The organism is Winogradskyella damuponensis (assembly GCF_039538385.1).
In the GTDB taxonomy this organism is placed as follows: domain Bacteria; phylum Bacteroidota; class Bacteroidia; order Flavobacteriales; family Flavobacteriaceae; genus Winogradskyella; species Winogradskyella damuponensis.
Map to the genome: position 1 here is coordinate 57,672 of NZ_BAABCB010000030.1, position 115,343 is coordinate 173,014.

Annotated in this window: 90 protein-coding genes and 1 tRNA gene (2 of these 91 cut by a window edge); 38 read left to right on the forward strand and 53 right to left on the reverse strand. The window is 33.1% G+C overall.

Features of this window, described 5'->3' with window-relative positions:
* Positions 1 to 1,923, forward strand: partial view of a xanthine dehydrogenase molybdopterin binding subunit gene (locus tag ABD730_RS15465; RefSeq protein WP_344715818.1) — the 3' portion only. Its footprint begins 408 nt before the window's first position; the window shows 1,923 of its 2,331 coding nt (coding positions 409-2,331); the start codon falls outside the window, past its left edge; its stop codon occupies positions 1,921 to 1,923.
* Positions 1,924 to 2,116: 193 nt separating this feature from the next.
* Positions 2,117 to 2,527 (forward strand): hypothetical protein, encoded by a 411-nt coding sequence (locus ABD730_RS15470; protein ID WP_344715819.1) that lies wholly within the window; start codon positions 2,117 to 2,119, stop codon positions 2,525 to 2,527.
* 218 nt (positions 2,528 to 2,745) lie between these two features.
* Here ABD730_RS15470 and ABD730_RS15475 read toward each other — a convergent pair whose 3' ends face one another.
* From ABD730_RS15475 to xdhC, 3 genes are read right to left on the reverse strand one after another with little or no spacing between them, the layout of a single operon-like run.
* On the reverse strand, positions 2,746 to 3,231 hold the full coding sequence (locus ABD730_RS15475; RefSeq protein WP_344715821.1) for a nucleoside-triphosphatase: 486 nt from the start codon (positions 3,229 to 3,231) through the stop codon (positions 2,746 to 2,748).
* Positions 3,228 to 4,370 (reverse strand): hypothetical protein, encoded by a 1,143-nt coding sequence (locus tag ABD730_RS15480; protein ID WP_344715822.1) that lies wholly within the window; start codon positions 4,368 to 4,370, stop codon positions 3,228 to 3,230. Before ABD730_RS15480 ends, ABD730_RS15475 begins: the two co-directional genes overlap by 4 nt.
* Positions 4,371 to 4,377: 7 nt before the next feature.
* Positions 4,378 to 5,160, reverse strand: coding sequence for a xanthine dehydrogenase accessory protein XdhC (gene xdhC / locus ABD730_RS15485; RefSeq protein ID WP_344715824.1), 783 nt, complete (start codon positions 5,158 to 5,160; stop codon positions 4,378 to 4,380).
* A 177-nt stretch (positions 5,161 to 5,337) separates the two neighbouring features.
* Between xdhC and ABD730_RS15490 the strand changes: the two genes are divergently transcribed.
* The 13 genes from ABD730_RS15490 (at position 5,338) to ABD730_RS15550 (ending at position 19,164) form a co-directional block, all read left to right on the forward strand.
* A complete protein-coding gene (locus ABD730_RS15490) occupies positions 5,338 to 5,673 on the forward strand; it encodes an arsenosugar biosynthesis-associated peroxidase-like protein (RefSeq protein ID WP_020895861.1) in 336 nt (111 codons plus the stop codon).
* 69 nt (positions 5,674 to 5,742) lie between these two features.
* Entirely contained in the window at positions 5,743 to 6,798 is a 1,056-nt protein-coding gene (arsS, locus tag ABD730_RS15495) for an arsenosugar biosynthesis radical SAM (seleno)protein ArsS (protein ID WP_334465298.1), read from the forward strand.
* 70 nt (positions 6,799 to 6,868) lie between these two features.
* A complete protein-coding gene (locus ABD730_RS15500; RefSeq protein WP_344715829.1) occupies positions 6,869 to 7,549 on the forward strand; it encodes a DUF2064 domain-containing protein in 681 nt (226 codons plus the stop codon).
* Between the two features lie 89 nt (positions 7,550 to 7,638).
* Entirely contained in the window at positions 7,639 to 10,833 is a 3,195-nt protein-coding gene (locus ABD730_RS15505; protein ID WP_344715831.1) for a SusC/RagA family TonB-linked outer membrane protein, read from the forward strand.
* Positions 10,834 to 10,915: 82 nt separating this feature from the next.
* Positions 10,916 to 12,358, forward strand: coding sequence for a SusD/RagB family nutrient-binding outer membrane lipoprotein (locus tag ABD730_RS15510; RefSeq protein WP_344715833.1), 1,443 nt, complete (start codon positions 10,916 to 10,918; stop codon positions 12,356 to 12,358).
* Between the two features lie 6 nt (positions 12,359 to 12,364).
* Positions 12,365 to 13,705, forward strand: a complete 1,341-nt coding sequence (locus tag ABD730_RS15515; protein ID WP_344715835.1) for a sodium:solute symporter family transporter — start codon at positions 12,365 to 12,367, stop codon at positions 13,703 to 13,705.
* 25 nt (positions 13,706 to 13,730) lie between these two features.
* Positions 13,731 to 14,558 carry a metallophosphoesterase family protein gene (locus ABD730_RS15520; protein WP_344715837.1) on the forward strand — a complete coding sequence of 276 codons (828 nt, stop codon included), beginning with the start codon at positions 13,731 to 13,733 and terminating at the stop codon, positions 14,556 to 14,558.
* 30 nt (positions 14,559 to 14,588) lie between these two features.
* Positions 14,589 to 15,083: a rhodanese-like domain-containing protein gene (locus ABD730_RS15525; protein WP_344715839.1), complete on the forward strand. Its 495-nt coding sequence runs from the start codon at positions 14,589 to 14,591 to the stop codon at positions 15,081 to 15,083.
* Positions 15,076 to 15,705, forward strand: coding sequence for a TIGR04282 family arsenosugar biosynthesis glycosyltransferase (locus ABD730_RS15530; protein ID WP_282030517.1), 630 nt, complete (start codon positions 15,076 to 15,078; stop codon positions 15,703 to 15,705). The genes ABD730_RS15525 and ABD730_RS15530 overlap by 8 nt, the downstream gene beginning before the upstream one ends.
* Entirely contained in the window at positions 15,698 to 16,510 is an 813-nt protein-coding gene (locus tag ABD730_RS15535) for a purine-nucleoside phosphorylase (protein ID WP_282030516.1), read from the forward strand. The genes ABD730_RS15530 and ABD730_RS15535 overlap by 8 nt, the downstream gene beginning before the upstream one ends.
* A gap of 72 nt (positions 16,511 to 16,582) precedes the next feature.
* Positions 16,583 to 17,491 (forward strand): sterol desaturase family protein, encoded by a 909-nt coding sequence (locus ABD730_RS15540; protein WP_282030515.1) that lies wholly within the window; start codon positions 16,583 to 16,585, stop codon positions 17,489 to 17,491.
* Positions 17,492 to 17,518: 27 nt separating this feature from the next.
* Positions 17,519 to 18,379, forward strand: a complete 861-nt coding sequence (locus ABD730_RS15545) for a DUF547 domain-containing protein (protein WP_344715844.1) — start codon at positions 17,519 to 17,521, stop codon at positions 18,377 to 18,379.
* 32 nt (positions 18,380 to 18,411) lie between these two features.
* Entirely contained in the window at positions 18,412 to 19,164 is a 753-nt protein-coding gene (locus tag ABD730_RS15550; RefSeq protein ID WP_344715845.1) for a TIGR04283 family arsenosugar biosynthesis glycosyltransferase, read from the forward strand.
* 7 nt (positions 19,165 to 19,171) lie between these two features.
* On the opposite strand, the gene ABD730_RS15555 is transcribed toward ABD730_RS15550, so the two are convergent.
* Complete coding sequence (locus ABD730_RS15555; protein WP_334465332.1) at positions 19,172 to 19,906, reverse strand: metallophosphoesterase family protein; 735 nt, start codon at positions 19,904 to 19,906, stop codon at positions 19,172 to 19,174.
* Positions 19,907 to 20,077: 171 nt separating this feature from the next.
* On the opposite strand from ABD730_RS15555, the gene ABD730_RS15560 reads away from it, so the two are divergent.
* Positions 20,078 to 21,607 carry a carboxypeptidase-like regulatory domain-containing protein gene (locus tag ABD730_RS15560; RefSeq protein ID WP_334465335.1) on the forward strand — a complete coding sequence of 510 codons (1,530 nt, stop codon included), beginning with the start codon at positions 20,078 to 20,080 and terminating at the stop codon, positions 21,605 to 21,607.
* A gap of 69 nt (positions 21,608 to 21,676) precedes the next feature.
* On the opposite strand, the gene ABD730_RS15565 is transcribed toward ABD730_RS15560, so the two are convergent.
* Positions 21,677 to 22,954, reverse strand: coding sequence for a BamA/TamA family outer membrane protein (locus ABD730_RS15565; RefSeq protein ID WP_344715847.1), 1,278 nt, complete (start codon positions 22,952 to 22,954; stop codon positions 21,677 to 21,679).
* Between the two features lie 59 nt (positions 22,955 to 23,013).
* Positions 23,014 to 24,021, reverse strand: coding sequence for a glycoside hydrolase family 113 (locus ABD730_RS15570; RefSeq protein WP_334465341.1), 1,008 nt, complete (start codon positions 24,019 to 24,021; stop codon positions 23,014 to 23,016).
* Positions 24,022 to 24,118: 97 nt separating this feature from the next.
* Between ABD730_RS15570 and ABD730_RS15575 the strand changes: the two genes are divergently transcribed.
* From ABD730_RS15575 to ABD730_RS15595, 5 genes are read left to right on the forward strand one after another with little or no spacing between them, the layout of a single operon-like run.
* On the forward strand, positions 24,119 to 25,423 hold the full coding sequence (locus ABD730_RS15575) for an NAD(P)/FAD-dependent oxidoreductase (protein ID WP_344715849.1): 1,305 nt from the start codon (positions 24,119 to 24,121) through the stop codon (positions 25,421 to 25,423).
* Positions 25,424 to 25,425: 2 nt separating this feature from the next.
* Positions 25,426 to 27,015 carry a 4Fe-4S binding protein gene (locus ABD730_RS15580; RefSeq protein WP_215927109.1) on the forward strand — a complete coding sequence of 530 codons (1,590 nt, stop codon included), beginning with the start codon at positions 25,426 to 25,428 and terminating at the stop codon, positions 27,013 to 27,015.
* A 32-nt stretch (positions 27,016 to 27,047) separates the two neighbouring features.
* A complete protein-coding gene (locus ABD730_RS15585; RefSeq protein ID WP_344715851.1) occupies positions 27,048 to 27,740 on the forward strand; it encodes a glycosyltransferase family 2 protein in 693 nt (230 codons plus the stop codon).
* A complete protein-coding gene (locus tag ABD730_RS15590) occupies positions 27,737 to 29,227 on the forward strand; it encodes a cellulose synthase family protein (RefSeq protein ID WP_282030506.1) in 1,491 nt (496 codons plus the stop codon). Before ABD730_RS15585 ends, ABD730_RS15590 begins: the two co-directional genes overlap by 4 nt.
* On the forward strand, positions 29,224 to 30,591 hold the full coding sequence (locus tag ABD730_RS15595; RefSeq protein ID WP_334465351.1) for an MptA/MptB family glycosyltransferase: 1,368 nt from the start codon (positions 29,224 to 29,226) through the stop codon (positions 30,589 to 30,591). The genes ABD730_RS15590 and ABD730_RS15595 overlap by 4 nt, the downstream gene beginning before the upstream one ends.
* Positions 30,592 to 30,628: 37 nt before the next feature.
* Here ABD730_RS15595 and ABD730_RS15600 read toward each other — a convergent pair whose 3' ends face one another.
* From ABD730_RS15600 to ABD730_RS15660, 13 genes are all read right to left on the reverse strand, one after another.
* On the reverse strand, positions 30,629 to 31,000 hold the full coding sequence (locus tag ABD730_RS15600) for a hypothetical protein (protein WP_215927105.1): 372 nt from the start codon (positions 30,998 to 31,000) through the stop codon (positions 30,629 to 30,631).
* 180 nt (positions 31,001 to 31,180) lie between these two features.
* Positions 31,181 to 31,594 carry a VOC family protein gene (locus ABD730_RS15605; protein WP_215927103.1) on the reverse strand — a complete coding sequence of 138 codons (414 nt, stop codon included), beginning with the start codon at positions 31,592 to 31,594 and terminating at the stop codon, positions 31,181 to 31,183.
* A gap of 76 nt (positions 31,595 to 31,670) precedes the next feature.
* Positions 31,671 to 31,997 carry a hypothetical protein gene (locus ABD730_RS15610; protein WP_215927101.1) on the reverse strand — a complete coding sequence of 109 codons (327 nt, stop codon included), beginning with the start codon at positions 31,995 to 31,997 and terminating at the stop codon, positions 31,671 to 31,673.
* A 136-nt stretch (positions 31,998 to 32,133) separates the two neighbouring features.
* Positions 32,134 to 33,663: a bifunctional GNAT family N-acetyltransferase/carbon-nitrogen hydrolase family protein gene (locus tag ABD730_RS15615; protein ID WP_344715854.1), complete on the reverse strand. Its 1,530-nt coding sequence runs from the start codon at positions 33,661 to 33,663 to the stop codon at positions 32,134 to 32,136.
* Positions 33,663 to 34,640 carry a deoxyhypusine synthase family protein gene (locus ABD730_RS15620; RefSeq protein ID WP_215927097.1) on the reverse strand — a complete coding sequence of 326 codons (978 nt, stop codon included), beginning with the start codon at positions 34,638 to 34,640 and terminating at the stop codon, positions 33,663 to 33,665. Before ABD730_RS15620 ends, ABD730_RS15615 begins: the two co-directional genes overlap by 1 nt.
* On the reverse strand, positions 34,630 to 35,571 hold the full coding sequence (speB, locus tag ABD730_RS15625) for an agmatinase (RefSeq protein WP_344715855.1): 942 nt from the start codon (positions 35,569 to 35,571) through the stop codon (positions 34,630 to 34,632). The genes ABD730_RS15620 and speB overlap by 11 nt, the downstream gene beginning before the upstream one ends.
* A gap of 176 nt (positions 35,572 to 35,747) precedes the next feature.
* Positions 35,748 to 37,196, reverse strand: coding sequence for a type III PLP-dependent enzyme domain-containing protein (locus ABD730_RS15630; protein WP_344715857.1), 1,449 nt, complete (start codon positions 37,194 to 37,196; stop codon positions 35,748 to 35,750).
* 547 nt (positions 37,197 to 37,743) lie between these two features.
* The gene (locus tag ABD730_RS15635) at positions 37,744 to 38,127 is read right to left on the reverse strand and encodes a hypothetical protein (RefSeq protein ID WP_334465367.1); all 384 of its coding nucleotides are present in this window, start codon (positions 38,125 to 38,127) and stop codon (positions 37,744 to 37,746) included.
* A 117-nt stretch (positions 38,128 to 38,244) separates the two neighbouring features.
* Positions 38,245 to 39,084 (reverse strand): pseudouridine synthase, encoded by an 840-nt coding sequence (locus ABD730_RS15640; RefSeq protein WP_215927091.1) that lies wholly within the window; start codon positions 39,082 to 39,084, stop codon positions 38,245 to 38,247.
* 112 nt (positions 39,085 to 39,196) lie between these two features.
* Positions 39,197 to 40,099: a geranylgeranylglycerol-phosphate geranylgeranyltransferase gene (locus ABD730_RS15645; protein WP_215927090.1), complete on the reverse strand. Its 903-nt coding sequence runs from the start codon at positions 40,097 to 40,099 to the stop codon at positions 39,197 to 39,199.
* 55 nt (positions 40,100 to 40,154) lie between these two features.
* Positions 40,155 to 41,084, reverse strand: coding sequence for a mevalonate kinase family protein (locus tag ABD730_RS15650; protein WP_344715860.1), 930 nt, complete (start codon positions 41,082 to 41,084; stop codon positions 40,155 to 40,157).
* 40 nt (positions 41,085 to 41,124) lie between these two features.
* A complete protein-coding gene (locus ABD730_RS15655) occupies positions 41,125 to 42,216 on the reverse strand; it encodes a diphosphomevalonate decarboxylase (protein WP_344715861.1) in 1,092 nt (363 codons plus the stop codon).
* 98 nt (positions 42,217 to 42,314) lie between these two features.
* A complete protein-coding gene (locus tag ABD730_RS15660; protein ID WP_334465379.1) occupies positions 42,315 to 42,848 on the reverse strand; it encodes a DUF1697 domain-containing protein in 534 nt (177 codons plus the stop codon).
* A gap of 346 nt (positions 42,849 to 43,194) precedes the next feature.
* Here ABD730_RS15660 and ABD730_RS15665 point away from each other — a divergent pair, with 346 nt between their 5' ends.
* On the forward strand, positions 43,195 to 45,339 hold the full coding sequence (locus ABD730_RS15665; protein WP_344715863.1) for a response regulator: 2,145 nt from the start codon (positions 43,195 to 43,197) through the stop codon (positions 45,337 to 45,339).
* Here the strand turns inward: ABD730_RS15665 and ABD730_RS15670 are convergent.
* The 13 genes from ABD730_RS15670 to ABD730_RS15730 all read right to left on the reverse strand — a co-directional run bounded on the left by ABD730_RS15670 (position 45,306) and on the right by ABD730_RS15730 (position 65,562).
* Positions 45,306 to 46,523 (reverse strand): BaiN/RdsA family NAD(P)/FAD-dependent oxidoreductase, encoded by a 1,218-nt coding sequence (locus ABD730_RS15670; protein ID WP_344715865.1) that lies wholly within the window; start codon positions 46,521 to 46,523, stop codon positions 45,306 to 45,308. The two genes, ABD730_RS15665 and ABD730_RS15670, sit on opposite strands and share 34 nt — an antisense overlap.
* 39 nt (positions 46,524 to 46,562) lie before the next feature.
* Complete coding sequence (locus ABD730_RS15675; RefSeq protein WP_344715867.1) at positions 46,563 to 47,894, reverse strand: DUF2254 domain-containing protein; 1,332 nt, start codon at positions 47,892 to 47,894, stop codon at positions 46,563 to 46,565.
* Between the two features lie 281 nt (positions 47,895 to 48,175).
* Positions 48,176 to 48,631: a hypothetical protein gene (locus tag ABD730_RS15680; RefSeq protein ID WP_344715868.1), complete on the reverse strand. Its 456-nt coding sequence runs from the start codon at positions 48,629 to 48,631 to the stop codon at positions 48,176 to 48,178.
* 24 nt (positions 48,632 to 48,655) lie between these two features.
* Positions 48,656 to 50,776: a glycoside hydrolase family 97 protein gene (locus ABD730_RS15685; RefSeq protein ID WP_344715870.1), complete on the reverse strand. Its 2,121-nt coding sequence runs from the start codon at positions 50,774 to 50,776 to the stop codon at positions 48,656 to 48,658.
* A gap of 63 nt (positions 50,777 to 50,839) precedes the next feature.
* Positions 50,840 to 52,516: an alpha-amylase family glycosyl hydrolase gene (locus tag ABD730_RS15690; protein ID WP_344715872.1), complete on the reverse strand. Its 1,677-nt coding sequence runs from the start codon at positions 52,514 to 52,516 to the stop codon at positions 50,840 to 50,842.
* A 77-nt stretch (positions 52,517 to 52,593) separates the two neighbouring features.
* Positions 52,594 to 54,489 (reverse strand): alpha-amylase family glycosyl hydrolase, encoded by a 1,896-nt coding sequence (locus ABD730_RS15695; protein ID WP_344715873.1) that lies wholly within the window; start codon positions 54,487 to 54,489, stop codon positions 52,594 to 52,596.
* Between the two features lie 5 nt (positions 54,490 to 54,494).
* Positions 54,495 to 56,882, reverse strand: a complete 2,388-nt coding sequence (locus ABD730_RS15700) for a TIM-barrel domain-containing protein (RefSeq protein WP_344715875.1) — start codon at positions 56,880 to 56,882, stop codon at positions 54,495 to 54,497.
* A 47-nt stretch (positions 56,883 to 56,929) separates the two neighbouring features.
* A complete protein-coding gene (locus ABD730_RS15705) occupies positions 56,930 to 57,937 on the reverse strand; it encodes an alpha/beta hydrolase (RefSeq protein ID WP_344715877.1) in 1,008 nt (335 codons plus the stop codon).
* A gap of 1 nt (position 57,938) precedes the next feature.
* Positions 57,939 to 59,882 (reverse strand): glycoside hydrolase family 13 protein, encoded by a 1,944-nt coding sequence (locus ABD730_RS15710; RefSeq protein WP_344715878.1) that lies wholly within the window; start codon positions 59,880 to 59,882, stop codon positions 57,939 to 57,941.
* Positions 59,883 to 60,016: 134 nt separating this feature from the next.
* Positions 60,017 to 62,323 carry a glycoside hydrolase family 65 protein gene (locus ABD730_RS15715; RefSeq protein ID WP_344715880.1) on the reverse strand — a complete coding sequence of 769 codons (2,307 nt, stop codon included), beginning with the start codon at positions 62,321 to 62,323 and terminating at the stop codon, positions 60,017 to 60,019.
* Between the two features lie 46 nt (positions 62,324 to 62,369).
* Positions 62,370 to 63,026, reverse strand: coding sequence for a beta-phosphoglucomutase (gene pgmB, locus ABD730_RS15720; protein ID WP_344715882.1), 657 nt, complete (start codon positions 63,024 to 63,026; stop codon positions 62,370 to 62,372).
* Between the two features lie 4 nt (positions 63,027 to 63,030).
* Complete coding sequence (locus ABD730_RS15725; protein WP_344715883.1) at positions 63,031 to 64,386, reverse strand: MFS transporter; 1,356 nt, start codon at positions 64,384 to 64,386, stop codon at positions 63,031 to 63,033.
* 129 nt (positions 64,387 to 64,515) lie between these two features.
* Positions 64,516 to 65,562 (reverse strand): LacI family DNA-binding transcriptional regulator, encoded by a 1,047-nt coding sequence (locus ABD730_RS15730; protein WP_215927063.1) that lies wholly within the window; start codon positions 65,560 to 65,562, stop codon positions 64,516 to 64,518.
* A gap of 343 nt (positions 65,563 to 65,905) precedes the next feature.
* Between ABD730_RS15730 and ABD730_RS15735 the strand changes: the two genes are divergently transcribed.
* From ABD730_RS15735 to ABD730_RS15760, 6 genes are all read left to right on the forward strand, one after another.
* Complete coding sequence (locus ABD730_RS15735; RefSeq protein WP_344715885.1) at positions 65,906 to 68,833, forward strand: SusC/RagA family TonB-linked outer membrane protein; 2,928 nt, start codon at positions 65,906 to 65,908, stop codon at positions 68,831 to 68,833.
* Between the two features lie 11 nt (positions 68,834 to 68,844).
* Complete coding sequence (locus tag ABD730_RS15740) at positions 68,845 to 70,767, forward strand: RagB/SusD family nutrient uptake outer membrane protein (RefSeq protein WP_344715887.1); 1,923 nt, start codon at positions 68,845 to 68,847, stop codon at positions 70,765 to 70,767.
* Positions 70,768 to 70,783: 16 nt separating this feature from the next.
* Positions 70,784 to 71,917, forward strand: coding sequence for a SusE domain-containing protein (locus ABD730_RS15745; RefSeq protein WP_344715889.1), 1,134 nt, complete (start codon positions 70,784 to 70,786; stop codon positions 71,915 to 71,917).
* A 69-nt stretch (positions 71,918 to 71,986) separates the two neighbouring features.
* A complete protein-coding gene (locus ABD730_RS15750; protein ID WP_344715890.1) occupies positions 71,987 to 74,857 on the forward strand; it encodes an alpha-amylase family glycosyl hydrolase in 2,871 nt (956 codons plus the stop codon).
* A gap of 147 nt (positions 74,858 to 75,004) precedes the next feature.
* Entirely contained in the window at positions 75,005 to 76,171 is a 1,167-nt protein-coding gene (locus ABD730_RS15755; protein ID WP_344715892.1) for a glycoside hydrolase family 53 protein, read from the forward strand.
* A gap of 236 nt (positions 76,172 to 76,407) precedes the next feature.
* Positions 76,408 to 77,304 (forward strand): aldose 1-epimerase, encoded by an 897-nt coding sequence (locus tag ABD730_RS15760; protein ID WP_344715894.1) that lies wholly within the window; start codon positions 76,408 to 76,410, stop codon positions 77,302 to 77,304.
* 85 nt (positions 77,305 to 77,389) lie between these two features.
* Here the strand turns inward: ABD730_RS15760 and ABD730_RS15765 are convergent.
* Positions 77,390 to 77,471, reverse strand: a tRNA-Leu gene (locus ABD730_RS15765).
* Positions 77,472 to 77,708: 237 nt separating this feature from the next.
* Between ABD730_RS15765 and ABD730_RS15770 the strand changes: the two genes are divergently transcribed.
* Positions 77,709 to 79,097, forward strand: a complete 1,389-nt coding sequence (locus ABD730_RS15770; protein ID WP_334465439.1) for a dipeptidase — start codon at positions 77,709 to 77,711, stop codon at positions 79,095 to 79,097.
* On the opposite strand, the gene ABD730_RS15775 is transcribed toward ABD730_RS15770, so the two are convergent.
* Positions 79,098 to 80,507 (reverse strand): M28 family peptidase, encoded by a 1,410-nt coding sequence (locus ABD730_RS15775; RefSeq protein WP_344715896.1) that lies wholly within the window; start codon positions 80,505 to 80,507, stop codon positions 79,098 to 79,100.
* 100 nt (positions 80,508 to 80,607) lie between these two features.
* Between ABD730_RS15775 and ABD730_RS15780 the strand changes: the two genes are divergently transcribed.
* Together ABD730_RS15780 and ABD730_RS15785 are read left to right on the forward strand one after the other, a co-directional pair.
* The gene (locus ABD730_RS15780) at positions 80,608 to 80,973 is read left to right on the forward strand and encodes a BlaI/MecI/CopY family transcriptional regulator (RefSeq protein WP_215927046.1); all 366 of its coding nucleotides are present in this window, start codon (positions 80,608 to 80,610) and stop codon (positions 80,971 to 80,973) included.
* Between the two features lie 2 nt (positions 80,974 to 80,975).
* Positions 80,976 to 84,080 carry a M56 family metallopeptidase gene (locus ABD730_RS15785; protein WP_344715898.1) on the forward strand — a complete coding sequence of 1,035 codons (3,105 nt, stop codon included), beginning with the start codon at positions 80,976 to 80,978 and terminating at the stop codon, positions 84,078 to 84,080.
* 143 nt (positions 84,081 to 84,223) lie between these two features.
* On the opposite strand, the gene ABD730_RS15790 is transcribed toward ABD730_RS15785, so the two are convergent.
* Positions 84,224 to 85,291, reverse strand: a complete 1,068-nt coding sequence (locus ABD730_RS15790) for a TIGR03032 family protein (protein ID WP_344715899.1) — start codon at positions 85,289 to 85,291, stop codon at positions 84,224 to 84,226.
* 76 nt (positions 85,292 to 85,367) lie between these two features.
* Complete coding sequence (locus tag ABD730_RS15795) at positions 85,368 to 86,735, reverse strand: T9SS type A sorting domain-containing protein (RefSeq protein WP_344715900.1); 1,368 nt, start codon at positions 86,733 to 86,735, stop codon at positions 85,368 to 85,370.
* A gap of 170 nt (positions 86,736 to 86,905) precedes the next feature.
* Between ABD730_RS15795 and ABD730_RS15800 the strand changes: the two genes are divergently transcribed.
* Positions 86,906 to 88,006 carry a DUF4407 domain-containing protein gene (locus ABD730_RS15800; protein ID WP_344715901.1) on the forward strand — a complete coding sequence of 367 codons (1,101 nt, stop codon included), beginning with the start codon at positions 86,906 to 86,908 and terminating at the stop codon, positions 88,004 to 88,006.
* 299 nt (positions 88,007 to 88,305) lie between these two features.
* Positions 88,306 to 88,773 carry a YybH family protein gene (locus ABD730_RS15805; RefSeq protein WP_334465454.1) on the forward strand — a complete coding sequence of 156 codons (468 nt, stop codon included), beginning with the start codon at positions 88,306 to 88,308 and terminating at the stop codon, positions 88,771 to 88,773.
* Positions 88,774 to 88,873: 100 nt separating this feature from the next.
* Here ABD730_RS15805 and ABD730_RS15810 read toward each other — a convergent pair whose 3' ends face one another.
* Positions 88,874 to 89,200, reverse strand: a complete 327-nt coding sequence (locus ABD730_RS15810; RefSeq protein WP_215927034.1) for a hypothetical protein — start codon at positions 89,198 to 89,200, stop codon at positions 88,874 to 88,876.
* Positions 89,201 to 89,565: 365 nt separating this feature from the next.
* On the opposite strand from ABD730_RS15810, the gene ABD730_RS15815 reads away from it, so the two are divergent.
* On the forward strand, positions 89,566 to 89,706 hold the full coding sequence (locus ABD730_RS15815; protein WP_215927032.1) for a hypothetical protein: 141 nt from the start codon (positions 89,566 to 89,568) through the stop codon (positions 89,704 to 89,706).
* On the opposite strand, the gene ABD730_RS15820 is transcribed toward ABD730_RS15815, so the two are convergent.
* The 4 genes from ABD730_RS15820 to ABD730_RS15835 all read right to left on the reverse strand — a co-directional run bounded on the left by ABD730_RS15820 (position 89,703) and on the right by ABD730_RS15835 (position 93,054).
* Positions 89,703 to 90,278 carry a PhnA domain-containing protein gene (locus ABD730_RS15820; RefSeq protein WP_344715902.1) on the reverse strand — a complete coding sequence of 192 codons (576 nt, stop codon included), beginning with the start codon at positions 90,276 to 90,278 and terminating at the stop codon, positions 89,703 to 89,705. The genes ABD730_RS15815 and ABD730_RS15820 overlap by 4 nt on opposite strands.
* Positions 90,279 to 90,372: 94 nt before the next feature.
* Positions 90,373 to 91,338, reverse strand: coding sequence for a type I phosphomannose isomerase catalytic subunit (locus ABD730_RS15825; protein WP_344715903.1), 966 nt, complete (start codon positions 91,336 to 91,338; stop codon positions 90,373 to 90,375).
* 6 nt (positions 91,339 to 91,344) lie between these two features.
* The gene (locus tag ABD730_RS15830) at positions 91,345 to 91,839 is read right to left on the reverse strand and encodes a glycosyltransferase (RefSeq protein ID WP_344715905.1); all 495 of its coding nucleotides are present in this window, start codon (positions 91,837 to 91,839) and stop codon (positions 91,345 to 91,347) included.
* Between the two features lie 21 nt (positions 91,840 to 91,860).
* Positions 91,861 to 93,054: a response regulator gene (locus ABD730_RS15835; protein WP_344715906.1), complete on the reverse strand. Its 1,194-nt coding sequence runs from the start codon at positions 93,052 to 93,054 to the stop codon at positions 91,861 to 91,863.
* A 183-nt stretch (positions 93,055 to 93,237) separates the two neighbouring features.
* Here ABD730_RS15835 and ABD730_RS15840 point away from each other — a divergent pair, with 183 nt between their 5' ends.
* Genes ABD730_RS15840 through ABD730_RS15850 form a run of 3 tightly spaced genes read left to right on the forward strand, consistent with a single transcriptional unit; the run spans position 93,238 to position 99,073 of the window.
* Positions 93,238 to 96,327 (forward strand): hypothetical protein, encoded by a 3,090-nt coding sequence (locus ABD730_RS15840; RefSeq protein WP_344715907.1) that lies wholly within the window; start codon positions 93,238 to 93,240, stop codon positions 96,325 to 96,327.
* The gene (locus ABD730_RS15845; protein WP_344715908.1) at positions 96,327 to 97,541 is read left to right on the forward strand and encodes a hypothetical protein; all 1,215 of its coding nucleotides are present in this window, start codon (positions 96,327 to 96,329) and stop codon (positions 97,539 to 97,541) included. The genes ABD730_RS15840 and ABD730_RS15845 overlap by 1 nt, the downstream gene beginning before the upstream one ends.
* Complete coding sequence (locus tag ABD730_RS15850) at positions 97,538 to 99,073, forward strand: glycoside hydrolase family 2 TIM barrel-domain containing protein (RefSeq protein WP_344715909.1); 1,536 nt, start codon at positions 97,538 to 97,540, stop codon at positions 99,071 to 99,073. Before ABD730_RS15845 ends, ABD730_RS15850 begins: the two co-directional genes overlap by 4 nt.
* Here ABD730_RS15850 and ABD730_RS15855 read toward each other — a convergent pair.
* A complete protein-coding gene (locus ABD730_RS15855; protein WP_344715910.1) occupies positions 99,045 to 100,268 on the reverse strand; it encodes a glycosyltransferase in 1,224 nt (407 codons plus the stop codon). The two genes, ABD730_RS15850 and ABD730_RS15855, sit on opposite strands and share 29 nt — an antisense overlap.
* 90 nt (positions 100,269 to 100,358) lie before the next feature.
* Positions 100,359 to 101,639 carry an oligosaccharide flippase family protein gene (locus ABD730_RS15860; protein ID WP_344715911.1) on the reverse strand — a complete coding sequence of 427 codons (1,281 nt, stop codon included), beginning with the start codon at positions 101,637 to 101,639 and terminating at the stop codon, positions 100,359 to 100,361.
* A gap of 147 nt (positions 101,640 to 101,786) precedes the next feature.
* On the opposite strand from ABD730_RS15860, the gene ABD730_RS15865 reads away from it, so the two are divergent.
* On the forward strand, positions 101,787 to 103,847 hold the full coding sequence (locus ABD730_RS15865; protein WP_344715912.1) for a tetratricopeptide repeat protein: 2,061 nt from the start codon (positions 101,787 to 101,789) through the stop codon (positions 103,845 to 103,847).
* Between the two features lie 17 nt (positions 103,848 to 103,864).
* On the opposite strand, the gene ABD730_RS15870 is transcribed toward ABD730_RS15865, so the two are convergent.
* From ABD730_RS15870 to ABD730_RS15915, 10 genes are all read right to left on the reverse strand, one after another.
* Positions 103,865 to 105,697: a hypothetical protein gene (locus tag ABD730_RS15870; RefSeq protein ID WP_344715913.1), complete on the reverse strand. Its 1,833-nt coding sequence runs from the start codon at positions 105,695 to 105,697 to the stop codon at positions 103,865 to 103,867.
* A 107-nt stretch (positions 105,698 to 105,804) separates the two neighbouring features.
* Positions 105,805 to 108,402: a DUF6923 family protein gene (locus tag ABD730_RS15875; protein ID WP_344715914.1), complete on the reverse strand. Its 2,598-nt coding sequence runs from the start codon at positions 108,400 to 108,402 to the stop codon at positions 105,805 to 105,807.
* Between the two features lie 460 nt (positions 108,403 to 108,862).
* Entirely contained in the window at positions 108,863 to 109,579 is a 717-nt protein-coding gene (locus ABD730_RS15880; protein WP_344715915.1) for a LytR/AlgR family response regulator transcription factor, read from the reverse strand.
* A gap of 10 nt (positions 109,580 to 109,589) precedes the next feature.
* The gene (locus ABD730_RS15885) at positions 109,590 to 109,907 is read right to left on the reverse strand and encodes an Hpt domain-containing protein (RefSeq protein ID WP_344715916.1); all 318 of its coding nucleotides are present in this window, start codon (positions 109,905 to 109,907) and stop codon (positions 109,590 to 109,592) included.
* Complete coding sequence (locus tag ABD730_RS15890; protein ID WP_344715917.1) at positions 109,894 to 110,958, reverse strand: sensor histidine kinase; 1,065 nt, start codon at positions 110,956 to 110,958, stop codon at positions 109,894 to 109,896. Before ABD730_RS15890 ends, ABD730_RS15885 begins: the two co-directional genes overlap by 14 nt.
* Entirely contained in the window at positions 110,958 to 112,091 is a 1,134-nt protein-coding gene (locus tag ABD730_RS15895; RefSeq protein WP_344715918.1) for an FIST signal transduction protein, read from the reverse strand. Before ABD730_RS15895 ends, ABD730_RS15890 begins: the two co-directional genes overlap by 1 nt.
* A complete protein-coding gene (locus ABD730_RS15900; protein WP_344715919.1) occupies positions 112,088 to 114,052 on the reverse strand; it encodes a PAS domain-containing sensor histidine kinase in 1,965 nt (654 codons plus the stop codon). The genes ABD730_RS15895 and ABD730_RS15900 overlap by 4 nt, the downstream gene beginning before the upstream one ends.
* Positions 114,052 to 114,591 (reverse strand): heme NO-binding domain-containing protein, encoded by a 540-nt coding sequence (locus ABD730_RS15905; protein WP_215926996.1) that lies wholly within the window; start codon positions 114,589 to 114,591, stop codon positions 114,052 to 114,054. The genes ABD730_RS15900 and ABD730_RS15905 overlap by 1 nt, the downstream gene beginning before the upstream one ends.
* A complete protein-coding gene (locus ABD730_RS15910) occupies positions 114,591 to 115,001 on the reverse strand; it encodes a response regulator (protein WP_344715920.1) in 411 nt (136 codons plus the stop codon). Before ABD730_RS15910 ends, ABD730_RS15905 begins: the two co-directional genes overlap by 1 nt.
* 126 nt (positions 115,002 to 115,127) lie before the next feature.
* Positions 115,128 to 115,343: the 3' portion of an MmcQ/YjbR family DNA-binding protein gene (locus tag ABD730_RS15915; protein ID WP_344715921.1), read on the reverse strand. Its footprint extends 144 nt past the window's final position; only the last 216 of its 360 coding nucleotides appear in the window; its start codon lies off the right edge, out of view; it ends in the stop codon at positions 115,128 to 115,130.

Here is a 115,343-nt window from a genome sequence, read left to right on the forward strand (position 1 = left end):
GAAATTGAAGATTTACCAGTCATCACCACAGCAAAAGAAGCCAAAGCAAAAGGTAGTTTTATCAACGCACCACGCTCTTTTAGTTTAGGTGATACCGAAAAAGCATTTGCAGAATGTGATTATGTTTTTGAAGGGGAAACCTTTTCCAACGGACAAGAACATTTATATATTGAAGCACAAGGAGCTTACGCTGAACCAATGGAAAATGGCAATATAAAAATCACTTCATCTACGCAAGGCCCAACAGCTGTACAAGCCACAACAGCTAGAGTTCTAGGCATTGCCATGCATAAAATTGAAGTCGATGTCACACGTCTTGGCGGTGGATTTGGTGGAAAAGAAGATCAAGCCACACCTTGGGCTGTGATGGCTGCTTTAGCGACTTATCATTTAAATCAATCGGTAAAATTAATACTGAATCGTCATGATGATTTACGCATGACAGGAAAGCGTCATCCTTATGAAAGCACTTATAAAATTGGATTATCTAAAGACTTAAAAATCTTAGCTTACCAAACCGAATTTTTACAAAATTCTGGAGCAGCAGCGGATTTATCTCCTGCGATTGCAGAACGTACTTTGTTTCATGCTACCAATAGTTATTACGTACCAAACGTGACCACAAAAGTGTTGAGTTGCAAAACCAATTTACCACCAAACACGGCCTTTAGAGGCTTTGGTGGACCACAAGGCATGTTTGTGATTGAGTCTGCAATTGCAAAAGCAGCTTCTGAAATTGGGGTTTCAGCTAGACAAATTCAGGAAGCGAATTTACTAGATGAAAATGACACATTCTCTTATGGACAAATTGCTAAAAAAGTAGAAGCCAAAAACACATGGCATTCTGCTAAAAACATATTTAATAGTGATGCTTTAGAACAAGAAGTTGCTGATTTCAACAAAAATAATACAGCCTTCAAAAAAGGGCTTTCGTTTATGCCAATTACCTTTGGTATTTCATTTACCAATACACCAATGAATCATGCACGTGCTTTGGTTCATATTTATTTAGATGGCAGTGTTGGCATAAGCACAGCAGCTGTAGAAATGGGTCAAGGTGTAAATACAAAAATGATGCAGATTGCTGCGGATGTATTTTCGATTCCTATTGAAAAAATTAAGATTGAAACGACCAATACAACGCGTGTTGCCAATACGTCTCCTTCTGCTGCGAGTTCTACGGCAGATTTAAACGGGAAAGCAACTTTAATGGCTTGTAATGCTTTAGTAGAACGTTTAAAACTAGTGGCTTCAGAAGATTTAAATGTGTCAAAAAAGGACATTACTTTAAAAGATGAATCTGTCTTTATAAATGATAAACCATCAGAATTATCTTGGACAGAACTCATCAGTAGTGCCATGCTCAAACGTGTTGCTTTAACTGAAAATGCCCATTACGCCACACCAGAAATTCACTTCGATAAAACCAAAGAAAAAGGACATCCTTTTGCCTATCACGTATACGGCACAGCGATTACAACGGTGACTGTAGATTGTACGCGTGGCACTTACGAATTTGACTCCGTTAAAATTGTGCACGATTACGGAAAAAGCATGAGTAAAGGTATTGATTTAGGCCAGGTAGAAGGTGCTTTAATACAAGGTATCGGCTGGATGACTTTGGAAGAAATCGCCTATAATGATGACGGTAGATTATTATCTAATGCATTATCTACTTATAAAGTACCTGATATATTTTCTGTACCAAAACGTGTGGAAGTGATTCCTGTAGAAACCGAAGGCAATGACATGGCGATTTTAAAATCTAAAGCCGTTGGTGAGCCACCATTAATGTATGGTATTGGCGCTTATTTTGCACTTCAAAATGCGATAAAGGCTTTTAATTCTAATTATGAGTTAGAATTTCATGCACCGATGACACCTGAGAAGGTTTTGATGGGGTTGTATGAAAATAAAAAATGAACAAAGAACACCCCTCAAGTCCCCTCAAGGGGACATTCCAAAAAATAAACATTGGTACTATTGTCCCCTTGAGGGGACTTTAGGGGTGTAAATAATCACAATAAATAAACGCCTTATCGCTCTACATTACAAAAAACAAAACATCCTTAAAGGCGCACTTATTTACAGTGCTGGTGACACTATTGCGGCACTCTTGTTAGACGAGTTCTCATGGCATCGCTTACTAGGCATGATGTGTATTGGTGCTACTTTTTATGCGTTTGAAATCCCGAATTATTTTGATTGGATTGTAAAAACAACACAGTTTAGAAAAGGGGCTAAAGCCACATTAAGTAAAACTATTTTAGCAATAGCCTATTTTAACCCCTTGTGGATTGCCAGACATTTACTGTTTATTAAATTATTTTCAGGTCAGTTTGACGCTATTGGTTTTAACCTTTTAGAGATTGCGTTTTGGTCGTTTTTGGTGAATATTCCTATTTCTTTTATGGTAAATTATATTATTCAAAATCGATTCCAACTCAAATGGAGGTTTTTGGGATCTGCCGTTTTTTCTGCTTTAATGGCGATTTATTATGCTTTGAGTGAGACTATTTTTTCTTAACCAATTCCTGCAAACGCAGGAATCTCATTAATGAGAAGAAAAATACTATCGTACATATTCCTCTAAGGTTTTTAAAACCAGACAGGTATGAAAGTTAATTAACAGCAACAAAGTTTTTTAAAATCATATCAAGATAACAGCCGAACAAATAGATTATATGTTCTTGCTTACCAGACCTGCTAGGTTTGAAAAACCTGCTAGGTCTTAGGTCTTCAGGACTAATTCAGTGTTTCTAAATTTACTTTTGTGAGAATCCTATATTTCTCTATTGAATAATGCGTCAAAACAGCATCCAACAAATAATCTCTAACAACAAGAATGAGGTGCTTGTTTTCATTAGTTTCATAATTAGGAATCAATCTTTCTGCTGACAAATGCAAGCCTTCTTTCTTCAATTCCAACTTCCCTAATTCATCAATAATAAGATACTGCGATTCGTTTTCAGAAGCGACAGCTAGTAAATAAGTATTCGCTTTTTCAAAAGCCGATTTTAAAAATTTAAAGTTTCCTATTTCAATGATGGCTTCAGTGTCAAGTTCAGTTTCAAGTTCAAATTCATTCTTAGATTTTACTTCTAGAAAATAGCGCTTTCCTTCAGCATTATCAGGACATAATACTCCATCAACATCATCACGGTTTTTACACCATTCTTGTAAAGCTGTTGTTTTTCCTGTTCGGATATCACCTCTGAGGATATATATCATTCTGAAGGCACTTTAAAGTGAATACAATTAGAAATACTATTCGCCATAAAATACTGGAATCGCGTGTAGCCTTTTAAATGTTTTGTGTCTTTCCATGTGAATGCAATAATTTGACGGAAATACGGAAACAAGTCCATCGCATTCGCAATATCCTCTTGATATTTAGATTCTTTTTTTCGAAGATATTTCCGAACCACTTTCAACAAAAAAGGACCAATTACTAGATACCAAAGCATTAAAATCAAGAAACTTCGTAAGACGATATAAATGGCTTTTTGCCACCCGAAAAGCGGACCACCAAATATTGAAAAGGCTAAAACCATAACCGCAACAGTGCCCAACCACACCCAAATGACTTTCGTTTTAAAAGCTACTTTTTTGGTTTTCTTATCAAGTTTATCCGTTTCAAGGTGAAGATAAAAATCAGTTTCTTTTTTATTCGAAATAATCTTAATCGTGTTTTTAATAAAAATCCCAGCTAAAATTCCGCAAATCCCATAAACCAAAAGATAGGTGGTGACTAAAACTGATGTTGTAGAGGTTTCTGAAACAAAATCTAATTTTTTCTGAACCCAAGCTCCATAAATATCAATGGCTTCCCAGAGGTTTGTTCCGTAAACAATGGTTAGTATTAATAATTTTTGAAGGGCCGATTCTAAAAAGGTCACCATTCCTAAAACCATTATCGTAGCTCCTTTCCATGAGAAATTAGAAAATAAAATCGCTCCCAAAACCGCTTGAAAACTCACAGCAACATAAGCTCCGAATGGAGAATATGGACTCACTGCCATTTTAATAATTAAGACAATGACCAATGCTTTTAAGATGGCTTGCCATTTATTTTCGGCATAATAGGCAATTAAACTAATGAGTAAAATGGACACGCCACCTACAATCAATCCTGTAAATGGCGAATTAAATACATGCAAAAAACCTCCTAAACCGGACTCGTTTAAAGCCCAAAGTGCTGTTAGTTTTTCTATGATGGACTTGTTGTTTTTCATGCTACTTCCCGTGAAAACGGAAATCTTTTTAAGTTTTTCATTATTCAAAAACACCCCTAATGAGCTTCGCTCGCTATCTTCATCAAAAGCTATCGCTTTTATTTCAATAATCCTCAAGGGGACAATCTTATTCAAATAACATTTATTTTTCGATGGTACATTTATAATGCACTTGAAGTAATTGGGAGACCACACTAATCGCGATTTCTTTTGGTGTATCGCCTCCAATATCTAATCCTATTGGACAAACCACATTTGTCATCCCTTCAGGAATATCCATCTCTTTAATCAACATAGTATTGAATCTTACTTTTTTTGTTTTGCTTCCTATTAGTCCTAAAAATTTAGTTTCATTTTGCAAAGCCATGGTTATCAAATCAAAATCGATGGCGTGATTATGCGTTAACACTAATACATAACAATTAGGTCCCCATTTCACAGCATCTTTAAACGATTTAAAATCGGTTTCATTGGCTTGATGCGTCGTTACACTGCTGTCTAATTCTAAATTAGAAAACCAATCGTCACGTGAATCTATAAGGTTCACCTTAAAAGGTGTATCGACTAAAAGTTTGCAGATTTCAACACCAATATGTCCTGCTCCAAATAAAAATAATTCTGGTGATTGATTCATAGGTTCTATGATAAATTCTACTTTTCCTCCGCAACATTGTTCAAATTCTGGACCTAAAGTATAGGTGGATTCAATAATTCTATTCTCTTTTAAAGCAACGATAGCTTCGTCTATGGCTTTAAACTCAAGCTTCCCTCCTCCTATGGTTCCGTGAATATCTTTGTTCTCAGTCACAAGCATACGCGAACCCACCACACAAGGTGTTGACCCTAAACACTTCGTTACCGTTATAAAGGCAACAGGTTTTTGCTTTTGTTTAAATTCAGAAAGTAATTCAATCCAGTTTTGCATTTCTAATAAAAAAAAGAGAATTTAAAAGTAAGGTTTTTTGATTGAAATGCTCTTCTATTTTTAAAACTAGCGTCAAACCTTTTAATAGAAATCAATCTTTTAAAATTTTCTGTAATCTTTAAGATTTAACTTCGACTTAATCGTTATATTGATTTTTCTAAATCAAAAAATAATTTTATGTCGAAACCATATTACGATGCTGCGGATTTACGCAAGTTTGGAAAAATTACCGAATGGAGTGAAGAATTAGGAACTAAATTCTTTGACTATTACGGAAAAGTATTTGAAGAAGGCGCTTTAACAGCGCGTGAAAAATCACTCATCGCTTTAGCTGTAGCGCACACAGAACAATGTCCGTATTGTATAGATGCTTATACAAAAGACACCTTACAACGTGGTATTACCAAAGAACAAATGATGGAAGCCATACATGTTGGAGCAGCAATAAAAAGCGGCGCAACTTTAGTGCATGGCGTACAAATGATGAATAAGGTTAATAAACTTGATGGATAATGTCTGGTCGAGTACAATTGAGACCTAAACCTCTCAACTGCGCTCGAAAAGACAACTTTAAAATAATATATGGCAACAAAGTCCCTAAAGAAACTCGGAAATAACTTAGCACAAAGCAATAAACAATTAGAAATACTTTCTAATGGCATCTTTAAAAGTGGTGAATTACCAACCTTTAAAGATAAAATTTCAGAAACAAGTCAGTTTCCTATTAAAGCAAAAAAACTAGAAATTCTACAGATTAATGTAGGTTACATGTGTAACCAAGTTTGTGATCATTGCCACGTAGATGCTGGTCCGGACAGAAAAGAAATTATGACGAGAGACACCATGAGACAATGTCTTGAGGTGATTAAAAATTCTGGAGCACACACACTAGATTTAACTGGTGGAGCACCAGAAATGAATCCTGATTTTAGATGGTTTGTAGAAGAAGCTGCTAAAGTCGGTATTAAAGATTTTATTGTACGTTCTAATTTAACCATCATTAGAGCCAATAAAAAATATTACGATTTACCAGAATTCTTTAAAAAGCACAATGTACACGTGGTAAGTTCTATGCCACACTGGACGCGTGGAAAAACGGATAAACAACGTGGAGATGGTGTTTTTGATAAATCTATAAAAGCCTTACAAGAATTAAATGCTGTGGGTTACGGAATGCCAGGAAGTGACCTAAGATTAGATTTGGTTTACAATCCGTCTGGAGCCTTTTTACCAGGTGATCAAGTTGCAATGGAAAAGGATTTTAAAAAGGCATTGATGGACGATTTCGGAATTGAATTTCATAATCTATTTGCCATTACAAATTTACCTATCGCACGATTCTTAGATTATTTAATCGCTTCAGAAAATTACGAAGATTACATGTATTCTTTAGTGGAAGCTTATAATCCGGCTGCTGTAGAAAATGTGATGTGTACCAATACCTTATCGATTAGTTGGGATGGGTATTTATTTGATTGTGATTTTAATCAGATGTTAGAATTACCCGTTAATAGTAAATCGAGACACATATCTGAATTTAACGAAGAATTATTAGAAGGACGAAATATTGTGATTTCGCAGCATTGTTACGGTTGTACTGCTGGTGCAGGAAGTAGCTGTCAAGGTGTTGTAGCATAACAAAATTCCTGCGAAGGCAGGAATCTCAGATTTAAACCAATTAAAATTTCTGCCTTCGTAGGAATACATAATGAAGAACAAAACCGCCATATTAATCTTTGCAAATTCTGCAGAAAAAGAATTGACTTCAAAATCAATTTCTTCTTCTGACTTCTTTAATTTGCTTGATTCTGATACTGTAAAAACGGTTAAGAAAACGAATTTACCTTATTTTCATTTTTCCGAAAAAGAGCAAATAGGTAGTTCATTTGGCGAGCGCTTTACTAATGCCATTGAAGCTGTTTTTAATAAGGGCTTTGAACATGTTATTTCTCTCGGAAACGACATACCTCATCTTAGAGCCAATCATATTCTAAAAGCGACTCAGAACTTAGCAACTTCAGACTATGTTTTAGGACCTTCAACCGATGGTGGTTTTTATTTGATGGGTTTCAAAAAAACACATTTTAATAAAACTAGTTTTCAGAATTTACCTTGGCAAACCGCTAAATTAAGACAGCGTTTAAATACCGAATTACAACATCAAAACGAAAGTGTTTCTTATTTAGAAATACTCACAGATATTGATGATGTTTCCGATATCGACTCCGTTTTAGAAAGTTTTAAAACTTTAGATTTTAAGATAAAACGATTATTACTATTACTTCGAAAAACAATTAAGACCATTGTAACGTCTACTTCCGTTTTTCAATATGCTACAGTCTTTAAATCACCATACAACAAAGGCTCACCAATATCACTTCATCTATAAAGAGGGATTTTAAAGCTATTAAAGTCCAAGAATTTTTACAACTAACGATTCTCACATCTTAAAAAATTGCCACGTTTTGTGGTCGTGATATGAAGTACATTTACTCATGCTTACTGCTATGCCTATGTCTATTGGGCAATGCGCAAATTACAATTACTGGAACCGTCACCGATGCTGTTTCAAACACACCTTTGCCGTTTGTAAACATCTCGTCTAGCAATGGCAATGGAACAACAACAGACGAGCAAGGCACATATAGTATTGTCGTTAATTCAAATTCAGAACAACTTACCTTTTCCTTTTTAGGTTTTAAAACACAAACCATTAGTGTTAGTAATACAACTGTAATCAATATTGCACTTGAAGAAGATTCCGCAGCTTTAGACGAAGTTGTCATTACTGCCTTAGGTTTAGAACGTGACACCAAAGAATTGGGTTACGCAGTTCAAGCCATTTCTGCTAAAAAATTAACGGAAGTAAAAACGGTGAACTTTCTAGACAACCTACAAGGTAAATTAGCCGGAGTTACCGTAACGCAAGGCGCCACAGGTGTTGGTTCTTCTTCCAAAATTACGATTCGAGGCGAAGCGTCCTTTTCTAACAACAATCCTTTATTTGTAGTTGATGGTGTCCCTATAAATAATGAAACGGTTTTTAATTTCACAAACGAAGCTGCAGCCGGATTTCAAGAAATTGATTTTGGTAATGGCGCCATGGAAGTCAATCCTGACGATATTGGTTCTGTTACCGTTTTAAAAGGTCCAAGTGCCGCAGCATTATATGGCACAAGAGCGTCGAATGGTGTTATCGTTATTGAAACCAAAAACGGCAAAAACAAAAGAGGTTTAGGTATTAGTTTTAATTCCTCTCTTTTTGTGGAAACAGCATTTAGACTACCTGATTTTCAAAATTCGTATGGTCAAGGAAATTCTGGTCAGTTTGAATATATTGATGGCCTTGGAGGCGGCATTAACGACAACATCACCTATTCTTGGGGACCACGATTAGACACGGGTTTGTTAATTCCGCAATTTGATAGTCCTGTGCAATTATCAAATGGCACTTTTGTTAGAGGTGGAGATACTGCGCTTTACGATGGTTTAGAAATCACAGCAACACCTTTTAAATCGAATCCGGATAACTTGAAGGATTTTTATGAAACTGGTGTTACAACCATTAATAATATTTCAGTTTCTAATGGATTTGATTCAGGTAATTACCGATTGTCTTTTACTGATTTGAGAAGTGAATCGATTATTCCTGGCGTGAATTTAGACCGACAAACCATTGCTGCCAAATTAAACTTTAAGCCAAGTGACAATACCGAAATCAATTCATCTTTTAGCTACATAAATTCTAGTAGCGACAATAGACCATCCAATGGTTATGGAAGTGAAAATGCGAATTACTCTTTAGTAGCTTGGGGACCACGTTCTTTAAATATTGAAAATCTTAAAAATTATTGGCAACCGGGTTTAGAAGGCACACAACAATATTCTTTTAACTACACGTTTTTTGACAATCCGTATTTTATCTTAAATGAGAACACCAATTCCTTTAATCGCGATCGTATTTTTGGAAATCTATCCATTACACAAGAACTGACTAAAAATTTAAGCATATCCTTAAGAACAGGAATGGATTATAGTACTGAAAAGCGTGAATTACGCAGAGCATACAGTAGTAATCGTTTCAGTAACGGTGCTTATGCCGAGCATGATGTGATGTTTAGAGAGATTAACACCGACTTTCTCATCAACTACAACAATCAGTTTGAAGACTTTTCACTTGATGTCTTTTTAGGTGGAAACAGACTGAACCAAACCGCATCAACTAAACAATCGCAAACGGTTAATTTAGCACAACCCGGAATTTACAATTTAAACAATGCGGCATCACCAATTGAAGTATTTCAGTTTGAAAGTGAAAAGCGAATTAATTCATTTTACGGCATTGCAAAACTGGGTTATAAAGATTATTTATTTTTAGATATTACAGGAAGAAACGATTGGTCTAGTGCTTTAGCGACACCTTTTTCCGTGGATGGCACTTCGTTCTTCTACCCTTCTGTGTCATCGAGTTTTATTTTATCTAATATTACGGAATTGCCAGACGTATTTTCGTTTGTAAAACTTAGAGCAAGTGTGGCACAAGTTGGAAATGATACTAGTGCTTACCAAACTTCAGGTGCTTTTGTATCGCAAACCCCTTATAATAGTCAACCCACATTTAGCGATCAAAATTTCATCCCAAATGCCAATTTAAAACCAGAACGCACCACCTCTTATGAATTTGGTACAGACTTACGTTTTTTTGAAAATAAATTGCGATTAGACGTCACCTATTACAACGCCAATACCGAAGACCAAATTATTTCTTTACCTGTGGCTATTTCTTCGGGCTACAATCAGCAAGTGGTTAATGGTGGAAACGTAAATACGCAAGGTGTAGAAATTATTTTAGGCATTACACCTATTCAAACCGATCATTTTAATTGGAATAGCACTTTCAACTTCGCAACGAATCGTTCTGTAATTAAAGATTTACCACAAGCTGATGGCAGATTAACATTGGCTTACAGTAGAATTTATGATAGTGCCAACCAAACCGTTTGGTTTCAAGTGGAAGAAGGAGGACGTGTTGGTGATTTCTATGGAACAGGTTATGAAAAAAACGAAAATGGTGAATTTTTAATTGATGATGAAGGTCGATTTATCGCAGATAATGATTTAAAAAAATTAGGGAATTACAATCCTGATTTCACTTTAGGCTGGAGTAACAATTTCAATTATAAAAATTGGAATATCAGTTTTTTATTCGATTGGAGACAAGGAGGCGAAGTCGTTTCTAGAACACGTGCTTTAGGAAATGTTGGTGGTCAATTAGCAGAAACCAGTTACAGACCAGATGCTGGTATTGTTGCGCAAGGTGTTAATGTAAATACAGGACAGGCAAATACCGTAGCGGTTTCGGCAGAAAGTTATTACCGACAGTTTTACGATAGAAATCACGAAGAAAACAACGTTTACGACGCTTCCTTTTTAAAGCTACGTCAATTTTCCATTGGCTATACATTCAATATAAAAGATGGCTTTTTAGGATTAAAAGAAGGTGCTGATTTAAGCCTTTCGTTAGTTGGAAATAATCTATTTGCGATTACTGAGAATCCGCATTTTGACCCAGAACAATTAGCGGTTCAAGGGAATGGTTTTGTAAGTGGTGTGGAAGATATGAGTTATGCGACCACACGAAGTATTGGTTTTAAAGCCGGATTTAATTTCTAGTTCTCACAACAATGAGAATCTCAAGAATAGTGAACAAAATAATAAGCTTCCCTTTTTTAAGGGAATGAAAATAAAATTTTCAATGAAAAAAATTATATATATCGTTTCGGTTTTAAGCTTGATTTTTACCACAAGCTGTACCAAAGATTTTGAAGACATTAATACCAATCCAAATGCACCAAGTTCTGTTCAGCCTAGTTTATTACTGCGACAAGTGATTTACGATTTTGGCGAAAACATGAGCTACGAAGGTTTTGTTGCTGGCGATTTATTAGCGCAACACAGAACCGCTTTAGATTTTAATTTATTTGATAGACATGCGCTAAAATCACCACAATTGGGTGGTAATCCTTGGCCTATTTTTTATACCAATTTAAGAGATAATGAGATTATTCTCAACCAAGCCAGAACCACAGAAACCTTTGCTGTTTATGAAGGTCCTGCTTTAATTCTTAAGGCTTATATGGCTGCTGGTTTAACCGGTTTATTTGGAGATGTGCCTTATTTTGAAGCTTTTAATGGCATTAACGGTACAGTAACACCAGCATATGATTTGCAAGAAGAGATTTACCTCAATGAAAACGGCATTTTAGACAACTTAGATAAAGGCATTGCGGCTATTGAAGCCTATACGGATGTGATTCCGTTAGAAGGAGATATTTTATTTAATGGCAACTTAGACGCTTGGATAAAATTCGCGAATGCTTTAAAAATTAAACATTTGGTGCGTATTTCAGATAAAATTGATGTTTCTAATGATTTACAATCCCTTTTTGATGAAGGTAATTATATCACTTCCAACAGTGAAAATGCTATTTTCAATTTTACCAATACAGACCCAAACAGTTTTAGGTTAGCACAATTACGCATTGGTGATTTCAACAATTTTGTCTTATCCGAAACAATGGAAACGATTTTAGTCGGTTTGAATGACACACGACTTTCAAGTTTATTCCGACCATTTTCTAATTCAACTGCCAATGAATTTAATGGCTTGCTAAACGGTATTGACGCATCCTCAACGTCTATTGCTTTAGCTAATTATTCTCTAGCAAGTACTGCTTTTCGAGAAGACACCTCAACTTTAGACGCTAATTTTATTACCGCTTGGGAAGTGCAATTTGCCTTAGCCGAAGCGGCTGCCAAAGGCATTATCAACGCAGATGCACAAACGCTTTATAATTCCGGAGTCACTTTAGCTTTCGAATATTGGAACACAGCATTACCTGCAGATTACCTCTCTGGTCCTGCGGCTTATGATGCAATTGGTGCAAATCCGATGGAACAAATCTTAACGCAGAAATGGATTGCTAATGTGATCAATGGTTACGAAGGTTGGATAGAATACCGAAGAACAGGTTTCCCTCAGTTACAAACTATTTCAGCAAGTTTAAACAATGATTTAATTCCGATTAGAATGCCTTATCCTGCTGAGGAAGCAGCTTTAAATTTTGAAAATTACAGTGTTGCAGCAACCGCAACAGACAACAATAGTATAAACGTACCGGTTTGGTGGAATGAATAAACACACATGGATATAATTAACTGGCAATGGACCTTGATAATCGTATCGAGTTTACTACTCTTTCTATTATCACCATTAGCAAAAACTACAGACGAATTTTTTAAGGCGGTTCATAAAAAGAAAGCACCTAATAGTTTAGTGCTTACAGGAAGTCTTATCATTTCTTGGATTTTTGCCAAGAGCATTACCAACGCCGCCAACTTAGGTTTAGACTTTGGTATTGTTGGTGGCGTTGCGTATGCTGGTTATTATGTATCCTTTGCTGTCGCTGGTTTACTAATTTACAAAATGCGCGTTGTTGGTGGATTTAAAAGTATTCATCAGTTTTTAACCACCAAATTCGGAAAAGGAGCCATGGCTTTATTTTCTATTCTGATTGCCATCAGGTTATTCAATGAAGTTTGGAGTAACACGATGGTTATTGGTAGTTATTTTGGCGAAACAGGCAGTTCCAATTATTATTGGGCGATTATTGTTTTTACCATTTTGACTCTAGCGTATGCGATAAAAGGAGGCTTAAGCAGTTCTATTTTTACCGATGTGATACAAATGGTATTATTTGGTATTCTGCTCATGGTAATTTTATGGAATATCTTTTCTATAGAAACCTTTAACGTTACTGATGTGGTAACTTCTGGTACGTGGAGCTTTGAATTGGGTTTGAATTTATTTTTCGCTGCCATTATTCAATCGTTTAGTTATCCGTTTCACGATCCGGTTTTAACAGATAGAGCCTTTATTAGTTCACCAAAAGTCACCCGAAAAAGCTTTTTATGGGCAAGTTTATTAGGTGCTATTTGTATTATACTATTTAGTGTTATTGGCGTCTATGCACAAACCCAAGGCTTTAAAGGTCAAGCCGCTGTAGAAGTCGGCAAAGCATTTGGTGTGGTTATTTTATTAGTCATTAATTTTATAATGATTACCTCAGCCGCTTCAACATTAGACTCAACGTTTTCATCATTTTCAAAATTATTGGCGATTGATTTAGGTATGGTTAACGATATCACCTTTGGAAGAGCATCCATGGCAGCTATTGCTATATTAGGCACACTACCCGTTTTTCTTGAAGCCGAAATTTTATCCGCAACCACCATATCAGGAACCATGGTTATTGGTTTAACACCTATCTTTCTGTTTTGGAACATTAAAGTACCCAAAATGAGTTTCTATTTGAGCGTTATTACCGGATTAATATTTGGATTTATCTTGGTTTTTAATGTGTTTCCGGAAGCCTTAATTTTTACAGAAGGCAAGTATGCCGATTTACTTTGGGTGAATATTTGGGGAATTTTAAGTTGTAATATTTTATATTTCATACCGAAATGGTTGAAATCAAATAAATAAGATGTCCACTTTCGTGGAAAATGTTATGAATAAAAACATAGTTGACATAGGAGAACTATCGGGTAAAGTATTACTCTTTGGTGGTGTTTACAGTAATCTTCAAGCCCTTGAAGCATTAATTGCTGTGGCAGAACATGAAGGTATTCCACCTGAAAATTGTCTTTGCACTGGCGATATTATTGGTTATTGCGCACAACCCGAAGAAACCATTCAGACATTTAAAAATTGGAACGCCAGAAGTATTGTTGGTAATGTAGAAATACAATTACGTGATGATGAAGACGATTGCGGTTGCGATTTTAGAGAAGGTTCACGATGCGATGGTTTTTCACAACAATGGTATCCTTATGCGAAGAGTAAACTCTCTAAAGATTCACTTAACTATCTTGAAACGCTTCCAGATCATATAAAATTCACAATGGGAAATCAAAAGGTGACTGTTGTACATGGTTCGTATTTTAATGTTTCAGAATTTATTTTCAAATCAACAGCTTGGGCTACTAAGCACTCTAATTTTGAAGCTACTGAAAGTGATATCATTATTGCTGGTCATTGCGGTTTACCTTTCAAACACAAAAACAATAATAAACGTTGGATAAATCCTGGTGTCATTGGTATGCCTGCTAATGATGGAAATCCCAATGTTTGGTTTGCTATTTTGGATGACTTGACAAAACCTTTGCAGGTAAATTTTCGTAAGTTAGACTATAACCATACGCTCACTAACAAATTAATGCTAAACGGATTACTTCCAGAATCTTATGCAAAAACGATCGTTTCAGGGATTTGGGACAACATGGAAATTTTACCTGAAGTCGAAAAACAGCAGCAAGGAAAACCACTAGAACTGTAAGGTTAACCAAATTATTTATACTAATCACAAATGCGAAACCTCATTATCTTATCGTTTTTACTCTTAAGTTGCTTTGGAAATAGCCAAGAAACCCTTCATGAGTTATTGAAAATTCATAATAAAGAGCGTATTCCTTATATTTCTGTTCAAGAATTGGCCATGCCAAAAACGAATGCTATTCTACTGGATGCCAGAGAATTTAAAGAATACAATGTAAGTCATCTTGAGGATGCTATACATGTTGGCTACGATAATTTCGATTTAGATACTGTTATAAAATCACTGCCTGATACAACATCAACTATTGTTGTATATTGTTCTGTTGGTATTCGATCTGAAGACATTGCAGAACAACTTAAAAAGAAAGGCTACACTAATGTTTACAATTTATTTGGTGGTATTTTTGAATGGAAGAACAACAATTTTCCCGTATATAATTCCGAAGAAAAGGAAACAGATCACGTACACGCTTACTCTAAAGACTGGAGTAAATGGTTATTAAAAGGCATTAAAATCTATGAATAAATCACTTGTTATTGTGTTTGTCAAAAACATAAAATTAGGAACTGTAAAAACAAGACTCGCTAAAACCATTGGCGATTTTGGTGCGTTTGAAGTGTACACCGAATTGGTAAAAATCACAGAAAAAGCAACTCAGAAATTAGACATAGATAAACGCATTTATTTTTCTAATGCTATTGTAGATGACCAATGGAAAGGTGAATTTAAAGCGGTACAATATGGAGCTGATTTAGGTGAGCGCATGCTTAACGCTTTTAAAGATGGATTTGATGCTGGCTATAACAACATCGTATTGATTGGTTCTGATTTACCAGACATTCATTCTACACATATAAAAAATGGATTAGAGGCCTTAAATACGAGTGAAGTGGTTTTTGGTCCAGCAGAAGATGGTGGTTATTATTTAGTAGGCATGTCTAAATTGAATACCGAAATTTTCACCAACAAACCATGGAGTCAACCCAATTTATTTCAGTTAACGTTACAAGAGTTACAGAGTAATCAAATTTCAGTTGGTATCTTGGACACTTTAAACGATATTGACACCTATGAAGACTTAATTGCTTCAGACTTTTATAAATCGAACATCAAATTACAAGAAAAAATACAGCAACTCAATGATTAACCAAATAACAGAAAGCACAGCATATTTACAAGGCAAAGGCTTTGATCAACCCGAAATCGGCATCATTTTAGGTACCGGTTTAGGACAATTAGTTGATGAAATTGAAATTATAGCCGAAGCAAGTTATAATCACATTCCCAACTTTCCTACAGCAACCGTAGAGTTTCATAAAGGCAAACTTATTTACGGCATTTTAGAAGGTAAAAAGGTAGTTGTTATGCAAGGTCGTTTTCATGTTTATGAAGGTTACACGTTACAAGATGTAACGTTTCCGGTAAGAATTATGGAAAAACTAGGTATAACAACCTTATTGGTTTCTAATGCTTCCGGAGCCATTAATCTCAATTATAAAAAAGGAGAATTAATGCTTATTGACGATCATATTAATCTTCAAGGAGGTTCACCTTTAGCGTTTAAAGGCGTTTCAGAATTAGGAGAACGTTTTGCAGACATGAGTGCACCTTATGATGCCGAAATTAATGCGAAATTTGAAAGCATTGCTAAAGCACACAATATAACGTTACACAAAGGTGTTTATACTAGTGTGGTTGGCCCTCAACTTGAAACACGTGCCGAATATCGCATGTTAAAAATCATGGGATCTGATGCTGTTGGCATGAGTACGGTTCCTGAAATTATTGTGGCAAATCACCTGAATTTAAAAGTTGCTGCCGTTTCTGTATTAACAGACGAATGTGATCCAGATAATTTAAAACCCGTTGATATTTCTGAAATCATTGCTATGGCCGAAAAAGCAGAACCAAATATGATTACGCTTTTTAAAGAGCTGATTAAGACCTTATAAAAAAAAGACCTGCAAGGATTTAAAAACCTTGAAGGATAACAAAAGACATTCCTGCCTACTCAGGAAGCACCTATGGAAAAGTATATAGACCTCATTAAAAATTCCTATTCAGGATACTGGAATTACCTCAAATACGAACTCATTGACCTCAATCATTGGGACAACTTTTTTTATGGTCTCATCCTTATTTCTGTTTTAGTTTGGATTCTTGAAATTGCATTTCCTTGGAGAAAAGAGCAAGCCTTATTCCGAAAAGATTTTTGGCTAGATACATTTTACATGTTTTTCAATTTCTTTTTGTTGAATCTTATCGTTTTTATTGCTTTATCTAATACGGTTTCAGAACTGTTTAATGATGTTTTAGGTCTTATTGGACTATCTGTTTCTAGCTTTCAACTTTTTGATGTTGATGAACTCCCGAAGTGGTTAGGCTTATTTATCTTTTTTATTGTTTCAGATTTTGTACAATGGAATACGCATCGGCTTTTACACCGTTTTGAATGGTTATGGAATTTCCATAAAGTGCATCATTCTGTAAAAGAAATGGGCTTTGCCGCACACTTACGTTACCATTGGATGGAACCTGTGGTTTATAAATCTATACTTTATATTCCTATTGCTATCATTGGTGGTTTTGACGCACAAGATGTGGCTATTGTTTATTTCTTTAGCATTGCTATTGGTCATCTTAACCATGCTAATTTGGGTTGGGATTATGGATTTTTAAAATACATTTTTAATAATCCTAAGATGCATATCTGGCATCATGTAAAAGAATTACCTGAAGATGTAAGGTATGGTGTAAACTTTGGACTAACGTTAAGTCTATGGGATTACATTTTTAAAACCGATTATATACCACACGATGGTAGAGATATTGAACTCGGTTTTGAAGGTGATGAAAATTTTCCTAAAGATTTTTTAAAACAAGAATTGTATCCTGCGTTTTCAAAAAAACAGGACATCAAGAGTTCAGAATAGTAAATCTAACACCTAAAAACACCATACATGAAATATTTATCAGCCTTAATTGTCACCTTAATATTTACGTTATCGTGTAGTGGATTGCAACAAACAACTCAAGATAAAGCTATAGAAACAAATACTTCTGAGGTTGTTTTTACAGAACAAAAAAAAGACAATAATTCTACTAAAATAAGCTTAGGGGAAGATGGTAGCATCAGTGATGATGGCATTTCAGTAACTACAGAGCTTATTTATACGGAAGCTTTTGATCATGCTATTTTTAATGCATTGTTAAAAAAGTATGTTTCAGAAAATGGAAATGTAAATTATAAAGGTCTTAAAGCTGAATCAAAAACTTTACAGCGTTATATTGATTTATTAAAATTATACCAACCTAATGATGATTGGACTAAGAACGACAAACTCGCTTACTGGATTAATGCATACAACGCTTTAACCATAGATTTAATCCTCAGAAATTACCCAACAAAAAGTATAAAAGATATTAAAGATCCTTGGGATCAGCGTCTTTGGAAATTGGGTGATACTTGGCAAAATCTAAACGATATTGAGCATAAAATACTAAGAAAAATGAATGAACCTAGAATTCATTTTGCTATTGTTTGTGCTTCTGTATCGTGCCCAAAACTTCAGAATACAGCATTTACAGCTTCAAACTTAGATGCACAATTAACCAATGCTACAAAAGAATTTTTAGCGGATACGTCTAAAAACGAATTGTCTAAAGACAACATCAAGATTTCAAAAATATTTAAGTGGTTTAAAAAGGATTTTGAGCAAGATGGTAGCTTAATTGATTTCTTAAATCAATACTCAGACATTACCATTTCAGAATCTGCTAAAAAAAGCTATACCGATTACAATTGGAATTTAAATGATTAAAACTACGATCATTAATTTATCGTAAGTACTGTATGATTAGTATAATTATTCCTGTTTTAAATGAGGCTGATACTATTAGCCGTTTGTTAACACATTTAATAGAGAATTCGTCGTCTAAGAACATTTCTGAAATTATAGTGGTTGATGGAGGTAGTACAGATGGTACTTTGGACATACTTAGACCTGTCAGGCTTCAAAAACCTGACAGGTCTGAAGTGAATTCAAACCAATCAAAAGGTCTCAACTGCGCTCGACCAAACATAAAGTTACTATCTTCAGACAAAGGAAGAGCAAAACAAATGAATTTGGGTGCAAAGCATGCAATTGGAAGTATTTTATATTTTCTTCATGCCGATTCTTTTCCACCTAAAGATTTTGATCAATTTATTCTAAATGAAGTTCAAAAAGGTAATCAAGCAGGTTGTTTTAGAATGCAGTTTGACAGTAACCATTGGTGGTTACGTTTAGCCAGTTGGCTTACCCAATTTTCTTGGCGTGCTAGTAGAGGTGGCGACCAAAGTCAGTTTATTACAAAAACACTGTTTAACGATATTGGTGGTTATAACGAGAACTATATTATCTACGAAGACAATATTCTGATTAATGAATTGTATGCCCGGAATGAATTTACGGTTATCAATAAGAAATTGACAACCTCAGCACGACTCTATCGTAAACATGGTGTTTGGAAACTACAATATCATTTTTGGACGATTTATGTAAAAAAATGGTTTGGTGCGTCTGCTCAAGATCTACTCTATTATTACAAAAAAAATATTTGTTAAGTATTGCTTACTTTTTCTTATTTCGTCCTATTTCATTTGGATACAAATCCATTAGTTTATCACTTTGAAAAATGGCTTTTGTATCAATATCTATAGCAGATAATTTCCCTGTAAAGGTGGCTCCTGTATCAACATTCCAGACATTAGCACAATGCATTGGTTGGTCTTCACCAAAATTAATGGTTGGTGTATGACCAATATAAATTTCAGAATAATGCTTTAAGCGATTAGGATAACGCACTGATCCTTGTTTGATATTTTTATCTAGCGTTAATGCCATTTCCCAAAGCGTTCTATCAAAATAGAAGTTTTCTTTATGTAATTCGCGCTCCACACCATGCATAGATGTAAAACCTGCATGAAGAAATAAGCGATTTTCAGCATCAATGTGATATAAGGCCATAGCGTCAAAAAAATCGAGATGTATTAGTTTTTCTTCTTTAGAAAATGCCTCATAACTTTCAATAGTTTCTTTTCCTCCGTTATTAAACCAAATATCATTTACAACACCCGAAGCCAACCAATTTTGACACCATACATCATGATTTCCTTTTATAAAAATACAGGTATTTGTTTTAGACAACTCAATTAAATATTGAATGACTTGAGCCGATTGACTCCAACCATCAACATAATCTCCTAAAAAAATCAATGTATCCTCTGAGCTAACGTTTGCTCTTTCTATAATTTGAATTAAACCTCTTAATCCTCCATGTATATCTCCTACGGCTAATATTCGCATTTTATTTCTATTTTTATTAAAGTTGACAGTTCATTTTAATTAAAATGACTCTTAAATATTCTTAAAGTTGTTAAATTTAAGATAAATCTTACTTAATAAAAGTTTAAATCGGGTTTATAAAATCCATCAATCTTATACTTTGGCTGTAAATCAACCAATCAATCCTTCATCATGAAAATCAATCAAATCATCATTGCGATTATCCTATGCATAGTGTCGCAATCTTACGGACAGGAAACTTTTTCTTCAACATTATTAGATGCAAAAACAGAACAACCCATTCCTTTTGCAACTATTCAATTTAACTCAAAAACAGGTGTTATTAGTAATGATAATGGGGAATTTAATATTACAATTAAACGTGCTATTAGAGCAACAGACTCATTAATGATAAGTTGTTTAGGGTATGAAGAAAAACGAATTTCACTATTTAACTTCAACAATTCTCCTATTTATTTAGAATCAAAATCTGTGGATTTATCGGAAGTGCTAGTCACCAATAAAAATTACACCATCGACGAAGTTTTAGATAAAATAAAAGAAGGCTTAACGGTAAATTACGACTTCAGCTATAACAAACGTAAACTCTTTTATAGGACATCCTATTATACTGAAATGGACAAATACGATGTGAGTTTAGAAAAATCGACCATACCAGAATTCAACCAGCAATTCATAGATAGTTTGCTTCATATAATGCCTAAAAACAATAGTAATCACACTGAAATTTTAGGTGAGATCTACGGTGAAATTGAACCAAAGGCCTCTCAAAAAATGGAGATTCTAAAAGCTTGTCGTTTATATGATAAATCTAAAGACATTAACCTAGATAATTATGAAAAACGTTTTAATGACATCTTTAAAAAGTATGTAAAACGCGATTCGTATTTTAAAATAAAATCGGGTTGGTTTAGTGTAAAAGAGGAAATGGATTCTTCATTATTTGGAGATACAAATAAAAAAAATGAAGCCGCTACAGATGCCTTACTTGCCGAACAAAAGAAAAGAGATTCTATTCGTAAAATTGGCTTTTTACATTGGCGAAAAATGATGATTCATAATTTTGAAAACAACAACTTTATTGATGAAGATAATGATCTTAACTTTATTCATAAATCGAGACGTTATGAATTTGAAATTGCAGATTATGCATATATCAATGATATGTTTGTGTATGTGATTCCGTTTAAGCCCAAACGCAGTGAAGACTTTTCTGGTACCATGTATGTGAATACTGAAGATTTTGCAGTTGTAAGAGTTGATTATAAAAATGTAAAACCACTAAGTAAGTTTTCTCTTCTTGGCATTTCCATGAAAAAATACTTAAAGGAAGGCACAATCATCTTTCAAAAAAATGACAATGATAAATACACTTTAAAATACAGAGATGAGTCTTTAGGCGAACGCGTTGGCATTAAACGACCTTTTAAAATTGTAGAGAAAAATAAAAATGTAAAAGGCAGACGTAAACAAAATGAATTAAAAGGAGACATTCACTTTATCGTTAGAAATATTGAAAAAACAGAACTTGTAGTTTTTGAAACTGATGCCATATCTGAATCAGATTTTAAAAATTTCAAAGAAAAATCACTTGTTACTCCAACCCAATTAAACCAATACGATCCTGAGTTTTGGAAGGGTTATAATATTATTGAGCCTAATAAAGCTTTAAAAGAATTTAAAGCCATTGATATGGAATAATAAACAAGAACAATACATTGGGATAACAAAACAAGCTTCGAGCAGAGCTCTTGCTTGTTTTGAGTCTCGTTAAAAATACTGCCCTATTCCAAAGACAATACCATTATTCGCTTTTTTTCCTATTCCAACACCATAATCTATACGAAAGACAGCATTAAAAATACGCTTGTGAATAAACCGAACACCTAAACCAGTGAATGCGCTTGCTTTTTCTCCTTCAATTAAATCTCCGAGATTACCACCTGGCTCTTGCCACGTACCAGCATCGATAAACGCATTGGCTTGCATGGCAAACCATCCTTTTTCTAGTATTGTATGTCTATATTCTGTATTTAATACTACAGAGGCCGTACCTCTATCAATGGTATTTCCAACTCCTCTTAAGTTAAGTTGATTATCTAATGCAAATGGTGCAAATGGAGTTGTATCATTAGTAGCATATCCTAAACGAAGTCTATTAGCCCAATTTCCTTTATTACCAATACGTTTAAAATATTCAAAATCGTTTCTACCAATAAAAAAGTTACGTAACAATGCGTTGTCACCATTAGAATGCAATGTAAAACTGTAAGTAAAAACACTTCTAAACCCATCTATGTATTGATACTCATTGGTAATATTGTTATGCTCGTACTCACCAACAACCCTTACCCTATCGACACCTAATTTTTCTGGAATGCTTTGAGGTAGATTTCCGCTCAAATAATTATAATCTTCATTAGCGACGTTTATACCAATTTCGAATCTATTCTTAAAATTATGTTCATACATCAATCTTAATTCAAAGGCACTACTTGTGGATTTATAATTAACATCACGTCCATCTTCAAAAAAGATAGGATCTTGTAATACATTGTTTTGGTAATTAATACCGACTCCTAATTTTCTTGTAAATAAATTGGGTGCCTCCCAATAAAACCCATAAGAATCAAACACATTTCTCGCATAAAACCCACCCAATATTTGGTTTTGCCCAAGAAAGTTAAAATCGAAAACAGATGTTCTAAATGCAAAATCATCATTATTATCTTGAGATACATTTAACCCAGGAATAATAGCAAAATTTTCAACAATCGTATAGATAAGTCTGTAGTTTTCATCTTCAATTTTTTCTAATTTTGACGAGGCACTAGCAACAGAAGCTAACAACTTAAAACGTCTTACATCTGCAGCTATTATAGTAGAATCTACTACGCTTCCTCTTTTTACAAAAGCTAAACGTTTTAAAAACTTAGTCTTAGTACGTTTATTGCCTTCAATTTCAACCTCAGTAATGACGATATCTTGTGAATAGCTTAAACATCCTAAACAAAGTATTACTATAAATAATATTAATTTTAAGTTCATACATATTAGTAATTGAACTCTCAGACGTTAAATATATTATAGCATTACAAAACTTTAAATTAAAACTGACTATAATGCGCCTTTATAATGTCTTCAACGGGCTTATTCTGTGGAGTAAACTGATTGTCTTCTAATCCTCCAGCTTTATTATGTTCTATAAACCATTTCCATAAATAACCACCAGCAAACCAATCTTCTTGCCATACGGCTTCAAATAGAGCTTGGGTGGCATTGTTTTGAGCTTCAAAATTCACTGAAGTCATAGAACGATCATAGCGCCAAGGTTCTTTAGCAGAATAATCAACACTTCTATAACCAAACTCTGTAAATAAAATAGGTCGGTCTAATTTTTCAGAAAATGCTTTTAAACCTTGTGTGTGTTTTTCCCAACCTTTTATACAATCTTCAATTGTTGGTGTTTGCATATCGCTCACCGGAAAATAAGCATCAATGCCTACATAATCTAATTCTGACCAAAACGGTGTGGTCCAGAATTCATCCCAATTAGCAGCGTAAGTTAGTTTCCCTGAATAAACCGCTCGAATCTCCTTAATTAATTGCTGCCAATACTCTGGTCTATTTTTAACAAATTCTTCAAGTTCAGTGCCAATACAAAACACTTCTACGTTTACCTCTTCTGCCAATTCTGCATATTCAAGAATAAAACTAGAGTATGAGGACTCTAATAACTTCCAATCTGCTTCAGTATTCATTTTTAATAAACCTGTAAATTCACCATGCCAAATCCAAATTTGAGGTTTTATCATCACCTCAATATGGTCTTTATGTAACGTTTTTATGTATTGTTTAGCACCAGCTCTAGTCTCTCCAAACCATTGACGCTCTGTATTATGAATTATTTCAGGATGATTAACATCTTTTATAAAACCAAAAGGCATAATAGCTGCAGCATTGGCATTTATATTAACAACCGGTTTGGTATGTGTACTATCAATAGCATCCCTAGCCGCAACAAAACTGACACCATTTATTTTTAAAGGCTTGTATTTTGCAGCAGCACAACTTATAACAATGATGCTTAAAAGGAAGTAAAAAAGATATCGCATACTATAAAATTATGCCTAAATTTAAAGAAATTCGACTAATAGATTAAGGTTTTAACAAAAGCTTCGACCTATAGTCCATATCAACAACCTCAATTATATGGAACACATCGTTATTATTGGCAACGGCATTTCTGGAGTTACGCTTGCAAGACACGTCAGAAAACTATCCGATAAAAGAATAACTATCGTCTCTGCCGAAGCCGATTATTTCTTCTCTCGTACAGCATTAATGTATGTTTATATGGGACATATGAAGTTTGAACACACACAACCTTACGAGAATTGGTTCTGGAAAAAAAACAGAATTGAACTCAAAAAAGGTTACGTAAAACAGGTTGAAACAGCAACTAAAACACTTCATTTTGCCGAAGGTGATACGCTTCAATACGATAAATTAATTATTGCAACAGGAAGTAAACCCAATAAATTTGGTTGGCCAGGACAAGATTTAAACGGTGTAATGGGCATGTACCACAAACAAGATTTAGAAAATCTAGAAGTACATGCACCCAATAATGAGGTATGCAAACGTGCTGTAATTGTTGGTGGTGGATTAATAGGTATTGAATTGGCTGAAATGTTGAATAGCCGAAGTATTCCTGTAACATTTCTTGTTAGGGAAGACAGCTTTTGGAATGGTGTATTGCCTAAAGGAGAAAGTGAAATGATTAATAGGCACATTAAAAATCATCATATCGATTTACGACTTTCTACAAATCTGAAAGCCATTAACTCAGACGATAATGGCAATGTAAAATCGGTTATTATTGAAGAAACCGGCGAAGAACTAGAATGTAATGTGGTTGGCTTAACTGCAGGAGTTACACCAAATATTGATTTTTTAAAAGATTCTGATATTGAAATAGGACGTGGTGTTAAAGTGAATCGTTTTTTGGAAACCAACATTCCAAATGTCTATGCTATTGGTGATTGTGCCGAACAGCATGAAGCTATTGGAAACCGAAGACCAATTGAAGCCGTTTGGTACACTGGTCGTATGATGGGTGAAACCTTAGCACAAACCATTTGCGGAAATAAAATGGAATACAAACCAGGCCATTGGTTTAATTCTGCTAAATTTTTAGATATCGAATATCAAACCTATGGTTGGGTATTTGGCGAACGCGGACGACCAGAATACGAACAACATTTTCATTGGAAACATGAAGACGACACCAAATGTATAACTGTTGCTTACGATAAAAATACCCATAAATTTTTAGGTATTAACACCTTTGGAATTAGAATGCGCCATGACGTTTTTGATAAATGGCTTACTGAAAAACGCGACATGGATTACGTCATGAATCACCTCTCTGAAGCCAACTTTGATCCTGAATTTTATTCAAGATTTGAAAACGAAATTTTAAAAGCCTACACTAACCAGTTACAACCAGTATAAAAATGAGCAATAAATTAAACCATAGTATGTCTTTAGCAAAACCAGATGCTTTAGATATTAATAATAAACAAAAAGTAGCTCTTGCCATAGGTGTTATTGGCTTATTTATTTTAGCCTTAGCGCTTTTTAATACTAATTTTCCCAATAAAGGTTTATTTCTTACACTGTCGTTAGGATCTATAATTGGCGGTATTATCATGTATTCTAGAGAAGCTTACCTTACAAAACTAGAAGGCATAAAGAATGATGGTGTTTGGTTTAAATCTATTTCCTCTCGTGGAGTTTGGGGTTGGATTGTTGGTGTGATTTTAACCACCTTCTATATTGTACTTTATTTCTTTCCTAAATATCTAGGTTTAGGTACTGACGGAGCAGAAAACACGGGTTTAATTAGTTTATTTGATCCTTTGAGTCAACTCTTGAGTGGCAGAAATGCGAGCCAATGGTTTGTTTACGGCACCTTGTATACCGTTGCTATTTTAGCTTTTGGATATAAATTTATTCTAAAATACAGACATAATCGTTACCAACAATTACGTACCGTTTCAGTGATGTTTTTTCAATTGGGTTTTGCCTTTTTGATTCCTGAATTTATGTACGTTATGAACAACGATTTACCATACTACGACCTTAAAAGTATATGGCCTCTTAATTATTACATTTTTGATGAATGGTCTGTAAAAGGATTTTTATCTAATGGAAATATTGGCTTGGCGTTACTCATATTTGGTATCCTATCCATCTTTGTTATAACTCCAATCTTAACTTATAAATATGGAAAACGTTGGTACTGCTCTTGGGTTTGTGGTTGTGGCGGATTAGCAGAAACTGCTGGTGATTCTTTTAGACAATTATCGTCTAAAAAAATGTCGGCTTGGAAATTAGAACGTTGGTTAATCCATACCGTTTTAGTATTTTCTATTGTAATGACTGTTGCCATGGTGTACACCTACTTAGGCTATGATAAAAATGATTTCTGGCTGACCAGAGGTGTTTTTATAAGCTTAGTCATTGGCTTTTTAACTTTAGTATTTGCCGCAGTGATGTTCTTTAAACGACAAGAATTAGGAAAAGATGCAAAATACGGAGCTATAGGATTTTTTATTGTCATTGCTCTTTTATTGATTATGCATTTTACAGGCACCACAGATCATCTATTTTATATTAAAGCTGGCGCCTTAAGATCTGCTTATGGCATTTATATTGGATCCATTTTTTCTGGAGTTATTGGTACAGGATTTTATCCCATTTTAGGAAACCGTTCTTGGTGTCGTTTTGGTTGCCCTATGGCAGCAATTCTTGGATTCCAACAGCGTTTGTTTTCAAAATTTAGAATTACCACTAATGGTGGCCAATGTATTTCTTGTGGTAACTGTTCTAACAGTTGTGAAATGGGTATTGATGTAAGACACTATGCGCAAAAAGGAGAAAACATCGTACGCTCTAGTTGTGTTGGCTGTGGTATTTGTTCTGCTGTTTGTCCAAGAGGTGTTTTAAAATTAGAAAATGACTCTATGAAAGGACGTATTAATCCAACAGAAGTCCTTTTAGGAAACGATGTTGATTTAATGGATTTAGTAAATCAAAAATAAGAAGATTACTTTTACACTTTCAAATACACTAAATGCCCAACATAAAAGTTATTATTCCTGCTTATAACGAAGAAGAATCAATTCCTCTCGTCATAAAAGACATACCTTCTATTGTCAATGAAATTATTGTGGTTAGTAATAATTCTACTGACAACACTGAAATTAACGCCAAAAATGCAGGTGCAACAGTTTTAGTCGAAAACAGAAAAGGTTATGGTTATGCGTGCTTAAAAGGCATGGATTATATTTCTAAACTAGAAAAAAAACCAGATATCGTTGTTTTTTTAGATGGTGACTACAGTGATTACCCCGAAGAATTAACAAAAATCATTCAACCTATCTTAGAGGATAATATTGATTTTGTAGTTGGTGCTCGTGTTAAAGAATTACGAGAAGAAGGCTCTATGACCTCTCCGCAAATTTTTGGTAATTGGCTAGCAACAAGCTTAATGGCCTTGTTTTTCCGCTCAACATTTACAGACTTAGGCCCCTTTAGAGCCATTACATACAAGAGCCTTTTAGGCTTAAATATGGAAGATAAAACATATGGTTGGACTGTTGAAATGCAATTAAAAGCTTTAAAACAGAAATTAAACTATAGGGAAATTCCTGTTAATTATAGAAACAGAATAGGTGTCTCAAAAGTTTCAGGAACGATAAAAGGTGCTATCTTTGCAGGCATAAAAATCTTAGGTTGGATTTTTAAATACAGTTTTAAAAAATGATTCTCGAATCAATCGTTATTGTTATATACACCATTGCCATTGTACTTATATTTATGTACGCTTTGGCGCAACTAAATTTACTTTATAATTATTTATCTTCGAAAAAGAAAAGGCAAGATTGTGAAACCTTTGATTTTTCCAATTCTGAAGAAATTCCTTTCGTTACCATTCAACTTCCCGTATATAACGAAATGTATGTAATGAAGCGTTTATTAGATAATATTGCGCTTTTAGAATACCCAAAAGATAAATTAGAAATTCAAGTTTTAGATGATTCTACTGATGAGACTATTGCAACTACAAAAGCACATGTAGAGCAGTTGGCCAAAACAGGTTTAGATATTACACATATTACGAGAACAGATAGAAGCGGATTTAAAGCTGGTGCGCTTAAAGAAGGTTTAAAAATAGCTAAAGGTGAGTATATTGCTATTTTTGATGCTGACTTTTTACCACAACCTAACTGGTTAAAACGTACCATTCCTTATTTTAAAAATGAAAAAATTGGTGTTGTACAAACACGTTGGGGACATATTAATAGAAATTATTCTTTATTAACCAAAATTCAAGCTTTTGCTTTAGATGCTCATTTCACTTTAGAACAAGTAGGTAGAAATAGCAAAGGCCATTTTATAAATTTTAACGGCACCGCTGGTGTATGGAGAAAAACTTGCATTATAGATGCAGGTAACTGGGAAGGTGACACCCTTACTGAAGATTTAGATTTAAGTTATAGAGCACAACTAAAAAACTGGGAATTTAAATATTTAGAAGATGTAGAAACTCCAGCTGAATTACCAGTTGTTATTAGTGCTGCACGTTCTCAACAATTTCGTTGGAATAAAGGTGGAGCAGAAAACTTTAGAAAAATGCTTTGGCGTGTTATAAAGTCTGATAATATTTCTACAAAAACAAAAGTTCACGGTTTACTACATTTATTAAATAGTACAATGTTTTTAAGCATATTCACAGTGGCTATTTTAAGTATTCCAATGTTATATATAAAAAATGAATATGCGCATTTAAGAAACTACTTTTATATTATGAGTTTCTTTGTAATGAGTACTATTATTTTCTTTGTGTGTTATTGGTTTATGTACCGTAATATTTATGGTAGTGGTTTTAAAAAATTCTTTAGTTATATAGGAATGTTTTTCACCTTTTTCTCTATCGCCATGGGCTTTTCTTTACATAATTCTATTGCTGTAATCGAAGGTCATATAGGCAAACGAAGCGAGTTTGTAAGAACTCCTAAATTTAATATTAGCACTATTAGAGATTCATGGAAAGGCAACAAATACATTATAAAAAAGATGTCTCCTCATGTTATTATTGAAGGTATTTTAATGCTTTATTTTGCTTTTGGTATGTACAGTGCATTTGTGGTTGGTGACCAAGGTGGTGACTTTGGATTGTTTCCGTTTCACTTAATGCTATTTATTGGCTTTGGGTATGTATTTTTTAAATCATTAAGTTCTAAAGTGTGATTGCGCTTTGGAAATATCACAAAATTCCATTTCTATTTTTTATTATTAGTAGTGCTTTCTATGCTTGGTTTGCGTATGATTTAATGCGTTGGGACACCATAGAACTATTACTAATTTACATTACTCTCTTTTTTTTAGCTTTTCAAATAATTAAGAAAACCGGTTTTAACTTTAAACTTTTAGTTGGTTTTTCTATTCTGTTTAGATTGCTATTTCTTTTTGCTATCCCTAATTTATCTCAAGATTTTTATCGCTTTATTTGGGATGGCCGTATGATTTTAGAAGGTTTTAATCCTTACCTATACACACCAGATTCTTTTATTAATAATCTAAAATTCCCTATAAATCAAGCTCAAGAATTGTACAATGGCATGGGAAGCTTAAGCTCCTCTCACTTTTCTAATTATCCTCCTTTAAATCAATTTTGTTTTGTTCTGGCCAACCTATTACCAGGAAAGAGTATTCTAAGCTCAGTTATTGGATTAAGGCTCGTTATTATAGCAGCTGATCTTGGCACACTATATTTTGGAAAGAAACTTTTAGAACGCTTAAAATTACCTTCAAGTAGAATATTTTGGTACATTTTAAATCCGTTTATTATCATAGAATTAACAGGGAATCTTCATTTTGAAGGTGTCATGATTTTCTTTTTCATTTGGTCATTGTATTTATTACTCTCTGGAAAATGGAAATGGGCTGCTGTGGTTTTGGCTTGTTCTATTTCTGTAAAATTAATTCCACTAATGTTGTTGCCCTTATTTTTTGGATGGTTTACATCTAATACCATAGATAAACAAAATAATACATTAGGATTCATAAAATTAATTACATTCTACGCCATTGTAGGAGCAACTACATTGCTATTATTCTTACCGTTCTTTTCTATGGAATTTTTGAATAATTACTCAAAAACTGTTGGACTTTGGTTTGGAAATTTTGAATTCAATGCTAGTGTTTATTATCTGGCAAGAGCCATTGGTTATGCTATAACGGGTTATAATGAAATTGCCATTATTGGAAAAATTTTACCCTTAATTTCAGTGCTTATTATTTTAGGATTTACATTCTTTAAAAAGCATACTAATTTACCAAACTTAATAACCTCAATGCTTTTAGTACTTACCCTATACTTTTTTTTAAGCACAACTGTTCACCCATGGTACATTGCAACCTTAATAATATTAAGTGTTTTTACCAATTATAAATTTCCACTAGTTTGGTCTTTGGTAATTGTACTAAGTTATTTGGCCTATTCTAATACTAACAATTCTGAAAATTTATGGGTTATTGCTTTAGAATACAGTATTATAATTTCCGTTTTTGTTGGGGAAGTTTTAAAACAAAAAAGACTGCAAGTTTCCTAGCAGTCTTATTTTATTGGCTATTGGTTTGATGTTATAATTACAACCTCTTAACCTGTATTAATTTATAACTCTCATAGGTTTCTATAAAACCGTTTTCATCTTCTTCTTCATATTCTGTAACCTCATATATAATCTCAAAACGCTTACCAATAAGGTCATTAGATTTTAGATTCACTGCTTTTAGAGCAGCTTCTGTGATTTCAGTAAAATAAACAATTGCCTCACTGTCTTCATCATCTTCATCTTCTCTAATAATAAAAGCATAGCCATCTTCTGCATCGTAACCATCAAAAGTTGCAACCTTAGTTACTTTAATCTTATTTTGATTAATTTGATTTGTAATTGAAAATGCATTTGCGCTTAAAACCATGACCATAAGCACAAATACTGTTATTTTTTTAGTATTCATCGCATTAAATTTTATACTGAAATAATTCAGTAATAATTAAAATTTTTAGTTTGTGGTTTTGGGATTTTGCCACCTCAAGCCCAAATGCTTTTAGATTACAACCTCTTGGTTATAAATACTGTGGAACTTTAAAAGACGTTATTTTTTGTCTATTTCTGTTTTAAAATAAAAAGTAATTCATTATACTTTAAATATATCATCAGAGTCTTTAAAACTCTTAAACTCTAACATATAATCGTTTGAATCTTTAATAAAAAACGATAAATGTTCACCTGTTTGATCTTTTAAAAACGTGGTTTGAGTTACCACTTTTAAATTCAGATTATTCAGTTTTGCATAGAGTTCTCCCCATTTTTCAACATCTACAATAACACCAAAATGAAATGAAGGCAACATCTTACCTTCAAAGACATAATTTGGGCTATTGAAATTGAATTTCTCGGCTTGAATAAATGTTAGTTGATGACCAAATAAATTTATATCTATCCAATTTTCGTTAGCTCTTCCCAAGGAAGCTCCAATGTTATTAATGTAAAAATTTTTAGTTTCTTCTACACTTAAACAAGGTAACGACATGTGAAATGATGTTTCCATAATTCAACCATTTTAAAATTTATAACATTTTAACATACAGTAAATTACAAAATATTCTTAACGTAGCAACACTAATTTAGTCAAAATCTTCACCTTCGGCTCCTGGCTCTAAATCTGGGTCAACTACAGCATCTGGATCATCATCTGCAAAGTCTTCATAATCATCTTCATCATAGTTTTCCATCGTCTGTTCTAACTTAGTACTTACTTTTACTAAATACTTAGTGTCTTCTGTAGTGACTTCTACGGCTTCGACTGTTTCGTTTTTTGCATTTTTAAACGAGATAACATTATCGTCGTCATATCCATCAGGATATTTCTCTACCAGAAGTGCTAAAATTTCTGGTGTTAATTTTTTAAAATCAACTATAACTCGTTTTAAATGTGCGTCTTTTGGTTTCATCAGGTAAATTCTATTTTTTTCTATATGTCAGATGTTATATCCATTTTAAAAATGATTTTCCATGATAAACTTTTAGCAATGGATATGTCATTCTTTAATAATATTTCTGAAGCTATTTTTTTTTTAAATATAATACTTATTTATTTACACGAATAACATCATATACATCTTTTCTTCGATCTTTTAAATTTTTTACAGCTCCAAAGGAATGTAATTCTCTTAATAAACTCAAGTCTACATCTGCAACTAGAATCATTTCTGTATTAGTAGTCGCTTCTGCTTTTATTCCATTACTAGGAAATGAAAAATCACATGGTGTAAATACAGCCGACTGTGCATATTGAATATCCATATTATTTACATTAGGCAAATTTCCTACACTACCTGCAATGGCAACATAACACTCATTTTCAATAGCTCTAGCTTGAGCACATAAGCGTACTCTAGAATAGCCATTTTGTGTATCGGTTAAAAATGGTACAAATAAAATATCCATACCTTCTTCTGCCAATAACCTTGATAATTCTGGAAATTCTGAATCGTAACAAATTAAAATTCCTATTTTTCCTGCATCAGTTTCAAAAGTTTGTAGTTTATGGCCTCTTTGCATTCCCCAAACTTTAGCTTCGTCTGGTGTTATATGAATTTTCTCATAACGCTCTAAACTCCCATCTCTTCTACACAAATACCCAACATTAAACAACTTGTTATCAATTAATTCTGGCATACTACCTGTAATAATGTTGATATTATAAGAGATTGATAATTGTTGCATTTTTTCAACAATAATAGCGGTATACTTTGCCAATTCTCTAATAGCATCTGGCTCGTACATATGATTGTATTTTGCCATTAATGGTGCGTTAAAAAATTCTGGAAACAAGGCAAAATCAGACCTATAGGCCGCAACACTATCTACAAAATATTCTACCTGCTGCATTAATTCGTCCAAACTATTGTAGGTACGCATTTGCCATTGTATAAGGCCTAATCTAACAACTGTTTTTATAGCACTTGTTCTTTTACTTTTTTTGGTATAATAAATATTATCCCATTCCATTAAAACTGCATATTCATTTGAAGCTGTATCTCCTTCTAAATAGCCTTTTAGAACTCTAACGGGATGAAAATCATTAGAAATTTGAAAATTTAAAACCGGATCGTGAATTTCCTTGCGCTTTACTTTTTCAATATATTCTTTTGGTGTAAGCTCTTTATATTTATGAAAATTTGGCATTCTACCACCAAAAACAATACCTTTTAAATTTAGGTTTTCACAGATTTCTTTTCTGTAATCGTATAACCGTCTTCCTAAGCGTAAACCTCTATATTCTGGTTTTATAAAAACATCAATTCCGTAAAGCACATCACCATTTGGGTCGTGTTTCTTAAACGAATCGCCTTTTATGATATCTGCATACGTATGTTCGTCATCAATACTATCATAATCAACAATAAGCGACAAGGCACAACCTGCAATATTACCATCAATTTTTATTACCACTTGCCCTTGAGGAAAAATAGATGTTAAGCGCTCTATGTGGTGTTTTTTCCAATAGGAATCTAAAACACCTCCATAAGATTCTAAGGTTGCAGATTTTAATTCCTCAAAATCATCAACGGTTAAAAACTTTAATTCTATATTTTCAATTCTATGCTCTTCCATTACATATCTAAAAGATAAGCAAAAATTAATGGTGCTACAATGGTCGCATCACTTTCTATAATAAATTTAGGAGTGTTAATATCTAATTTTCCCCATGTTATTTTTTCATTTGGAACAGCTCCAGAATAAGATCCATAACTGGTTGTACTATCACTAATTTGGCAGAAATAACTCCAAAATGGTGTATCTGTACGTTCCATATCTTGATATAACATAGGCACTACGCAAATAGGAAAATCTCCTGCAATACCTCCTCCTATTTGAAAAAATCCAATACCATTTTCAGAGTTATCGGTATACCAATCTGCTAAAAATGTCATGTACTCTATTCCAGATTTCATGGTACTTGCTTTTAACTCGCCTTTTAAAACATAACTAGCAAAAATATTCCCCATAGTACTGTCTTCCCAACCAGGACAAACAATAGGAAGGTTTTTCTCTGCTGCAGCATACATCCAAGAATCTTTTAAATCTATTTCATAATGCTCCTCTAAAACACCAGATAACAATAATTTGTACATATACTCATGTGGCAGGTAACGCTCTCCTTTAGCTTCGGCATCTTTCCATATTTTAACGATATGTTCTTGAATACGTCTAAACGCTTCCTCTTCAGGAATACAAGTATCTGTAACACGATTTAACCCTTTTTCTAATAAATCCCATTCGTCTTGAGGTGTTAAATCTCTATAATGAGGCACACGTTTGTAATGGCTATGTGCTACTAAATTCATGATATCTTCTTCTAAATTTGCACCAGTACAAGACACAATTTGCACCTTATCTTTACGAATCATTTCAGCAAAAATCTTACCTAATTCTGCAGTACTCATAGCTCCAGCCAAAGAGACTAACATCTTTGCTCCAGAATTGAGTTGTTCTTCATACCCTTTTGCCGCATCAACTAAAGCTGCTGCGTTAAAGTGCAAGTAATACTTTTCTATAAATTTTGAAATTTCTCCTTTATTAGTAGTCATCTTCTGTATTGAATTTAGATTTTTTGTTTCCTTCGTTAGTTGAATTGTTAAAATTACTTTCAAAATCATCTTCTATATTTTGATCTTGAAATTTGTAACTTAACATTTTGTAATACAATTTAGCCGCTAAGAAATCTGAAGATTTCTCCTTTTCATTAGGACATAATTCTACAATATCAAAACCAACTACGTTCTTTTCTTCAAACACTTGTTTTAAGAATTCTAATGTTTCATAATATAGTAAACCACCTGGTTCTGGTGTGCCCGTACTTGGCATAATTGAAGGATCAAAAGCATCTAAATCAAAAGTAATAAACACGTTATCTGTCATTTGATCGATTGCAGCATCCATCCAACTATCATCTTCGGCCATTTCATGAGCAAAATAGGTTTTCTCATCATCCATAACCGTTTTTTCAAGGATATCCATAGAACGAATACCCACTTGAATTAAGTTTGTCGTTTGACTCGCTTCATAAACGGCACAAGCATGGTTGCATGTAGAACCTTCGTAGCTTTCACGTAAATCGGCATGTGCATCAATATGTAAAACCGTTAAATCATCAAACATTTCATTAAATGCTCTAATGGTTCCGATAGACACAGAGTGTTCACCACCAAAAACAGTAACAAATTTATTCTTCTTAATGTATCGTTTTGTTGCTTGATGAACTGCTTCTACCATAGCTTCTGGAGAATCATTTTCTGTGACAGCATCTGCTAAAAACACACCTTGTTGATACACTTCAGAATCGGTTTCAATATCGTAAAGTTCCATGTTTGCCGAAGCATCTAAAAACGCATCAGGACCTTTGTCTGCTCCTTTTTGCCATGTACTTGTACCATCATAAGGTACAGGAATTAATACAATTTTAGCCGTTTCTAATTTTGCTAATTCTTCTGGAATACCAGCGTAAGTTTTTGTTTTCATAATCTTATCCCGTGAAAACGGGAATCTTATTTAATTGTACTTAAATTTTTATTTTATATTCTTGAAAGAGGTTTCGACTGTGCGCAACCTGACAAAATGGTTTTGTGTAACCTTTTGTTTCAATTCATTTTTTACGTAAAATAATTCGATTCAAATTATATGTTCATAAACTTCAACTATATTCTACTTTCAGAAAGCGAAGCGGTCTTTACGATTTTCGCTTTTTTCTCGGTATCATAACCTAAGATACCCAATAGATTTTCGCTTTTTTGTTGCTCTGCAAATACCTTAGTATTTAAATTACCGTCGGCATCTTTTTGAATTAAAACATGCTTTGGTGTAGGTATTAAACAATGTTGTAACCCTCCAAATCCTCCAATGGTTTCTTGATAAGCTCCTGTATTAAAAAAGCCAATATATAAAGGTTTGTCTTTATTGTATTTTGGCAAATAAATAGCATTTACGTGTTGCTCGCTATTGTAGTAATCATCACTATCACAAGTTAATCCTCCTAAAAGAACACGCTCATAGCTATCTTGCCAACGGTTTATTGGTAACATCACAAAACGTTTGTTAATAGCCCAAGTATCTGGTAGTGTTGTGATAAAAGAAGAATTAATCATGTTCCATTTTTCACGATCGTTCTGTTGTTTTTGGTATAAGATTTTGTAAATCGCTCCTCCACTTTCACCAACTGTAAAACTGCCAAATTCTGTAAAAATATTTGGTGTAGCTACTTCTTCCTCTTCGCAAACAATTTTAATTTGGTTTACAATTTCATCTACCATATAGGCATAATCAAAATCGAAAGCCAATGAGTTTTTAATTGGAAATCCTCCACCAATATTCAAACTATCTAAAGTTGGACATATTTTCTTTAAAGCTGTATAGACTTTTAAACATTTGTGCAATTCGTTCCAGTAATAGGCATTATCTCTAATACCTGTATTAATAAAAAAGTGTAACATCTTAAGCTCTACCTTTTTATTCTTCTGTATTTGATTTTTGTAAAAAGGCACAATATTTTTATACCCAATACCTAAACGTGAGGTGTAAAATTCAAATTTTGGTTCTTCTTCTGAAGCAATTCTAATACCTACTTGAAATTTGCCTTTAATTTCTTGAGATAATAAATCTATTTCTTCATAATTATCTATAATAGGAATGGCATTTTTATGTCCATCATTTATAAGGTCTGCAATATTAGTAATGTATTGTTCGCGTTTAAAGCCATTACTTAATACGTAGGTTTTATTGGTTATTTTACCTTCTTTTTTAAGTGCTTTAATAATATCAATATCAAAAGCAGAAGAGATTTCAATATGAATATCATTAGTTAATGCTTCATCTAACACATGCTTAAAATGCGAACTTTTAGTACAATAGCAGTAATTGTATTTGCCTTTGTAATCGTACTTCTCAAATGCATCAGCAAACCATTTTTTAGCCCGTTGAATGTTATTAGAGATTTGTGGCAAATACGTAAATTTTAATGGTGCTCCATATTGCTCTACTAGTTTCATAAGATCAATATCGTGAAACTGTAAGTTTTTATCCTCAAGCTTAAATTCTGGCTGAGGAAAATCGAAAGATTGATCGATAAGATCAATGTATTTATTGTTCATGTTGTAAAAAATGTCAAGTATAGATTAATAAAATATAAGCGTGGTACAAGTTGTATTGACGTTATATCATACTTGAATTTGGCTTTGTGTCGTAGGAACAAAACCATATATATGCTGACTGGCAGCAATTGTAGAAGCGGAAGTTAGCTCTAAAATTCGGTTACTTATCTTATAAGCGGCTTTTGAATATGACTTCCTAATTTTCAAAAACCCGAACGTAAAAACACGTTTCAATTGTTCAGCTAAATGCGCAACAAATGTAATTTATTTTTTAATATGGAAAACTTTTTTTTATTTTTTTTTACACCAATAAAAAAAACCATTAAACTAGAACACATAAGCCTTCTAGTTGATAATGGTTTTAATAATTTTAAAACAAATACAGTATTAACTCCAATTTAAAGCGAATTATTAATCCTAAAACACCAATTTTTAATACATGGTTTTTATAATTTTTACCTTTATTTAAGAGGTCACTTAATTGTTTTAGCTTTTACTATTTAGAGTAAAACGAAAGATTGTTTAGATTGACAAAATGATATTTTGACTATAACACTGTCAAGGTATCATTAGTATCTATCTCTACCTCAATAGTATCGCAATTCTCTAAGCTTAATTGTACTTTTTGACCATAATCAAATTCATTAGAGGCTATAACTACAACATTGTCGCTAGACAATTCAATCCAATCACTATCTGATCCAAGAGGAATACTCCCAGAATATAGCGTGGTATAGTTATCATCTATATCGTAAATAAGAAAATTGTAGCCATGCACTCCATTGTTAGTTATTCTAACTTGGGGCAAATCATCAACACAATTTTGTGCTTCTGGGGCTAAGATTTCTGAAGTTTCATTAACTTCATTAGGTAAGTTTGTTGTGCAATTTACTATAAGTAAAAGCACTAAAAGTAGTTTTACATTCTTCATAAGTAGGTTATTTTCATTCTATTTGGGGCTGCAATATAGAAAAAAAAATAACCTAGTCGTTAAAATGTACTATTTATTCGACAAACGGTAATTTTTTAAAAAAATGTCGTTTAAAAATTAAAGCATTTTTAAGGTGTTCACCTCTTGTTCTGTTAGGTGTTTCCAGTGACCGCGAGGAATATCTTTTTTGGTTAAATGACCAATAGCTACACAATCAATTTTTACAATATCATAATTGAGATGGTCAAATATGGTACGTAAAATGGTATTTCCCGTGTTTTTAATTTTGATTCCTATTTGAGTTTTAGACTCACCTTGAATATAGCTAATCTCCTCTACTGTAATTAATTTGCCTTCGACTTTAAAACCTTCTTGAATCTTTTTTAAATCTTCATATTTTAGGTTCTTATCTAATTCTACCTGAAATAATCTTGCCACACCATTTTTAGAATTGGTGAATTTTTGCACGATCTTATCATCATTTGTAAATAATAATAGACCTAACGAGTTTCTGCCCAAACGGCCAATTGGCTTTATGTTTGCATTTGTAGCATTGGCTACCAAATCCATAACCGTTTTACCTTTGCTTTCTGCAGTTGTAGTTGCAAACCCTTTAGGTTTATTTAATAATACATACGCTTTGGCTTCTGGTGTAATACGACTACCATCAAACCTAACTTCATCAGTACGTTTTACTTTATAACCCATTTCGGTTACGACTTTACCGTTAACAGAAACCAAACCAATGGCTATATTTTCATCTGCTTCGCGTCGTGAACACATGCCTGAATTAGCAATATATTTATTTAAACGGATTTCATCTGAATTAGATGGTTTTTCAGACTTCGTTTTCTTTTTATAAGGAGCATTTCCTTTAGCAAAACTTCTTGTTTTACTATTAGCGTTTCCTCTTCCTGAAGTCTTTCCTTTTCCTTTGCTATCTTGTTGTTTGCTCATGGTATATAAATTTTTGCAAAGGTATAACAATAGTTCACATTTTTTACTTAAATAGTAGAGTAGTTTAAATACTAGGTATTGATATAACGATACAAAGCACTATTAATGAAGTTTATATCCTATTTAGAACAATAGATACATCAATCAATAAAATAGAAAACACACCAGCAACAATAATAAACTTAAGCATGTTGTGAAGAATAAGATAATGGGCTTTATTTTCAGATTTCCACAGAATGAGTAAAAAGATGAAAAGCAACACAATACTGAGATAAAAGAAATAGTACATATACCCAATCTTAAAAAATAAGACAAGAATGGCTGCTGAAATTATAGTTAAAATCGCGACTACGGTAAGCATAACCTTAGATACTTTTTCTCCATAAACAACAGGAACCGTTCTATAATTAAGTGCTAAATCTCCTTTAATATTTTCTAAATCCTTAGTAAGTTCTCGCATTGATATTAATAAAAACAAGAATATAGCATGGGCAAAAACAACTTTTTCAAAATTTTGATAATAAATAAATACAGCAAAAAATGGAGTTACTGTTAAAATTGCTGATACAATATTACCTATTATTGGTTGCTTTTTTAAACGGTGCGAATACAGCCAAATAGCAAAAATATATGCTGCAAAAAATATTACGGCTTTAAACGACACATAACTAGCAAAAACAACGGCAATAAAATTAAGTACAAAATAAAAGGACAGTTTGGTGTTTTGACTCACCAAACGATCTAACATGGTTTTCCTGGGTTTGTTTATTAAATCTTTTTCAGAATCATAGAAATTATTAATAATATAACCTGCCGCAATGGTAGCAGAAGAAGCTAGCACTAGCATTAAAAGATTAAGACTTAATAGAACAGACTTTAAGGGCTTATCGTGAGCAAAAATATAAACTGAAGCTAAATACTGAGCAATTACAACAACTAAAATATTGTATCCCCTAACTACTGAAAATAGGCTAAAAAATTTGAGAAGAATGTGTTTCTGTCGTCTTGATAACATGACTGATTTTTAGAAAACACTTAGACTGTGCTCAGTGTTGTGGCAACATTTGGACTTAAAAATTATAGACTACCTCTAACTTTTGGCCTTTTAAAGCTTCTTGGGCTCTATCTATATTTTTAGTAAATCCAAGAATATAGCCTCCACCACCAGAACCACATAATTTTAAGTAGTAATCGTTAGTTTCAATACCTTTTTTCCAAAGCTCATGAAATTGAGAAGGAATCATAGGTTTAAAGTTGTTTAATACGACCTTAGATAATTGCTTTGTATTTTTAAATAACGATTTTATATCGCCTTTTAAGAAATCATCTACACAAGCATCGGTATGCTTGATAAATTGGTCTTTTAGCATACTACGGAAACCTTCATTTTTCATGTTTTCCATAAAAATACTAACCATAGGTGCTGTTTCACCAACAATACCACTATCTATTAAAAATACCGCTCCTTTTCCTTCGGTCTTTTGAGACGGAATTCCGGTAGCTTCTATATTATCTTTAGAATTTATTAAAATAGGAAGACTTAAATAACTGTTTAAAGGATCTAATCCTGAAGATTTACCATGAAAAAAAGATTCCATTTCAGAAAAAACAGCTTTTAACTTTAGCAGTTTTTCACGTGTTAAATTCTCTAAAACAGTAATTTTATCATTGGCATATTTATCGTAAATCGCAGCCACTAACGCACCACTACTTCCCACTCCATATCCTTGCGGAATGGAAGAATCAAAGTACATTCCTGCCTCAACATCACGTTGTAATGTGTCAATATCAAAAGTCACTAAATCTTTATCTAATTCCCTTAAATACACTACAAAACGCTTTAAACTCTCATTTGAACTTATAGCTTCTGGTGTAGAATTATTTTCTGCTTTTAATGCTCCATTATAAAAATTATATGGAATAGATAAGCCTTTAGAATCTTTAATAATTCCGTACTCACCGAATAAAAGAATTTTAGAATAAAATAGTGGTCCCTTCATGTATTGTAAACAGTTACTTTAACAAATATACGTATTAAAATTATATTTGGTTGGCTCCATGTCCAATTTGATCGCAAATATAATGTCCGTTTTGACAATAGTTAGCTAATTCATTCTTAATGAATTGCAGGACATCATCCTTTTCTTTTTCTGGATAAAGAACATGAACATTTGCTCCTGCATCTAGCGTAAAACAAATTTTTGAATCTGTTTTTTCTCTGAATGCCCAAATTTTATTAATGATTTCTAATGTATTTGGTTTCATTAATATAAAATAAGGCATGCTCGTCATCATCATAGCATGTAGCGTTAAGGCTTCACTTTCTACAATTTTGATAAAGGCATTTAGGTCTCCGGAAGCTAGAATTGTTTTCAGTTTTGCTAAATTATCATGCGCTTGGGCAAAACGTTTTGTTGCAAATGGATGACCATACATTAATTGATGACCGACCGTACTGCTCACTTGTTTTTCTCCTTTATCTACTAATAAAATAGTGTCTTGATAATTTTTAAAGTTTGCATGTACATCTCCTTCAAATTTTACACCATATAAATCAGAACTACCAACAATACTTTCATTTTTTCCCCAAACCACAAGTTCTCCTTCAATACTTCTACAAGCACTTCCTGAACCTAAACGCGCAAGGAATGATGCTTTTTGATTGAAATAATCTTGGAACTCTACATTGTCGCTCTCAGGTACAGACAGCTCCTTTTCAATACTCATTAAGCATAAGGCAATAGCACTCATACCAGATGCTGAAGACGCAATACCTGAGCTATGTGGAAAGGTATTTGATGTTTCTATTTTAAAATGATAATCCTTTAAAAAAGGCATATAAATTTCAATACGCTCAAAAAAGGTTTGAATTTTTGGTTTGAAAGCTTCGTTTTTTTCGCCTTCAAAATAAATATCAAAACTAAACCCTTGGTTATCCTTCTTTATATAAGTCATTTCGGTAATGGTTTTACAATCTGAAAGTGTAAAACTAATAGACGGATTTTCGGGAATTTGATGTGCTTTTTTCCCCCAATATTTCACCAAAGCAATATTACTTGGTGAAGCCCATTTTACGGAACCCTTATCAATATTGGAATTGTAGGATTTAAGAATAAAGTCTTGTTCTGTCATTGCGTACTAAATATCTGACCAAGACTGCCTGGAGGCAGACTTTTCAATTGCATCTTATAATTATCTGCAAAAATAAGTAAATTCTAAAGGTTCTTACTTTATTCTTCTGACAATGCAAGTAGTTTTACCATTGTCTTATAATTTCTTGACGTTGCATTGACTTTCATTTTTTTTTCAAAATAATTAACATTGAATTTTGCTCGCCCATACCCCTTTGGGCAAAACAGATAAATACAATCATTAAAAATAATATATTCATCATCTGGGTATATTTTTAGAGATGCTTCTTTAACTAAATATTCATCAGGAATTTCATTAAGTACTATAAAATAACTTTCGGCTTTTTTAATTGTTTCAAAAGGATTATTATCAAAAATCATAGATAATTCAGCTCTACTTTTAACCATAACAGGAACCACGAACCCAAAGTGATTTAAAATGGATTTCTGAATACTTTCTTCTAAAGCTTTTGCATCATTATTTGAAGATTGAAAAATAACATTTCCACTTTGAATATAAGTTGTTACATTTTTTAATCCTGATTTTAAAAGTAATTCTCTTAACTCAGCCATTACAACTTTTTTGTGTCCACCAACGTTTATCCCTCGTAACAATGCGATATATGTAATCATAAATTAATAGTCTTAAGCTTGGTAAACAAATGTAATAATACTAGCGCCTCTTACAATGTTAAACAAACAATAGAATGGTATTAGAAAAAAAGAAGGTTTATTATAACTTAAGCTAACACAACAAAAAAAATCTATAAAAAGCAATAAAAAACGTTTAAGTAACAATAGTTTTATGAAAAAGTGTAATTTTGCCCACTAATAGACTAATTACATGTGTTTCCCCAAATTGAACACTGTTATTATTTTGTTTATAGCCCTAATTACAAATGTTTCTTTTGCACAAGCACAAGAATCACTTATAAACATAAATAACAGTTCTTGCACCTTTAACAGTTATAAGCTGGATATGCTCGTAAAAAACGACAGTCTTTATAAGGCAACTGTTCTACTTAATGATGCCATACGTTTTTCTAAAAAATATAATTTTAAGGACACTGAAGCCAAATCCTACAATGCTTTAGGGCAAGTATTAACCAAAATGTCTAATTTCAAGAGGGCTGAAAGCTACCATGTAAAGGCATTAAAAATATACGATTCTCTTAACCAAGACAAAGGTCGAGACCTTTCTTACTCAGGCATACTAAATTCATATGTTTTAGGTAAGAACTATTCAAAATTTGATAGTCTATATCCAATAGCTCAAGACATATCAAAACAACTTAACAGTGAAATATATTTTATAAATCTTAGGTACAAAATAAAAAAAGACTACTACAGTTTTGATAATGCTAGCATGCTAGAGTCTAGCAACATAGGCATAACAGCTTTAGAAACTACTAATTTTGATTCCTTAAATTATTCTAAGAATTATAGAATAGAAAATCTGAAAAAGAATTTACATCAATCTTACCAGTATTACAATGCTATTGCACATGTTAAATTATCTAATTTTAAAGTAGAAGAAGATTATAAGCCATTGTTTTTAATAAATGAAGATGAGCTAAAAGCGTCTATTTCTACAGATATTAATTCCTATAGAAAAATAGCATCTTTAAATTACTACAAATACCTTTATTATACCAATAGCAATAAAAATTTAGATTCTGCCAATAAATATCTTTTAAAATCTGACACCTATAAATACACAGCACTTAATAATATAGAGCTAAAGAACATTAGAAATGGTGAGTTAGTAGATAAAATTATTAATGCTGAGCAAAAGCTAGCTACAGCAAATGAAACCCGTAAAAAAGAAGCACTAAACTCACAAATATTCTTAGTAAGTACTATTATTATGAGCCTTACTTTAGCCATAATACTTACTGTTTTTTACTTTTATTTTAAGGCCAGAAAAAATATTGTAAAGATTAACGAAGCATTAAAAGCTTCTAATTCTAAACTTATTGCCATTGACAAAGACCGCTTAGAGTTTTTCTCAATACTCAGCCATGAATTACGTACGCCAATTTATGGTATTAGTGGTTTAGCAACACTTATAGATCAAGAAAATGATGTTATTAAAAAGCAATCGTATTTAGATTCATTAATATCGTCAAGCAACTATTTATCTATATTAATAGACAATATTTTACAAGCTAACAGACTTAAATTTGACAATAAAACCCTTAGATTAAAACCAGATAAAATCGAAAAAATTGTTAGTCACGTTGTGAGCACAATTGCAGTAGCGGCTAAAAATAAAGATTTAGAGTTGATTGTTAATATTGACAAATCAGACAAAAATGAAAATATTTTGGTCGATAAAGTAGCTTTTAGTCAAATATTAATCAATTTGGCTTATAATGCTATACGTTACACCAAAAAGGGTTCTATTACGATTAATGTTATAGAAAAAAGCAGAAATGATGAAGAAATCACTTTACGCTTTGAAGTTAAAGATACTGGTATTGGTATTAAAGAGGAACACAGATCTGTTGTTTTTAGTGCTTTTGAAAACAAGACGTTTTTAAATAAAAATAGCAGTGGTTCTGGTTTAGGATTATATATTGTAAAGACCTTATTAAAAAGCCACAATGCTGATATCGATTTTATATCTACACCTAATAAAGGCTCTTGCTTTTTCTTTGAAATAACATTTCAGCTTTCTATGTCAAAAGAAAATAAAAGTACACCCACACTTTTCACACATAGAGACATGCGTGTTTTAATTGTTGATGACAACAAAATTAATCTATTAATCACGAAAAAGAATATTGAAAAAATTGAAGGTTACAGTTGCCAAACAATCTCTAATGGTAAAGAAGCGATATGTCTTGTAAAAGAGAAAGATTTTGATTTAATATTGATGGATATTAACATGCCAGACATGGATGGTTATGAAGTAACAAAGCATATAAGAATGTTTAATCCTTATATTCCTATTTTAGCACTTACGGCTTTAAATTCTTCTGAAATTTCTGCAAAAGCTGAAACTTCAGGAATAAACCAAATTATTACTAAACCTTATATTTTTGAAGATTTTAAAGCTATAATTCTATCTTATCGCACAATGTATAATCAATCCAATATTATAGATGCAGAAGCAATATAAGCTCCCGTCCATGCATTTTGAAAATTAAAACCACCTGTAACAGCATCTACATTAATAATTTCGCCTGCAAAGTAAAGGTTAGGAATTAGTTTACTTTCAAAAGTTTTAAAATTTACTTCTTTTAAATCTACGCCTCCAGCTGTTACAAACTCTTCTTTAAACGTGCTTTTTCCTGTAACCTGAAAAATCGCTTTTGTTAATTGCTCTGCTAAATCTTCTAATTGCTGTTTATTAATATCTGCCCAACGTTCATTTTCTCCAATATTGGCTGCCAGAATTAACTGTTTCCAAAGGCGTTTTGGCAAATCAAATTGTGTTGAATTAATAAGGGTCTTTTTGGCATATTCTTGTTTGCAATTTTTGAGTTCGTCTAAACAGCTCTCAGTATCTAAGCTTATAAAATTAACTTCGATTTGAAAGTTGTAATTCCGCTTTGCTAATTCCACAGCACCAAATGCAGACAGCTTTAAAATCGCTGGCGCACTCATACCAACATGTGTAATTAGTAATGGTCCATTAGACTCTAAATCTGTACCAACAACTTTAACTTCTACCTGTTTTGCTACAACACCTGGAATATCTTTAATGCGTTTATCTTTAATATCAAAAGTGAATAGCGATGGTACTGGTTGTATAATGGTGTGTCCTAAATCTTCGAGTAATTTCCAGATTTTAGGATTACTTCCTGTAGCCATTAATACCTTTTTAGATTGAAAAACTCCTTGCGATGTTTCAATTTTAAAACCATCTGTTAAAGTATCAATAGATTTTACAGCATGATTATACAATACCTCAACACGATGCTTTTCTGCTTCGTTTAAAAAACAATCTATAATGGTTTGTGAAGAATTTGAAACCGGAAACATTCTGCCGTCTTCTTCAATCTTTAACTCCACTCCACGTTCTTCAAACCAAGCAATAGTATCTCCTGTCATAAACCTATGAAAAGGGCCTAAAAGTTCTTTTTCTCCTCTTGGATAATTTAAGACCAATTCAGATGGAATAAATTCGGCATGCGTCACATTGCATCGCCCACCTCCTGAAATTTTCACTTTTTGCAAACCTTCTTTACCACGTTCTAATATGGCAACAGACAAGTCTGGATGTTGTTCTGCAATGTTAATAGCAGCAAAAAAACCTGCAGCTCCTCCTCCTATGATAATGATATCTTTGTGATTAGACATTGATTGGTATTGATAATTTTGTTGAACCTTTACTACGCTTCAAAATTTATATTCTGATGGATTAATATTTTGAAGTTTGGTAATATATGATTTTATCAGTTCAATATCTCTATCGTTGTTATGATTATCTAAAGCATCTTTTTTAAGATTAACAATTTCCTTGATAATCACTTCTTTGTAATTTTCGTCTAATATATTATTCTGCTGAAGTAAATACTGAAACATAACAAATAACTTCTGAACCACAATAACATCATGTTTACAGTAGGTTCTAAGGGCTGCCATAACGTTATATAGCAATTCCTCGAAGCTTACAGTATTGATGTGGATTAATGCTTTCTCATCGTCATTAAAGTAATAACTATGATCCTTTTTTGTCATTCGTAATGCAAATAACTCAGTAAGATAATCTATTGCATTAATACAGGTTCCTGGATCGTTTATTCCTGGCGACATAGCTTTTACAGCAATTTCTGTAATTTGTTTAAAGGCAAGCACATAATTATCTTCTATAAGTTCACTGTTAGAAAAGGTTATGGAGTCTAAAAGTTTCGACTCTAAGTCTTCATCATCTCCCATGTGATCACTCGCTTCTCCTTTGTACTTTATAACCGGAATTCCTTTAAGAATATAAGCTCCTTTTATGGGCACAACTTCTATCATTAAGTCATGAGATTCTGCTAAATCTGCCAATGCTTTCAAACTGACATCTTGCATGTATCCCGTAGAATTAGCCATAATATTCTTCCAATCTGACGTATCTTCAAAACCGGCATCGATATGCTTTTCTGCTTCAACTAACTTCTCTAAACGTAATTTTGATTTTATAAAAATCTTATCCATAATTGTATTTACTTGGATTTCTTGAGAAATAGAATGGATAAAATAGATAAAAGCGCCTAAACTTAAGGTCATAAAAACAATACTTAATAAGACCGAAAAACCTGGCATTTGATATTTGTCTCCATTTGGTGTAATAGACACTAAAGTAAAAATACAATAGAGTAATGCAGCATTATATGTTCCAAGAATAATTTGGTGTCGTCTGTTAGATATCAATCCTGGCAGTACTCTTGGTGAAAAATTACTAGATGCTTGGTTGAGAAGAATCATTACTAATGAAAAACTAAACACCATAATAGATATTAACCCTGCAATAAATGTGGTTAATAAACTTCTTGCGGTTTCAGTGTTATTTACAACTAAGACCGGATAGTGTTTTACTAGGTATTTAGAAATCCCTATGCTTTCTAGATAAATCATTAAAAAAGCAAACAACAATCCAAATAGACTGATAATAGAAGGATAAAAAGCAATATTACTCTCTAACTTTTCTAATGAATTAAAGATTTTATAAATGTATTTCTTCACGACTCAAACATTATAATTATACTCAATTATATTAAGTATGATAATTAAGGTCTAAGAAACATTAATTTAATTTGAATATTTAACTGTTATACAGAAGATTGTAATTGATATCGTAGAAATGGCTTTTAATTCTAAAATTAGAAATAAACGCCTATACAATTTTACTAGATATACTAGAATTGATATTTAACTCAGGTGTCTATGCGCTTATACAAATTGTTGAAGGTATTACACAAGCCATAAACATTATGCTGCTCTTTTTATGATCTGTTGTAAACTTATTAAAACCCTAATTTACCATAAGTCCAATTAGAACCATCACTAATAAAAATAAGTGTTTTATTTGCATTTCCACCTCCTACAGCTGTTGTCATATTTACAACATTTGTCCCAGAAGTACTATCTCCAGCAAAGAACTCTACACCAGCTCCAAAAGTATAGATATCAGCTTGTATTGAGTCTGCTATATTTCTAAGCACATATATTCTTCCCGGAACAGTTGTAGCATCAGGTAAGATAAATTCTTCATTAGATACCGTTGGAGTCAAATTGATATAAACTCCATCATCAATAGGTGTAGCAGAACCACTAGGTCCTCCATTTAAACTTACAACTTTGAGAGATAAATTACCATTAATATCTAATGTGCTTTTTGGGTCTGCTGTCCCGATGCCTACTTGAGCATTAACACTATTAAAACACAGTGATAATACGATTATTAGAAGTATATTTTTCATAAGGGATAAAAAATTACATTAATATTATTTCTTTTTTAAACTGATAGCAAATCCTCCACCTTCAGCTAATTTTAAAGTTAATTGAGAGGTTTTATCAAATTCAGTTTTTTCTATTTCTATATCTAGTGGATTGTTATTCCAATGGGCATTTTCTCCATCTTTATAAATGATAGCTTCATAGGATTGATCTTCGTCTAAAAAACTAAAATCTAATTTTAAAGATCTTGCATTTTCGTCTGTAATACCTCCTACAAACCAATTTCCAGTCTCTCTTTCTTTTCTTGCAATAGTCACATAATCACCGACTTCACCATTTAAAACTACTGATTTACCCCAATCTACACCAACATCTCTGATGAACTGCAAAGGTTTAGGGTTAGCTTCATAATGTTCTACTAAATCGGCTGCCATTTGCACAGGACTATAGATTACCACATACAAAGCCAACTGCTGTGCAATGGTTGTATTGACTTGATTATCCTTTTTATATTCATCGAATTTTATATTGAAAATACCTGGCGTAAAATCTATTGGTCCAGATAACATTCTTGTAAAAGCTACAATAGGTAAATGCTCTGGCGGATTACCACCATCACTAGACCAAGCATTAAATTCTTGACCTCTTAAACCTTCTCTCGAAATTGTATTTGGATAGGTTCTTCTTAAACCCGTTGCTTTTATAGGTTCATGTGCATTGATAGCAACTTGATACTTTGCTGCTTTTTCTACTGTATGATTATAATGATTCACCATGTATTGCCCATGATGATATTCGCCTTTTGGTAATATTTTACCAACATAACCTGTTTTAACCGTATGCATACCGTATTTCTGCATCAACGCAAAAGCGGTGTCTTGTTGTTTGGTATAGGTTTCTGTAGCTGCGGAAGTTTCGTGATGCATAATAATATCGACCCCCTTTTTCTTTCCGTAACGCACCACCTCATCAATATCATAATCTGGATATGTAGTTACAAAATCAAAGACGCCTTCTCTATCTTCAAATCCAATCCAATGTTCCCAACCTGTATTCCAGCCTTCAACTAAAACACCTCCAATGTTATTTTTGGCAGAAAAATCAATAAAATTCTTAACGTTTTCTGTCGTTGCTCCATGTTTGCCATGTGCTTTTCCTGTATCTGTCCATTTAGCATCCACCTTTTCCATACCATAATCCCATGACGATTTCCCTAAATGCATTTCCCACCAAACTCCGGTATATTTCATAGGTTTAAACCATGACACATCGCCAAGTTTATTGGGTTCATTTAGATTAACAATAAGCTTAGATTCAATTAAATCTGGGGCATTATCTGTAATTTGAATGGTTCTCCATGGAGTATGAAAAGGAACCGTACGTTTTACTTTATAATCGTTGTTTTTGGAACCTACTAAATTGCTTTTTAGATTAAGGTTTTCTGTATCAACTTTTAAGGTCATACCGGAATAATCAACCAAAGCAGCTTCATGAAAACTTAGATGTATTCCATCGTTTCCAACCATAGTTACAGGTGTATTCACCGCATTCTCTGGAATATAAGTTTGTGCTAAATTTTTATGATTAGCATACTGCAAAGCATCAATTTCAGAAAGGTTTGTTGTGTTATATAAATGTTCGTAAATATCCCAATCTCCAGGGATCCAAAAAGTTTTATAATCTTCTGTTAGGTTAAATTCGGTGTGTTCTTCTGTGATGAAAACCTCACCTCTTAATCTTGCTTGTTCTGGAAATTCGTATCTAAATCCAATACCATCATCGTAAACTTTAAATACAATATTTAGAAAACGCTCTGGTGTGGTTTTCTCTTGAAGCTCAACTCTTAATTCATTATAATTATTAACCACATCTAACTGTTCTCCCCAAGGCATCTGCCAAGTTTCATTAAAAGTTGAAGTGCTTGTATTTTTTACAATGAAATTCTTATGAAATGCTGGTACATCTTTAAATTCAAATCCTAAATATGACGTATCTACAACTGTTTTAGTATTGAATTTAACCTTATAAAATGGTCGTCCTGCTTTGTTCAAACTAAAATTCACAACGACCTTTTTATTTGGCGATGTGATTTCTGTAGTCTGTATTACATTATCATTACAAGAAAGTAATGCAAATGCGACAACTAAGGTTAATAAATACGTCTTCATAAGTTGAACAATATTATTTAAGATCTACCAAGTTTTTAAAACCTTAGAGATCTAGTTTATTGATTATTTCTTTTCTAACAACACTATTTCAAATGGTGATTGAATCGTAATTGTTCCTTTTTCTACCACTTGAGTTTGTCCGGAATAAGCATCATGTAAAGTGTCTCCATCTTCAAAAACTTTAGAGACATCGATTATTTTTTCTCCTTGCTTTAAGTCTAAGCCAACTACGACCAAATCCTTATAATTTCCTTTTTGATAGCTTCTATAAAAATAATATGGAGAAGCTGTAATCATTTGATGCTTTCCGGCACCAATTGCTGGGTGTTTTGCTCTAAATTGACCTAATTTTTGCCAATGTGTTAATACGTCTTTGGTATGTTGTCTTTTAGCAATAGAATCCCAATTCATCATTGAGCGTAATGTTGCATCCCCTTCGGTTCCTTCTACTATGAGAGAACGCGATGATTCATCTCCATAATAAACTTGAGATGTTCCTGGCGATAACAATAATTTATTAGCTGTTTCAAAAGGCTTTTTTCTTTGAGCATCAAATGGTCTTCCATCATCATGAGAGCTTAAATAATTTACAGTTCCAAAGCCTTTTAACTCATCATTTAATATGGTATTATAGTGTTTAAATAACTCTTCATAATTTTTATCTTTTGAATTGTATTTAAACTCAAAATTTATCAAACTTTGAAAACTAGGTGGATTAAAGTAATTTACTTTTCGATCACCAAAATCAAATTCCTGACCAGAACTTACACCATAATTATAGACTTCTCCAAGGAGGTAAAAAAGGTTGTCATCTAACACCTTTTCTGGATTTTGTTTTTTGTATTGGGCAAATGCATAATCACATTCTACTTTAAACTCTTCCCAAACGTATTCTTCAACATGTTTTACAGTATCTACTCTATAGCCATCGACACCGAATTCTGTGATGTAATCCGTTAGCCATTTCATAATATAAAAACGTGGAGCTCTTGGATGCCCTGTTCTTTCAAAGAATTCATTAAGTTCTTTTATCTCTTGTTCGTAACGCCCTTCGGCTTTCCATTTTTCTACTAATTGTGGTGGCAATTCTACATTATTGTTACTCTCAGTTCTAATATCTGGTAGATTAGCGACCAAAGTGCAACTTATGGTGTTTTCATAATCTTCATAAGAACATTGCTTATCTGTTCTCACCCACTCTTCTGGCCAAACTGGATCTTTTTCAGTTACAGGACCTGTATGGTTAATTACAGCATCTAATACAATTCTTATGCCTCTAGCATGTGCTTCTTTTACTAACGCATGCAAATCTTCTTTTGTACCAAAATTAGGATCAATTTTTGTCCAGTCTTTTGCCCAATAGCCATGAAAACCATAAGAGACTCCTGTTCCTTCATCGGTTCCTCCGTGGATTTGTTCCACTATTGGAGTCATCCAAATCGCATTAATTCCTAAATCGGTAAAATACCCTTCTTTAACTTTTTGAGTAATTCCTTTTATATCTCCTCCTTCAAAACCTCTCAATTTTCCGGTTTTTTCTGATCTATCAAAATTAAAATCATTTGATGTGTCCCCATTATTGAAGCGATCGATTAATAAAAAATAGAGATTTGCACCTTCCCAAATAAATGGTATTTCTACAACTTCGGGTGTTTCCACAGTAGCGGTTTGGTTTTCTGTGTCTTTATTTTTGCAACTCAAAGTGACAAGAATTATAGTAAATAAAAATAGTTTTTTCATATGTATTGCCCACGAAAGTGGGTATCTTTTTGATTATCGGTATTAGACCCGCTAGGTTTACAAAACCTGCTAGGTCTTTATTTGATTTTTAAAATAAACGACTCCAAAGGTTTAATATCAATTCTGACTTGTGCTTTACCATTTTCAACTTTTAAAGTTGAAGTATATGTTTTATACAATTGGTCTTTTACTTCGTATTCACCATCTTGAAGTTTTAATTTTTGAACTAAATCTTCTGGTAATTGCAACTCAAAACCATAAGTATTATCTGCATTAAAGTTTGAAATAATTATTAATTTTTCATCATCACTCCAGCGAACAAAAGACAACACTTTATCATTATACCATTCCGTATTTTGGTGATTGTAATGCTGAATATCTTGATACTCTCCCATTAAGGCCGAGCTATTGATGGTAAAAGTCAATAAGCGTTTATAAAAATCTCGAAGCTCTAATTCTTCTGTTGTAGACTGCCCTCCATCAAACTGTTTATTATTAACCCAACGAACTACACTTGGTACAGAGCCATAATCGAAAATAGATGTTCTCGTTGGATCTCCAAATCCTAAATCTTCGGCGCCTGGCTCACCAAACTCTTGTCCAAAATAAATCATAGTTGGTGCTGTTGATGACGTTGCCGAAACCACCATTGCGGGTTTTCCTTTGGCTGCACTTCCTGCAAAATCTGGACTCGCAATACGTTGCTCATCATGGTTTTCTAGAAAATGAAGCATATGGTGTTCTATATCACTTAAATCTTTCAAGATTGGAGGAATATTATCTGTACTTCCATGACCTTGCATGACGTGTTTTAAGGTATCATACAATTGTACTTTATCATACAAATAATCCATTTTTCCTCTTTTGATATAATCTCTGTATAAACTTGGATTGTAAACTTCGGCTAATAAGAACGCATCTGGATTTTCCATTTTAATATGCGAATTCATATAACTCCAAAATTCAACAGGTACCATTTCTGCCATATCATAACGGAAACCATCCACTCCTTTGGCAGTCCAATACAAGGCTATGTCTTTAAATTTTAACCACGAACTAGGAACTGTTTTACCTTTCCAAAATTCGAAGTGTTTTTTGTAATCTTCAGTATCAAAACCATCTGGTAATTCATCAAAGTCTTTTCTTCCTTCTGGTGAAATTCCATAATTTACTTTTACAGTTTCGTACCAATCGTTCATATCTGGTTGCGATGCACGTGAACCATTACCTGTCCATTTTGCAGGCACTTCTTCAAATTTACTATCTGCTAAAGGATGTTGCTCACCTCCTAATGGTTGGTAGCCATTTTTCCATTCTGGCACTTTAAATGCTTCACCTGGATTATAGTAAAAATTATTATTGACGTCGTAGGTTTTAGTTGTATCATCTTCGGCTCCAAAATCGGTTGTGCCTTCAGGATTAGTTAAACTTTGATAATTACGCGCTACGTGATTTGGAACGATATCAATAATCACTTTTAATCCGGCTTTGTGTGAGCGCTCTATTAAAGCTTCAAATTCTTCTAATCTGTTGTCTACATTTACAGCTAAATCTGGATTAACATTGTAATAATCTTTAACTGCGTAAGGCGAACCTGCTCTACCTTTTACAATATCTGGATCGTCGTTTGAAATTCCGAATGCTGTATAATCAGTAATTACATCATGATGTGGCACACCTGTATACCAAATATGCGTAACTCCTAAATCTTTAATTTCATTTAAAGCTTTATCTGTAAAGTCATTGAACTTTCCAACTCCATTTTCCTCGAGTGTTCCCCATGGTTTATTAGTGGTATTTGTGTTTCCAAATAAACGTGTAAACACTTGGTATACGACTTCTTTCTTCTTCATGCTTTCTTTTATTTCACTTTCATTACGACTATGATCAATGTCTAGCTTCTTCGTTTCATTCTTACACGCAAAAAAGCTTAATACAATTAACAATGCTGTGATTCTTTTACTATTTTTCATTAGGATTATTTTTTCAGTTTAACTGTAATTACAGCTATTTCTTCAGAACTCTTTTCTATTGGAATTCTTACTGTTTTTAATGTTTCAGACCAATCAAAATCGTCATGTCTTCCAACCATAACGCGTTTGGGCTTCTTATCTAATCCGTGAATGGTTAGATAATAAGTTCTGGATTTAGGGCTAAAATTCTTTCCTGTTTTATCAGTTATAATAAATTCTAGTGTAGACCCCTTAGAAGTCATTTCTAAATTTAAAATTTCATAATCTTCGTTAGCAATGGCATTTGCGGATTGACCATCGTCGATATAAATTTGTCGGCTACTTTTTAAAACTGAAGCATCATGATAATAATCAATTTTATAAACCGTGTCATCATATTTTGCAGTGGTTTGAATCACATTTGTATGCGGTAGAAAAGCTCCTGCTCTTACGTATGTCGGAATTGAGTTTTCTTTTAATGCTACCGATTTTGTTTGTCCACCATTTATTTTTTCATCCGTATAAAAATCAAACCAGACATTCTCCTTTGGAAAGTAAACGTCTTGTTCTGTTATCGCTGCTTCTAAAACAGGTGAAACTAAAATATCATTTCCCCATAAATAGGTTTTTGAATAGTTAAACAGTTCCGAATTATCCGATTCTTCAAAAAACAATGGTCGCATTAATGGTTTCCCAAATTTGGTATTTTCATACACCAAATTGTAATTGTACGGCAATAATTTATAGCGTAATTCAATAGCTTGCTTGGCTAGTTCTTTTGCTTTTTCGCTTCTAAAAATGGGTTCGCTTGGCACATCTTCTTGAGCATGTGGTCTAAATATTGGATTAAATACTCCGTACTGCAACCAACGTACATAAAGCTCATCATCTAAATTAGCACCCGCAAAACCACCTAAATCACTATGCATATACGCTAATCCTTGCATTCCCATTTGTAGTGCAATTTCAGGTTGACTTTGTAAACCACCCCAAGTTCTATTTACGTCTCCTGACCAAGGAATTAATCCATAGCGTTGTGAACCTGAGTAGCCCGCACGCATTAAGATGAATGGTCTTGTATTTGGAAAATCGCGTTGGTAGCCTTCAAAAACTAATCTTGCCCAATCGTGGCCATAAATATTATGAACTTCATCTGCACTACCTGTTTTATGTTGTACCCAATTGGGGTGCACTTCTGGCTCACCCAAATCGCCCCAAACTCCAGCAACTCCTTTATCGGCTAATCCTTTATAAATATTCCAAAACCATTTTTCAGCATCACGATTGTAAATGTCAATGAGCCCTGTATTCCCAAAATAGAAATCATATTTTGCAGGGTTTCCAATAGAGTCTTTGGCCAAAATGCCTTTTTCAACAGCTTCATCCCATTTTTTAGACGTTGATAAAATAAACGGCTCTGTGATGGTTATTGTTTTTACACCTTTAGTATTGAGGCGCTTTACCATGCCTTCAAAATCTGGAAAAGAATCTCTAAAGACTTCCAGATTTCCCATAGTTCCTTTTAATTCTTTTCCAAACCAATATAAATCGAGAATAATAGCATCTACAGGAATTTTTTCATCATTAAATTTAGCGATGGTCTGTTCTACTTCTTCTTGAGAATGGTAGCCAAATCGGCTTGAAAAATTACCCAATGCCCAACGTGGTAACATAGGTTGCTTTCCTGTTAAATCGGTATAAACATCCATCATATCTAACCAAGAATCACCCACGATGACTTGGTAGGTTTTTCTACCCGAAATGGTTTCGTATTTTAAGGTATTATCTCCGTTACTATCTAAATCTAAAAAACCAATTGGTGCATTATCAAAATGCAACATGTACTGTTTTGAAGACACTACAATTGGCATGGTGTAATTCATTAATTCACTATGGGTCTCATAACCATAATGTGCTCTGTTGTATAATTGTAATCGGTTACCGCGACGATTCATTCCTAATGCTCTGGCACCACCACCATATAAAACTTCGTCTGTTGTAAGATTGAAATCTATAGTTTCTAAACTGTCATTTTTCACATAACCTTCTTTTTCTGAAACAATAAATTTGTCTTTGTAATAATATGAAATTTGAAAAGGGCTTTTTGTAATGGCAACGTATAAACCTTTGGTTTTTAAAACAACATCATTGCCTCTATCGGTCATTTCAAAATACGAATTGTAAGGCTTTGCCACTACAGCATGAGATTGTGCTTTTAAGTATTCGCCTTTAGGCACAAAAGTGGTTTCAATAATATTTGAAGAATAGGGTTTGATAATATAATAGCCATCGTTGACTTCAACTTTTAAATCTAAGCCCTGTTTTACAGCGCTTTTAAAAACCCTATTAGTATTTTGAGCATTTAAAAGAGTAAATGAAAAGAGGGTTACAATAAATAAAATTATGTTTTTCATTTTTAAGTTTTTGAATTCTGACAGACGCATTCCATCCATCTTCATATCTATTTCGTTTTCTTGGTTAATGTCCCTAGTAAAAATTCTAAAGGTTGATCTAATCGTTTATTCCAAGAATTTTCAGAATGATCTGTACCTTCAAAAAATAAGTTCTTAGCATCTAATTCTGTATAGCCTTTTGCTTTTAAAATGCCATCTACTCTTTGAGCGTACTGTGGATAATGGGCATCTAAGGTTTTATTACCATAATCGAAGTATAATTTGTGCAATCCCGCTTGTGGTAAGTTGGCTTCCATATATTTAAAAATAGCTTCAGGAAAAGGGTTATTTTCTCTTGGTGCTGCACCAACCCAATGTGTAGACAAACATGCTGCACCTCCAAAAACATCTGGATATTCACTCACAGCATACATAGACATTAAACCTCCCATACTAGACCCCATTACAAAGGTATTGTCCTTGTCTGTAGCAACGGGATAGGATTTATCAATAGCAGGTTTTAATTCTTCTACTATAAATTTCAAATAATTATCGCCATTAAATTTGGAATCTGCATTGGCATTCGCAGCTTCCTTGAACAAGTTTTCTTGAACAGATTCATCTAACATTTCAAATGCCTTTTCAGGAAACAAATCTTGCCAGCGAATTCTAGGAATATTATGAATCCCAACAACGATAAAATCCTTTACAGTACCTTCTAACATTAACTTTGAAGCCCATTCATCTATTTTCCATTCTTGCTTATTCCAAGTGGTAGTAGAATCGAATAAATTCTGACCATCGTGCATATACAATACGGCATATTTTTTATTTTCAACATAGCTTTCAGGTATCCAAATATCTACCGCTCTTGGTTGAATATATTTAGAAGGAAAACTATCGACACGCAAAATTTCTCCTTTAAAAAGGGTCGCACTCTTTACGTGTATAAAATTTGGTGTTGGCGTATTTACGACAATTTCAGATTCAGTATCATTAACCTCAGTTGTTTTTGTGTCTTCTTTACATGAAACCATGAATAAACTACACAGCAAAATTGATATTACAATTCTCATCTTAATTAGATTTGGTGGTTAATATAACACTTCCTTTATTAGCTATTTTTATGCTAGTATCCCAAATTATTATTTCATCTGAAATAATATTTTTTAAGCTCTTTCCATCTAAACCTAACTCTTCAAATCTATCTAAATCTAGTTCTAGCGGATTTTCATTTTTATTAATAATATGCACAATGGTTTCATTGCCTAAAATTCTAGCTAAAACATAAACTCCATCTTCTGGTGCAAAATGCATGGTTTTCCCATTGTGAATAGCCTTGCTGTTTTTCCTGTAATTTAGGATTTGTTTAAGATAGACTTGCATGTCTTTTTGTGCTGCAGTTAGTCCTTCTCCTGAAAATGCATTTACAGTATCACCTTCCCAACCTCCTGGGAAGTCTGTGCGAATTAAACCATGATCTCCAGGATTATCAAAATCGTCCATTAAAATTTCTGTTCCGTAATAAATCTGTGGAATTCTTGGCATCATCAATAGATAACTCAATGCCATTTTAGTATTAGTTATATCGCCTTTAAATTCTGTAAAAACACGACTCTTATCATGGTTGTCTAAAAATACCATAATATCTTTTGGAGAGGTATAGGCAAAATCATTAGCTAAGCCTTCATACATTTTAACAAGTCCTTGATCCCAAGATTCATATTCATTTAAGGCATCTACGATATGTTTTTGCATGGCAAAATCCATGGTCGATTTTAAATTAGAATTGTATTTATCGTTGTTATGGTGTCCTTCTTGCCAATACCCTATTAATAATGGGTTGTAACTCCATTCTTCACCTACAATAGAAAAATTGGGATATTCGGTCATAATAGCTCCTGCCCAATCACTCATAAAATCTTTATCAGAATATGGATAGGTATCTTGACGAATACCTCCTAAACCTAAAGTTTCGACCCACCAAATACTATTCTGAATAATATAGTTGGCCATAAATGGATTGCGCTGATTTAGATCTGGCATATCAGACACAAACCAACCATCAGCCATCTCGCGATGATCGCTTTTAGAGGCATAAGGATCTTGATTGGTAGTACGTCTGTGGTTGGATGTTTTAGTGACTTTCCAATCCCAGTTATCTATATGTTCTTCGTATAACTCTTGATAGTTTACCCAATCTTTAAACGGTAAATCTTCCATCCACCAATGGTATAAACCACAATGATTAGCCACCTGATCCATGATGAGTTTCATATCTCGCGATCTTAAATTATCGGCTAATTCTCTATACGTTTCCAAGGTTCCAAAACGTGGATCGACTTTATAAAAATCTGTCATAGCATAGCCATGATAAGATCCATTGGGCATATCATTAATTAAAACAGGACAGGGCCAAACGGCAGTAAATCCTAAATCTTCAATATAATCTAGATGCTTTGTAATCCCTTGAATATCGCCTCCATGTCTTGCATAATTATCTGTTCTATCAATACCTTGTTGAAGCAGCCCTTCAATTTCATCATTTTTAGGGTTGGCATTTGCAAAACGATCAGGAGTGATTAAGTAAATGGCATCTGAACTGTCAAAACCAACGTAATCTTCTGCCGGTTTTTCACGAGATTTTAGTTCGTAAGTTTGAATTAATTCTGAACCGTCTTCATGTTGGAATTTAATATTGAATTGCCCTGCTTTTGCCGTTTCAGAAATCTCTAAATCTAGAAAGAGATAATTAGGACTGTCTGCTTTATGAACTTTAATTACAGAAACACCTTGATAAGACATTTTAGGTGTAGCCTTCCCTATATTAGGATGCTTAACTAAAAGTTGAAGGTTTTGATTTTTGAAGCCAATCCACCAATGAGGTGGCTCCACTTTTTCGATATCGTTTTGAATTTCAGTTACAGGTTCTGAAACCACTTTTTCCTCAGATGTGGTTTCTTGACACGAAAACACAGTTGCAACTAGTAGCGTTAATAGTGTTAGTTTTAGTGTTTTCATTGTAATTTATTTTAAAAAAGAAACAAGTTGTTATTGCAACCTTAAACAAATACCTACAAGGTTTTTGAAACCTTGCAGGATATTTATTTATTTTTTTTTAGACCTGCTAGGTTTTAAAAACCTGCAAGGTCAAATTAAACAGTAACCCTATTATTAGGACTTATAGCCACTTCTTTTCCATCTACATAAATGGTTAAATCTTTATCGCCTTCTAATATAAATTGTGTTTCGTTTTGGCTAACACTTACAGTGATAATTTGATGTCTAAAATTCACTTTAAACGAATAGGCCTCCCATTGTTTTGGGATTTTAGGTTCAAAAGATAAGGTATCATTTTTAACGCGCATACCTCCAAACCCTTCAACAATACTCATCCAAGTACCAGCCATTGAGGTGATATGTAAACCTTCGTGTACTTCGTGATTGTAATCATCTAAGTCTAATCGAGATGTTCTTAGATAAAAGGTATAAGCTTGATCCATACGGTCTAATTTAGCCGCTTGAATACTATGTACACAAGGAGACAATGAACTTTCGTGAACTGTAAATGGTTCATAAAACTCAAAGTGACGTTCTAATTCTTCCGTGGTAAATTTATCTTCAAAGAAATACATTCCTTGTAGTGTATCTGCTTGCTTTATATAAGGAGAACGTAAAATTCTATCCCAAGACCATTTTTGATTAATTGGTCGTTGTGATTGGTCTAAATCCTTTACTGTGATTAATTCTTTATCTAAAAAACCATCTTGTTGTAAAAACACCTTGTGTTCTTCAGAATATGGAAAGTACATATTGTCGGCTACCTTTTTCCAAAGGTCTAACTCCTCATGTGTAATTTTAGTTTTTCCAGCAATTCTGTTATAATCATCATTATAACCTTCTTTTACTTTTTCAATCGTTTCTAAGGTATAATCGATACACCATTTCGCAATATAATTTGTGTACCAATTGTTATTAACGTTGTTTTCATATTCATTTGGTCCAGTAACACCAAGAATAACATACTTATTCTGGTTTGTAGAAAAATTAGCTCTTTGATGCCAAAAACGTGCAATTCCGATTAAGACTTCAAGTCCCATTTCTGGAATGTAGCTAAAATCACCTGTATATCTATAATAGTTAAAGATGGCAAAAGCTATAGCTCCATTTCTGTGAATTTCTTCAAACGTAATTTCCCATTCGTTATGGCATTCCTCACCATTCATGGTCACCATAGGATATAAAGCCGCTCCATTTGAAAAGCCTAATTTTTCAGCATTTTCTATGGCTTTTTCAAGATGGTTATAACGATATTTTAAAAGGTTTCTAGCGACTTCTTGGTCTTTAGTTGCCATATAAAAAGGAATACAATACGCTTCAGTATCCCAATAGGTACTTCCTCCGTATTTTTCTCCCGTAAATCCTTTTGGACCAATATTTAAAGTGGCATCTGTACCTGAATACGTTTGATTTAGATGAAAAATATTAAAACGAATCCCTTGCTGTGCTTTAACATCACCATCAATGGTAATATCTGCCATATCCCAAATTTTAGCCCAAGCTTCTTTTTGGTTGTCTAATAACTTAGAAAAACCAGCTTCTGTAGCTTTGCTTAATGTGGATTTTGCTGCAGCAACTAATTCATTTTTATCGTGATCGCGATCTACAGTATAACCTCCAAATTTGTGAATAGAATATGTTTCTCCTTGCTCAACATTATAAGTATAACTGAAAGACGCTAAATTTGAATCTGTCGTAAAATTTGGTTCAGTTAATACCGATTTACCATCAATAAAAACTTGAGACTCCATAAAGGTACAGGTGTAAAAATCTGTTTTCATGGTTTTAGCCTGAATAAAGGCTTGATGATTCTCATGGCTCACATTTAACGTGTCCCAAAACTTATCGTCCCAATTGGTATCTTCGTTTGTAATTCCTGAATCTAAATATGGTTCGAAGGTAATTTCTGCAGCTGCATTTAGAGGTGTAATGTTGAAATTAATGGCTCCAACTTCATCTAAATCTAAACTTAGGAATCGGGTCGTTTTCACTTCAACTTCAATATCATTTTGAAGCGTTGCAACAAAACTACGAGACAACCAACCCTCTTTCATGTTTAGTTCTCTACGAAAGTTTTTTACGTTTTTACAAGTAAATAAATCGAGTTGTTCGTTATTAATAATGACATTAATCCCTATCCAACTTGGCGCATTTAAAACTTTAGCAAAATATTCTGGATACCCATTTTTCCACCAACCAACTCTAGTTTTATCTGGATAGTAAACGCCTGCAATGTAGCTCCCTTGAAATGTAGGGCCTGAGTATTTTTCTTCAAAATTAGCACGTTGTCCCATAGCACCATTTCCAATGCTAAATAAACTTTCTGATGCTTTAACCTGATCTGGTTCAAATCCTTCTTCTAAAATTGACCAGTTGTTTGGGATGATGTAATCTAGGTTCATTTATAATATTATTTAAAAGTCTCTTTATGAGACATTTTTTTTATGTTTAGTTTTCTATTAATGATTTTATAAAATCATCTGATATTTCTGTAAAATCATTGAATACATAGTCTGCATGACCTAATACGTCTTTGCTTCCGATACCTATGGATATCATATTGGCTGCATTTGCTGCTTCAACTCCAGCAACAGAATCTTCAAAGACAATACAGTCTTCTGGTTTTATATTTATCTCCTTAGCGGCAATTAAAAACACTTCTGGATCTGGTTTTGCTTTGCTGACATCATTTCCATCTACAATAGCGTTGAAGTCTGCTAATAAATTGACACGCTCTAAAATGGTTCTAGCATTTTTACTTGCAGAGCCTAAAGAGATCGGTTGATTATTTTCTTTTAGTGTTTGTAAAACTCTTGGAACATCGGGTAGAATTTCATTTTTATCCATCTCAGCGATATAGCTCAGGTATTCTTCATTCTTTTTACCCATAAGTTCGTTAAACAACTCTTGGGAAATGGTTTTATTTCCCCAAGCCAATATTTTTTCTAAAGAGCGCACACGGCTAACTCCTTTTAATTGTTCGTTTTCTTCTTCTGTAAAATCGATACCTAAACCTTTAGCCAGTTGCTGCCATGCTAAAAAGTGATATTTTGCGGTATCTACTATTACACCATCAAGATCGAATATGAATCCTTTTTTGTTCATTTTATTAATTTTGAATAACGTCGTCAACGTCTTTAACTTTTGATACTAATGCTGCTGCGATTAAAAAACTGATACCACTCATCATTAAAGCAAATATGGCTTGATTTCCGTATGCATATTTAACTAGAGGTCCACCAATTAAGGCATTAATTATTTGAGGAATTACAATGAAAAAATTAAAAATCCCCATATAAACACCCATCTTTTTAGGAGATATAGAACCTGCTAAAATAGCGTATGGCATGGCTAAAATACTCGCCCATGCAATACCAATTCCAATCATAGAAACGATAAGCCAATTTTTATCTGGCATAATGTAAATTGAAAGTAAACCTAATCCTCCAATAATTAAGGATATGGCATGCGTGCGTTTTCGTCCTATTTTCTTAGCGATATAAGGAAGCGCAAAAGCGTAAAATGCAGAAACAAGATTATAGACTCCAAAAAGAATACCTATCCAATCTCCAGCATCTTGATATGTAGCACTACTGCTATCTGTATAAGGTAAACCATAAATATGTTGTGCAATTGCTGGTGTTGCAAAGACCCACATTCCAAAAAGTCCAAACCAAGAGAAAAACTGGACCCAACTTAATTGGCGCATTGTAGCTGGCATTTTTCTAAAATCTTCAAAAATATCAAGTAAACTCGATTTTTCTTCACCCGCTACTTGAGTAACATCTGTATCTTGTTGTTCTTCGAAACGGTGTAGTTCTTCAGGAGAATATTCTTTTGTGGTTACAACAGTTACTAAAATTGATAGAATTAATATAACAGCTCCAATAATAAATGATAAAATTAGATTTGTTGGAACAACACCTGCTACAGTTTCATTTGAGACACCAAACCAATTGGTTAAGGCATAAGGTAACCAAGACCCAATAACAGCGCCAAAACCTATTAAAGCCGTCTGAATACTAAATCCTGCTGTACGCTGATCTGTTCTTAAATTATCACCTACTAAAGCCCTAAAAGGCTCCATAGCAATATTAAAAGAAGCATCCATAATCATTAACATTCCTGCTCCAACCCATAACGCTGGCAAAAATGCAATGAACATATCTGCTTGCGGCATTAAAACCAACCCGATGGATGCCAAAATTGCTCCAACTAAAAAATAAGGCTTTCTCCTTCCTAGTTTTCCCCAGGTCTTATCACTGTAATAGCCAACTATAGGTTGAACAATTAAACCCATTAAAGGGGCTATAATCCAAAACCAAGATAACTCGTGAACGTCTGCTCCGAAAATTTGAAGTATTCTACTTGCGTTAGCATTTTGAAGGGCAAAACCCATCTGTATCCCCAGAAATCCAAAACTCATGTTCCAGATTTGCCAGAAACTTAATCTATGCTTTTCCATTAAATAGTATGTTTTAATTAATACTATTCTGACAAGCTTAGCTTATCAAAACTTATGTGAGAAGTGAAAATATAAGTTTTGAATATGCGGTAAAGATAAAAAAGATTTTAAACTAACAATAACAAATTTCTATTTGGTAGATTCTCGCTCTATTAATTCTGTTGGAATTACAACAATCTGAAACTCCTCTTCATGGGTAGTAAATTCACTTTCTAACTTATCTATTAATAAGTCTGCAGCTTTTTCTCCCATATCTTGAGCATGCTGACTAACCGTAGAAAGACTAGGCGTTGCGTGCTTTGACAACACACCATCTGTAAACCCAATAACCTGAACATCTCCAGGAATCTCTAATCCTAACTTTCTAGCAACTTTCATTGCGCATAACGCATATAATTCATTAACTGCAAATACTCCATCAATCGCTGAGTTTAACTTAAAAAGTTGCTCAATTTCTTTTTCTAAAGCTTCTAAATGCACTTCATAATCAAGCGAATCATCTATTTTTAAAATCAATTCAGCCTTTGGCGCAATTTTATGTTCTTCTAAGGCTTCAAGATATCCCTGTGTTCTAAGCTTACCAACACTAACATAGTCTTTGGTAGTAATTAAGGCTATAGATTTACATCCATTATCTATTAATTTTTCGACTGCTTTTTTTGCACCATTAAAATCATCTACAATAACTTTATCACATTTAATATCTGATACCACCCTATCAAACATTACAATAGGCATACCTTGCGTCATCGTTTCATTAAAATGGTGGTAGTCTTGTAGTTTTAATGTTTCTTTGGACATAGACAATATGAATCCATCAATACTACCATTGGCAAGCATTTCCATATTGATTACCTCTTTAGAAAACGACTCATTAGACAACCCAATAATAACATTATAACCTCTTTTATTAGCAACTAGCTCTACACCTCTAATAACCTTAGAAAAGAAATGATGAACTATCTCAGGTATTATAATCCCAATAGTATTAGTTCTTCTGTTTTTTAGGCTTAACGCTATGTTGTTAGGTCTGTAATTATACAGTTTTGCAAAAGCTTGAACTTTCTGCTTAGTATCTTCACTAATTTCAGCGCTATTACGCAATGCTTTAGACACTGTAGAGATAGAAACATCTAATTCTCTTGCAATCTGTTTAAGGGTTATCTTTCGTTTCATGTGGTAATATTAATTTTTTATCCCTATATAATTATCGAATTTGACGATAAAATTTTTAACACGCTTATTTCATAATTAGTTTTATGAAAAAACGAATATAAGTTAAAAACTTAGTTTTGCGATTTTCGATTTCACAATTTCAGCTGCACATTATTTAAAAATTCTTAGTTTTTCATTATTTTAACACTAATCTCAATATCTAAAGAAAAGTTTTTAACACGAAAACGTTTTCGTGACTTTCGTCATATTATTTAACAGTAGAAACACATTATTTTTACATAGATTTAACCCGAGAAGTGAAAATATAAATCTATTAACTAAGCAATTAACTTAAAAACATTGTATGAAAACAGTTTTAAATGCTTTACTATTCTGTCTCGTTATGCTACCCGCAACCTTAATGGCGCAATCTACTGCCAAGGGTATTGTTACAGATAAAGCAAATGCCATGCCTATGCCAGGCGTAAATGTTATTATAAAAGGTACTTCCAGAGGAACCTCAACAGATTTTGACGGTAAATATTCAATAGAACTAAGTGAAGGTGAAGTTCTTGTATTCTCTTATGTTGGTTATACCACACAAGAGATTGTATTCACTGGCCAAACTAGTATTGATGTCGTTATTGAAGAAGACGCTTCCATACTAGACGAAGTTGTTTTAATTGGTTATGGTAGTACTAAGAAGGAAGATTTAACAGGAGCTGTAGATTTACTGAAAGCTGAAGACTTTAATCAAGGTCCTCTTGTATCTGCACAGCAGTTAATTTCAGGAAAAATAGCAGGTGTATCAGTAACCTCTGCAAGTGGTGCTCCTGGTGATGGTCAAAATATTATTATTAGAGGTAATGGATCTTTAACATTATCTAGCAACCCACTTATTGTTTTAGATGGTATTCCTCTTGACAATGGTGGTGTAGGTGGATCAAGAAACCCACTTAACGTTATTAATCCTAATGATATTGAAAGCATGACCGTCTTAAAAGATGCTTCTGCAACAGCAATTTATGGATCTAGAGCCGCAAATGGTGTTATAATCATAACCTCAAAAAAGGGTAAAGACACCGATTTTAGATTTAATTTAACGTCATCTACAACGGTTCATACCGCTATAGATAGAGTAAATGTCTTAAATGCCAATCAATTTAGAGATATTGTTACTAATCATCCTAATGCAGATGCCACTACAATTGGGCTTTTAGGAAATTCAAACACCAATTGGCAAGATGAAATTTACCAATCTGCTTTTGGTCAAGACCATTCATTTAGTGCCTTAGGTAATGCCTTTGGTGTACCAATGAGAGCTTCTTTAAGTCACTCTGATCATGATGGAACTTTAATTGGAGATAATTTCCAAAGAACTACAGCATCAATAAATTTATCACCAAAATTATTTGATGACCATCTAAAACTTGACATTTCTGCTAGAGGTAATTACACAGAAAACACATTTGCAAATAGAGACGCTATAGGAAATGCTAATACATTTGACCCTACTCAATCTATTTTTGATGCTAGTTCACCTTACGGAGGCTATTTCTCATGGATTGATACAGCAACTGGAGCACAACCAAATTTAGCCAACACTAACCCTGTAGCCTTAATAAATTTAAAAGACGATACTTCAGAGATAAGACGTTATATTGTTAATTTAAAAGCAGATTATAAATTACATTTCTTTCCTGATATTACAGCTACAGTAAGTACAGGTATAGACGAATCTAATAGTAATGGTAGAACCATAGTTTCTGAGTTCATGCCAACTTCAGACCCTATTTGGAACGGATCTCGTAGTACGTATTCTAATACATCTACAAATAAGTTATTTGATGCTTATTTAACGTATAAAAAATCCTTAAACGATATTCACAACATTACAGCTGTTGCCGGATATTCTTACCAATCATTTGAATTTGATGGTTACAACTACGATAGTGAGGCAGAAGAAATCGGAACTGATTTTGAGTTAATAGATAAATCTAAATCTGTATTATTATCTTATTTTGGTCGTTTAAATTACGATTATGATGGTAAGTATTTACTAACGGCGACGCTAAGAGCAGATGCCTCTTCAAAATTAAATCCTGATGATCGCTGGGGTTACTTCCCTTCTCTAGCATTAGCATGGAATATCTCTAACGAAGACTTTTTAGATAATAAAAACATTAATGATCTTAAACTACGTGTTGGATATGGTCAAATTGGTAACATTAATGGTTTAGGTGATTATAGATTTTTAACACGATACAACGGAAGTTTATCTTCTGCCAATTATCAATTTGGAAATTCATTTTACCAAACTTATAGACCAGAGCCTTTAAACACAGATTTAAGATGGGAAGTTGGTAGCACATTAAATGTTGGTATTGATTATAGCCTATTTAATAGAAGAGTATCAGGTTCACTTAACTTATATCAAAAACAGACTAAAGATTTAATTGCTTTTGCTTCTGTAGATCCATTTACAAATTTTGGTTCAGAAATTGACAAAAATATTGGTGATATGGAAAACAGAGGTGTTGAATTTGAATTGAATGTTATACCTGTTAGAACTGATGACTGGGAATGGTCTATAAGTTATAACTTAGCTATTAATGACAATGAGATAACAAATCTACCATTTGACCAAGCAACTGGAGGTATTAGCGGTGGAAATGGTAACAATGTACAAATACAAACTGAAGGTGAAGCACCTTATAGCTTTTACGTTTTTCAACAAGTATACGATACAGCAGGAAAACCTATTGAAGGTGCCTTTGTAGATAGAAATGGAGATAACGTCATAAATGATGAAGATAAATACATCTATAAAGATCCTTATGCAGATGTTATAATGGGATTAAACACCAACCTAAGTTATAAAAAATGGGATTTAGCTATCGTCACTAGAGCTAACATAGGTAACTATGCATATAATGATGTGTCTGCAGGTAATTCTTATTTAAATGGAATTGTTCAATCAACTAACAATTATTTAACTAATATACATTCAAGCTATTTAGAAAACGGATTTGTAAGTCAATCTAATGAAAACACATTTTTAAGTAGTCATTATATAGAAGAAGCGTCTTTCTTTAAGATTGATAATATCACTTTAGGCTATACTTTAGATAACGCAATAAAAGATGTTTCCTTAAGATTTTATGGCTCTGTACAAAATGTTGCTACTATAACAGACTACAAAGGTTTAGATCCAGAAATTACTGGAGGAATAGATAGTAATTTCTATCCAAGACCAAGATCATTTGTATTTGGTGTTAATGTAGATTTTTAAAAAAATGAATTATGAAAAATAGAATGAAACAACTAATTTTTATCGCAGCTATCTCATTTTTCATGACTTCATGTCATGATGACTTAGATCAAAATCCAATTGATCCAGATAGTTTTACAGAACAAGATGTTTTTGCAAATGCAACTGAAGCTAAAAGCGCATTAGCTAAATTGTATGCCAGCTTAGCATTAACAGGACAAAGTGGTCCTGCTGGGCAACCAGACATCTCAGGAATTGATGAAGGTTTCTCTCAATATACACGTATGTTATTTAACCTAAATGAATTAACTACAGACCATGCTGTTGTAGGTTGGGGAGATCCTGGATTACCAGATTTACATGGTTTATATTGGTCTGCTGGTAATGACTTTACGGGAGCTATGTATGCCCGTTTAGCTCAAGAAGTGTCGTTTACGAATGCTTTTATTCAAAACGCATCTCAATTACCAGATGAAGAAGCACAAACCTTTATCGCCGAAGCGCGTTTTTTAAGAGCTTTTGCATACTATAATCTTATAGATTTTTATGCTAATGTTCCATTGGTAACAGAAATTACAACTGACTTACCATCTCAAAGTTCTAGAACGGAGTTATTTGATTTTGTAGAATCTGAATTATTAGACATTCAAGACCTATTATTAGACTCAAATGAATACGGACGTGTAGACAAAGTAGCTGCATGGGCATTACTTTCTAAATTGTATTTAAATGCAGAAGTATGGACAGGTACACCTCGCTATACAGACTGTGTAACGTATTCAGAAAATGTACTTAATTCTTCTTACGTAATAAATACTACAGATGCCAACGGCAATGGTTCTGCATACGATGAACTTTTCTTAGCAGACAATGATACTAATGGTGCACAAAACGAATTTATTTTCACACTAAACTTTGATGGTATCTATTCTCAAACTTATGGAGGTTCTACCTTTATAGTACACGGAGCAACAGGCGGAAGTATGGATCCAACAAGCTTAGGTATTAATGGTGGCTGGGGAGGCTACAGAACAACTAAAGCCTTAGTAGAAAAGTTTGAAACTAGTGAAATTGATCTTCCAGCATTAAACAGTAGTCTTGGCGGTACCCTATCTGATTGGGGGTTAGTAGGGGATTTAAATAATTGGGGAGATCCAAATGAAGATGGCAATCCTGATGAAGATGCTGATATAGAAATGTATGAAATTTCAACTAATCAATATGCTTTGTATATAGAGTTAGCTGATGGATTCTTTAAATTCAGGTTTAACGAAGATTGGGGTGTTAATTATGGAGATAATGATGCTGATGGTATATTAGAAGCAGGAGGAGCAAATATTGAAGTAACCGCAGGTACGTACTTAGTTACTTTTGATCTAGACAATTTAACTTATGAACTTACTGAAGTTATTGCTGAAGGAGATAAAAGAGCCATGTTTTATACTGATGGACAAACTTTAGAAATTGAAAGTATTCCACAATTTACTCAAGGGTATGCAGTAACTAAATTTAAAAATATTGATTCTAATGGCAATCAAGGTAGTGATGGTAGTGGAGACTTTGTTGACACAGATTTACCTATTATTCGTTTAGCTGAAATATATTTAAACTATGCAGAAGCCAACCTAAGAGGAGGTGGAGGTAGCATCGCTACTGCTGTTGATAAAATAAATGAATTAAGAATGAGAGCTTATGGTGGACCATCTGGAAATATCTCTTCAGGAGATTTAACTTTAGATTTTGTACTGGATGAACGCTCTAGAGAATTATATTGGGAAGGTCAAAGACGTACCGATTTAATCCGTTACAATTACTTTACAACAAACGGTTACTTATGGCCATTTAAAGGCAATCAACTAAATGGTACTTCAGTTAATTCATTTAGAAATATTTTCCCAATACCAACAAATACTATTGCTACTAACCCTAATTTAATTCAAAATGAAGGATATTAATAAAATAAATAAAACAATGAAAACAATAAAATTTCTAGCTTTATTGCTAATAACAGTAATTGGCTTTAATGCATGTGAAAGCGATGACAGCTTAACATATACAGCACAACCAAACGGTGAATTAGCCTTTACAAATTCATTTTTAGCAGAATATATTTTAATTCCTTCTGCTGCAGGAAACTTAGGTGAGCGTTTCACTTGGAATGATGCTGATTTTGATATAGAAACAAGTATCAACTATGAATTACAAAAATCTATCACTGGTGATTTTAGTGACATGGAAGTTATAGGTACTACAGGTGAAAATGACTATGCTGTTACTATAGGTAATTTATTAGAATATGCTGAGGAAGCAGGCTTAGATAGTGACCCTAGTACTGAAGACATGCCAGATACTGGAAATGTATATTTTAGAGTTAAAGCTTCTGTTGGTACAGAAAATTCTTTAGATATAATTTCTGAAGCACAAGCCTTAACACTAAGACTTATTGGTGGAGATGATGTTGTTGTGGAAGAGCCGTTAAAAAATCTTTTCTTAGTTGGTGATGCAACTGCACCAGGTTGGAGTGAAAACAATAACAACCCAGCTATAATTAGACATCCTGATAACGAAAACATATATAGCTATAAAGCTTATTTTGTTGGAGGAGGTGAAGGATTTAAATTACTAGAAACTTTAGGACAATGGCAACCACAATGGGGTGTTGGTGCTGCAACTGGCGAAGCTGCTGTAAATGACGGTACAGGAGAAGATCCTTCTGCGTTTCCTATAGCTACAGATGGTTATTATTCATTTACTATAAACATTGAAGACATGACTTATAGTTTAGAAGCTTATGATGCATCTGCTGCAGTTACTCAAACAACTATTGGTATTATTGGAGATTCAACACCAGGTGGTTGGGATGCTGATACAGACATGACGCAATCAACTTTTGACCCACACATTTGGAATATTAACGGTGTAGAATTAGTAGATGGTGAATTAAAATTTAGAGCAGATAATGATTGGCCTATAAATTGGGGTAGCGATACTGCTATTAGTGGTTTTGGTACTCAAGATGGCGCAAATATACCTGTTACAGGAGGTACATACAACATTTGGTTTAACGATCTAGATGGTGGTTATATCCTAATACCTGTAGAATAATTTAATTTTAGTAACTACAAAAAAGGCTATGAATTATCATAGCCTTTTTTAGATTTTTAAAAATATACTATGAAAAAAATATTACTTAATTTTTTATTGCTGCTTCCCTTAGTAGCCTTAGCACAAGTTACAACCAACCCAAGCCCTATAGTTGTTGATCAGTCTCTAACAATAACAGTAGATATAAATAGTACCGAAACAGATTGTAATGGTTTCAGTAATCCATCAAAAGTTTATGCACATCTAGGTGTTGGTAATGAAAACGATGAATATGGTATTGCTGTAGTTGGAAACTGGGGGCAAGATGATGGCGTTGGTGAAATGACAGATAACGGTAATGGTACTTGGAGTATTACTTTTACACCAAACACTTATTTTAATTTAAGCACTGCGGAACAAAACAGTGTTACCAAAATGGGTATGGTATTTAGAAATGCTGATGGATCTCAAGAATTTAAAGCAACAGGATGTGCTAATTTTATTTTTAACGTTGGAGCTTTTCAGGTAACAATGATAAATCCTTCGCCTAGTGCAAACGGAGTTATTGTAGTTAATAATGGCGCTAATACTCAAATTTTAGCTCAAAACACTGGAGGACCTGCTAACTATGAACTATTTGCTAATGGATCTAGTGTTCATACGCAAAATAATACCACGTTTTATAATGGCTATTTGTTTTCAAGCTTAACTGAAAATCAATTTTGCGAATTAGTAATTACACAAGGAGCATCAACTATTACAAAACAGTTTACAATTGTAGTAAACAATACAACTCCGACTGCCATGCCTGCAAATATGGAAGATGGTATTAATTATAATCCTAATGATCCTACAAAAGCAACTTTAGTTATAGATGCTCCAAATAAAGACTTTGTTTATGTCGCTGGTAGCTTTAATAACTGGACTCCTACGAGTTCTTATGCAATGAAAAAAGATACTGCTACTAGTAAGTTTTGGTTAGAGCTAACAGGCTTAACATCTGGAGAAATTGAAACTTATCAGTATTGGGTTGGTGCAATATCACCTGTTACAAATTCACCAGAACTAGTAAAAACAGCTGATCCCTACTCTACTCTAGTATTATCGCCTTTTGATGATCCATATATTTCGGCATCAACGTATCCTAACTTACCTGATTATCCTAGTGGTCAAGAACGTGAAGTAACCGTTTTACAAACAGGTCAGACACCATACAATTGGCAGGTAACAAATTTTGAAAAACCTAAAAAGGAAGACTTAATTATCTATGAAGTATTAATACGTGATTTTGATCAAGATAGAAATTTTCAAGATTTAATTGATAAGATAGATTATTTTAAAGACTTAAATATTAATGCCATAGAATTAATGCCTATAATGGAATATGAAGGCAACGAAAGTTGGGGATATAATACCTCTTTTCATATGGCTCTTGATAAATTTTATGGTACTGAAGAAAAATTCAAAGAATTTGTTGATTTATGCCACCAAAATGACATTGCTGTAATATTAGATTTAGCACTTAACCATGCTTTTGGAAGAAACCCAATGAATAGAATGTGGATGGATGATCCAGATGGTGATGGCTGGGGCGAACCTAGTAGTGAGAACCCTTATTTTAATCAAGTGGCTACACACAGTTATAGTGTTGGTTCTGACTTTAATCACCAACAATCAAGAACCCAATATTACACTGAACGTGTTGTACAACACTGGATAGAAGAGTTTAAAATTGATGGTTTCCGTTGGGATTTAACCAAAGGTTTTACACAAAATTGTGCCTCTGGTGATGACGGTTGTACCAATGGCTATCAACAAGACCGCGTAGATATCTTAAAACAATATGCTGATTTTTCTTGGAGCGTAGACCCAACACATTATGTTATTTTCGAACATTTAGGACAAGATAACGAAGAAAAAGAATGGGCAAATTACCGTCTCGATGAAGGTAAAGGAGTTATGATGTGGGGCATTATGAATTCCGTTTATAATGAACTTACAATGGGACAAAGTGGTAATAAAAACATTAGCAGAATGGGACACACAGCTCATTCAGGTTTTAACGGACCAAGAGTTGTTGGTTATGCTGAAAGTCATGATGAAGAACGTTTAATGTACAAGAATTTACAATATGGAAATAATAGTAATTCTTCACATGACGTTAGAGACCTAAATACTGCTTTATCTAGAATGTCTGCATTAGGCGCCGTATCTGTAATGATTCCTGGACCAAAAATGATTTGGCATTTTGGTGAATTAGGAATGGAAAACTCAATATTTACATGTTTTAATGGTACTTATAACAATGATGGATGTAAACTAGATACTAAACCTCAACCTCAATGGACGAATAACTGGATAACCGACGCACTTAGAAGTCAAATCTACAACGATTGGTCTAGACTACATGCCCTTAAAATTAATGAACCTGTTTTTGAAGGTGACTATAGCATTACTTCTGGAGATTTTACTCCAAGAATTGATATTTTTGATACTACAATTCCTTCTACAGAATTAAGAAATGTAATTATCCTAGCTAATTTTGATGTTGTTTCTCAAACTGTGAACACTAATTTCCCTCCTGGTGTTACCGCGACTTGGTACGATTTAATGGACCCATCAGGAAATACAACTGTAAGTAACTCAACAACTACAATAACAATTCCTGCTGGTCAATTCAGAATCTTAGGAAATAAACAAGCTGAAGCATTAAGTATAGATGAAGAAATTCTTTTAGGATTTTCAATCTATCCAAATCCTGCTACAACTTCTTTTCATGTAAGTACAAATGTTTCTGATATTGAAATCTATGATTTAACAGGAAAACTAGTTAAATCTTTTAAAGGTGAGTTTAACAGAACAGATAGTTTTGATATCTCTCAGTTAAATACAGGAATGTATATCGTAAAAGTAGAAAACAATAATAACCAAATTAAAACAACTAAGTTAGTCAAGCTCTAAAATTGAGTCTTTTTTGAGCATAAAAGAGTTTCTCTAGCGAGAAACTCTTTTTTTGTGGTATGTTTTAAAGTAAAAACTAATAGCTACTTCTAGGGTGTAATTATCATAATCCATAAATTAGCCTACGGTTTATAAAAAATCAATTTCATGATAGTTTTAAATTCAGCATTAAAAAAAAATTATTGGTTTCTTTTTATCATCGCTATTCTTTTTAATCTTTCATGTAACAATAGCAATTCTACTATGGATTCTTCGGATGATATACTAGACACTCCTATTGCATTTTATTATGGCGCAGACTTATCTTATGTGAATGAAATGGAAGACTGTGGCGCCATTTATAAAAACAGTAACGGGATTGAAAAAGATCCGTATACAATTTTTAAAAATGAAGGAGCAAATCTGATACGTTTACGATTATGGCATAATCCTACGTGGACCAACTATTCTAATCTACAAGATGTAAAACAGTCCATTATGCGCGCTAAAAGTCACAACATGAAGGTGCTTTTAGATTTTCATTACTCAGATACTTGGACAGACCCGACTCAGCAACAAATACCTGCAGCTTGGATTAATTCTATAAACGATACTGAAGCTCTAGGAAATTTACTATATAATTACACTTATAACACCTTAGTAGAATTATCTAATGAAAACCTATTACCTAATATAGTACAAGTTGGTAACGAGATTAATTCTATGATTCTTCAGGATGGTGATTTAGTTTGGCCTATAGATTGGAATCGAAATTCACATTTAATTAATAAAGGCATTGAAGCTATAAGAACAATGGCAAATGATAAAAATGAAACCATTGAAATAATGCTTCATATTGCACAACCAGAAAACGGACTTTGGTGGTTTGAGCAAGCCACTGCTAATGGTATTGTAGATTTTGATTGGATTGGACTTTCATATTACCCTATTTGGTCTGATTACAGCTTAGATGATGTGCAAACACCACTTACAACTCTAAAAAACACGTACAACAAAAAATTAATGATTGTAGAAACAGCATATCCTTTTACTTTAAATAATGTAGATAATGCCAATAATATTTTAGGACCTGATGCCCTTATTAATGGTTATCCTGCTTCTCAACAAGGTCAACTAGATTATCTTAATCAATTAAAATTAGTTATTAAAAATGCTGGCGGACAGGGTTTAGTCTATTGGGAACCTGCTTGGGTTTCTACAGATTGTTCTACCTTATGGGCACAAGGATCGCATTGGGATAATGCAACATTATTTGACAACAATAACCAAGCTACTCTTGGTATGAAATTTTATAATGCTTCATTAAATGACTAAGTATAATCCAAGTTCACTTCTCGTTTATATTTAAATCAGCTATTGGCATTTATTTCTAACACCAAAACAAGAGAAGTTTTCATATGTAAAAAACTAGACATTTAATAACAACCCTAATCTGAAATTTTTAAACTTTGACAATTCTAAATAAGAAACGGTAATCATTTTTAACAATTAGGAAATGTATGGACCTTTTGAAGGGGAAATAGATAAACAATCTACAATCACACTACAAAATGTACAAAATAGAACACATAAAAGACAGCCAGTCAAACCATATTAAGTTAACAAATAGTAACACCTCCTCTTACGCCAAAATAGCCTTAAATGATGGAGCAAGTTTACAAGAATTATGTATAAATAATACTGTAATAATAGAAGACCTATCCCCTTTACAATATAGCGATATGTATGCGTCGTCTATACTATTCCCTTTTGCAAATAGAATTAAAGATGGGTTTTACACTTATAATAATCAAGACTATCAATTAGAAATTAATCAGGAAGAAGAAAATAATGCGATACATGGATTGGTTTACAATAAAACATTTAAAATTTCAAACAAAAACACATCAAAAAATGAAGCTTCAATACAACTTGAGTATGAAGAATTAAACAGACCTAAAGGGTTCCCCTTTACGTATACCATTCGGTTAAATTACATTCTAAATAAAGATGGATTAAAACTGAATGTTTTATTAGAGAATACGGACTCAGAAGCATTTCCTTTCACTTTGGGTTGGCATCCTTATTTTATAAGTAAAAATTTATATGAAAGCAGTTTAGAGTTTGATAGTAATAAAAAATTGATTTTAGATGACAAATTAATTACAACAAGAGTCAAAGACTTTAAAAACGAAGAACCATTTAAAGTTAAAAACAAAACCTTAGACGACTGTTTTATTTTAAATACTAATACGGTAAAATTTACAACGCCAAGTTACGATATGGAAATATATACATCGTCAAGCGAAACTTTTTTACAATTATTCACACCTTCAAGAGCTAATACAATAGCTATTGAACCCATGACAGGAGTATCAGATAGTTTTAATAATAAGATAGGTTTACAAATTTTAGAACCTAAAAAAACCTATAGTCTAGATTGGGAAATTAAATGCCATACAAAATAATGGCAATACGTTGATTTTCAACAAAAATTGAAGTTGGTTAAAATAAAAAAGACCCTAATGAAACATTAGAGTCTTTTCTTCTTTGTACAGGCGGAGAGACTCGAACTCTCACACCTCGCGGCACTAGATCCTAAGTCTAGCGTGTCTACCAATTCCACCACGCCTGCAACTATCCAATAAATATTGGGTTGCAAATATAAACAATAGTTTGAATATACAAATAGTAAATTTTCAAGAATTACAAATCAATAAATAATATTTCTCATATTCTTAGAATAACCGCATTTCTAGTGGTTTTAAGTCTTAATTTATTTTAAATTTTTTTCTAAATAAAAACTTAAAATTCCTATCTCATTAATTTATTACTCTTATAATTCTTACTTTTGATACAAACCAAAATACATATGCAAAGTATTAATTCTTATATAACAGAACATAAACAACGATTTTTAGACGAACTTATTGAACTCTTAAAAATCCCATCTATCAGTGCTGACTCAGCTTACAAATCTGATGTTTTAAAAACTGCTGATACTATTAAGACTAGTCTTGAAAAAGCAGGATGCGACCATGTTGAAATATGCGAAACCGAAGGATATCCAATTGTATATGGTGAAAAAATAATAGATAAAAATTTACCAACTATTTTAGTTTATGGTCATTATGATGTACAACCACCAGATCCTTTAGATTTATGGAACTCACCTCCTTTTGAACCTGTGATTCAAAAAACAGAACTACATCCTGAAGGAGCTATTTTCGCAAGAGGTGCTTGTGATGATAAAGGCCAGATGTATATGCATGTGAAAGCCATGGAATACATGACATCTAATAATGAGTTACCTTGTAATGTAAAATTTATGATAGAAGGTGAAGAAGAAGTTGGTAGTGTTAACTTGGCAAAATTTGTGGCATCTAACAGAGAAAAACTCGCTAATGATGTTATTCTTATCTCAGATACAGGGATGATTGCAAAAGATGTTCCTTCTATTACTACAGGCTTAAGAGGTTTAAGTTATGTTGAAGTTGAAGTTACAGGACCTAATAGAGATTTACATTCTGGCCTTTATGGAGGAGCAGTAGCAAATCCAATTAACGTATTAACAAAAATGATTGCATCGCTTCACGATGAGAACAACCATATTACAATTCCTGGTTTTTATGATAAGGTTGAAAATCTTTCAGATGCAGAACGTGCAGAAATGGCAAAAGCTCCATTCTCATTAGATGCGTATAAAAAATCATTAGATATAGATGCCGTTTATGGAGAAGCAGGCTATTCTACCAACGAGCGTAATTCAATTAGACCTACATTAGATGTCAACGGTATTTGGGGTGGCTATACTGGTGAAGGTGCTAAAACAGTTATTGCAAGTAAAGCCTATGCAAAAATTTCTATGCGCTTAGTACCAAATCAAGATTGGGAAGACATAACACAATTATTTAAATCGCACTTTGAAAGCATTGCGCCTAATGGTGTCAAAGTAAAAGTTACACCTCATCATGGTGGACAAGGGTATGTTACTCCAATTGATAGTGTGGGTTATAAAGCGGCTTCTAAAGCTTATGAGCAAACTTTTGGTAAAACACCAATTCCTCAAAGAAGTGGTGGTAGTATTCCTATTGTATCTCTTTTTGAACAAGAGCTAAAAAGTAAAACTATTTTAATGGGCTTTGGCTTAGATAGCGATGCTATTCATTCACCTAATGAACATTTTGGGGTGTGGAACTACCTTAAAGGTATTGAAACTATTCCTTGGTTTTATAAATATTTTACAGAATTAAAAAGCTAATTAATCTTTTACAATTTTAAAGGTTGAAGCCTTTGTTTTAGAAACAACATTAATAAAATAAACACCAGAAGGTTTATTTTTAAAGTCAATTTCAAAGCTTCCTTGTCTAAAGGTATTTTTGTAAATCATTTTACCCGAAACATCATTCACTGTAATGATGAGTTCTTTTTGTTTTAGATTGTCAATATTTAAAACTGAAGTTACAGGATTTGGATAAAATGAGAGGTCTTCTTCTGTAAATTCTTCAGTAGATAAGGCATTATAAGTAATGCAATTGCTTATTTCTGTACAAAGTCCAGTAGAAATTTCCACCGCATAATTACCATTAGCTGTTGGAGAAAATAATTGATTAGTTGCACCTAAAATCTCAGTTTCAGTATCGCAATTATACCATTGATATGTCGCAGAAGTTTCGTTTGCAATTAAATTGGTGCCTACTTTTGTAACTGTATTATTCAATGCTAGCAATCCAGATTTTGTTGCCATATAAGCTGTGACTAGTTTGGTCAATTCTGTCATATACTGAAAGTCGATATCCTCTGCTCTATCATTAGAAGAATGATAATTAGGGGTTACATCATCCGTTTCCCATGACTCACCTACTAAAACAGCAGGATAGCCTTGATTCCAAAATCTAGAATGGTCACTTGCAGTTGTTCCTGGATTAACAACTATAGCATTTAAGTCTAGTGTATACGTATTTAAAATGGTTAATAAATCATCTTTTATCTCCAGAGAATTTGAAATATTACGCACATCAATATCAAAATCATTATCACCTGTGGTTCCTGGTGCATCACCATCATAACCAATCATATCCATATTTATCACACCCAAAATATTATCTCTAGTGTTTCCGTTAGTTTCATCTGCTGCCTGCGTTGCGTAATAATTAGCACCTCGTAAACCTATTTCTTCTTCATCCCAAAGGGCATAAACAATAGTATTATCTGTACATTGCTGTGATAATATTCTTGCAATTTCTATAACAGCTGCAACACCTGTAGCATTATCATCTGCACAATATGCCGCAACAGAATCATAATGCGCACATACGATATAAATATTTTCTGGATTGGTTTTACCTAGCTGTGTTGCAATAATATTTTTTCCTGTTGTATTAAAATTTTGAAGCTCAACCGTAAGATTTGGAAAAGCTGCAAGTCGTTCTTCAATATAATTTGCAGCCAAATCATTAGAACTTTGTACACGACTTATAATTGTTTGTGATGTTCCGTTAATTACTGCAGGTTGTTCGCCAGTAAGCTCATTAACCGTTAATTGTAAATTAGCATTACTCACTTCATTTATAATGTTTTGAATAGATTGTGAAAATGAAACATTAAAAAAAAGAAATGCTACTAATAAGGGGAAAATAACTCTAAAATTCATTGAAACTTGGGTTTTCATACTTAGCAAATATAGCCAATTAGAACCCTTAAGAATTGAAAATTTTGATAATTCATTTTTTAACTCTACATTTGTAGAGTTAATTCTAAAAACGTAGAGCATGCAACTTTCAAAAACCGAAGAACAACTAATGCAATATTTATGGAAGCTGGAAAAAGCGTTTATGAAAGATTTGTTAGATAGCTATCCTGAACCAAAACCAGCAACAACAACTGTTGCAACACTACTTAAACGCATGATTGGCAAAGGCTTTGTAAATTATAAAACCTATGGTAAATCTAGAGAGTATTATCCACTAGTTAAAAAAGAAGATTATTTTTCTAAACATGTTAATGGGCTTATTAAAACCTTTTTTAATGATAGCGCTTCGCAATTTGCCTCTTTTTTTACGCGTAAAACGGATCTAACAAAAGAAGAGCTAGAAGCTTTAAAGGCTATCATAGATAAAGAAATTAAAAATAAGTAATCATGGAAATCTTTGTACTAAAATTTTCGGCTTGTTTGTTAGTATTCTGGCTAGTATATGTTCTTATTTTAGAGCAGCAAAACATGCATCATTTTAAACGTTTTTATCTTTTAGGAACATTTGCTCTAGCCTTAATTATTCCAACATTAACAGTAACAGAATACATTGCTCCCGTAATTAGCAATTTAGAAACTGCACCACTATTTATCCCAATAGAACCGTCATTTGTTGAAATGCCAATTGAAGACAGGTCCTTTTTTAATCTAGAAACTACACTTTGGTTTATTTATGGTATTGGTGTTTTGCTATTTTCAATTCGATTTGTGATTAATATCGTAAAAATGCAGCAAATAATTTCTACCAATGAGAATATAGTCAAACGTTCTTTTGTTTATGTTCTATTAAAAGAACATTTAATTCCACATTCATTCTTTAAATATATCTTTTATAATAAAAATCGATACGAATCTCATAACATCCCAAAAGAAGTAATGCTTCATGAAGAAACGCATGCCAGGCAACTGCATAGTTTAGATATTATTATTTTAGAATTACTTCAAATTGCATTTTGGTTTCATCCCTTAATTTACATTTTGAAACATCATGTAAAACTCAATCACGAATTTTTAGCAGATCAAGCCGTTTTAAAACATGGATCTGATGCTAAAACCTATCAGAACATCTTATTACAATTTTCATCAAACACTCAAAATCATCACTTATCGAGTGCCATCAATTATTCATCAATCAAAAAACGATTTACAGTTATGAAAACACAAACATCAAAAACCAGAGTTTGGTTAAGTACGTTATTAGTATTGCCAATTATTGCGATTCTTTTTTACAGTTTTGCTGAAAAGGAATATGTTGAAAAAGAAACAACAGATATTGCTGATGCTATTAAAGAGGAATTAAAAGAAGTAGATGCTTATAAGCATCAGTATGTTGGAGACAATATTGTTGAAATTTATTTGGAAAAATTCAACCAATATGAAATTTTAAGAAATGATGAACCACATTATATCCACAAATCTGAATCAGAAAAAAATCAAATGGAAGATTTGTTCTCAGATTTAGGAGGTATATACTTTAGAATGTCTAAAGAGAATAAAGCAAACGTAAAGCGACCTATTTCACCTATTAAACCTTATGTTCAGATTACACTTAAAGATAAAACATACTACAAAAAGTATAAGGAGTTAACAGCTGAAGAAAAAGCCACTTTACCACCACCTCCACCTCCTACTAAAAACTCTCAATCTTACATTTCAATCCAAGAGAAACCTATAATGGTAATTCTAATAAATAGGAAAGGAGATTTATTAATAAATGACGAACAAGGATCAATTTCTGATATTGAATCTAAACTAAAAAAATTATCGAAATCTTTTGATAAGTCTAGGGCTGTTTATGTTAAATATGAAGGCACTGAAGATTCTTATAAAGTTATTAAAGACGTTAAATCTTTAATTAAAAAGTATGACTTTAAAATGATTCAAGCCGATGCATCTCAAATAGCACCTCCACCTCCACCTCCTGCAACGCAACAAACATCTAAAGGAGGTCCAAACATAGGAGATACTGAACGTACATACAACCCTTCTTTTTTAGAATACATTAATGAAATGGAACAAGAAGGTGCGTCTTTCTATTTAGATGATGAAAAAATTTCTGCTAAAGAAGCAAAAGCTATTGCCACAAACCATCAGGGTAAGCGTACAGAAATGACAACCCAAAAAGATTCTAATGGTAACTATATAGTAAAACTATCTAGTGCAGAGAATAAGAAAATCTACGCTAGAAGTATTGAGCTAAAAATTTTAAATGACGATTCTTACTTAATTGATGGTATTAAAGCAACGAAACGCACATTTGTAGATGTATTTAATCAATTACATCAAGACATTACGCCAGAAATTCGAAATAATATGATGAATATTCATGTAAAATCCACCAAAGAAATTTCTAATAAGGAAACATGGTTTATCTACAATTCACTTCAAGATTACGGATTTTATCGCATTGTTACACCAAATCAGGAAATAAACAGAGCTAAAGGCAACACGCCTTTTGCAATTGAAAGCCATTTTTCAGACCAACAAACACCATCAGCAAAAGATATTGCTGAATACAATACTTGGGCTAAAAAAATTCATAATGACAGTAAAAAGCTTTCAGGAAATACTACATTTTATCCTCCTATTAACGAAGAAGCGTTGATAAAATTCACAAAAATCTATAATAGAATGACTCCACAGCAGAAAAATAAATCTGTTGAATATCCATTTTCAGGTCTTGAGAGCAAAACTAAGGACCAACAAAAACCATCGGCAAAACAAATAGCCGAATATAATGCTTGGGCTAAGAAAATAAATACTGCTGTCGCAAAGGCAAAAGCAAACCCTAATAAAAACACTTACCCTATCGTTAGACAAAAAGATGTCGACAAACACAAGCGTATTTATAATTCTATGACAACGGAACAGAAAAAAATTGCTGAACCTTTTCCTCAATCTCCACCTCCGCCTCCACCACCAACTATTAAAACGGGAAAGGTAAGTGACAGCCAAATTGAGGCATACAATAATTGGGTTAAAAGTTTAAAAGACCCAAATGGCAACCATCTCATGGTTAAAAAAGAACATTATGAATACTTCACAGGTATTTATAACCTAATGACAGAAGAGCAACAAAAGAACTCGGAAGGACTGCCTCCTCCGCCACCACCACCTCCTGCAAAAGAAAACAAACCGTTTATCTTTAAAACTGATAGTAGTGAAATTATCGAAGTTGTAGAAGATCCTCAACCTCAAGAACAAGAAAGCATCTTACCCATAGTTAATGGTAAAACTATTAGATCAGGGAAATTATCTTTGACAAGAAATGAGATTAAGGATATAATACTCAGTACTAAAAATGGAAAAGTAACCGAATTTAAGTTCAAAATCCCTGGTATACCAACTCAGAAGATAAACAGTAATACATTAAATGTTGATGCCCTAAAGCACCTTCAAAGCGCAAAAAAAGATGATCAGCTTGTGCTGTTTGCGCTCAAAGATAGTTCTGACTCAAAGATAGCACCTATAGTTATTACTATCACTGATTAAATTAATAAGGTTTAAAAACCATAACATAGAATAAGTTAAGCCTCGATTACCGAGGCTTTTCTATGTATTGATATTAAGTATATGGATTGTTTTATTCTCACCGTTAATTCTTTATACTGTAATTCTTCTTAAAAAAAATCACATTATCCAACCCAATAACAGCTATCCTCTGCAAGTATAGCTTGTTTATGCATTTCTGTAAAATTGTTTAAAATATTAGGCCGCAAAAAGTCTGGCAGAATCTCTAAATCGTAGATTTCGTCTACTGATGTTTTGTATTTTAATAGACCTTGATAACTCTTAGTTGGTAAATGGACTATAGCAACTCCTGCATAATTAGTAAGCTTCGCGACATCTAAATGGGCAAAACTAGAGGAGTTTTGACGTAACTTACTGAGACCAATAAATAAATAATCTTTATAAAAAGACATGCCTCTTACAAAACCTTTTAAATTAATAACCTCTGTATACGATTTATTTTCAATATCAACTTCTACCAATTGACCAGTTGCAGATAATAGCAAATACAGTTTTCCGTTTATAAATCTTGGTGTATGTGGCATGCCTAAACCAGATAAAATAATTTCATTAGTGTCTACGTCTATTAACACACCTGTTTTTGTTAAATCTTTCTGCCAACTTTTAGCTGTATTTCCAGTATTAAATGCCGTAACATACTTTGGCTTACCATCCTTCATAGCCATACCATTTAAATGACATCTATCTTCAGGTTTTAATTCAGTAATGAAATCAGGTTTCCAATACGACTTAAAATTATAATCATTATCAAAAGTAGAAATACAAGAAAATAAGGTATTAATCGCATATAGCTCGTTGTCTATTCCGTACGACAAATCATGTAAATCTAATTTTCCGGTATAATTTGTACTCATTGGAAAGTACATATTAGAATACGTATTGGGTTTCTTAGGATAGTTCTTTGCTAGTATTTCTGAGTTTTTAAGCTGAATAACTTCATTTTCACATGCAATAGCTAATTTTTCATAGTTATCTGTAAAAGTAATTCCCATGGGTCTATTAAAATTCCTAGCCAATTGTGTTATTCTATCTTCATTGACAGGAGATAATGTCACAATTTTACCAGCTTGAAAAGTAGAAAGGACAATACTACATTGTAACTTATATAAAAGCTCAGGAACTTGAGGTGTATGTTCTAATTGAAATGGTGAGATAGGTTGTTCTGGATTCATTATTTGTAAATATTAAAACAAAAAAAAGAAGCTACTCCAAATTAGAGTAGCATCTTATAAAAGTTGAAAATAAAAATTAATTTTTTATTATTTTTCTTGTCGTCGTTCTGTTGTTATTATCATAGATTTTAACGTGATAAATACCTGAAGCCAAATTAGAAATATCAACTTCATTTGTATTAGCTAATTGTATGTCTATTTGTTTACCAGCAATATCAAATAACGCTACACTACTAATCTCAAAGCTTGTTTCAATAGTAAAAACATCTTTTACAGGATTAGGAAATACATGTAATAATGCTTGACTATCAAAGTCTGAGACACTTAAATTAGAACTAACTCCTTTATAAAAAGTGACAGCACCTGTACCTTGACCTACTATCAAATCATCTACTCCATCTTTATCTAAATCAACAACTGCCACTGTAGAAAGACCTGCAACAATATCCGCTCCAGCTGCCTGTAATTTAACACCAGTATTAAACACCATAGCATTACCTGCTCCTGCTGTATTCTCAAAGAAAGTTACAAATCCTGCATTTTCACCAACAATTAAATCTAAATCTCCATCCTCGTCTAAATCTCCAAATTCTGGTGATGGATAAGCTTGAACAGGACCACTAGGTTCAAAAGCAATATCTACTCCATTAGCTTGAACGTTTACTCCTGCTGCAAAAACCATAGCATTACCTGCTCCTGCTGTATTTTCGAAAAACGAAAGCGTACCTGTATGTACACCAACAATTAAATCTAAATCACCATCTCCATCAAAATCTGCAATTGCAGGTTTTGCTTCGTTTCCAACACTAATAGCTGATCCGTCTGCTGATACTGCTGAATCAAATGTAAAAGCATTATTTCCGTCATTAAGAAACAAATCTATACCTCCTCCATAAACACCCACTAAAAGGTCTAAATCACCATCTGCATCAAAATCTGCAAATACAGGAGAACTATAATCGTACCAACCTGAACTTGTAGCATTTATTAAATCTGTTGGCGCACCAAACTCCATCGTATTAACATCAAACTCTCCATAGTTTTCTACTACAATTGCAGCATCACCAAACTGACCTAAATACAATTCATAATCGGTATCACCATCCAAATCCGCAAAAGTAGGATTAGCTGCTCCTGCATAAATATCAGATCCGTTTGATTGCAATACAACACCTGCTTCAAACGTATTTAACGTTTGCGCTGAAAGTGAATTTGACATGGATAAAAAACCTAACATCGCAAAACTTGGGTACACCCATCGTCTCCATTCTGAGAATGTAAAATGCGACTTTAAAACTTTATAAAGTCGATTTAATTTATGTAATAAATTGGTTTGCGTTTTAGAAGCTAAATCCCCCCAAGACCCTTCTTGTTTCAAAGTCTCAATTTGCTTAAGCAAAGCTCGGAATTGACGCTTTTTTCTAATGAATAATTGTTTTTTCATCTCTCGTTTTTTATGATTGGTTATAAGTCTGTATTTCGCTAAATCTTATTAATAAATCATCATTATCAAATGCAATATGATGACAAATTTTCACCCAAATTAGCCATTTATTGTAACAAATGGAAACTTTTAGCGTTCTAATAGGTAATCAATCAAAAAATCAATCACTTATGTTAAAGCAATTCTTCATCCTTTGCTCTGGCGCTGACACCGATATTTTAAACGACTGCTCCATTGGCGAACAGAACAAATATGCTGGTATTGGAGCGACCGTTTTCTTCACCGCTGTTATGGCAACTATAGCCGCCAGCTATGCACTCTTTACCGTTTTTGACAACCTCTATGCTTCACTATTTTTTGGATTAATTTGGGGGTTACTCATTTTTAATCTCGACCGTTATATTGTTTCAACTATTAAAAAACGCGACAATATTTTAGACGAAATCCTTCAAGCTACACCTCGAATTTTATTAGCACTTATTATTGCCGTAGTCATTTCAAAACCTTTAGAATTAAAGATTTTTGAAAAAGAAATTAATCAAGTGCTTTTAGAGCAAAAAAATGATTTAACCCTAGCCAATCAAAACCAAATCGCTAAACAGTTTAATCCTAAAATTGCAGAACTTGAAAATGAGATTTTAGGCTTAAACGCTCAAATAGATTTAAAAGAAGCAGAAGTCAATGGGTTATACAATACTTACATTTCGGAAGCCGAAGGCACCGCTGGCTCTAAACGTTTAGGAAAAGGGCCTGTTTATAAAGAAAAACGAGATAAACACGATGCTGGTTTGGCCGAATTACAACAGTTAAAATCCGATAATAAAACAAAAATAGAAGCGATTGAAACACAAATAGCAATGCTTCAAGAAGATTACACCACTAATATTACAAAGACACAACCTGTTATTGATAATTTTGATGGTCTTATGGCACGTATTACCGCTTTGGGTGAATTACCTTGGCTACCGTCCTTTTTTATTTTTCTTTTGTTTTTAGCTATTGAGACCTCACCAATCATTGCAAAATTATTGGCACCAAAAGGAGAATTTGATTATAGATTACAAGACCAAGAAACAACAATTAAAACGTGGACCATGCAAAAGGTTGCTGAACGTAAACTGCTCTTAAAAACCGATAACGACATTAACAATAAAGTATATACTGAGATTGCTGATGAAGAAGAGGTGATGAACTATAAGCGAAAGCAGGCAAGAATTCTCATGCAAAATCAAGCAGATGCGTTTTTAAAACAACAAAAGGGTATTTTATAAAACGCCTTTAAACTTGTTAGGGTTTAATCAATCTTTTTTAGCCTGTAAACTATAATGTTACACCCCTAAAGTCCCCTCAAGGGGACAATTGTAACCTAGACTATTTTTGCTTTCATCGTAAACCGTCTATCCATTAATTTTTTAAATTGTAATTTTCTAATAATTTATATTGAGTGGATTGTCCCCTAGAGGGGACTTTAGGGGTGTTTAGTTATTCCCTGAACAAACCGCGAAAATTAATTTAAATAGTGTTCTCTAAATTGTTCTTATTTTTAGATGATAAATAACAACCAATTCTTATGAAATATTTTGCCGCCATTGCCATAGCCTTATCATGTTTTAGCTGCATTAGTATAAAGGCTGATGTTACCACAGAAACAACGCACAAAAGTAAATCTAACGAACTTGCTGAGGCAGGCATACGTTTAGTAATGCACGACCAAGAAATCGCGTGGAATAATCACGATATGAAAGGTTTTATGCAAGGCTATTGGAAAAGTGACTCACTAAAATTCTACGGAAGCAATGGACTGACCAAAGGATGGGAGCAAACATTAGCTAATTATAAAAAAGCTTATCCTACAAAATCAGAAAGTGGTACGCTAAAATTTGTTATTAATGATATTTCAAAAATTGAAGGAGATAATTATTGGGTAATGGGTGAGTATCACCTAAAACGTAAAATTGGTGATGCAAATGGAGTATTCATTATTATCTTCAAAAAGATAAATGGGAAATGGAAAATTGTAGCTGATATGTCTTGCTAAAAATATAAGTGAACATTAAAAAATAAAGTGTGTCCGAAACATTTATCTATCACCATAAATGAATTGGAAACACTTTATTAAATGTATAATAGAAATAGGCTTAAGCTGCTACAATAGCACTAGCCATTGTGTCATTTTCTTCTGATCGTTGTGGTTGATCTTCAGATTTAAAATGCTGATATAATTCTTTACATCCTAATCCTATAATAGATAATCGTTTAGATTTAGTAATAGATTCATTATGCAGTTTAGCTAATGCCATAACTCCAGCTCTATCTATACCTTTTACACGCTCTATATCTAGTAACACGTCGTCTAACTTATCAAAAATGTTAGCAAAATGCTCATTAAAAGTTTTTAAACTTAACTTATTTAAAGTTCCTTTTATTTGATAGCGGTTATTGTAGTTTGTAATTTCTAAATCCATAATAAATAATGTTAAATTGTTAATACTAATTTGAGCTATTAATCAGTAAAACTTGTGCTATTATTTAGAGGGATGACCACAATATCTAACATATCCTTAGGTCACTAGCCATATAATCGATAAATGGTAATTTGACTAGATTATTCGAATAGGTCTGTCTATTTTTTCGACCAACTACACGTTTTTTAACAACAAAAATGTAGGAAAAATAAAGGATAAATCAGTTATAATCAAGCATATCAAAATGCGTTTTTAGATTTCCTAGTTTAGAAACCACACTTATGAAACCGTATATTTTTATATAAGTACACCGCAAAATTTCTATTTTTACAAGATATAACGTTATAAAAAATAAAAACTAACACATGAAATACAAGTACAAAGTAATATTAATGGTACTACTGGCCGGAATTACAATTTATGGTTTAGTAACTGGGCAGTACTTATTTATGGTGTGTTTAATTCCGTTAAGCTTTGACTTTTTTAACAAAAAAGATTCGGATTAAGTTTTCTTAACGTATTCTGTAATAATAACAATTTGCTGTCCATCTACTCTACCTTCAATATAGGTTTCATTTTCATGATCGAGTCTTATATTTCTAACGGCTGTACCTTGTTTAGCTACCATGCTAGAACCTTTAACCTTTAAGTCTTTTATTAAAACTACAGAGTCTCCATGTTCTAAGATAACACCATTAACATCTCTATGAATTAATTTATTCTCTTCATCTTCACCATCTCCAGAAGCTTTTGCTAATTCTAAGATGTCTTCTTCCATATACATCATAGCTAACAAATCTTGCGTCCAATCTGCCTTTATTCTGTTAAGCATTCTCCACGCCATGATTTTTACGGCATCGTGCTCACTCCACATACTGTCGTTAAGACATCTCCAATGGTTAGGATCAATAAGATCGGCATCATTCATCTGCTCAATACAGGTTTTAGATGCGTACAATGCCGTTTTTAATCCGTTTTCTTTAATATCTGGAACGATATATACAGATAGATTTTCTTCGCTTCCGCTAAGTTCACATTTAGAACCGCTTCGTTGTTTTAATTCTCTTTCTAATGACATAATAATTATTGTATAATATTATGCAAATGTAAAATTAATTAAGACTTTTTCTCCTTTTTTCAGAAAGCCTTTTACAACTATAGCACAAACTCGTTTATATAAATACTTCGAGGAGTTTTGATCCTTCTGAATTAAACGTTACAGCATCAGTATTTGCTGGTATTAAAATGGTTTCACCCATAGCTACAATTTCGGTTTTATTACCTATACTTACTTTAGTAGTACCTTCAACACACATAAATATGACAAACGAATCTAAATTGCTATAATCTCTCTTTTGATTTGATTTGACTTCAAAAATATTTGTTGTAAAAAAATCACAATCCACTAAATTACTTGTTTTATCTGCTTCTAATTGGTAATTACGTTTTCCGTTAGAAGGAAACGATTTGGTCGCTTTTATGGCAGCTGCTGTATGTAAATCTCTTTGACGACCACTAGTATCTGTTCTATCCCAATCATAAACACGATAGGTTATATCGCTGGTTTGCTGAATCTCTGCAGCTAAAACACCTGCACCAATAGCGTGTATTTTTCCGGCTGGGATAAAATAGCTATCGCCTTGTTTTACTTTTTCTGTGTTAAAAATCGCATTAACATTAGAAGCGTTAATATCACCTAATACATTTTTGTCTAAGTCATTTTCTTTTAATCCTAAAACAATCTCTGCATTATCATCGCTATCCATTATGTACCACATTTCGGTTTTACCAAAAGCGTTATGATTTGCTTTTGCCATTTCATCATCTGGATGTACTTGCACTGATAAGTTTGTTTTAGCATCTAGAAACTTAATTAATAGCGGGAAGTTTTCACCAAAAGCAGCAATATTATCCTTTCCTAGGAACTCACATTTGTAAGATTTAATAAGGTCATTTAAGGATTTACCTTTATAAAGCCCGTTAGAAACCATTGAAATATTATCTTCTACTCCAGAAATTTCCCAGCTTTCACCAAGATTTTTAGAATCTGATGTTTTATTTAAAATGCTAGAAAGCTTTTCGCCTCCCCAGATTTTTTCTTTTAATATTGGATTAAATTTTATTGGATATGCTTGCATGAGTTTTTACTTTAGAAGATTGTTTTCATATTGAAGGTTAATAAAGTGGTTGTTGTTTTCTGTGAGCTTTTTTAAATAATCTAGTAATGAAAACAAGCTTTGAAACAAGGTTTGTTTCTTTTTTAGAGTCTTGATTTTATAATTTAAAATCGCATCTTGATTTTCAGTTATAACTTCAATTAAACCATTTAACCCATGGTATTTAATGTTTAACATATTAATAGAAACATAACCTAAATGTTTTAAATCAAATTCACTAAACATAAATCTTGCGCCTGCTTTTACTGCAGCTATATCTGACTTAAACTTTCTAACATTAACTATAGAAACATTATTACACTCGTCTTTTATATCCTTTAACAAATCATAGGTATTATCCTTACTATCGTTGTTAACTAAACACAATTCTAAATTTGAAGTCTGCTTAATTTGTTCAATAAAATACGCTGTGTCCATTTCTTTTTCATTATTATGAAAGATTATAATGATACCTGTTTTCATGATTAAGGCATTTAATAAAGATTATAAAGAGGCTACCTCTAAGTTGTTTGATGCTGTTGCTTTTACGTTTTCCTTTTTAGAGCGATACACCCAAGCTATTTGTGCTAATTGCCCAACAATTTTTACAGAATCTTTCATCGATAATTTAGAACCATCTGCATGAATCCAACGTTTTAAAGGTTGTTCACAAAGCATTGCTTTTGCCTTTTTAAGTCCGAAATGAATACTCATTCTTTTAAAGATTTCCACATCAAAAATCCATTGTGTTACAAACTTTTCAGTGAACGCAATACCAATAACATCTTTGCTAAAAATTTTAGCACCACATTGGGTGTCTTTAAAATCCATTGCTAAAATCTTTCTAATAATAAAGTTGATGGTTAAACTGATTATTTTTCTGGCCGACTCTTTAGTGATATCTGCTCCCATTCTAGAAATACGAGAACCACTCACAATTTTAAAATCTGAATTTTCAATCGTCTTTACTAAATCATCAAAATCGGTTAAGTCCGTAGATAAATCCGCATCTAAGAATCCTATATAATCTAAATCCTCTTTTTTAGCCATATGAAGCATTCCTAAACGTACAGCTTCTGCTTTACCTCCATTCTTTTCACAATCGTAAACCGTTATAAAATCTTCTCTTCCTTTTTGTAAATTATGAAGCACTTCTAGGGTTTTATCTTTACTACCATCATTGACAAAACACAAATGATATCCTGAGTTTTCATCAACAAAATTTAAAAACTCATCACTTAATAATCGCTCTTCTTCGTCATAACAAGGAATAACAACTCCAACACAACGTTGTTGAATCATCACATTACTTTTAGAATGAATCGCATTATCTATTTGTGGTACACCTATTAATCGTTTTACTCTAGCACAGATTTCATTGAGACTTAACGGCTTTTTCATATAATCGTTAATCCCTAATTCGAAAGCTTCAGTAATAGTATCATCTTTAGTATTTCCAGATAAAATCATAATTGGTGTATCAGAGTGCTTTGCAATTCTGATATGTTTTACGACATCTAAACCCGAAACACCTGGCATATTGATATCTACAATAACTAAATCTGGGTGAAACGTATCGTATAATTCTAATCCTTTTGATGCATCCGTTTCAGTCTTTACTTCGTATCCTAATTCTAATAATCGTTTCTCAAGCGGAAGCAATACTAACTGTTGATCATCTATGGCTAAAACTTTCATAATAATTGTTTTTATTTGTTATTTACAGGACAAAAGTACCTGAGATGACGTCTTTATTTTTTTAATTTAGCTTAACCCATAGGTAAGTGTAGACGAATGGCAGATTGCTATAGATAATTAAAAAACGAAGCCCTATTTAAATTATATATCTTTACAGTATTGATAGCCTTGTCAAGGTTTTACATGAAAAACACTTCAAACAAATATTTAATTGCAGCTTTACTTATAGGTATTGCATTTCATGGTACGTCTATATTTTTCACCTTAGAAACCACTTATGATGCCTTAATCCATTTGTTCTTTGCAGATCATTATGCGACGAGCTGGTTTGAACCATGGAATTATAAATGGTACACCGGTTTTACCGTAATGAGCTATCCTCCTTTGGTACATCAATCTATTGCTGCGTTATCGTTAATTGGTGGTTTAAAATTTGGCATGTTTACCGTAGCCTTACTCGCCATTGTTTTATTTATAACTGGTGTTTATCGCTTTTCCTTATTAATCACCTCTAATAGAACAGCTGCTGGTTATGCCGCATTACTCGCTGTGTTTTCTTCATCTTTTGTTGAAACGCTTCACGTCTTTGGTCAACTTCCTAGTATCATTGGCATATCCGTATTAATGCATGCTTTGCCTGAAATCTATTTATGGTTAAAAACAGGCAAATGGAGTTATTTAGCCACCTCATTATCCTTAATTGCCGTAACTGTAACGTCTCATCATGTAACCCCTATATTTGGGATGATATTCTTTATCTTTCCTTTAATAGGCATGGTGATAATGGATTATTCAAGAGACCAAGTCGATTCTGTAAAAGCCATAACCTTTAAAGTCTTTTTAAATAGTTTCTTTAAACTCTTTAAACGTATTATTAGTTTCGGGATGCTCTCTTTAGTTATCATCGTGGGTTGTATTTTGCCGTATTGGATTAACTCTAAAAACAACCCGATAACACAGGTGCCAATTCCGCATGGCTCTAGAGATAATTTTTTAGAAATCACCTCGTCTGGATTGGTCTTCTTTCTAATTCCTTGGGGCATTTTACTCATATTATTACCGTACATTTTTTACAGATATTATACCAAACGCTATTTATTTTTTGGTTTATCGATGACTATTCTTGTTGTTTTAGGCACTGGTGGTACCACTCCAATTCCAAGACTATTACTTGGCGAAACGGCTTTTAATATCTTAACCTTAGATCGTTTTACACTTTGGGCTTCTATTATGTCGCTGCCTTTATTTGGTGAGTTTACGTATCGGTTTGTTGAAGGAGATTTAAAAACCTTAATTCAAAATAAATTTGGTGCTATTTACCATCGGTTAATAGGTGGTCTTTTAGCTGGACTCTTTTTATTCATGACGATTTTTACCATGAGTCTAAGCTACTTTAAACCCTCGCAACCACAACGCATTGAGATGCTTCCTATTGTTAATTTCTTAAATCAAGATAATCACGATCAATGGAGGTACATGACTTTAGGCTTTGGCGATCAAATGGCTTGGCTATCGGCACAAACCAAAGCCATGTCTGTAGATGGAAATTACCACTCGGCAAGACGATTACCAGAATTAACCACTCGACCAATTGAACGTTTAGAAAATTCAAAATTTAAAGGAGTTGAAGGTATTGGTTCATTACAACAATTTTTAACGACGCCAGAGAAGTATAATTTTAAGTATATCTTCTCTAACGATAAATTCTACGATCCTATTTTGTATTTCTGCGGTTGGCAACGCTTACGACAACTCGAAAACGGCATTATGGTTTGGGAAAAATTAAACGTTCCACCTTTATCATCCATATTGCCCAAAGACGATGTGTCTACGTGGCAAAAAATCCTCTGGGGAATTATACCATTTCTAACGGTTTTAATCGCTTTTGTCCTAAACATACAAATGCTTTGGATTAGACTTCTAAAAACGAAGGCTAAAAAACTTCCGGCGTATCTTAAGTTTCAAAATGATTACTCAAAATTTTCTAGTGGCGTTTTAAAAATGACACATATTTGGTCCTTCATTCTTGCTTTAATTGTATGTTATGGCACTTACATATTTTACATAAAAAATGAATCACATCATTCACCAGAAAATGCCATACTTGCTTATTATGATGCTTTAGATTTTAAAGAATTTGAAACCGCGCACAGTTTGATTAATCCTAAAAGTGATATACCCATTGCGCAGTATATGTTAGAAATATCGGTTACTGATGGGTTATTAAGTTCGTATGCAAAGTTAGATGCTATTACCACCGAAACACTAAGCAGAACAGATAGCTTAGCCAGTTTAAAAGTCTTTACCGATTGGATTACACCGCTCGAAAAAATTAAACGTGTCGATTATAAAACCCTAGTCAAACTCGATAACAAATGGTACATTCAACCCGAGGATATCGATTTAGATTTACCACCAGACCAATTGTATTCTAGTAATTCTACAAATTATTTTAATCAAGGTAGACGACGCATCACGACAGAAGAAACACATCACGAGGACATTTTAAAGCAACCCGTTTTAGAAATCTTAAAAGCAAAGCTCGTTAAGTTTGAAAATCATTATGCCATTATTGGAGAAATTCAGAATATAGACAATGTCCCAGCAGATGTGGTTTTAAAAGGGACTTTGTATAATGATGACAACAAATTTTTAGCCACTTACAATGCCAAATATCACGTTAACCATAAGCTGATGCCAAAAGAAGTCAGTTCGTTTCGAATTAATTTTGAAGGCATCGCCTGGTCTAAAACTCAAGATTCTATTCCAAAGACCTTTAATCCCGATGAGTTCACACCTATTGAATTAGAAGAACAACCCACAAAATTTAATCTTCAAGTTGCTGGGAATATTTCGGGATCCGACTTATTTAAAAATACCACTATTACAATTTCTGAAAGTAACGACACCCATCTTTCAGGAACCTTATTTAATACTGGTATTGAAGAAGTCACGATTCCGCAATTATTAATTTCGTACTATGATGCCGACAAAAATTTAGTTTGGGTAGATCACCTTTTTGTAAAAGAAGGCATTAGACAACAGCGTTCACAGACTTTTGATTTCCCTTTATTGACGAATGAAACCGTTCGGGTTATTAATGAAGATATGAGTAATTGTTTTGTCAATGGCTTACCTAATACGGCTATTGCGAGTAAAATTGTCCCGAATCGAATCTGGAATCATCACGATGACGAATTTCAGAAGATAGATCACCCTATTTACAAATTTATAAAACTAGAAATCAATACTTATATCGGAAACCCTAATTAATGACATTTAAGTATCTCTACATATCATTCATTTCTTTACTGTTGCTAACTTCAACAATAGTTGTTAATACCATAGAAAGCGATGCGACATATACACTTCTTACAACAAAGCGTGAATTTATTGCTGGCGAATCTATCGCCTTAAGATTTGCGTTCACAGGCGACTCAGAAGTCTTACTCTATGGTTCTAACAGTTATGGATCCATTTTATTAGAACCTGTGGTTAATGATAAGGAGCTCAAATTTATGTTACCTGAAGTTATGTCTAATAAATCGGGTGTAGTCAACTGGCAATTACAAACAACATCTCATCCAATTTCCGGACACATAACCATTCAACCAAAATCAAAAATCGAAGCTATAGAAAGTTATTTAGGACCACCAAGTATTGAAGCTGGAGGCACAGATTACACCATGCTCGTTGTTATTCCAACAGATGATTTAGACAATCCATTAGCCGATAGTACTAGCGTAACAATAAAGCATCAATTTCTAACCAATACGTATGCATCAGACGTAATGACTAAAAATGGTTTTGCTTATAAAAACATTAGTTCTGAAACCAAAAAAGGACGAATGCTTATCAGTTCAGCATGTCTAGACCTCAACTCCAAAGAATTTGATGTTAATGTAATGCCTGCTATTCCTACGGATTTTAAAATCGCTTCGGAACGCATTCATGATTATGCAGATGGCAATCAGATAACGACTTTTAAAACGTCGGTAATTAAAGATCGCTATGATAATATTGTAAGTGATGGGACATTTGTTACCTTTTTTATTACCAATACAGCAGGTTACAAATCAAAAACATCTGGCACCACCATCAATGGTATGGCGAGTGCAAACATGTTACATCCCGATTTTGAAGACCAATGGAGTATAAAAGCTTATGTTGAAGGTATGGCAAATAGTGATACGATCGTTTTAAATTACAAACAAGCCATTTCAGATTTTGAAGTCGCCTTTTCTAAAGATAACAGAACGCTAACGCTTGGCCCTATACAAAGTTTTATGAGTCAACGTGTGCCAGATGGCTTAACGATAAAGTTGTTGATATACCAAGATGGCATTATAGTACACCACCCCACAAAAGACACCTTTAATGGTATGGCTGAATTTTATTTAGACAAGAATCGTTATCCAAAAGGCGTGTATGATTTTGAACTTAAAGTGGCTGGTATAGTTAAATCTTACAACGCAATTACCTTATGAGTAAGATTAATAAAAACATATTAAGAGGTGTACTTTTGTTTTCCTATGTTTTAATAATAGCATTGGTTATTTATGCTTTTGGTGCGGTTTACAGTTACCTCAACACTGGTGCCGATCGTAGTAAAATGCTACATACTGAAGTCAAACAAATCGATCAATATCTTCCTGAAATCACATGGCAACCTCTAACCAATGAAGGACGACCAATAGATACACAAACATTAACTGCTATTGAAAATGATTATTTAGACGGTTGGTTTGTAAAACATGTAGCTTACAAAACCAATACGACTATTGGTATTGATGATTATTACACCGAAAGTGCACGACAAAACCTGTTTAACATTATCGCGATTAATAGTGAGAACAACACTACTGTTGTTGGTACGACTTTAGAGCATCATCCTACTTTAGAATTTTTTAGTGAAGATGGCCAACTTGTGGTTCTCACAGACCATGATGTTATAGAATATAAACAAATCTTTAAAGACAACGAACTGATCACGGAAATTACCGAAAAATCAAGTTACAAAGTCACCCTGTTATTAGAAGATGGTTTTTGGCGCGTACGCCATATGGTAAAAATAAAATCGGAACCATATACCGCTTCACAGGTGTCTCAACCTATTAGCACAACTACAATAAACGGCATTAATTACTACCCACAAGCCACCTCTTGGGCTATGTTTGGCGATAATTTTGATGCTGATATTATAGGGTCAGATTTTGAGTTGATACAATCAACCGGACTTAATAATATTCGCGTATTTGTGCCTTATGAGGATTTTGGTAAATCGGATGTAAATCAACACAAACTAGAACAACTTATTACTCTTTTAGATCTTGCAGAAACTGCTAATTTAAAGGTGATGGTAACGCTTTTTGATTTCTATGGTGATTATTCTGTCCTCGATTGGACCCTTACACAACAACATGCTAAAACAATTATTAATGCCATAAAAGACCACGAGGCATTAGCCGTTTGGGATATTAAAAACGAACCGAATTTAGATTTTGAATCGCGCGGTAAAACTTTAGTGACTGCTTGGTTAGCGCATATGATTGATTTTGTAAAATCGCAAGATCCTAATCATGCCGTTACGATTGGATGGTCTAATGCCGAAAGTGCAACCATTCTAAAAGAGAAGTTAGATCTGGTATCTTTTCATTATTATGAGGATTTAGAAGCTCTAGACACTACTTTTAAAGCTTTAAAAACTAAGATCACCGATAAACCTATTGTGATTACCGAATACGGCCTATCATCTTACATTGGTTTATGGAATCCTTTTGGAAACTCGGAAGACGACCAAGCCGAATATCATAAAACAATACAAACTGTTTTTTCTGAACATGATATTCAATTTATGTCGTGGACACTTTACGACTTTGATAAAATACCAAAAGAAGTCGTAGGGAGACTTCCTTGGCGCCAAAATGCTCAAAAGCATTTTGGGTTTATAGATGAAAAAGGAATTAGAAAACCTTCTTTTTTATTTATAACTAAAAAGAAGCCTTCTGTGCAGCATTAACATTAGGGAATGCTAAGCGTTTTTCATCTATGATGTCTTGAAAATGTTCTAAATACATCTCTGCAATTTGAGACATAGGATGTGCTGTAGCAGCTTTATAATTTGCCATAGCCAATTGTGACCTATAACGATCATTTGTTACGATAGCTTCTATAGCATTTGCCATACTCTCTACACTTGTCGGTTCAAAAAACTCACCTCTGTAGCCTTCATCTTTTACTAACAACGCTAAATCTCCTAAATCTGGCATCACCACCGCTTTACCATAGCTACCTGCTTGGTGTAAAACTCCCGAGCTTCCGGTTGTAGAGGTATAAGGAAAAACAACCACAGCACTTTCGTTAAATAAGGTTGGAACTTCGTGTTCTTCAACATAACCAGTGAAACGTACTTGAGGGACATGTTTATACGCTTCTTGCACTTTTGCTAAGTAACCTGGTACATTTGGGTTGTCTGTTCCGGCGATAACGACTTCTAAATCTAATTTTGTTTTAGCTCTTACCATTTCCACAGCTTCAATCATACCTTCTACTTTTTTGTAGGTGCCAAATTTTCCGAATGTTAGAATTTGTAGTGGTCCTTTTGGCAAAGTATAGTTAGGTTCTTCTGGTATTTCAAATGTGCCGTGAGGAATTAATTTCACGTTAGGAGCCAAATATTTAATTTCTAAAACATTCACATACTTCTGCATGGTTACCGCAACGATATCCGCTTTTAAAATCAGCTTGGTTAAAGTGGTTCCAATAAATCCGTAGATCTTCTGCATGATTTTATTTGATGTAAAACCAGCACTTCCTAAGTCTACTTCTTCAAGAATGTTATGTAGTAAAACGATATTTGGTATGTTTTTTAACTTACAAATCCATGGCAATAGTAACCCTAAAGCTGCTGCTATTTTTTTATCTCCAAACTTCATAAACTGTAGATTGAATAATACAGCATCTGGCTTTGTGGTATTGATCGCTTTTGTTACAGAAATCACGTTTTTGTAGCTATTAAAAGACCAACATTCTTTTACGGTAATCTTACAACCGTCTTCCGTGAATTCAATATCCTTTGCTCCTTCTGTTCTGTCCGTTAATAAAATTAATTCTGTAACAGCTTCCTTTTGTCTAAACTGCTTTACTAAATGATAAGCATACTCGTTTAACGTGACTTTACTTGGTGGATATGCAGTTACAATGGCTAGTTTCATAATAATGGTATTTTTAAATGTTTTAATTAATTACAATACAAATTTGGGGTTTTATTCGGCAGATTTTTGAAAGTTTCGATAGGGCGACTTTTAGTGTAGACGAATGGAATTAATCCTTAGATAAAGCTTTTTTTGTGTTCTTATTTCGAATTTAAAAAACACTAACTGTATGATTAGCAACAAAGTCATTGCAATAATTTGCATATGTACCACCTGTTCTAAACTCTCGTGAAAAAAGATCACTAATAGCATTTGTAGCATTCCGAAGACTCCAGAAATAATAACTGGCACATATTTATCTAAAGACAAATAGTAATACGCAAAGATGTTAGAGATAGCGAACATAGAAGTGGCAATAGCATATTTCCATAAAAGTGGTGCCATGGCAATATATTGCTCTCCAAAAAGGATTTTAATTATTAATTCTGGGAAACTTATGCAGGTTAAAACAATAACGATAGAGATCACTGCAATGTAACCAACGTACTTAAACAATACGGAAGCCGTTTCTTTGCCTTCTTTTTTCAACTCGACGACAGCTGGCAATAACAACATAACAAACATCCATGCAATGAAATAGACAATACGACCAATTAAAGCTAAGGACGCATATAAACCTGCTTCGTAAGATTCAAAATAATGCTTTACTAATAAGATATCACTGTTGTTAATAATAATCTGTGTCAGCTCGTAGAACGCTGTTAATAAAAAGAAGTTTTTAATTTGTTTGCTATAATCGAGCGATAATGGTTTTGTTTGCTTTAACGTGAGGTCTTTTATTTTAAAAGGAAACATTCCAAAAACAAATGAGAGTACAATACCTATAGCAATGACTGTTGATGATTGTATATTAAAAAGAAATATTAAACCCAAGGTGATGATCAATCGGCTTAACATTTCCCCTTGATAGGTTATCGATAACGACTTGTACGCTTTTTTACCTTGAAAGGCACCTCTGTTGACACTCATTAAAAAGTAAAGCGGCACACCACAGCCAAAAATGACAAACATGGTTGAGGATGAGGTATTAAACAACGCTTTTAATTGGGAAGAAAATGCGATAATCAATAGGCCTAAAATTACACCCACAGCGAAAGCTTGTTTATATACTTTGGCTATAAAATTTGTAAACACAGCGTTCTCAAATAACACCGAGAATTTTGCCGTTACCAATTGAAACGTCATGGCCATAAAAGAGAGTACCAATAAAAATGTAATGAGCACAGCAGCATCTGCAAACTGTGTTGGCCCAAGTACACGACCTAATATAAGGTTGTACAAATAATTGCCTCCATTAACGGCCAAAACACTGACCATAAATAGCTGTTCTGGTGATAATTTCCTCGATTTTATTACGCTTAATAATTGCATATTTTCTGTAGGTATTGGTTTAAATCTGACGCAAATATCCAGCGTATTTCTATGTATGTTCTTTATATTTCGATGGATGGCAAGTTGCTGTAGGTGAATGGAGGACATATGCTCCGTAACTTGCACTTAGTTAAACAAAGAGAAATTATGACTTTGAAATCACTTATAAATCTGGCCTTATTTTTTATCGTGCTTAGTGCATCTGCACAACAGATGCAAGAAGGTTTTACGTATTTAGAAACCGGAAAATACAACCAAGCTGAAACGTTTTTTAATACCATATTAAAAGACTACCCTAATAATAAGACGGCACGTTTGTGTTATGGTCGTGCTATTGGACTTAACGGAAAGCCAGCAGAAGCCAACGCACTATTTACAGATCTGCTTGCCGATTACCCAAATGATTTTGAAGTAAAACTAAACTACGGTGAGTCTTTATTATGGAACAGCAACTTTACCGATGCTAAAGTCTATTACCAAGGTTTAGTAAATGAAGACCCAACAAGTTTTGCTGCGCTATTAGGTTTTGCTAATACACTTTCTAACTTAAAGGAATATGAAGCCGCTTTAATAATGGTTAATAAAGCTTTAGATATTTCACCAGGAAATCCAAACGCTCTAGTCTCTAAAAAGTACATCTATTTAGGGTATGCTTACCAAAACCAACAAGCACAGAATTATGATAAAGCAGAACTACTTTTAACCAAAAATCTTGAATTATACGGTGACGATAAAGACACCTTGTTAAATCTTGCAAATTTGTATTTAATATGGAACCAACTTGAGAGTGCAAAAACCATGTATAACCGTTTAGCCGAACAACCTGAACACAAAATTGTGGCATTAAACGGTTTGGCTTTGGTAGCACACTTAAACAGTAAAGAGAAGCAAGCGTTAAGCATCAGTACTGAAGCATTTAATAGCCTAAACAAAGACACAGACAAAGCTATTACTAAGCAAACCACCGAACGTTATGCTCAAGCTTTAATCTGGAATAAAAAATACAAAGCCGCAACCACCTTAATAGACTCGTTAATTACGGAGCACCCAAACGAAAACTGGGTCTTAGCCTTACGCGCCACCTTAAACATTTACAAGAGTAATTTTAAACAAAGTTTAAGTGATTACAATAGCATACTAGCAAACGACAGTACGTCTTTTGATGGTAACCTTGGAAAAGCCAACGTGCTAAAAGCCTTAGGTCATTATGACGATGCTTACACCTCAGCCGAAAACACTTTAAAGTTTTACGACAACCAAAAAGATGCGGTTAACTTTATAAATAAATTAGATATTAGCTTTGCACCAGTTTTAGAATCTAACGCCTCGCATACGTTTGATAATGGAGACAACAAAGCCTTTGCATTTTCTAATACGGTAGAATACCCTTTATCTACTAAATTTAAACTTTTAGGAAATTACAATTACAGAACGACCAACAATACGGTTACCGGTATTAGTGCTACCTCTAGTAATTTATCCTTAGGATTGGGCTACCAACTCCTACCTAGCATTACGTTTAAAGGCACAGCAGGTATGACCTCTGCAAAAGCCGAAAGCACAGATTACACACAACTTTTAGCCGATTTTTCTTTTCATATTAAATCTTTTAAACTACAAACTTTAGATATTGGATATAAACGCCAAATAGAAAGTTTTAATGCCGAATTATTAGACCGCGAATTGGTACAAAACAATTATTACGCTAACTATAACTTAAGTACTAATTTTAACTTAGGATGGTTTACACAGTTGATGCATACGTCACAAAATGACGGCAATAAAAGAAACCTATTATTTACGTCATTGTATTATAACTTATTACCAAAACCAGCTTTAAAAGTCGGTGTGAATTACCAACACATTACATTTAAGGATCAAGTACCAACGATTTATTTTAGTCCAGAAAAATTTAATGTGTATGAAGCTTTTATGAATGTGATTAAGAATGAAGACAGCGCCAAACCAAACACATGGTTTTATAATTTAACGGCTGCCTATGGTTACCAGTTTATTGAAGATGATGACAAACAAACGACGTACCGTTTTCAAGGAGCTTTTGGCTATAAATTCTCTGAGCGTAGTTTATTAAATGTGTACGGAACCCATAGTAATATTGCTTCTGCAACGGCTGCTGGTTTTACATTCACCGAAGTTGGACTACGTTTTAAATGGCAGTTTTTGAATAAGGCGGGTTTTAGGAAGTAAGGGTGCTAGTGTATAATCTAATTATTCTTGGTGTTGTGTACCGTTTTTAGTTTTTCAATTTCTTTTATTATTTCAGATATTTCATATCCTTTGTCAACATAAATTAAATGACACTTATATTTTTCGCAAAGTAGTTTCTTTTTTTTATCTCTTTCTACTGTTTTTTCAAATCCTTCTTGTCCACCAAAAAATTCTATTGGCTCATAATGTTGTGCACCTTGATATTCAATTCCGATGTTTAATTTTGGTAAGTAAATATCTAAATGTTGTCGGCCAAGCCATTTCGGTGATGCGTGATGTATAACTTTATCATTTTTAAAATAGTCCGATATTTTATAGAATAGCTCTGTCTCACTTATCCATCCTTCTCCAACTTTTGGCATTCCAATGGTCTCTCGATATAAATCTTCTGCTAGTTTTAAGATTAACCTGCATTGATTGAATATTGATTTTTCGATAACGTGAGGGAATGAATTTTTATAACCCGAATTACTCTGAAAATCGTCTATTGATTTATAATGTTCATATTCTGCATTTGACAAGAAAAAATCTTTGTAATATTCTGGTTTATATTCATAAACTGTTTCAAGTTCTTGCTTTTTCAAAAAACCGAAAAATGATTTTTCCATTACAACTTGGTTAGTCGTTTTTGATTTTATTGGCTTTCCGTTTTCAACAAATAGGTCGAAAAATTTTGAATTGTTTTTAAGTTTATATTTTTCAAGTTGTTTGTCAGCGAATGGTTTAATCTCATTTATGTTTTTCTGACCAAACTCGGTTAAATGACTAAATCCACCAAGTTTCACAATTAACTCTCCAGTTAATAATTCTCGTTTAAGTTTAATCTCGTAGTCAATTACCTTTTGAACATTAACGCAGTTGCATTCCAAAATTAAATCCCAAGCTTTTTCAAAATGCCCTAAATTTTCTAATTTTTTGATAATTTCAAATTCGCCATACATTCTTGTCTTTGGGTAGTATTTAGCAAGCTTTTTTAAAAGATTTTGTAACTCTTTTATATCTGAATTGTTGTTTTCCAATAAATCATAAAACAAGATAAATGGATAATTGTAATTACCTTTTACATCGATGTATTTTTCCTTTAAGAAATATTCTTTATAAACTTTATAGAATTTTAATTGCTCTGGGTTTGCTTCTTGAATTTCTCTGAATGAATAAACATATTTATGACTCCAAAAAGGGACTGAATTTTTGAAATCAATATAACCCATTTCACTTTTAGGAATAATAGCTTTTTTTAACTTGCTATCATTCCAAAATTTTATGTTGCCTAGAATCGTAAGATTTGTTAAATCAATTTCTTTTTGAATTCTTTTTGGTAAAAATAAGTCTCCGCCAACAAACTCTAAAGATCCTAAATTCTTGATTTTAGTATCTCTCAAGTTTAGTTTTCCTTCTACTTTTTTTAACGCACCTAAATCTTCAATATTTGAATTACTTAGATATAAATCTCCTTCAACAAACTCCAATTTTTCTAAAGATTTAATATTGGAATAAACATTATTTGAACTTATTACAAAATCACCTTTTACAACTTTTAAATCCCCAAGACTTTTAATGTTCGAATCACTAATTCTAAGAAACCCATTTACTATTTCAACTTCATCAAGATTTGGTATGTTTTCACCTCTTATTGTAATATCAGAATTAACCTCTTTTGAGATTGTAATTTTCTTTAAATCAATTGTCGTGTATATGTCTGTTAGATTATAGCTCACGTTTTTTCTCAAATGGTGTAAAACAATTCGATATATTAAATTGCCTATATCCTTCTTGTATGTGCGTTTTTTTTTAGCTGTTTCAAATTCATGATAAATTCCAATAGTCATTTATAAGAAACTTGATTCATAAAGATACCAATAAAACCCAAACCACCACATAAAACAAAAGGCAAAAGCTTTCGCTTTTGCCTAATGCAAGGGTAATAAATCAAGGGTTATTTAATAATTAATTTAAATGTATCGTAGTTAAACTGACTACTCAGAATTTTACAGAAATATAAGCCTGAGCTTAAATTGCCTCTATTAACTTCTATGTTATTTTTTCCTGGCTTTACCGTATATGGTGCAGTATATACTATTTTACCAGTTTGATCGTAGATTACAAACTGTACATCTTCGCTGTAATTGGCTGTAAAGTTTATTGTGGTATGTGTGGTCATTGGATTTGGGCTTGCAATTAGTCTATTTAAATCTGTGTTATACTCGTCTATAGACAGAGCACTTGTTTGAGAAAAGCGTAGGTTACTTAACTCCATTGTTTTGGTTGTTGTTACTCCATTATCGGCAACCATTGTAAAGACTAAGGTTACCACATCGTTTAAGCTTGCTGCATTCGTAGTGTTGTTTTGTAAATCGTTTATATTAATTGTAAAATCTTGAGTTGTATTCGTTAAAGCCACCGTGGTTTTAAACTGTGATTCCCAGTTGGTAATACTTTCTTTTACAAAAGTGATTTCTAGGTTTCCGGTGCCTTGTGCACTAAACTTAAAACTGTTATAATCGGTAAGATCTACAGCTTTAAATCGTGGTGTTAATGCTCTGTAAGCGCTAACGTAGCTATTGGTCGTAGCTGTTAATTGCACATTACGTTCTATTGGATAATCTGTGGTTTCAAAATCAAAGTCATTGCGCGTTACATTGTATAAGCTAACATTAGTACCACTTTGCGAATCGTCAATTCCCCAAGGACCATCAGACATAAATAAATCATCTGGTGTAGCCGTACCATCTCCAATTCTAAATCCGATATCAAAAAGACTTCCTGTATCTACTCTAATATTCGTAATATAACTACCGTTTAAATCGATGATGCCGTTTAGGTTATCAAAATCTTCCGTTTCAGTACCTCTATAACCTGCATCTAAAGTCACGCTTTCCGTAGCATTGGTATTAATAATTTGTAAATCTAAACCTCCGTTAGTGTAGCTTCCTTTTCTAACAAACACTGTTGGTGGTGTTGAGTTGTTATAGCTTTCAATTGGTTTTTGAATATCTAGCAAATTCAATACTTCTTGTCCTAACACATATAAATCATCTATGGTATTAGACCAAATTTGGAAATTATAAAAGGTGACATTCTCCTCATACTGATCGAGATTCCAATGGCTCTCTATCCCGAAATTAGCGTCGTTATTTACAAGTTTAGCAGATAAGCTTAACACAAATTCATAAGTACCATCCGCATTTTTAATAATGGATTTTATAAATTGCTGTTCGTTGATATCTATGGTAGATACTGAGATCAACTCGGCTCCTAACAAACGGTCGCAAATGTATTTGGTATGTTCATAAACCCCGTTTTCAGTTTTTAAGGCTAATACAGAAGCGACAGCACTATTATTTTTTAAGTAATCCACCGCGTAGATTTCAGTAGCATTCGTAATGCCAATTAAGTCTGAAGGCGATGCTTCAATAGCTTCATCTTCGTTAATACTTGTCAGTGGTACAAAATCTTGTAATGTAAAACTTGAGTTCACGCCTCTTGCATATATCAATCCGCGTTCTACTCTAGGTGCTGTTGCTGCATTAAACTTATAACCCGTTTTAGCTCTTTTAAAATTACGTGCATTAATTTGCTCAGATAATCGGCTATTACTTTCTAAGCCACCTGCATTAGAGCTCGATGTTGGTGCAACTATCACATCACACATTCCAAAACCAGAACAGGATGGATCTTCACAATCTATAAGGCCGTCACCATCATCATCAATACCATTATCACAGATTTCTTGTAATACTGGTGCCGTTGGGCAACGCGCTCCATCATTACTAGCACTAGACGGTCCGAAGGCAAATAAGTTAGCGTCTATAAGATTAATCCCATCTAAATCTTGAACAGCTTGAACGACATAAATAGTTCCCGTTTGATTAGCAGAAATATAAAAACGTCCTTCATTATCAAAATAAACCGCTCCGTAAGTATAGCTTAAACCCGAAAGAATAGGCACCACGCCTAAAACTAAAACGTCACCGTTTTCAGGATTAATACGGTATAAAATATTGGTGTTTTTTTCTACCGCGTACAATTGCCCATCTACAGCATTAAACGCCCAATCATGAATACTAATGTTTTGTGATAAATTCCCTGTAGCTTGATATTGGGTATAATTTTCTGAGTCTGGATTTAGATCTATTTTATAATAGGTGGTTCCACCAGCTTTTAAATAATAAATACCTTCTGAACTTACATCACCAACATAACGGTTGCTTGTTGGCAATTCATCAATATAATAAGTTGTAGTATTAAAATCTTTTCCGATTCTTACAATTGATTTGGCTGGTGTATTTAATGATCCCCAAATAAAACCATCTGCAGGATTGTAAGCCGTAGCATTGATACTTCCTGGCGTTACATCTGTAGCAACCTGATACGAATTACCAGATGCTAAATCAATAGCATAAACATCGTTATACTGAAATAGGTAAGCATTGAAATCGCAATTAAACGGTACATCTTGTGCTGTACTGCTAAAACTACATAATGCTAAAACGATAAGTAGTAATTGATTTTTTAAAGTGTAAAGTGTATTCATCTTCAGTTTCTTATTTAGATTCTGAAGCAAAACTACTTGATAACTTAGCCTTATTTTTAGTTTTTCGATTGGAGCAAGCTATACAACGTTAGTTTACATTTTACTGTCGACGAGTGGTTTTAAGGCCATTTTTAATGACTGCTAAAAACAAAAGAGGCAAAAGATTTCTCTTTTGCCTCAAACTTAATCACTAATCATCAATCATTCAACACATGATGAAAGAACAAAAATATAACTTATGACTTCTATTGATATTTTTTTTTCGACGACATCACCATTCGCTAAGGTCGCTTGCGGTTTTATAACGATGAATGATAGTTTGTAAATGCTACAAATTATAAAAAAAGCAAAACATATTGCTTACATCATTAAATGTAATACCGTTTATTTTTATAAATAAATCCTCTAATCAAAGCAGAAAACCCCTTGACGAAGTAGCACTAAAATGGACTTGTAAAGGTTATAATAAATTAAGACGTTTCATTAGTTCTGGTCGGTTAGAACGACTCACAGGAATCACGTCTTTTTTGATAAGCACACTATTATCTTCAATATCAATAATTTTATCGACATTAATAATATAAGAGCGATGTACTTTTAAGAATAAATCATTTGGTAGCTTATCTGCTATTTTCTTTAATGTAGAATGAACTGTGTAGTTTTTATCTTCGGTTTTCACATGAATGTAATCGCCTTTTGCTTCTACCAAATAAATGCTTGGGATATCTATTTTTATTAAACGCCTATCGATATTAACATACAAATCGTTACCTGAAGTACTTTCTACTTTCTCTGAAGCAGATGCTGATGATTTTGAAGATTTACTTGGTGTTGCTTCGGCTTTCTGTATGGCTTTTTTAAAACGTTCTGGTGTAATTGGCTTTACTAAATAATCGACAATACAATCGTATTCAAAAGCCTGAATAGCAAAATTAGGATCGGAAGTGGTTAAAATTATTTTCGGTGGATTTTTTAATGTTTCAATAAAGTCGAAACCTGTAAAATCAGGCATGTGTATATCTAGAAATATTAAATCAATTTCATTCTGATTTAAATATTTTATAGCCTGCATTGCATTTGGAAATTCTTCTAAAACCGCTAAGCTATCTACGTTAGAGCACAGTTGCCCTATGATTGCTCTTGCTGTAGCTTCATCATCGATAATAATACAATTCATGCCTTCCTAATTATAACTGTTGTAAATAATTAGTCATGATTCTTAAAATAGATTCAAATTCGTCTTGAAGTGTTGTACTGCCTTCTAGCAAATTATTTTCGAATGCCACTGCAGTCTCATAACTTTTCTCAAGGCCTAAAATACTAATTTTATGCTTAAGTTTATGAACGTTCTCTGCTGTAAGTTTATAGTTTTTGGCTTTAAGGTTATTATAATACACCTTCTTTTCTTCGGGAAACTCAGCCTTAATAATTGTAATTAACTTTTGTTCAAAAGCGTTGTCTCCACCAGACATACTCTGAATGTAAGACATATTAGGCTTCTCCATGACGTTGTTTTTTTAAAGTGAAATAAAAGGTAGTGCCTTCATTAATTTTAGAAGTTAACCAAATTTTACCACCATATAAATCTACAATCTTTTTAACGATAGATAATCCAATTCCTGAAGATTCTACGTTATTTTCAAGCTTTTCGAAGGTTTTAAAGATTTTCTCGAAGTACTTGGCTTCAATACCTTTTCCATTATCTTTTATATGAAATTGCCAAAACGCACCTTGATCTTCTGCTCCAATATCAACCGTTCCTTGGGATTTGTTATTATAAGCAATGGCATTGCCTATTAAATTTTGAAATAGTTGCTGTAAACGATATTTATCTCCTTGAATAATTGGTAAATCAGATTTTATAATCTTTATATGTTTAGGCACTTCTATAATGGTTAAAATATTATCTATAAGATTATTAAGATCCACATCGTACACCTCAACTTGATTTTTACCAATCGTAGAATATTCTAAAATACCGTTAATTAAAGTATCCATTTTTTCTACATTATTTCTAATGAGGTTTAATGTGTTTTGTCCATTTGCATCAAAAGCTTCTTTATAGTCTTCTTTTAACCACGCGGTCAGTGTATCTATACTTCGTAGCGGTGATTTTAAATCGTGAGACACCATATGCGCATAGTCGCTCAGCTCTTGGTTTTGATGAGCCAATTCATTTAGAAGCGCTTCTTTTTGCTTGTTCATTTCAATAATCTCCTTAGTTTGATTATCAATAAACGCCACCAAATCAGATCCTGTTAATTCTACAGCATCTGCCTTTTCTTCTTCTTTTAAATTATAAAACTTTAGTGTATTAATGACGTCTTTTAGCTTATCGATTAATTCGGTTTGCTCTTTAGCTTCTTTTTGTAGCTTTCTATTGGCATTATACAATTCATCAGAGCTAATAGACATAGCGCGTTGAATCATTGACGACTGTTCGTCAAAATTGTCGTAGGACCGATTGACAGCTTCAAGAAATTTTGTTAAGTCTTCACTGTGTTCTAATTCTTCACTTAAATATTTTCGTATTTGGCGTTTAAGTAATGAATTCATTATTCACTTATTAAAGTTATGGTCATGGTTTGGTTGTGTAACTGGCAAGCCATTTCACCATGGAAAGGTGCTATTTCTCCGTAAGAGTAAAATCCACTAACCGTAGTGCCTTGTCCTAAAACCTCGATAACTTCTTCAATCTCCTCTTCTACACGCTGGTCTAAAACTAATTTACGACCAATACAACTGACTAAAAAGGCTATTTCTGGTTTGTTTTTTCTGTATTCTAAAGCTTGTCTGGCTGCGCGTTCTGAAGCATTAGCGATATTATCGACATTAGTCATCATAAGCTGCACCTTTGAATTTTCTTTAATATCTCCGGCCAAAATAACGCTATTGTCATCTTCATTAATATTAAGAATAGAACGGACAATAGATTGCGCTTCATCATCTGATTTTACGTTCAATGGGTATAACAATGCCGCACCAGGTAAATCTTTAGCCTTATCACCCAAATAGGTTTTGTATAAATCTAAAGCTGGTTGACCATCTAATTCAAAAAGTATATTGCCTTCCGATTTGGTTACTGTACGCTCTGGTCCAAAAGGTGTCCATCCACCGTGAATAGAAAACGTAACTTCTAAGGTCTCTCCATAAAAACCAACAGCAACAATTTCACCTTCTTTTGGATTTTCGTTGTAGGATGCTAATGTTTTTTCAAAACGGGTATCATCACCGCAAAGTCCTCCTGTGATTAATAAATTATCGTCATTAGACGAACTCATGCCTTTGGTGAGTTGACTCCCATTAATAAAACTACCTTCTGAAACAACGAACAGGTATTTTAAACCTTCGGCAGGAAATTGTTGAACCAATTCTTTTCCTGTTTTAAAACTATCTAAATCGGCATCTAAGACATTACTCGTTCTAATTACAAATTGACTTTTCTCAAATTCCATAGCCGTAATCGTAATGCTATCTTCATTTACCGTACTCGAAGAAATCTCTGCACAAGCCGAACCAAACACAATATGACCATCTGGAAATAACGCTTTTATCTCTTCGTAAATTGAAGGTGATTCTAGCATATAACGATTACCAAAAACTAACACCAAAGGTTGATTTAATTGCTCTTGTTTACCAACATAAGTCCAATCTTTGTTGTTTTGTTTTACTAATTGTACTGTTTTCATGATTGTTTTTTAAGTGTAAAATAGAAGGTCGTTCCTATATTAGGTTGACTTTCTAACCAGATTTGCCCTTCGTGTAAATCGACAATTTTTTTAACAATAGACAAACCAATACCAGTAGAATCTTTGCTTTTGTTTAAAGCGTGAAAAATCTTAAATATTTTATCGTGAAATTGTTTTTCTATACCGATACCATTGTCTTGAATTGAAAATTTATAATGACTTTTTAAATCTTCAAAATCGATAGTGATACTCCCTTTTTCTTTATCAATAAATTTAACCGCATTACTGATTAAATTCTGAAACAACTGCTGCAACTTGGTCGCATCTCCTTTTATAATTGGCAATTGCTGTAATGCTGTAATTTTTATATGATCTGGAATGTATAAAATCGTGGTTAAATCTTGAAGCATTTTATTGAGATCAACATCTGCTTTTACAGTGGTATCTGTTCCTACGCTTGAATAATCGAGTACATCTGAAATGAGTTGCTCCATCTTTTCTAGAGTCGCTTCAATGAGTTCAAAGTTACGCGTACTCATAGCGTCTAATTTCCCTTTATTATCTTCTTTTAACCAGCTCACTAAAGCATCTATACTTCGTAATGGTGATTTTAAATCGTGAGATACAATATGGGCATATTCCTGCAGTTCATCATTACTTTTTTCGAGCTTCAACAGTAATTTTTCTTTCTGAAGTTCTAGGGTTTTTAAATTGGTAATATCAAGATGAACACCAATTGAACCGACAACTTTTCCATTGATATCGTAATTAGGAGCTCTACTGATAAGCCAATACCTTACCTCACCTTCTTTGGTTTCAATCTTTATTTCGTAAGAATTAGATTCTCCCTTTTTCCGTTTTTCATTTTCAATAGCAATGATCTCTGAACCTCCTTCTATTGGAAAAATCTCTCCTGCTTTTTTACCGAGCAATTCCTCTTCACTATAGCCAGACATTTCAGAAAAACTATGATTAATCATTAAGATTTCATCATGGTTATTGACCTCAACCAAGCCTAAATGCATATTGGCTATAATGCTGTAATATTTTTGTTTTTGAACTTCTAAACTTTTACGATAGGTACGTTTTAGAGTCACATCTGTAAATGTCCATAAAAATCCTTTCGATTTCTCGCCAATGGTAATAGGCATATAGTTACGCTCTAAAATCTTACCATCTACCATTTCGAGCTCATCACCAATAACGACCTTTTTAGCGCTATCAATTTCGTCCATCCGCTGTATAAATGCTTCCGGATTTTTAAATAATAATTTGTTTTGTTCTGAGGCATCTGTGCAATCCATTCCAAATAAATCGCTTGGTTCTGCATCAATATTAAAAAGCTCACAAAACTTTTTATTGGTAAGTACAATATTTCGGTTTTCATCTTCGAGAATAATACCACTATCTAAATTTAAAACTAATGTTGCTAATCTATTTTCAGATTCTATCAGTTTTTCTTCAGAAGCGCGTTCTGCTGTAATATCTCTAACAATACCTTGGGCTGCAATTGGTTTTTTATCTTTATCATAAACCACACTAGCATTGATATGCACCCATTTGACTTCTTTAGATTTGGTGTAAATTCTGGCTTCGTAATCTTTAAAAAAACCTTGCGTATGAAGCTGCATAAAGCTAGCCATAGCGTACTCATAATCGTCTTTAAATACGAGGTCTTTAACATTAACATTATCTCTACCGATATCGTAACCAAATAAGCGGGTTGCCGCTTCATTAAATTTTATAATATCCCCTTGAATGTCCATTACGACATAGGCATCTACTATATTCTCAAAAACACCTTCTAATTGTGATGATTTTTCGTCTAATAAATTTTCTAATTTCTGGGATGTAAAGTAGAGTTCTCTTGATTTTTCTTCAAGAATTTTTTCAGCAGCTTTCCTGGCTTTCTTTTCCCTTTCGAGGGCTCTTTTTAGTATATCGATTTGGTCTTGGCTCATTAATTTTTATGAATAATAAACCGTACTTGTGTGCCGTCCTCTTTTATTTTTTCTAATGCTATAGTTGCCGTAGCATTAAAGTGCTCAAAGGTTTTATTCATTAAACCGAGTCCGAAATGATGCATGGCTCTACTTGAAGTGTAGTCCATTATTAAGGAATTTTCTGTTTTCTCTATGACTTCAAACGTTGGTAATTCTGCATCTGGATAAATCTTTCTTACCTCTACATGAATGTGATTTTCTATGGATGAAATCATCTCTATAGGATCTTTATAGGTTGCTAAAAGTCCTGGGTAACTTTTTTCAATCACACTAAAAAAATGTTCGGCATAAACTAGCAATAAATTATCAATTGAAATCCCTGTATTTTCACTAAGATGCTGAAGTAATTGCAACATTTCAGAAAAGCTATACGTCCCAACAGATGTATAAACACCTTCTGATTCTAACTCTGAACTTGAAATAATTCTATCGACCATTTCCAAGCCAAACTTTTCTTCTACAAGATCTAAAAACTCAGTAAAAACAATTCCTTTCATTACACTGTTATTAATTCATTAATACTCCAATATGACAATAATTTTTCGATTTTAGATACATAATCCTCATATTTTAAAGGTTTAAGCACATAACCGGCAATTCCAATTTTATAACATTCTAATAAGTCTCTTTGATTATTAGACGTGGTTAGAATGATGGTTGGTATATATTTTAGTCGATCATCTGCCTTTAAAATTTTTAAAAACTCTATACCACTAATTTTTGGCATGTTTAAATCTAGCAAAATGATATCTGGTAAACTGTCCTTATGCTCTAATAATTTTAAAGCTTCTTCTCCATTATTAGCTTCGGTGATTTTATGATGTAATTGAAGTGAACTGATAGCTCTATTGAGCTTCATCACTTCTATCATATCATCTTCTATTAATAAAATATTGAGGGTTTTCATCTACAACTAATTTTTATGTATCACGGCAAGATAATCCAATTGACGAGATTGCATTTTATAATTCGGTTGAGGGCCATTTAGTGTAGACGGATGGTAGATAAGTGTCGACGAATGGAAAAGCTACTTTTATAGCGTTTCTCTCAATTTCTTTGGTAGTCCTTTCACTACCATATCATAGGAATGGTCTATCAACGCTTTAATCAACTGTTGTGAAAGCTCCCCAGAATGCACATAGACGCTATTCCATTGTTGTTTGTGCATGTGATAACCTGGCTTTATACTGTCGTATTCTGCTCTTAATTCTTGAGCGTATTCGGGATCACATTTTAAGTTTATAAAGGC

Coding starts and splice junctions, on each gene's coding strand:
- ABD730_RS15770 (WP_334465439.1), top strand. CDS start 77,709: ATGCAAAGTATTAATTCTTATATAACAGAACATAAACAACGATTTTTA.
- ABD730_RS15635 (WP_334465367.1), bottom strand. CDS start 38,127: ATGAAGAATGTAAAACTACTTTTAGTGCTTTTACTTATAGTAAATTGC.
- pgmB (WP_344715882.1), bottom strand. CDS start 63,026: ATGAACAAAAAAGGATTCATATTCGATCTTGATGGTGTAATAGTAGAT.
- ABD730_RS15610 (WP_215927101.1), bottom strand. CDS start 31,997: ATGAAACCAAAAGACGCACATTTAAAACGAGTTATAGTTGATTTTAAA.
- ABD730_RS15845 (WP_344715908.1), top strand. CDS start 96,327: ATGACATTTAAGTATCTCTACATATCATTCATTTCTTTACTGTTGCTA.
- ABD730_RS15550 (WP_344715845.1), top strand. CDS start 18,412: ATGATTAGTATAATTATTCCTGTTTTAAATGAGGCTGATACTATTAGC.
- ABD730_RS15600 (WP_215927105.1), bottom strand. CDS start 31,000: ATGAATACTAAAAAAATAACAGTATTTGTGCTTATGGTCATGGTTTTA.
- ABD730_RS15895 (WP_344715918.1), bottom strand. CDS start 112,091: ATGAAAACAGTACAATTAGTAAAACAAAACAACAAAGATTGGACTTAT.
- ABD730_RS15535 (WP_282030516.1), top strand. CDS start 15,698: ATGATTAACCAAATAACAGAAAGCACAGCATATTTACAAGGCAAAGGC.
- ABD730_RS15900 (WP_344715919.1), bottom strand. CDS start 114,052: ATGAGCCAAGACCAAATCGATATACTAAAAAGAGCCCTCGAAAGGGAA.
- ABD730_RS15705 (WP_344715877.1), bottom strand. CDS start 57,937: ATGAGAATTGTAATATCAATTTTGCTGTGTAGTTTATTCATGGTTTCA.
- ABD730_RS15565 (WP_344715847.1), bottom strand. CDS start 22,954: ATGAACTTAAAATTAATATTATTTATAGTAATACTTTGTTTAGGATGT.
- ABD730_RS15840 (WP_344715907.1), top strand. CDS start 93,238: ATGAAAAACACTTCAAACAAATATTTAATTGCAGCTTTACTTATAGGT.
- ABD730_RS15800 (WP_344715901.1), top strand. CDS start 86,906: ATGTTAAAGCAATTCTTCATCCTTTGCTCTGGCGCTGACACCGATATT.
- ABD730_RS15700 (WP_344715875.1), bottom strand. CDS start 56,882: ATGAAAAACATAATTTTATTTATTGTAACCCTCTTTTCATTTACTCTT.
- ABD730_RS15805 (WP_334465454.1), top strand. CDS start 88,306: ATGAAATATTTTGCCGCCATTGCCATAGCCTTATCATGTTTTAGCTGC.
- ABD730_RS15525 (WP_344715839.1), top strand. CDS start 14,589: ATGCGAAACCTCATTATCTTATCGTTTTTACTCTTAAGTTGCTTTGGA.
- ABD730_RS15640 (WP_215927091.1), bottom strand. CDS start 39,084: ATGAGCAAACAACAAGATAGCAAAGGAAAAGGAAAGACTTCAGGAAGA.
- arsS (WP_334465298.1), top strand. CDS start 5,743: ATGGCAACAAAGTCCCTAAAGAAACTCGGAAATAACTTAGCACAAAGC.
- ABD730_RS15500 (WP_344715829.1), top strand. CDS start 6,869: ATGAAGAACAAAACCGCCATATTAATCTTTGCAAATTCTGCAGAAAAA.
- ABD730_RS15570 (WP_334465341.1), bottom strand. CDS start 24,021: ATGCGATATCTTTTTTACTTCCTTTTAAGCATCATTGTTATAAGTTGT.
- ABD730_RS15860 (WP_344715911.1), bottom strand. CDS start 101,639: ATGCAATTATTAAGCGTAATAAAATCGAGGAAATTATCACCAGAACAG.
- ABD730_RS15815 (WP_215927032.1), top strand. CDS start 89,566: ATGAAATACAAGTACAAAGTAATATTAATGGTACTACTGGCCGGAATT.
- ABD730_RS15855 (WP_344715910.1), bottom strand. CDS start 100,268: ATGAAACTAGCCATTGTAACTGCATATCCACCAAGTAAAGTCACGTTA.
- ABD730_RS15490 (WP_020895861.1), top strand. CDS start 5,338: ATGTCGAAACCATATTACGATGCTGCGGATTTACGCAAGTTTGGAAAA.
- ABD730_RS15710 (WP_344715878.1), bottom strand. CDS start 59,882: ATGAAAACACTAAAACTAACACTATTAACGCTACTAGTTGCAACTGTG.
- ABD730_RS15790 (WP_344715899.1), bottom strand. CDS start 85,291: ATGAATCCAGAACAACCTATCTCACCATTTCAATTAGAACATACACCT.
- ABD730_RS15875 (WP_344715914.1), bottom strand. CDS start 108,402: ATGAATACACTTTACACTTTAAAAAATCAATTACTACTTATCGTTTTA.
- ABD730_RS15680 (WP_344715868.1), bottom strand. CDS start 48,631: ATGAAAAATATACTTCTAATAATCGTATTATCACTGTGTTTTAATAGT.
- ABD730_RS15645 (WP_215927090.1), bottom strand. CDS start 40,099: ATGTTATCAAGACGACAGAAACACATTCTTCTCAAATTTTTTAGCCTA.
- ABD730_RS15695 (WP_344715873.1), bottom strand. CDS start 54,489: ATGAAAAATAGTAAAAGAATCACAGCATTGTTAATTGTATTAAGCTTT.
- ABD730_RS15585 (WP_344715851.1), top strand. CDS start 27,048: ATGCCCAACATAAAAGTTATTATTCCTGCTTATAACGAAGAAGAATCA.
- ABD730_RS15825 (WP_344715903.1), bottom strand. CDS start 91,338: ATGCAAGCATATCCAATAAAATTTAATCCAATATTAAAAGAAAAAATC.
- ABD730_RS15795 (WP_344715900.1), bottom strand. CDS start 86,735: ATGAAAAAACAATTATTCATTAGAAAAAAGCGTCAATTCCGAGCTTTG.
- ABD730_RS15830 (WP_344715905.1), bottom strand. CDS start 91,839: ATGAAAACAGGTATCATTATAATCTTTCATAATAATGAAAAAGAAATG.
- ABD730_RS15745 (WP_344715889.1), top strand. CDS start 70,784: ATGAAAACAATAAAATTTCTAGCTTTATTGCTAATAACAGTAATTGGC.
- ABD730_RS15560 (WP_334465335.1), top strand. CDS start 20,078: ATGAAAATCAATCAAATCATCATTGCGATTATCCTATGCATAGTGTCG.
- ABD730_RS15655 (WP_344715861.1), bottom strand. CDS start 42,216: ATGACAGAACAAGACTTTATTCTTAAATCCTACAATTCCAATATTGAT.
- speB (WP_344715855.1), bottom strand. CDS start 35,571: ATGAAAACAAAAACTTACGCTGGTATTCCAGAAGAATTAGCAAAATTA.
- ABD730_RS15870 (WP_344715913.1), bottom strand. CDS start 105,697: ATGACTATTGGAATTTATCATGAATTTGAAACAGCTAAAAAAAAACGC.
- ABD730_RS15665 (WP_344715863.1), top strand. CDS start 43,195: ATGCTCGTAAAAAACGACAGTCTTTATAAGGCAACTGTTCTACTTAAT.
- ABD730_RS15540 (WP_282030515.1), top strand. CDS start 16,583: ATGGAAAAGTATATAGACCTCATTAAAAATTCCTATTCAGGATACTGG.
- ABD730_RS15850 (WP_344715909.1), top strand. CDS start 97,538: ATGAGTAAGATTAATAAAAACATATTAAGAGGTGTACTTTTGTTTTCC.
- ABD730_RS15785 (WP_344715898.1), top strand. CDS start 80,976: ATGGAAATCTTTGTACTAAAATTTTCGGCTTGTTTGTTAGTATTCTGG.
- ABD730_RS15530 (WP_282030517.1), top strand. CDS start 15,076: ATGAATAAATCACTTGTTATTGTGTTTGTCAAAAACATAAAATTAGGA.
- ABD730_RS15735 (WP_344715885.1), top strand. CDS start 65,906: ATGAAAACAGTTTTAAATGCTTTACTATTCTGTCTCGTTATGCTACCC.
- ABD730_RS15885 (WP_344715916.1), bottom strand. CDS start 109,907: ATGGAGAAGCCTAATATGTCTTACATTCAGAGTATGTCTGGTGGAGAC.
- ABD730_RS15715 (WP_344715880.1), bottom strand. CDS start 62,323: ATGAACCTAGATTACATCATCCCAAACAACTGGTCAATTTTAGAAGAA.
- ABD730_RS15580 (WP_215927109.1), top strand. CDS start 25,426: ATGAGCAATAAATTAAACCATAGTATGTCTTTAGCAAAACCAGATGCT.
- ABD730_RS15475 (WP_344715821.1), bottom strand. CDS start 3,231: ATGATATATATCCTCAGAGGTGATATCCGAACAGGAAAAACAACAGCT.
- xdhC (WP_344715824.1), bottom strand. CDS start 5,160: ATGCAAAACTGGATTGAATTACTTTCTGAATTTAAACAAAAGCAAAAA.
- ABD730_RS15555 (WP_334465332.1), bottom strand. CDS start 19,906: ATGCGAATATTAGCCGTAGGAGATATACATGGAGGATTAAGAGGTTTA.
- ABD730_RS15820 (WP_344715902.1), bottom strand. CDS start 90,278: ATGTCATTAGAAAGAGAATTAAAACAACGAAGCGGTTCTAAATGTGAA.
- ABD730_RS15750 (WP_344715890.1), top strand. CDS start 71,987: ATGAAAAAAATATTACTTAATTTTTTATTGCTGCTTCCCTTAGTAGCC.
- ABD730_RS15880 (WP_344715915.1), bottom strand. CDS start 109,579: ATGAATTGTATTATTATCGATGATGAAGCTACAGCAAGAGCAATCATA.
- ABD730_RS15590 (WP_282030506.1), top strand. CDS start 27,737: ATGATTCTCGAATCAATCGTTATTGTTATATACACCATTGCCATTGTA.
- ABD730_RS15755 (WP_344715892.1), top strand. CDS start 75,005: ATGATAGTTTTAAATTCAGCATTAAAAAAAAATTATTGGTTTCTTTTT.
- ABD730_RS15910 (WP_344715920.1), bottom strand. CDS start 115,001: ATGAAAACCCTCAATATTTTATTAATAGAAGATGATATGATAGAAGTG.
- ABD730_RS15865 (WP_344715912.1), top strand. CDS start 101,787: ATGACTTTGAAATCACTTATAAATCTGGCCTTATTTTTTATCGTGCTT.
- ABD730_RS15520 (WP_344715837.1), top strand. CDS start 13,731: ATGAATAAAAACATAGTTGACATAGGAGAACTATCGGGTAAAGTATTA.
- ABD730_RS15630 (WP_344715857.1), bottom strand. CDS start 37,196: ATGAACAATAAATACATTGATCTTATCGATCAATCTTTCGATTTTCCT.
- ABD730_RS15505 (WP_344715831.1), top strand. CDS start 7,639: ATGAAGTACATTTACTCATGCTTACTGCTATGCCTATGTCTATTGGGC.
- ABD730_RS15690 (WP_344715872.1), bottom strand. CDS start 52,516: ATGAAAAAACTATTTTTATTTACTATAATTCTTGTCACTTTGAGTTGC.
- ABD730_RS15775 (WP_344715896.1), bottom strand. CDS start 80,507: ATGAAAACCCAAGTTTCAATGAATTTTAGAGTTATTTTCCCCTTATTA.
- ABD730_RS15760 (WP_344715894.1), top strand. CDS start 76,408: ATGTACAAAATAGAACACATAAAAGACAGCCAGTCAAACCATATTAAG.
- ABD730_RS15740 (WP_344715887.1), top strand. CDS start 68,845: ATGAAAAATAGAATGAAACAACTAATTTTTATCGCAGCTATCTCATTT.
- ABD730_RS15835 (WP_344715906.1), bottom strand. CDS start 93,054: ATGAAAGTTTTAGCCATAGATGATCAACAGTTAGTATTGCTTCCGCTT.
- ABD730_RS15575 (WP_344715849.1), top strand. CDS start 24,119: ATGGAACACATCGTTATTATTGGCAACGGCATTTCTGGAGTTACGCTT.
- ABD730_RS15685 (WP_344715870.1), bottom strand. CDS start 50,776: ATGAAGACGTATTTATTAACCTTAGTTGTCGCATTTGCATTACTTTCT.
- ABD730_RS15515 (WP_344715835.1), top strand. CDS start 12,365: ATGGATATAATTAACTGGCAATGGACCTTGATAATCGTATCGAGTTTA.
- ABD730_RS15660 (WP_334465379.1), bottom strand. CDS start 42,848: ATGATTACATATATCGCATTGTTACGAGGGATAAACGTTGGTGGACAC.
- ABD730_RS15725 (WP_344715883.1), bottom strand. CDS start 64,386: ATGGAAAAGCATAGATTAAGTTTCTGGCAAATCTGGAACATGAGTTTT.
- ABD730_RS15650 (WP_344715860.1), bottom strand. CDS start 41,084: ATGAAGGGACCACTATTTTATTCTAAAATTCTTTTATTCGGTGAGTAC.
- ABD730_RS15510 (WP_344715833.1), top strand. CDS start 10,916: ATGAAAAAAATTATATATATCGTTTCGGTTTTAAGCTTGATTTTTACC.
- ABD730_RS15905 (WP_215926996.1), bottom strand. CDS start 114,591: ATGAAAGGAATTGTTTTTACTGAGTTTTTAGATCTTGTAGAAGAAAAG.
- ABD730_RS15810 (WP_215927034.1), bottom strand. CDS start 89,200: ATGGATTTAGAAATTACAAACTACAATAACCGCTATCAAATAAAAGGA.
- ABD730_RS15605 (WP_215927103.1), bottom strand. CDS start 31,594: ATGGAAACATCATTTCACATGTCGTTACCTTGTTTAAGTGTAGAAGAA.
- ABD730_RS15620 (WP_215927097.1), bottom strand. CDS start 34,640: ATGACTACTAATAAAGGAGAAATTTCAAAATTTATAGAAAAGTATTAC.
- ABD730_RS15780 (WP_215927046.1), top strand. CDS start 80,608: ATGCAACTTTCAAAAACCGAAGAACAACTAATGCAATATTTATGGAAG.
- ABD730_RS15730 (WP_215927063.1), bottom strand. CDS start 65,562: ATGAAACGAAAGATAACCCTTAAACAGATTGCAAGAGAATTAGATGTT.
- ABD730_RS15890 (WP_344715917.1), bottom strand. CDS start 110,958: ATGAATTCATTACTTAAACGCCAAATACGAAAATATTTAAGTGAAGAA.
- ABD730_RS15670 (WP_344715865.1), bottom strand. CDS start 46,523: ATGTCTAATCACAAAGATATCATTATCATAGGAGGAGGAGCTGCAGGT.
- ABD730_RS15615 (WP_344715854.1), bottom strand. CDS start 33,663: ATGGAAGAGCATAGAATTGAAAATATAGAATTAAAGTTTTTAACCGTT.
- ABD730_RS15545 (WP_344715844.1), top strand. CDS start 17,519: ATGAAATATTTATCAGCCTTAATTGTCACCTTAATATTTACGTTATCG.